At 64.6% G+C, this 112,399-nt stretch carries 110 protein-coding genes and 2 tRNA genes (2 of these 112 only partly in view); 55 read left to right on the forward strand and 57 right to left on the reverse strand.

Translation table 11 applies throughout. The annotated features are described in order from the left end of the window. Nucleotides 1–440, reverse strand: the 5' portion of a protein-coding gene (locus tag XM53_RS01640; protein WP_057789606.1) for a zinc-binding dehydrogenase. It extends 541 nt beyond the left edge of the window; the window shows 440 of its 981 coding nt (coding positions 1–440); its start codon is at nt 438–440; its stop codon lies off the left edge, out of view. Between the two features lie 167 nt (nt 441–607). On the opposite strand from XM53_RS01640, the gene XM53_RS01645 reads away from it, so the two are divergent. From XM53_RS01645 to arsH, 3 genes are read left to right on the forward strand one after another with little or no spacing between them, the layout of a single operon-like run. Next, nucleotides 608–940, forward strand: coding sequence for an ArsR/SmtB family transcription factor (locus tag XM53_RS01645; RefSeq protein ID WP_057789608.1), 333 nt, complete (start codon nt 608–610; stop codon nt 938–940). A gap of 28 nt (nt 941–968) precedes the next feature. Next, the gene (gene arsB, locus XM53_RS01650; RefSeq protein WP_057789610.1) at nt 969–2,042 is read left to right on the forward strand and encodes an ACR3 family arsenite efflux transporter; all 1,074 of its coding nucleotides are present in this window, start codon (nt 969–971) and stop codon (nt 2,040–2,042) included. After that, a complete protein-coding gene (arsH, locus tag XM53_RS01655) occupies nt 2,039–2,767 on the forward strand; it encodes an arsenical resistance protein ArsH (protein WP_082630671.1) in 729 nt (242 codons plus the stop codon). Before arsB ends, arsH begins: the two co-directional genes overlap by 4 nt. Before the next feature lie 113 nt (nt 2,768–2,880). On the opposite strand, the gene aroB is transcribed toward arsH, so the two are convergent. Both aroB and XM53_RS01665 read right to left on the reverse strand, forming a co-directional pair. Beyond that, nucleotides 2,881–3,993 (reverse strand): 3-dehydroquinate synthase, encoded by a 1,113-nt coding sequence (gene aroB, locus XM53_RS01660; RefSeq protein WP_057789612.1) that lies wholly within the window; start codon nt 3,991–3,993, stop codon nt 2,881–2,883. After that, nucleotides 3,990–4,571, reverse strand: coding sequence for a shikimate kinase (locus XM53_RS01665; protein WP_057789614.1), 582 nt, complete (start codon nt 4,569–4,571; stop codon nt 3,990–3,992). The genes aroB and XM53_RS01665 overlap by 4 nt, the downstream gene beginning before the upstream one ends. An 89-nt stretch (nt 4,572–4,660) precedes the next feature. Here XM53_RS01665 and XM53_RS23515 point away from each other — a divergent pair, with 89 nt between their 5' ends. Genes XM53_RS23515 through XM53_RS01675 form a run of 3 tightly spaced genes read left to right on the forward strand, consistent with a single transcriptional unit; the run spans nt 4,661 to nt 7,300 of the window. Next, complete coding sequence (locus XM53_RS23515) at nt 4,661–4,810, forward strand: hypothetical protein (protein ID WP_201455363.1); 150 nt, start codon at nt 4,661–4,663, stop codon at nt 4,808–4,810. Beyond that, complete coding sequence (locus XM53_RS01670; protein ID WP_057789616.1) at nt 4,797–6,335, forward strand: hypothetical protein; 1,539 nt, start codon at nt 4,797–4,799, stop codon at nt 6,333–6,335. The genes XM53_RS23515 and XM53_RS01670 overlap by 14 nt, the downstream gene beginning before the upstream one ends. After that, nucleotides 6,332–7,300: a site-specific tyrosine recombinase XerD gene (locus XM53_RS01675; RefSeq protein ID WP_057789619.1), complete on the forward strand. Its 969-nt coding sequence runs from the start codon at nt 6,332–6,334 to the stop codon at nt 7,298–7,300. The genes XM53_RS01670 and XM53_RS01675 overlap by 4 nt, the downstream gene beginning before the upstream one ends. Here XM53_RS01675 and XM53_RS01680 read toward each other — a convergent pair. Beyond that, a complete protein-coding gene (locus XM53_RS01680) occupies nt 7,249–8,055 on the reverse strand; it encodes a metallophosphoesterase family protein (protein WP_057789621.1) in 807 nt (268 codons plus the stop codon). The two genes, XM53_RS01675 and XM53_RS01680, sit on opposite strands and share 52 nt — an antisense overlap. Before the next feature lie 70 nt (nt 8,056–8,125). On the opposite strand from XM53_RS01680, the gene XM53_RS01685 reads away from it, so the two are divergent. Then, a complete protein-coding gene (locus XM53_RS01685; RefSeq protein ID WP_057789623.1) occupies nt 8,126–9,433 on the forward strand; it encodes an HlyC/CorC family transporter in 1,308 nt (435 codons plus the stop codon). 254 nt (nt 9,434–9,687) lie between these two features. Here the strand turns inward: XM53_RS01685 and XM53_RS01690 are convergent, their stop codons facing one another. Continuing rightward, nucleotides 9,688–10,776, reverse strand: a complete 1,089-nt coding sequence (locus tag XM53_RS01690; RefSeq protein ID WP_057789625.1) for a PA0069 family radical SAM protein — start codon at nt 10,774–10,776, stop codon at nt 9,688–9,690. 205 nt (nt 10,777–10,981) lie between these two features. On the opposite strand from XM53_RS01690, the gene XM53_RS01695 reads away from it, so the two are divergent. From XM53_RS01695 to XM53_RS01705, 3 genes are all read left to right on the forward strand, one after another. Then, nucleotides 10,982–11,686, forward strand: coding sequence for a corrinoid protein (locus XM53_RS01695; protein ID WP_057789627.1), 705 nt, complete (start codon nt 10,982–10,984; stop codon nt 11,684–11,686). A 97-nt stretch (nt 11,687–11,783) separates the two neighbouring features. Further along, nucleotides 11,784–11,969: a hypothetical protein gene (locus XM53_RS01700; RefSeq protein WP_144435417.1), complete on the forward strand. Its 186-nt coding sequence runs from the start codon at nt 11,784–11,786 to the stop codon at nt 11,967–11,969. Nucleotide 11,970: 1 nt separating this feature from the next. Next, complete coding sequence (locus XM53_RS01705; protein WP_057789631.1) at nt 11,971–12,600, forward strand: DUF1638 domain-containing protein; 630 nt, start codon at nt 11,971–11,973, stop codon at nt 12,598–12,600. A 117-nt stretch (nt 12,601–12,717) separates the two neighbouring features. Here the strand turns inward: XM53_RS01705 and XM53_RS01710 are convergent, their stop codons facing one another. Then, nucleotides 12,718–13,128, reverse strand: a complete 411-nt coding sequence (locus tag XM53_RS01710) for a SufE family protein (RefSeq protein WP_057789633.1) — start codon at nt 13,126–13,128, stop codon at nt 12,718–12,720. Nucleotides 13,129–13,258: 130 nt separating this feature from the next. Between XM53_RS01710 and XM53_RS01715 the strand changes: the two genes are divergently transcribed. Continuing rightward, nucleotides 13,259–13,849: a hypothetical protein gene (locus tag XM53_RS01715; protein ID WP_057789635.1), complete on the forward strand. Its 591-nt coding sequence runs from the start codon at nt 13,259–13,261 to the stop codon at nt 13,847–13,849. Between the two features lie 4 nt (nt 13,850–13,853). Here XM53_RS01715 and rnd read toward each other — a convergent pair whose 3' ends face one another. Next, entirely contained in the window at nt 13,854–15,014 is a 1,161-nt protein-coding gene (gene rnd / locus XM53_RS01720; RefSeq protein WP_057789637.1) for a ribonuclease D, read from the reverse strand. A 208-nt stretch (nt 15,015–15,222) separates the two neighbouring features. Here rnd and XM53_RS23370 point away from each other — a divergent pair, with 208 nt between their 5' ends. After that, nucleotides 15,223–15,399: a hypothetical protein gene (locus XM53_RS23370; RefSeq protein WP_160321352.1), complete on the forward strand. Its 177-nt coding sequence runs from the start codon at nt 15,223–15,225 to the stop codon at nt 15,397–15,399. A gap of 26 nt (nt 15,400–15,425) precedes the next feature. Here XM53_RS23370 and purN read toward each other — a convergent pair whose 3' ends face one another. Beyond that, the gene (purN, locus tag XM53_RS01725; protein WP_082630672.1) at nt 15,426–16,019 is read right to left on the reverse strand and encodes a phosphoribosylglycinamide formyltransferase; all 594 of its coding nucleotides are present in this window, start codon (nt 16,017–16,019) and stop codon (nt 15,426–15,428) included. Beyond that, nucleotides 16,016–17,062 carry a phosphoribosylformylglycinamidine cyclo-ligase gene (gene purM / locus XM53_RS01730; RefSeq protein WP_057789639.1) on the reverse strand — a complete coding sequence of 349 codons (1,047 nt, stop codon included), beginning with the start codon at nt 17,060–17,062 and terminating at the stop codon, nt 16,016–16,018. The genes purN and purM overlap by 4 nt, the downstream gene beginning before the upstream one ends. Nucleotides 17,063–17,193: 131 nt before the next feature. Here purM and XM53_RS01735 point away from each other — a divergent pair. From XM53_RS01735 to XM53_RS01750, 4 genes are all read left to right on the forward strand, one after another. Further along, nucleotides 17,194–17,270, forward strand: a tRNA-Ile gene (locus XM53_RS01735). A 23-nt stretch (nt 17,271–17,293) separates the two neighbouring features. Beyond that, complete coding sequence (locus XM53_RS01740) at nt 17,294–17,599, forward strand: SH3 domain-containing protein (RefSeq protein WP_057789641.1); 306 nt, start codon at nt 17,294–17,296, stop codon at nt 17,597–17,599. A 224-nt stretch (nt 17,600–17,823) separates the two neighbouring features. Then, nucleotides 17,824–18,885 (forward strand): efflux RND transporter periplasmic adaptor subunit, encoded by a 1,062-nt coding sequence (locus tag XM53_RS01745; protein ID WP_057789643.1) that lies wholly within the window; start codon nt 17,824–17,826, stop codon nt 18,883–18,885. Nucleotides 18,886–18,889: 4 nt separating this feature from the next. Beyond that, nucleotides 18,890–21,943, forward strand: a complete 3,054-nt coding sequence (locus XM53_RS01750; protein WP_057789645.1) for an efflux RND transporter permease subunit — start codon at nt 18,890–18,892, stop codon at nt 21,941–21,943. A gap of 35 nt (nt 21,944–21,978) precedes the next feature. Here XM53_RS01750 and XM53_RS01755 read toward each other — a convergent pair whose 3' ends face one another. Beyond that, nucleotides 21,979–23,283 (reverse strand): ATP-binding protein, encoded by a 1,305-nt coding sequence (locus XM53_RS01755; protein ID WP_057789647.1) that lies wholly within the window; start codon nt 23,281–23,283, stop codon nt 21,979–21,981. Nucleotides 23,284–23,329: 46 nt separating this feature from the next. On the opposite strand from XM53_RS01755, the gene XM53_RS01760 reads away from it, so the two are divergent. From XM53_RS01760 to XM53_RS01770, 3 genes are all read left to right on the forward strand, one after another. Continuing rightward, nucleotides 23,330–24,232, forward strand: coding sequence for an MBL fold metallo-hydrolase (locus XM53_RS01760; protein ID WP_057789648.1), 903 nt, complete (start codon nt 23,330–23,332; stop codon nt 24,230–24,232). Between the two features lie 70 nt (nt 24,233–24,302). After that, a tRNA-Asn gene (locus XM53_RS01765) sits at nt 24,303–24,377 on the forward strand. A gap of 57 nt (nt 24,378–24,434) precedes the next feature. Continuing rightward, nucleotides 24,435–24,929, forward strand: coding sequence for a hypothetical protein (locus tag XM53_RS01770; protein ID WP_144435418.1), 495 nt, complete (start codon nt 24,435–24,437; stop codon nt 24,927–24,929). Between the two features lie 70 nt (nt 24,930–24,999). On the opposite strand, the gene XM53_RS01775 is transcribed toward XM53_RS01770, so the two are convergent. From XM53_RS01775 to XM53_RS01825, 11 genes are all read right to left on the reverse strand, one after another. Then, nucleotides 25,000–25,848 (reverse strand): ABC transporter permease, encoded by an 849-nt coding sequence (locus XM53_RS01775; protein ID WP_057789652.1) that lies wholly within the window; start codon nt 25,846–25,848, stop codon nt 25,000–25,002. Nucleotides 25,849–25,851: 3 nt separating this feature from the next. After that, entirely contained in the window at nt 25,852–26,709 is an 858-nt protein-coding gene (locus XM53_RS01780; protein WP_057789654.1) for an ABC transporter permease, read from the reverse strand. After that, complete coding sequence (locus tag XM53_RS01785) at nt 26,709–27,800, reverse strand: ABC transporter ATP-binding protein (RefSeq protein ID WP_057789656.1); 1,092 nt, start codon at nt 27,798–27,800, stop codon at nt 26,709–26,711. Before XM53_RS01785 ends, XM53_RS01780 begins: the two co-directional genes overlap by 1 nt. A gap of 58 nt (nt 27,801–27,858) precedes the next feature. Further along, the gene (locus XM53_RS01790) at nt 27,859–28,923 is read right to left on the reverse strand and encodes an extracellular solute-binding protein (protein WP_057789658.1); all 1,065 of its coding nucleotides are present in this window, start codon (nt 28,921–28,923) and stop codon (nt 27,859–27,861) included. Nucleotides 28,924–29,072: 149 nt separating this feature from the next. Next, entirely contained in the window at nt 29,073–30,218 is a 1,146-nt protein-coding gene (locus XM53_RS01795; RefSeq protein WP_057789660.1) for an iron-containing alcohol dehydrogenase, read from the reverse strand. Between the two features lies 1 nt (nt 30,219). Beyond that, on the reverse strand, nt 30,220–31,599 hold the full coding sequence (locus XM53_RS01800) for an aldehyde dehydrogenase family protein (protein WP_057789662.1): 1,380 nt from the start codon (nt 31,597–31,599) through the stop codon (nt 30,220–30,222). A 3-nt stretch (nt 31,600–31,602) separates the two neighbouring features. Beyond that, a complete protein-coding gene (locus XM53_RS01805; RefSeq protein WP_057789664.1) occupies nt 31,603–32,967 on the reverse strand; it encodes a glutamine synthetase family protein in 1,365 nt (454 codons plus the stop codon). A 63-nt stretch (nt 32,968–33,030) separates the two neighbouring features. Next, nucleotides 33,031–34,068: a TRAP transporter substrate-binding protein gene (locus XM53_RS01810; RefSeq protein ID WP_057789666.1), complete on the reverse strand. Its 1,038-nt coding sequence runs from the start codon at nt 34,066–34,068 to the stop codon at nt 33,031–33,033. A gap of 59 nt (nt 34,069–34,127) precedes the next feature. Then, on the reverse strand, nt 34,128–35,453 hold the full coding sequence (locus tag XM53_RS01815; protein ID WP_057789668.1) for a TRAP transporter large permease: 1,326 nt from the start codon (nt 35,451–35,453) through the stop codon (nt 34,128–34,130). Then, nucleotides 35,453–36,031 (reverse strand): TRAP transporter small permease subunit, encoded by a 579-nt coding sequence (locus XM53_RS01820; protein ID WP_057789670.1) that lies wholly within the window; start codon nt 36,029–36,031, stop codon nt 35,453–35,455. Before XM53_RS01820 ends, XM53_RS01815 begins: the two co-directional genes overlap by 1 nt. Further along, a complete protein-coding gene (locus XM53_RS01825; RefSeq protein ID WP_082630676.1) occupies nt 36,028–36,810 on the reverse strand; it encodes an N-formylglutamate amidohydrolase in 783 nt (260 codons plus the stop codon). Before XM53_RS01825 ends, XM53_RS01820 begins: the two co-directional genes overlap by 4 nt. Nucleotides 36,811–36,924: 114 nt before the next feature. Between XM53_RS01825 and XM53_RS01830 the strand changes: the two genes are divergently transcribed. After that, nucleotides 36,925–37,788, forward strand: a complete 864-nt coding sequence (locus XM53_RS01830; RefSeq protein ID WP_057789672.1) for a MurR/RpiR family transcriptional regulator — start codon at nt 36,925–36,927, stop codon at nt 37,786–37,788. Nucleotides 37,789–37,812: 24 nt separating this feature from the next. Here XM53_RS01830 and XM53_RS01835 read toward each other — a convergent pair whose 3' ends face one another. Beyond that, on the reverse strand, nt 37,813–39,273 hold the full coding sequence (locus tag XM53_RS01835; RefSeq protein ID WP_144435419.1) for a UdgX family uracil-DNA binding protein: 1,461 nt from the start codon (nt 39,271–39,273) through the stop codon (nt 37,813–37,815). Beyond that, nucleotides 39,273–40,502 (reverse strand): putative DNA modification/repair radical SAM protein, encoded by a 1,230-nt coding sequence (locus XM53_RS01840; protein WP_057789676.1) that lies wholly within the window; start codon nt 40,500–40,502, stop codon nt 39,273–39,275. The genes XM53_RS01835 and XM53_RS01840 overlap by 1 nt, the downstream gene beginning before the upstream one ends. A 174-nt stretch (nt 40,503–40,676) precedes the next feature. Here XM53_RS01840 and XM53_RS01845 point away from each other — a divergent pair, with 174 nt between their 5' ends. Together XM53_RS01845 and XM53_RS01850 are read left to right on the forward strand one after the other, a co-directional pair. Then, a complete protein-coding gene (locus tag XM53_RS01845) occupies nt 40,677–42,050 on the forward strand; it encodes an NAD-dependent succinate-semialdehyde dehydrogenase (protein ID WP_057789677.1) in 1,374 nt (457 codons plus the stop codon). A gap of 43 nt (nt 42,051–42,093) precedes the next feature. Then, nucleotides 42,094–43,608 (forward strand): catalase, encoded by a 1,515-nt coding sequence (locus tag XM53_RS01850; RefSeq protein WP_057789679.1) that lies wholly within the window; start codon nt 42,094–42,096, stop codon nt 43,606–43,608. Nucleotides 43,609–43,753: 145 nt separating this feature from the next. On the opposite strand, the gene XM53_RS01855 is transcribed toward XM53_RS01850, so the two are convergent. Further along, nucleotides 43,754–44,116: a hypothetical protein gene (locus XM53_RS01855; RefSeq protein ID WP_144435420.1), complete on the reverse strand. Its 363-nt coding sequence runs from the start codon at nt 44,114–44,116 to the stop codon at nt 43,754–43,756. A gap of 117 nt (nt 44,117–44,233) precedes the next feature. After that, entirely contained in the window at nt 44,234–45,868 is a 1,635-nt protein-coding gene (locus tag XM53_RS01860) for an FAD/NAD(P)-binding protein (RefSeq protein ID WP_057789683.1), read from the reverse strand. Nucleotides 45,869–46,035: 167 nt separating this feature from the next. Between XM53_RS01860 and XM53_RS01865 the strand changes: the two genes are divergently transcribed. Together XM53_RS01865 and XM53_RS01870 are read left to right on the forward strand one after the other, a co-directional pair. Continuing rightward, nucleotides 46,036–46,845, forward strand: a complete 810-nt coding sequence (locus XM53_RS01865; protein ID WP_057789685.1) for an HAD-IIB family hydrolase — start codon at nt 46,036–46,038, stop codon at nt 46,843–46,845. Beyond that, nucleotides 46,838–48,058: a glycosyltransferase family protein gene (locus tag XM53_RS01870; RefSeq protein ID WP_057789687.1), complete on the forward strand. Its 1,221-nt coding sequence runs from the start codon at nt 46,838–46,840 to the stop codon at nt 48,056–48,058. Before XM53_RS01865 ends, XM53_RS01870 begins: the two co-directional genes overlap by 8 nt. Here the strand turns inward: XM53_RS01870 and XM53_RS01875 are convergent. The 4 genes from XM53_RS01875 to XM53_RS01890 all read right to left on the reverse strand — a co-directional run bounded on the left by XM53_RS01875 (nt 48,051) and on the right by XM53_RS01890 (nt 51,872). Continuing rightward, on the reverse strand, nt 48,051–49,805 hold the full coding sequence (locus tag XM53_RS01875; protein ID WP_236544396.1) for a sugar phosphorylase: 1,755 nt from the start codon (nt 49,803–49,805) through the stop codon (nt 48,051–48,053). The genes XM53_RS01870 and XM53_RS01875 overlap by 8 nt on opposite strands. Nucleotides 49,806–49,983: 178 nt before the next feature. Next, complete coding sequence (locus XM53_RS01880) at nt 49,984–50,445, reverse strand: hypothetical protein (protein ID WP_057789691.1); 462 nt, start codon at nt 50,443–50,445, stop codon at nt 49,984–49,986. Nucleotides 50,446–50,459: 14 nt separating this feature from the next. After that, nucleotides 50,460–50,996 carry a hypothetical protein gene (locus XM53_RS01885; RefSeq protein WP_057789693.1) on the reverse strand — a complete coding sequence of 179 codons (537 nt, stop codon included), beginning with the start codon at nt 50,994–50,996 and terminating at the stop codon, nt 50,460–50,462. A gap of 210 nt (nt 50,997–51,206) precedes the next feature. Continuing rightward, nucleotides 51,207–51,872 carry a helix-turn-helix transcriptional regulator gene (locus tag XM53_RS01890; protein ID WP_236544397.1) on the reverse strand — a complete coding sequence of 222 codons (666 nt, stop codon included), beginning with the start codon at nt 51,870–51,872 and terminating at the stop codon, nt 51,207–51,209. A 270-nt stretch (nt 51,873–52,142) separates the two neighbouring features. On the opposite strand from XM53_RS01890, the gene XM53_RS01895 reads away from it, so the two are divergent. The 5 genes from XM53_RS01895 to sucD all read left to right on the forward strand — a co-directional run bounded on the left by XM53_RS01895 (nt 52,143) and on the right by sucD (nt 57,054). Further along, nucleotides 52,143–53,357 carry a pyridoxal-phosphate-dependent aminotransferase family protein gene (locus XM53_RS01895; protein WP_057789695.1) on the forward strand — a complete coding sequence of 405 codons (1,215 nt, stop codon included), beginning with the start codon at nt 52,143–52,145 and terminating at the stop codon, nt 53,355–53,357. Nucleotides 53,358–53,436: 79 nt separating this feature from the next. Continuing rightward, entirely contained in the window at nt 53,437–54,414 is a 978-nt protein-coding gene (locus XM53_RS01900) for a 2-hydroxyacid dehydrogenase (RefSeq protein ID WP_057789697.1), read from the forward strand. A 41-nt stretch (nt 54,415–54,455) separates the two neighbouring features. Beyond that, nucleotides 54,456–54,683 carry a hypothetical protein gene (locus tag XM53_RS01905; RefSeq protein ID WP_057789699.1) on the forward strand — a complete coding sequence of 76 codons (228 nt, stop codon included), beginning with the start codon at nt 54,456–54,458 and terminating at the stop codon, nt 54,681–54,683. 299 nt (nt 54,684–54,982) lie between these two features. Further along, entirely contained in the window at nt 54,983–56,173 is a 1,191-nt protein-coding gene (locus tag XM53_RS01910; RefSeq protein WP_057789701.1) for a malate--CoA ligase subunit beta, read from the forward strand. Then, nucleotides 56,173–57,054 (forward strand): succinate--CoA ligase subunit alpha, encoded by an 882-nt coding sequence (gene sucD / locus XM53_RS01915; protein WP_144435421.1) that lies wholly within the window; start codon nt 56,173–56,175, stop codon nt 57,052–57,054. Before XM53_RS01910 ends, sucD begins: the two co-directional genes overlap by 1 nt. Nucleotides 57,055–57,178: 124 nt before the next feature. Here the strand turns inward: sucD and XM53_RS01920 are convergent, their stop codons facing one another. Further along, entirely contained in the window at nt 57,179–57,562 is a 384-nt protein-coding gene (locus XM53_RS01920; RefSeq protein WP_057789702.1) for a cell division protein ZapA, read from the reverse strand. Further along, the gene (locus XM53_RS01925; RefSeq protein ID WP_057790305.1) at nt 57,562–58,062 is read right to left on the reverse strand and encodes a hypothetical protein; all 501 of its coding nucleotides are present in this window, start codon (nt 58,060–58,062) and stop codon (nt 57,562–57,564) included. The genes XM53_RS01920 and XM53_RS01925 overlap by 1 nt, the downstream gene beginning before the upstream one ends. Before the next feature lie 352 nt (nt 58,063–58,414). Between XM53_RS01925 and tkt the strand changes: the two genes are divergently transcribed. Both tkt and XM53_RS01940 read left to right on the forward strand, forming a co-directional pair. Beyond that, the gene (tkt, locus tag XM53_RS01935; RefSeq protein ID WP_057789706.1) at nt 58,415–60,430 is read left to right on the forward strand and encodes a transketolase; all 2,016 of its coding nucleotides are present in this window, start codon (nt 58,415–58,417) and stop codon (nt 60,428–60,430) included. A 79-nt stretch (nt 60,431–60,509) separates the two neighbouring features. After that, nucleotides 60,510–61,712, forward strand: a complete 1,203-nt coding sequence (locus XM53_RS01940) for a PQQ-dependent sugar dehydrogenase (RefSeq protein WP_057789708.1) — start codon at nt 60,510–60,512, stop codon at nt 61,710–61,712. Nucleotides 61,713–61,773: 61 nt separating this feature from the next. Here the strand turns inward: XM53_RS01940 and XM53_RS01945 are convergent, their stop codons facing one another. Further along, complete coding sequence (locus XM53_RS01945) at nt 61,774–62,745, reverse strand: DUF808 domain-containing protein (protein WP_057789710.1); 972 nt, start codon at nt 62,743–62,745, stop codon at nt 61,774–61,776. 169 nt (nt 62,746–62,914) lie between these two features. Here XM53_RS01945 and gap point away from each other — a divergent pair, with 169 nt between their 5' ends. From gap to XM53_RS23520, 5 genes are all read left to right on the forward strand, one after another. Then, complete coding sequence (gene gap, locus XM53_RS01950) at nt 62,915–63,916, forward strand: type I glyceraldehyde-3-phosphate dehydrogenase (protein ID WP_057789712.1); 1,002 nt, start codon at nt 62,915–62,917, stop codon at nt 63,914–63,916. Between the two features lie 208 nt (nt 63,917–64,124). Continuing rightward, entirely contained in the window at nt 64,125–64,376 is a 252-nt protein-coding gene (locus XM53_RS01955; RefSeq protein WP_057789714.1) for a PepSY domain-containing protein, read from the forward strand. Nucleotides 64,377–64,430: 54 nt separating this feature from the next. Then, nucleotides 64,431–64,970: a cytochrome b/b6 domain-containing protein gene (locus tag XM53_RS01960; RefSeq protein ID WP_057789715.1), complete on the forward strand. Its 540-nt coding sequence runs from the start codon at nt 64,431–64,433 to the stop codon at nt 64,968–64,970. After that, nucleotides 64,967–65,491 (forward strand): helix-turn-helix transcriptional regulator, encoded by a 525-nt coding sequence (locus XM53_RS01965; protein WP_057789717.1) that lies wholly within the window; start codon nt 64,967–64,969, stop codon nt 65,489–65,491. The genes XM53_RS01960 and XM53_RS01965 overlap by 4 nt, the downstream gene beginning before the upstream one ends. Before the next feature lie 67 nt (nt 65,492–65,558). After that, nucleotides 65,559–65,702 (forward strand): hypothetical protein, encoded by a 144-nt coding sequence (locus tag XM53_RS23520; protein ID WP_057789719.1) that lies wholly within the window; start codon nt 65,559–65,561, stop codon nt 65,700–65,702. A 9-nt stretch (nt 65,703–65,711) separates the two neighbouring features. On the opposite strand, the gene coaD is transcribed toward XM53_RS23520, so the two are convergent. The 3 genes from coaD to XM53_RS01985 all read right to left on the reverse strand — a co-directional run bounded on the left by coaD (nt 65,712) and on the right by XM53_RS01985 (nt 67,756). Then, complete coding sequence (coaD, locus tag XM53_RS01975; protein ID WP_057789721.1) at nt 65,712–66,206, reverse strand: pantetheine-phosphate adenylyltransferase; 495 nt, start codon at nt 66,204–66,206, stop codon at nt 65,712–65,714. Between the two features lie 155 nt (nt 66,207–66,361). After that, the gene (locus XM53_RS01980; protein ID WP_057789722.1) at nt 66,362–66,799 is read right to left on the reverse strand and encodes a CBS domain-containing protein; all 438 of its coding nucleotides are present in this window, start codon (nt 66,797–66,799) and stop codon (nt 66,362–66,364) included. Between the two features lie 60 nt (nt 66,800–66,859). After that, complete coding sequence (locus tag XM53_RS01985; RefSeq protein ID WP_057789724.1) at nt 66,860–67,756, reverse strand: LysR family transcriptional regulator; 897 nt, start codon at nt 67,754–67,756, stop codon at nt 66,860–66,862. Between the two features lie 119 nt (nt 67,757–67,875). On the opposite strand from XM53_RS01985, the gene XM53_RS01990 reads away from it, so the two are divergent. Then, entirely contained in the window at nt 67,876–69,375 is a 1,500-nt protein-coding gene (locus tag XM53_RS01990; protein WP_057789726.1) for a CoA-acylating methylmalonate-semialdehyde dehydrogenase, read from the forward strand. An 81-nt stretch (nt 69,376–69,456) separates the two neighbouring features. Further along, a complete protein-coding gene (locus XM53_RS01995; RefSeq protein WP_057789731.1) occupies nt 69,457–70,506 on the forward strand; it encodes an NAD(P)H-dependent flavin oxidoreductase in 1,050 nt (349 codons plus the stop codon). Between the two features lie 188 nt (nt 70,507–70,694). Here XM53_RS01995 and XM53_RS02000 read toward each other — a convergent pair whose 3' ends face one another. Further along, a complete protein-coding gene (locus XM53_RS02000) occupies nt 70,695–71,729 on the reverse strand; it encodes a Hint domain-containing protein (protein ID WP_057789733.1) in 1,035 nt (344 codons plus the stop codon). A gap of 429 nt (nt 71,730–72,158) precedes the next feature. Between XM53_RS02000 and XM53_RS02005 the strand changes: the two genes are divergently transcribed. The 7 genes from XM53_RS02005 (at nt 72,159) to XM53_RS02035 (ending at nt 78,200) form a co-directional block, all read left to right on the forward strand. Continuing rightward, nucleotides 72,159–73,292: a carboxylate-amine ligase gene (locus XM53_RS02005; RefSeq protein ID WP_057789735.1), complete on the forward strand. Its 1,134-nt coding sequence runs from the start codon at nt 72,159–72,161 to the stop codon at nt 73,290–73,292. Nucleotides 73,293–73,433: 141 nt separating this feature from the next. Continuing rightward, complete coding sequence (locus XM53_RS02010) at nt 73,434–74,003, forward strand: L,D-transpeptidase (RefSeq protein WP_057789738.1); 570 nt, start codon at nt 73,434–73,436, stop codon at nt 74,001–74,003. Between the two features lie 207 nt (nt 74,004–74,210). Next, entirely contained in the window at nt 74,211–75,353 is a 1,143-nt protein-coding gene (locus tag XM53_RS02015) for an acyl-CoA dehydrogenase family protein (protein WP_057789740.1), read from the forward strand. 15 nt (nt 75,354–75,368) lie between these two features. Further along, entirely contained in the window at nt 75,369–75,749 is a 381-nt protein-coding gene (locus XM53_RS02020; protein WP_057789742.1) for a hypothetical protein, read from the forward strand. After that, nucleotides 75,746–76,777, forward strand: a complete 1,032-nt coding sequence (locus XM53_RS02025; RefSeq protein WP_057789745.1) for an enoyl-CoA hydratase/isomerase family protein — start codon at nt 75,746–75,748, stop codon at nt 76,775–76,777. The genes XM53_RS02020 and XM53_RS02025 overlap by 4 nt, the downstream gene beginning before the upstream one ends. A 14-nt stretch (nt 76,778–76,791) precedes the next feature. Then, entirely contained in the window at nt 76,792–77,667 is an 876-nt protein-coding gene (gene mmsB, locus XM53_RS02030) for a 3-hydroxyisobutyrate dehydrogenase (protein WP_057789747.1), read from the forward strand. Nucleotides 77,668–77,858: 191 nt separating this feature from the next. After that, nucleotides 77,859–78,200, forward strand: coding sequence for a hypothetical protein (locus tag XM53_RS02035; protein ID WP_057789749.1), 342 nt, complete (start codon nt 77,859–77,861; stop codon nt 78,198–78,200). Between the two features lie 33 nt (nt 78,201–78,233). Here the strand turns inward: XM53_RS02035 and XM53_RS02040 are convergent, their stop codons facing one another. From XM53_RS02040 to XM53_RS02080, 9 genes are all read right to left on the reverse strand, one after another. Then, complete coding sequence (locus XM53_RS02040) at nt 78,234–78,602, reverse strand: hypothetical protein (protein ID WP_057789751.1); 369 nt, start codon at nt 78,600–78,602, stop codon at nt 78,234–78,236. Beyond that, the gene (uvrA, locus tag XM53_RS02045; RefSeq protein ID WP_057789753.1) at nt 78,599–81,469 is read right to left on the reverse strand and encodes an excinuclease ABC subunit UvrA; all 2,871 of its coding nucleotides are present in this window, start codon (nt 81,467–81,469) and stop codon (nt 78,599–78,601) included. The genes XM53_RS02040 and uvrA overlap by 4 nt, the downstream gene beginning before the upstream one ends. 122 nt (nt 81,470–81,591) lie before the next feature. Then, entirely contained in the window at nt 81,592–82,149 is a 558-nt protein-coding gene (locus XM53_RS02050; RefSeq protein WP_057789755.1) for a class I SAM-dependent methyltransferase, read from the reverse strand. A gap of 174 nt (nt 82,150–82,323) precedes the next feature. Further along, nucleotides 82,324–83,718, reverse strand: coding sequence for a dihydrolipoyl dehydrogenase (lpdA, locus tag XM53_RS02055; RefSeq protein ID WP_057789757.1), 1,395 nt, complete (start codon nt 83,716–83,718; stop codon nt 82,324–82,326). 148 nt (nt 83,719–83,866) lie between these two features. Continuing rightward, a complete protein-coding gene (locus XM53_RS02060; RefSeq protein WP_057789759.1) occupies nt 83,867–84,454 on the reverse strand; it encodes a DUF924 family protein in 588 nt (195 codons plus the stop codon). 133 nt (nt 84,455–84,587) lie between these two features. Then, nucleotides 84,588–85,847: an MFS transporter gene (locus tag XM53_RS02065; protein WP_057789761.1), complete on the reverse strand. Its 1,260-nt coding sequence runs from the start codon at nt 85,845–85,847 to the stop codon at nt 84,588–84,590. A 186-nt stretch (nt 85,848–86,033) separates the two neighbouring features. Next, nucleotides 86,034–86,324, reverse strand: coding sequence for a hypothetical protein (locus tag XM53_RS02070; protein ID WP_057789762.1), 291 nt, complete (start codon nt 86,322–86,324; stop codon nt 86,034–86,036). Then, the gene (queA, locus tag XM53_RS02075; protein ID WP_057789765.1) at nt 86,321–87,388 is read right to left on the reverse strand and encodes a tRNA preQ1(34) S-adenosylmethionine ribosyltransferase-isomerase QueA; all 1,068 of its coding nucleotides are present in this window, start codon (nt 87,386–87,388) and stop codon (nt 86,321–86,323) included. Before queA ends, XM53_RS02070 begins: the two co-directional genes overlap by 4 nt. After that, nucleotides 87,385–90,792 carry a YhdP family protein gene (locus tag XM53_RS02080; protein ID WP_082630679.1) on the reverse strand — a complete coding sequence of 1,136 codons (3,408 nt, stop codon included), beginning with the start codon at nt 90,790–90,792 and terminating at the stop codon, nt 87,385–87,387. The genes queA and XM53_RS02080 overlap by 4 nt, the downstream gene beginning before the upstream one ends. Nucleotides 90,793–90,898: 106 nt before the next feature. Between XM53_RS02080 and bcp the strand changes: the two genes are divergently transcribed. The 4 genes from bcp (at nt 90,899) to XM53_RS02100 (ending at nt 94,274) form a co-directional block, all read left to right on the forward strand. Then, nucleotides 90,899–91,360, forward strand: coding sequence for a thioredoxin-dependent thiol peroxidase (bcp, locus tag XM53_RS02085; protein ID WP_057789767.1), 462 nt, complete (start codon nt 90,899–90,901; stop codon nt 91,358–91,360). A gap of 20 nt (nt 91,361–91,380) precedes the next feature. Next, on the forward strand, nt 91,381–92,181 hold the full coding sequence (locus XM53_RS02090) for a ferritin-like domain-containing protein (protein ID WP_057789768.1): 801 nt from the start codon (nt 91,381–91,383) through the stop codon (nt 92,179–92,181). 238 nt (nt 92,182–92,419) lie between these two features. Further along, a complete protein-coding gene (locus XM53_RS02095) occupies nt 92,420–93,742 on the forward strand; it encodes a M23 family metallopeptidase (protein WP_201455364.1) in 1,323 nt (440 codons plus the stop codon). Further along, nucleotides 93,732–94,274 (forward strand): bactofilin family protein, encoded by a 543-nt coding sequence (locus XM53_RS02100; RefSeq protein ID WP_057789770.1) that lies wholly within the window; start codon nt 93,732–93,734, stop codon nt 94,272–94,274. Before XM53_RS02095 ends, XM53_RS02100 begins: the two co-directional genes overlap by 11 nt. 105 nt (nt 94,275–94,379) lie before the next feature. Here XM53_RS02100 and XM53_RS02105 read toward each other — a convergent pair whose 3' ends face one another. Beyond that, a complete protein-coding gene (locus tag XM53_RS02105; RefSeq protein WP_057789772.1) occupies nt 94,380–94,649 on the reverse strand; it encodes a hypothetical protein in 270 nt (89 codons plus the stop codon). A gap of 418 nt (nt 94,650–95,067) precedes the next feature. On the opposite strand from XM53_RS02105, the gene XM53_RS02110 reads away from it, so the two are divergent. After that, a complete protein-coding gene (locus XM53_RS02110) occupies nt 95,068–96,360 on the forward strand; it encodes a DEAD/DEAH box helicase (RefSeq protein ID WP_057789775.1) in 1,293 nt (430 codons plus the stop codon). Between the two features lie 63 nt (nt 96,361–96,423). Here the strand turns inward: XM53_RS02110 and XM53_RS02115 are convergent, their stop codons facing one another. The 6 genes from XM53_RS02115 to XM53_RS02140 form a co-directional block, all read right to left on the reverse strand. After that, nucleotides 96,424–97,182, reverse strand: coding sequence for a nitrilase-related carbon-nitrogen hydrolase (locus XM53_RS02115; RefSeq protein ID WP_057789777.1), 759 nt, complete (start codon nt 97,180–97,182; stop codon nt 96,424–96,426). A 74-nt stretch (nt 97,183–97,256) separates the two neighbouring features. Continuing rightward, complete coding sequence (locus XM53_RS02120; protein WP_057789779.1) at nt 97,257–97,841, reverse strand: HNH endonuclease; 585 nt, start codon at nt 97,839–97,841, stop codon at nt 97,257–97,259. A 362-nt stretch (nt 97,842–98,203) separates the two neighbouring features. Then, nucleotides 98,204–98,992 carry an FAD binding domain-containing protein gene (locus XM53_RS02125; protein ID WP_057789781.1) on the reverse strand — a complete coding sequence of 263 codons (789 nt, stop codon included), beginning with the start codon at nt 98,990–98,992 and terminating at the stop codon, nt 98,204–98,206. 11 nt (nt 98,993–99,003) lie between these two features. Beyond that, on the reverse strand, nt 99,004–101,367 hold the full coding sequence (locus XM53_RS02130) for a xanthine dehydrogenase family protein molybdopterin-binding subunit (protein ID WP_057789782.1): 2,364 nt from the start codon (nt 101,365–101,367) through the stop codon (nt 99,004–99,006). Between the two features lie 47 nt (nt 101,368–101,414). Continuing rightward, nucleotides 101,415–101,864 (reverse strand): VOC family protein, encoded by a 450-nt coding sequence (locus XM53_RS02135; protein ID WP_057789784.1) that lies wholly within the window; start codon nt 101,862–101,864, stop codon nt 101,415–101,417. Nucleotides 101,865–101,870: 6 nt separating this feature from the next. Continuing rightward, nucleotides 101,871–102,356, reverse strand: coding sequence for a (2Fe-2S)-binding protein (locus XM53_RS02140; protein WP_057789786.1), 486 nt, complete (start codon nt 102,354–102,356; stop codon nt 101,871–101,873). 223 nt (nt 102,357–102,579) lie between these two features. Between XM53_RS02140 and XM53_RS02145 the strand changes: the two genes are divergently transcribed. Together XM53_RS02145 and XM53_RS02150 are read left to right on the forward strand one after the other, a co-directional pair. Next, entirely contained in the window at nt 102,580–102,921 is a 342-nt protein-coding gene (locus XM53_RS02145) for an ArsR/SmtB family transcription factor (RefSeq protein WP_057789788.1), read from the forward strand. After that, nucleotides 102,918–103,349, forward strand: coding sequence for an SRPBCC family protein (locus tag XM53_RS02150; protein WP_057789790.1), 432 nt, complete (start codon nt 102,918–102,920; stop codon nt 103,347–103,349). Before XM53_RS02145 ends, XM53_RS02150 begins: the two co-directional genes overlap by 4 nt. Nucleotides 103,350–103,382: 33 nt before the next feature. On the opposite strand, the gene XM53_RS02155 is transcribed toward XM53_RS02150, so the two are convergent. The 5 genes from XM53_RS02155 to XM53_RS02175 all read right to left on the reverse strand — a co-directional run bounded on the left by XM53_RS02155 (nt 103,383) and on the right by XM53_RS02175 (nt 109,943). Then, the gene (locus XM53_RS02155; protein WP_057789792.1) at nt 103,383–104,378 is read right to left on the reverse strand and encodes a molybdopterin-binding protein; all 996 of its coding nucleotides are present in this window, start codon (nt 104,376–104,378) and stop codon (nt 103,383–103,385) included. Further along, nucleotides 104,375–105,343 carry an XdhC family protein gene (locus XM53_RS02160; protein ID WP_057790309.1) on the reverse strand — a complete coding sequence of 323 codons (969 nt, stop codon included), beginning with the start codon at nt 105,341–105,343 and terminating at the stop codon, nt 104,375–104,377. Before XM53_RS02160 ends, XM53_RS02155 begins: the two co-directional genes overlap by 4 nt. Before the next feature lie 160 nt (nt 105,344–105,503). Beyond that, nucleotides 105,504–107,564, reverse strand: coding sequence for an OmpA family protein (locus XM53_RS02165; RefSeq protein ID WP_057789794.1), 2,061 nt, complete (start codon nt 107,562–107,564; stop codon nt 105,504–105,506). A gap of 125 nt (nt 107,565–107,689) precedes the next feature. Further along, nucleotides 107,690–108,943 (reverse strand): vWA domain-containing protein, encoded by a 1,254-nt coding sequence (locus tag XM53_RS02170; RefSeq protein WP_057789796.1) that lies wholly within the window; start codon nt 108,941–108,943, stop codon nt 107,690–107,692. 91 nt (nt 108,944–109,034) lie between these two features. Next, nucleotides 109,035–109,943, reverse strand: coding sequence for an AAA family ATPase (locus XM53_RS02175; protein ID WP_057789798.1), 909 nt, complete (start codon nt 109,941–109,943; stop codon nt 109,035–109,037). Nucleotides 109,944–110,130: 187 nt separating this feature from the next. On the opposite strand from XM53_RS02175, the gene XM53_RS02180 reads away from it, so the two are divergent. From XM53_RS02180 to XM53_RS02190, 3 genes are all read left to right on the forward strand, one after another. Continuing rightward, a complete protein-coding gene (locus tag XM53_RS02180) occupies nt 110,131–111,096 on the forward strand; it encodes a hypothetical protein (protein ID WP_057789800.1) in 966 nt (321 codons plus the stop codon). A gap of 54 nt (nt 111,097–111,150) precedes the next feature. Then, nucleotides 111,151–112,188, forward strand: coding sequence for a dihydroorotase (pyrC, locus tag XM53_RS02185; protein WP_057789802.1), 1,038 nt, complete (start codon nt 111,151–111,153; stop codon nt 112,186–112,188). A gap of 64 nt (nt 112,189–112,252) precedes the next feature. Further along, nucleotides 112,253–112,399, forward strand: the beginning of a protein-coding gene (locus tag XM53_RS02190; RefSeq protein WP_057789804.1) for an orotate phosphoribosyltransferase. 528 nt of this gene lie beyond the right edge of the window; only the first 147 of its 675 coding nucleotides appear in the window; its start codon is at nt 112,253–112,255; its stop codon lies off the right edge, out of view.

The following is a 112,399-nucleotide window of genomic DNA, read 5'->3' on the forward strand; positions in this document are numbered from 1 at the left end:
GTCTGGAGGATCCAGTCGCCCTTTTCCGCCTTGAGGCTGTCGAGCAGGGAAATGGCAGAGAACGGCATGGCGATGAGCTGCGCGCCCTGCTCGTCGGAAATCTCGTCGGGCAAGGGCAGGATGCCGTCTGCGGGTGCCAGCACGTGCTCGGCCCAGGCGCCATGAACGCCCGCGACGGCGACGCGCTGGCCATTGAGGCTGTCATCAGTGCCTTCCCCCACGGCGTCGACGATACCTGCCGCCTCGGACCCGCCGATCGCGCCGGGCAGTTCGGGCTTGTAGCCGTAGGTGCCGCGCACGGTCCAGAGATCGTGGTTGTGGATGGGAGACAGCAGGACCTTGATGCGCACCTGCCCCTGGCCCGGTTCGGGCGTGTCGGTGTCGGTGGCATAAAGGACTTTTTCCGGGTCGCCGAACGTGTCGTGGATCGCGGCTTTCATGGTGTTGCCCTTTCGTCTTGAGTGCGTGGCCGGGCTGCGGGCCCGTTGTCGGCGGAACGGGTGGCGATTGGTTTTGTTCCTGTGACGCCGTGCTGCCATAGCGGCAGCAGGCATATTCGCGGAAACGTCGCTTGCGTTTGCGTCCATATATCCATAATTCTCGATATATGGATAAGCCACGCGCCCTTTCCGCCCTTCAGGCGCTGTCGCAGGACACACGGCTGGACGTGTTTCGCCTGTTGATGCGCGCCGGTCCCGAGGGCATGGCGGCGGGTGAGATCGCAAATCGCTGCGCGGTGCGGCAGAACACCATGTCGGCGCATCTTTCGGTGCTGTCGCAAGCTGGGCTGATCCGGGCGGCACGGGAGGGGCGCACGGTGCGGTACCGGGCCGAGATTGCGGGCATAAGGGGGCTGCTGGCCTATCTGATGGAGGATTGTTGCGGCGGAAACCCTGAGCAATGCCAGTCGCTTATCGACGAGATTTCACTCGAATGCTGACAAGGGACGAACCGGAAGAGAGGCAGGAATGACGGACAGAGCCGACACCGCGCAGGACAGCGGCCTGGGCATTTTCGAGCGCTACCTTAGCGTCTGGATCGCGTTGGCCATCGTGCTGGGCATCACGCTGGGCGTGGTGGCACCGGGGCTGGTGGAGGCGGTCGCGGCGGCGGAAGTTGCGCAGATCAACCTGGTGGTGGCGGTGCTGATCTGGGCGATGATCTATCCGATGATGATCGGCGTGGACCTCAGCACCATTCCGGCCGTGGCGAAACAGCCCAGGGGGCTGGTAATCACGCTGGTAATCAACTGGCTGATCAAGCCGTTTACCATGGCGTTGCTGGCGGTGGTGTTCTTCGATTACGTCTTCGCGCCGTGGATCGCGCCGGAGGATGCAGCGCAGTACATTGCCGGGCTGATCCTGTTGGGGGCGGCGCCCTGCACGGCGATGGTGTTCGTGTGGTCGCAGCTGACGCGCGGCGACGAGACCTACACGCTGGTGCAGGTGTCGGTGAACGACCTGATCATGGTTGTGGCCTTTGCGCCCATCGTGGCGTTCCTGCTGGGCGTCACGGACATCACCGTGCCGTGGCAGACGCTGGTGACGGCAACGGTTCTTTACGTGGTGCTGCCGCTGGTGGCGGGGCTGGTGACGCGGCGGATATTGGGCTCGGAAACCGCCATCGAGGCGTTCACGGCTCGGGTGAAGCCGTGGTCGATCATCGGGCTGATCGCGACGGTGGTGATCCTGTTCGGGTTGCAGGGCAGTATCATCCTGGCCAATCCGTTCGTGATCGCGCTGATCGCCGTGCCGATCCTGATCCAGAGCTACGGGATTTTTGCGCTGGCCTATGGCGCGGCCTATGTGATGCGCGTGCCGCACCGGGTGGCGGCGCCTTGTGCGATGATCGGAACCTCGAATTTCTTCGAATTGGCGGTGGCGGTGGCGATCAGCCTGTTCGGTCTTAATTCCGGCGCGGCGCTCGCCACGGTGGTGGGCGTGCTGGTGGAGGTGCCGGTGATGCTGTCGCTGGTGGCGTTTGCGAACAGGACGCGGGCGCGGTTTCCGGGGCGGCCGGACGCGGCGGAGGCGATGCGATGACGGACGAGATGCCGAACCTGAAGGCGGGCGCCCTGCCCCGCATTGACGCTGACAAGCTGTTTCCCAAGGAGCGGGCGGCCCATGCGCCGCGCGTGTTGCTGCTTTATGGCAGCTTGCGGGAGCGGTCGTTCTCGCGCCTCTTGAGCGAGGAAGCGGCGCGGGTGTTGCGCCACCTTGGCGCGGAGACGCGGACGTTCGATCCGCGCGGGCTGCCCCTGCCCGACGATGCGGAGGCGAGCCATCCGAAGGTGGCGGGGCTGCGCGATCTGGTGATGTGGTGCGAGGCCATGGTCTGGGTCAGCCCCGAGCGGCATGGCGCGATGACCGGCGTGATGAAGAGCATGATCGACTGGATCCCGCTGGCGCCCATCGGGGGGATCCGACCCACGCAGGGCAAGGTGCTGGCGGTGGCGCAGGTCAGCGGTGGCAGCCAGAGTTTCAACGCGGTGAACCAGATGCGAATCCTGGGGCGGTGGATGCGGATGCTGACGATCCCGAACCAGTCTTCGGTGCCGAAAGCGTGGGACCAGTTCGACGATGCGGACCGGATGAAGCCGGGGCCGCTGTATGACCGCGTGGTGGACGTGATGGAGGAGTTGGTGAAGTTCACGCTGCTGACGCGGGATCAGGCGGGGTATTTGACGGATCGGTATTCCGAGCGGGTGGAGAGCTTGGAGGAATTGTCGACACGGGTGAACGCGTCAAAGGCGATCGGGACGGAGTGACGGGGTCGCGCGTGGGTTTTCACCCACCCTACGCGGAATGCCGAGCGCGGGTGCGAACGCACGCGTGGCAGATGAGTATTTTTGGAACAGTCAGGATCGGGTCGTGATGGGGCTCAGCGGGCGGCGAGCGCGTCGGTAAGGACCTTGCGGACCACATCCATGTCCACATCCTCGGCCACGAAGGCGTCGCCGATACCGCGCGCGAGGATGAAGCGCAGCTTGCCGTCGACCACCTTCTTGTCTTGGCCCATGAGGTCGATCAGGCCATCGGAATCGGGCAAATCACCTTGGATATCAGACAGATCGACCTTCATCTTCATGTCGCGCAGATGGGCGCGGACGCGGCTGGGATCCTCTTGCGAGCACAGGCCGAGACGGCTGGAGAGCTCGAACGCCAGCGCGCAGCCGATGGCGACGCCTTCGCCATGCAGCAGGCGGTTGCCATAGCCGGTGGCGGCCTCGAGCGCGTGACAGAAGGTGTGGCCGAGGTTCAGAAGCGCGCGGCGGCCGTGTTCCTTTTCGTCCTCGATGACGATCTCGGCCTTCATCTCGACCGAGCGTTTGACGGCCGAAATGCGCGCGGCCATGTCGCCCGCCGCAACGCCGGGGCCGTGGGTTTCCAGCCAGTCGAAAAAGCTGGCGTCTCCGAGCAGGCCGTACTTGACGACTTCGCCGTAACCAGCCAGGAAATCACGGTTTTCCAGCGTGCCAAGCACCTCGGTGTCGGCCAGGACGAGGCTGGGCTGGTGAAAGGCGCCGATGAGGTTCTTGCCTTGGGGCGCGTTGATTCCGGTCTTGCCACCCACCGAACTGTCGACCTGGGCCAAAAGGCTGGTGGGCACCTGCACAAAGCGCACGCCGCGGCGCAGGACGGAGGCGGCAAAGCCCACCAGATCGCCGATGACGCCGCCGCCGAAGGCGATGACCACGTCGCTGCGCTCGACTTTTTCGGACAGGAGCCATTCGACGCAGCGCTCGAAGTGCGGCCAGCTTTTGGTGCCTTCGCCGGGGGGCAGAGCTAGAGCGGTGCTGTCGATGCCCTCGGCGCCGAGGCCTGCCTGAAGCGCGCCGAGGTGCAGCGCGCCCACGGTTTCGTCGGTGACGATGGCGACGCGGGGCCGGCGCAGGAGCGGCGCGATGAGCGCGCCGGAGCGCCCCAGAAGACCGGGGCCGATATGGATGTCGTAGGCCCGCTCGCCCAGAGCCACGTGCACGCGTTCGGTCATGGGGCAGGCTCCAACACGTCGGGGCGGGTGGCCAGCGCCTCGGCCACCTTGGCGGCCATTTCGTCGATCGTGTAGGTCGGGTGCGCGGGCACCGCGATATCGGCCATCTGGTAAAAGGGCAGCCGGGCCTCGTAGAGATCCGACAGCGTCTTGCGAGGATCAGCTGTGCGCAGCAAAGGTCTGGTATCCTTGTGTTTAACCCGGTTCCACAAAAGCTTGAGATCGGCCTTGAGCCAGACCGACACGCCCTTGGCCCCGATCAGCGCGCGGTTGCGCTCGGATAGAAACGCGCCGCCGCCCGCCGAAAGAATGCCGCGCTGGCTGTCGAGCAGGCGGTCGATTACCTGGGTTTCGCGGTCGCGGAAGAATTTCTCGCCGTCGCGGGCGAAAATCTCGGCGATCTTCATGTTGGCGGCAGCCTCGATCTCGACATCCGAATCGAGGAACGGCACATCAAGCATGGCCGCCAAAGCCTTGCCCACAGCGGTTTTTCCGGCGCCCATCATGCCTACGAGCACGACGGTTTTCTTCAATTGCCAACGCCTTGTGCCGGCCACTGTCGGCGCTCCTCTGCCAATCTTTTCTTTTCGTGCACTGAATGACGTGATCTTGATGAAATTGCCAGTTATAAAGTGGTAAAAGACGGCAAGACGCGGGCAGGCAACACATGTTCAGACTGATCAAATGGCTGATCTACCTTGGAATTCTGGCGTTCCTGGCACTGGTCGGCTATGCCTATCTGGGCCCATTCTTTGGGGCGGATTTCTCGCCCGAGCGAGAGGAAATTCGACAGGAAATCATACTTGAAGACTCTTGAAACCGTTTGTTTTTCGATAATTTTCGCCGCGCCGGCACTGGCGCAGGAACCGCTGGCGGCCATCGACTGGCTGAAGGATCCCGCGCCGATCAGCGTGGCGCGTCCCCTTGAGGAAGCGCTGAAACTGCCCGAGGCGGACGATGTCGAAGGCGCCGTGGTGCCGGATGTGGACGTGATGCCGCTGGACGGCGCGCAGCCCGATGCGGCGGGGCTGTTGCCCGGTAGCACCACTGGACTGCCGCCGAACCTGTGGGCGGGCAGCGGCACCGACACGCTGGTGTCGCTATTCTCGCGCCTGCCGCCGGATCCGTTGCCGGCGATCCAGGCGCTCTATTACACGCTTTTGTTGGCCGAGGCGGAGGCGCCTGCCGATGCGGGGCGCGAGGCGCGGTTCCTGCGGGCGCGGCTGGAAGCGCTGCGCAAGATGGGGGCCGTGGATCCGGCGCTGGCGCTGGTACAGCAGGCGGGGCCGTATGATGCGAGCCTGTTCGACCAGTGGTTCGACCTGGCCCTGCTGAGCGGGACCGAGGACGAGGCCTGTGCCGCACTGAGCCAGGACCCGGAGCTGAGCGAGGCCTATGACAAGCGGATCTATTGCGGGGCGCGCGCCGGGGACTGGCAGACCGCTGCGCTGACCTATGAGACGGCGACGGCCCTGGGTGTGCTGGACGCCGCCAGCGCGCGGCTTCTGGCGCAGTTCCTGGACCCCGAGACGATCGACGCCGAGATGTCGCTGGCCCCGTCGGCGGAGATGACGCCGCTGCTCTATCGCCTCTACGAGGCGGCGGGCACTCCCCTGCCCACGCGCAATCTGCCACGGGAATTCGCGGTGGCGGACTTGCGCGGGCTGACCGGGCTGAAGGCCGAGATCGAGGCCGCCGAGAGGTTGACCCGGACCGGCGCCCTGCCCGCCAACCGTCTGCTGGGGCTTTACACCGACCAGAGTCCTGCGGCCTCGGGCGGGGTGTGGGAGCGCGTGGCGGGCGTGCAGGCCCTGGAGCAGGCGATTGTCGACACAGACCCCGACGCCGTGGCGCGGCACCTGCCGGGGCTTTGGCGGGACATGAAACGCGAGGGGCTGGCGGTGGCCTTTGCCACGCTGTTCGCGCAGCCGCTGTCGACGCTGGAGCTTGAAGGCCGGGCAAGGGAAGCGGCGTTCGAGGTTGCGCTCTTGTCGCAGGATTACGAGACGCTGGCGCCGGATCTTGCCGGCAGCGATGCGCGGGCGCGCTTTCTGGTCGGCGTGGCGCAGGGGACGCCGGATGCCGCGCTGGCCAGCGAGACGCCGCAGGTGGCCATCGCCGAGGCTTTTGCCGCCACCGCCGCCCATCCCGACCATGCCGACATGCTGGAGGCCGGGCGGCTGGGCCAGGCAATCCTGACCGCGGCATTGCAGCTGGACACCGCCGGGCCGAACCAGGCCAGCGACATCGTGGCGGGCCTTTCGACCCTGCGCTCGGTGGGGTTGGAGGATACCGCGCGACGGGCGGCCTTGCAGATCCTGCTGCTGAAGGCGGACACGTGAGCGCGCGGCACTGGCTAGCGAGTTTCCTCGACGCGCAGGCGGCCGAGGCCGGGGCGGCGAAGAACACGTTGCAGGCCTATGCGCGGGACCTGACGGATTTCACCGGGTGGCTGGAACGGGGCGGCAAGGATGCCGCCAGCGCGGGCCAGTCGGATATCGAGGCCTACCTGGTGCATTGCGACGCGCAAGGGCTGGCACGCTCGACCCGGGCGCGGCGGCTGTCGGCGATCAAGCAGCTGTATCGGTTCGCCTTCGACGAGGGGCTGCGCGGCGACAATCCGGCGATCCAGATCAAGGGGCCGGGCCGGGACAAGCGCCTGCCCAAGACGCTGGACCTGGCGGAGGTGGACCGTCTGCTGGACGCGGCGCGCACCACGGGCCGGAGCGAGGCGGACCGGCTGCGCAACACCTGCCTGATGGAGCTGCTTTACGCCACGGGGATGCGGGTGACCGAGCTGGTGTCGCTGCCGGTGTCGTCCTGCCGGGGCGATCCGCAGATGCTGTTGGTGCGCGGCAAGGGGGGCAAGGAACGGCTGGTGCCGATGTCGCCCCCTGCCCGGGCGGCGCTGGCGGCGTGGCTGGAGCGCCGCGATGCCGACGAGGAGGTCGCGAAGGTCAGGGGCAAGCCGGTGTCGGCGTTCGCGTTTCCGTCGAGCGGCAAGGCGGGGCACATGACGCGCAACCGGTTCTTCCTGCTGGTCAAGGAGTTCGCGGTGACGGCGGGAATCAGCCCCGAGCGGGTGTCGCCGCACACGTTGCGCCACGCCTTCGCCACGCATCTGCTGGCCGGCGGCGCCGATCTGCGCACCATCCAGACGATGCTGGGTCATGCCGATGTGGGCACGACCGAGATCTATACCCATGTGCTGGAAGACCGCCTGCGCGAACTGGTGTTCGATGCGCACCCGCTGGCTCAGGAGGAGCGGCGCAAGGAGGCGGGCAGCACGTCTTCGGACGGCCAGTAGCCGGTGGCGAGCGCGGCGTCGTAGCCGTGCGTGAGGCCCGCCGCCTGCATGTCGGCACGGGCGGCGGCGTGGTCGTAATCCAGCTTGTGCAGAGTGACCTTGCCGTCCCGCAAAAGCGCGTAGTCGGTGCGCGGCGTACCGTCGTTGGGCGGCATCCCGATCGCCCCGGCATTGACCCAGAGGACCGGACCGATGCGGCGCCGGAAGGCGATGCCGGAATGGCCCGCGAAGACGATATCGACAGGGCCGCCCCGCGCCTCGATCCGGGCGATTTCGTGGGCGAATGCGGCGTCCGGGCTGTTGGACCACAAAAAGCGGCTGATGTCGCTGAGACCGCCGTGGATGACGGCGCAGCGAAGGCCCTGGTGGATGAAGCGGACCATGTCGGGCAGACCGTCCATCCAACCGCGATCATCCGCGCCTATGGCGGCGTCGGCATAGGCGTACCATCCCGCCGACAACAGGTCACAGGTGCTGCCATCCGCGAAGCCGCAGCCGCAGTCCATGCGGTAGGCGGCCAGCTGTTTCTCGCAATTGCCGGCCACCACGGGCAGGCCCGCGGCGCGGATCAGCGCCATGGTCTGTGCAGGCGCGCCGCAATAGGCCACGAGGTCGCCGGTGCAAATGGTGTTGCGCGGCGCAATGCCGAGGGCGTTCGCCTTGGCGAGCAGCGCTTGCGTCGCGTGGAGGTTCGAGTACGGCCCGCCGAAGACCACGAGCGGAGTGTCCCGCGCGCCCAAATCGACAAGTTTCATCGCCTGTTTCCTTGAATGACCGGCGTGCACGCCCCATAACCCCTGCAACGCATAATGTGACTATTGGACAATGGACCCCGCCTTAACAACCTTCGACACTGCCTTCTGGATCTCTGCCGGTGCGATCCTTCTTCTGCTTGTTCTGTCCGCCTGCTTCTCCGGTAGTGAAACCGCGCTGACGGCCGCGTCGCGCGGCAAGCTGCGGGCGCGGGCCGACAAGGGATCGAAAGGCGCCGAACAGGCGCTTCAGATCACCGAGGACAACGAGCGGCTGATCGGCTCGGTCCTTTTGGGCAACAACCTTGTGAACATCCTGGCGACATCGCTGGCCACGGCGCTTTTCACCCGCGCCTTCGGCGAAAGCGGCGTGGCGCTGGCGACGCTGGTGATGACGCTTCTGGTGCTGATCTTCGCCGAGGTGCTGCCCAAGACCTATGCCATCACCAATGCCGAGGCGGCGGCCTCGCACGCGGCGCCGGTGATCCGCTGGGTGATCATCGTTTTTTCGCCGGTGGTGTCGGCGGTGCGCCTCCTGGTGCGCGGGGTGCTGCGGATCTTTGGCGTGAAGACCGACCCCGACAGCCATATCCTGGCCGTGCGCGAGGAAATCGCGGGGGCGCTTTACCTTGGCCATTCCGAAGGCGTGGTGGAAAAGGAAGACCGCGACCGGATCCTGGGCGCGCTCGACCTTGGCGACCGCGCGGTCGAGGAAATCATGCTGCACCGCAGCCAGATCGAGATGATCGACGCCGCGCTGGAACCGGAAGCGATCCTGGACCAGTGCCTGAAATCCAGCCACACGCGCCTGCCGATCTATCGCGACGATCCCGACAACATCATCGGGGTGGTGCACGCCAAGGACCTCTTGCGCGCGATGCACACGCTGGCGTTGCAGGGCGAAGGCGGCCGCGGGGCGCTGGCGACGTTCGATATCTGCGACGTGGCGATGGAACCCTATTTCGTGCCCGAGACGACCACTCTGGACGACCAGATGCGCCAGTTCCTGCGGATGCGCAGCCATTTTGCGTTGGTGGTGGACGAGTATGGCGACTTGCAGGGGCTGATCACGCTGGAGGACATCCTGGAAGAGATCGTGGGCGAGATCACCGACGAGTTCGACCCCGACGGCGACCACCCGGTGGGGCGTAGCGACGACGGGCAGTTCCTGGTCGACGGGGGCACGACGATCCGCGACCTCAACCGCGCGACGGACTGGACCCTGCCGGATGACGAGGCGAACACGGTGGCGGGCCTGGTGATCTACGAGGCGCAGATCATTCCCGAGGTGGGACAGGTGTTCAATTTCCACGGCTTCCGCTTCGAGGTGGTGGAGAAGGAGGACAACCGGTTGACCAAGTTGAAGGTGCGGAAGTTGTAGAAATTGAGGCGGGTGCGCGTGGGTTATCACCCACCCTACGGAGGATGCGACGTCGTGGTGGGTCCGCGTGGGTTTTCACCCACCCCACGGCGGCATAGAGGTCCCGGGTCAAGCCCGGGACGGGGTGCGCAAATCAGGGCGCATTGGTGGGATGAACCCCACCCTACGGCAGCCGGATAGGTCCTGGCGAGGTGTCGCGCAGACCCGTAGGATGGGTGAAAACCCACGCGGACCCGCCGATGTGAGTATCCACCTCAGAAGAGTTCCATCTGGTCCCCGGCCCGGACGGGCGGTTCGAACAGGTCACTCCGCAGCGGCGGCTGTCTGGCGTCCAGGCCAAGCCGCTTTGCCGCGACCCGAAACCGCTGTGCCACCATCTCGGCATAGGGCCCCGAGCCGCGCATCCGGCGGCCCCAGTCCGAGGCGTAATCCTTGCCGCCATGCATGTCGCGCACATGGCCCATGACCCGCGCGGCCCGGTCCGGGCAGGTCTGGGCCAACCATTCGCGGAAGAGCGGCGAGACCTCCAGCGGCAGGCGCAGCATGATCCAGTTGGCGGCGCCGGCCCCTGCCCCGGCGACGGATTTCAGGATCGGCTCGATCTCGTGGCAGGTCAGGCCCGGGATCACCGGCGAGACCATGGCGCGCACCGGAATGCCTGCATCCGCCAGCCGCCCGACCACCTTGAGGCGGCGGGCCGGGGCCGGCGCGCGCGGCTCCATCGCGCGGGATAACGCCGCATCGAGCGTGGTCACGGAAATGCCCACCCGAGCCAACCCGCGCGCGGCCATGTCGGACAGGATGTCGATGTCACGCTCCACCAAGCTGCCCTTGGTGACGATGGCGACCGGATGGTTGAACTCCGACAGCACCTGAAGGCAGGCGCGCATGATGCCATGGGACTTTTCGATGGGCTGGTAGGGATCGGTATTGGTACCGATGGCGATGGGCGCAACGCGGTAGCCGGGCTTGCGCAGCTCGGCGGCCAGAACCCGAGGCGCGTCGGGGCGCGCGACCAGCCGTGTCTCGAAATCGAGCCCCGCCGAAAGCCCGAGCCAGGCGTGGCTGGGCCGGGCGAAGCAATAGATGCAGCCATGCTCGCAGCCCCGGTAGGGGTTGATCGAACGATCAAAGGGCAGATCGGGCGAGCGGTTATAGGTGATGATGCTGCGCGGCCGCTCAGTACTGACGCTCGTGCGCAGCGCCACCTCGTCGGGCGTGGTGTCCCAGCCGTCATCCTCATAACTGCGTGCCTGCCGCTCGTACCGGCCAACGGCGTTGCTGACCGCGCCCCGGCCCGGACGGCGCAAACGCGGATCGACGGTGTCGGAGGCATCGGACATGCGCCGATTATAGGAACATTAAGAGAACATATGCAACAAGCTCACCGTCAGTATGGAAGTTTTTCACTGAAGGCCGCGCGGAATCTGCGGTATCTGTCGGTGCAAGATGCGCGCATGTCGGAATTGGAAAGTCGTGTGCGACAAAATGGACGTAATCGCGGTGGCTAGACACCAGGCCCATGCGCCGCACCAAGGGATAAAGCACATGTCCGACGAAGAAGACGACATCATCCTCAGCGAACTGGACGACGAGGAACTTGTCCAGCAGATGTTCGACGACCTCTATGACGGTCTGAAGGAAGAGATCGAGGAAGGCGTCAACATCCTGCTCGAGCGTGGCTGGGCGCCCTACCGCGTGCTGACCGAGGCGCTGGTGGGTGGCATGACCATCGTCGGCAAGGATTTCCGCGATGGCATCCTGTTCGTGCCCGAGGTTCTGCTGGCGGCCAACGCGATGAAGGGCGGCATGGCCATCCTCAAGCCGCTTCTGGCCGAAACCGGTGCGCCGCGCGTCGGCAAGATGGTGATCGGCACGGTCAAGGGCGACATCCACGACATCGGCAAGAACCTCGTGTCGATGATGATGGAAGGCGCCGGGTTCGAGGTGGTCGATCTGGGAATCAACAACCCGGTCGAGAACTACCTCGAGGCGCTGGAAGCCGAAAAGCCCGACATCCTGGGCATGTCGGCGCTGCTGACCACCACGATGCCCTACATGAAGGTGGTGATCGACACGATGGTCGAACAGGGCCTGCGCGACGATTACATCGTGCTGGTGGGCGGCGCACCGCTGAACGAGGAATTCGGCAAGGCCATCGGCGCCGACGCCTATTGCCGCGACGCCGCCGTGGCGGTGGAGACCGCCAAGGAATTGGTGGGCCGCAAGCATAACCAGGGCGCCACGGGCTGAGCCCCTGACCGTGCTGAACGACAAGGCCCTGCCCGACGCGGCGGGGCTTTTTCTTTTGCGTCCCGTGATTATCTGTGACGGTGAAAGGATCGCATCCATGCCGCTCAACAAGCTGGTTCTGCTGCTGATCGTCGTGATCGCCGCCGCTGGGGCCACGATTTTCCTTCTGACTTCCACCTGGAGGCCGGAGACACTGACGGAGAACTGGGTGGTGGCGGTGCCGCTGGTGCTGGGGGTCTACCTTCTGGTGCGCTTCATCGGCCTGCGCGGCGGCGGGCGCTGAGATGCTGCCGAGCGACGCGACCCTGACCGAGGACGGCTTTGCCGAGCGGGCGAAGGGCAGCATCCTGCTGATCGCCTGCGGCGCGCTGGCGCGCGAGATCCTGGCGCTGAAACGCGCCAATGGCTGGGATCACATGGTCCTGCAATGCCTGCCCGCGAAATACCACCTCTACCCCGACAGGATCGTCACGGCGGTCGAGGCAACCGTGGCCGAAAACCGCGATGCCTATGACGACATCTTCGTGGTCTACGCCGATTGCGGCACTGGCGGGCTCTTGCAGGCGAAATGCCGCGAGTTGGGCGTCGAGATGGTCGAAGGCCCGCATTGCTATTCCTTCTTCGAGGGCAACGAGACCTTCGCCGCCCGCGACGAGATCACCGCCTTCTACCTCACCGATTTCCTGGTCAAGCAGTTCGACGCCTTCGTGTGGAAGCCGATGGGCCTGGACCGGCATCCAGATCTGCGCGATATGCTTTTCGGCAACTACACCACGCTGGTCTACCAGGCCCAGGTCGAGGACCCGGCACTGAAAGCAAAAGCAGAGGACTGCGCCGACCGGCTTGGGCTGGAGTTCGAATACCGCTTCACCGGCTACGGAGACCTTGAAACCGCACTAGCCGCCCGCGCCTGACCTTTCTTCTTCTGGCCAGAAATATTCCGGGGAGGAGGTCGAAACATCGTTTCGACCGGAGGGGCGGCGCCCCTCGAAACCGAAACATATAGAGCGTGGCGCAGCCACTCTACTGGATTAGGCCGCCTCGGACGCCACGGCGCGGATACGTTCGATCATCGCGCGCAGCCCGTTGGAGCGTTGCGCCGACAAATGGTCGTTCAGGCCCAGCCGGGCCAGCTCGCCGGGGGCGTCCACTGCCCCCACCTGCCCCACCGGAACGCCGTTGTATAGCGCGCGCAGAACCGCGATCAGCCCGCGCACGATCATGGCATCCGAATCGCCGTCAAAGCGGAACGTGCCGCCGTCGGTCTGCGGATGCAGCCAGACCTGGCTGGCGCAGCCGTCGACCTTGGTCGCCGGCACCTTCAGCGCGTCGTCCAGCCCGTCCATGGCCTTGCCCCGGTCGATCACGTAGCGGTAGCGGTCTTCCCAGTCCTCCAGGAACTCGAAATCCTCGACGATCTCTTCGAATGCCTGTTGCGCCATGCGCTGCGTCTCCTGTCTGTCCTTTGCCCCACAGTTAGGTGTGCAACACCTTGAGGTCCAGTGCGCCAAGTCCCTTTTCAAGCCCGCCCGGATGGGGTAGTCGAAAAGAAACGAGGAAGGGGCGGTCGAAATGCGGGTTTTGCTTTCGCTGATGGTGATCTCAAGCATGATGCTGACGGCGTGCAGCGGCTGGCGCGACTCGGGCGTCAACCCGCGCAACTGGTTCGGCAACAGCCGGTCCGCCCCGATCGTGAACACCACCAATACCGGCGAGCGCCGTTCGCCCAGCGACCGGCAGACCGGCAACCCGCTGATCGACGATCAGAACGCCGAGTTGATCGTGCGCCGCAATGCCTCTTCGGCGCAGAAGGCGGGCATCTTCCGCCGTCGCGCCAAGGTCGAGATCTACGACGGCAGCCTGGTGGACCAGGTGACCAGCCTGGTGGTCGAGCCGCTGCCCACGGGCGCCATCGTGCGCGTGACCGGCCTGCCCCAGCGCGAAGGCGCGTTCGACGTGCGCCTGCTTCCGATCAGCGAGGACGGACCGGTCAATGGCGTGATGGAATACACGCTGAACGCCTATCAGCCGATCGAGACGCCGGTGGGCACGCAAAGCACCCGTGAAGTGCGGGTGGGCGCGTTCCTGAGCAACAACGACCTGGACGAGATCAACGAGATCCGCGTGCGCGGCGAGCTGAACGCCCTCAGTTCGCGCCGCTGACGCGTCAGAGGTCGATCGCCACAACCGATCCGCGGCGGGCGGCCAGTGCGACCTTGCCGTCGCAGAGCCGCATCGCATCATCCCCGAACACGTCGCGCCGCCAGCCGCCCAGGGCCGGCACGTCGCGTTCGCCCGCCGAGATGGCATCGAGGTCGGCCGCCGAGGCGATGAGCTTGGAGGCAACTGAATACTCCTCGGATTTCGCCTTGAGCAGAACGCGCAGAAGGTCGGCCAGCGCCGGGTTGATCTGAAGCCGTTCGCGGCTGCGGTCGGGCTTGGGCAGGTCGTCGTTCGGGCAGTCGAGCCCCGCCTTGACCGCCGCGATGATGCCGTCGGCGATGTCACCGCGCCGCGCCTCGCGCAGCAAGAGCCGCGAGCGCGAGAGGTCGTTCGCGGACTTGGGCTTGGTCGAGGCCAGTTCGACCAGCGCGTCGTCCTTGAAGACCCGGTTGCGGGGGATGTTGCGGCTTTGGGCATAGTCCTCGCGGAAGCGCGCCAGTTCGCGCACGATGGCCAGGAACCGGCCGGACGAGTTGCGAGTCTTGACCCGTTCCCACGCCTCTTCGGGGCGGGTGACATAGGTTTCGGGGTTGGTCAGAACCTGCATTTCCTCGGCCACCCACTTGTCGCGGCCCGTTTCGGCCAGCTTGGCGGCGAGGAATTCGTAGATATCGCGCAGGTGGGTCACGTCCGCCAGCGCATAGGTTTTCTGCGCGTCCGTCAGCGGACGGCGCGACCAGTCGGTAAAGCGCGAGGTCTTGTCCAGCGACTGCTTGGCGATCTTGCGCACCAGCGTCTCGTACCCCACCTGTTCACCGAAGCCGCAGACCATCGCCGCCACTTGTGTGTCGAAGAGCGGGTCGGGAATGAGCCCGGCGTCGACGTAGAAGATTTCCAGATCCTGCCGCGCGGCGTGAAAGACCTTGACCACCGACGGGTCGCGGAAAAGGTCGTAGAGCGGTTCCAGAGACATGTCCTGCCCCTCAATCGGGTCGACCAGCACGGCGTCGTCCTCGCCCCGCGACGGCAAAGCCAGCTGGATCAGGCAGAGCTTGGAATAGTAGGTGCGCTCGCGCAGGAACTCGGTATCGACGGTGACATACTCGGCCTCGGCCGCGCGGGTGCAAAAGGCGGCGAGGTCTTCGGTGGTGGTGATGGTGTGCATTCCGGCTCCGGCGGATCAAACGTGGTAATCCAACGGCCTATACCGAGGCGCGACGGAAAGCAAAGCGCAAGTGACGCACGGGGGCGGACAAGCGGCATGGCGGCGTCGGATGCATCACGCTTTGTGATGCGTCATGCAACATTCATTCGTTTTAAAAATATCGAACCGGGGACTATCTGGGAGGCAGTTCCAATGATGGAGACATGCCATGACGACCCTCGACCATATCCCTGCCCGCCCTGCCCTGCGGTTCGACCTGCGCGGCGTCGCGATGACGCTGAGTGCGCTTTTGCTGCTGGCGCTTGGCGGTGTCGCCCTGAGCGCCCCGCCTGCCGATGTGTCCACAGACTGGCACGGCAACGTGGCGGCAAGCGCGCCGCGCTGAGGTAAAGTTGCCCGTTCCGCCCCCTGTCAGGACAGGAGCACGGGCGTGCGGTCGCCGGCGGCGAAGCGGCGCAGGACAGCCGGATAAAGCCGGTGCTCCTGTTCCAGCACGCGGGCGGCCAGCGCCTCGGGCGTGTCGTCTGGCATCACGGGCACGCGGGCCTGGCCCAGGATCGGGCCATCGTCCAGTTCAAGCGTGACCTCGTGGACGGTGCAGCCGGCCTCGGCCTCGCCCGCCGCGATGGCGCGGGCGTGGGTGTCGAGGCCGCGGTACTTGGGCAGCAGCGACGGGTGAATGTTGATCATCCGGTCCTGCCAGTGTGAGATGAAGCGGTCGGTGAAGATGCGCATGAACCCGGCGAAACAGATGATGTCGGGGGCGTGGCGTTCGAGCGTTGCGTTCAGCACGGTCTCGAACGCGGTGCGGTCGCCCTTGAAAGGGCGGTGATCGACCACTTCGGTCTCCACGCCCCGCGCCGCCGCCTTTTCAATCCCCGGAGCGTCGGCGTTGTTGCAGACCGCCACGACGGGCCGCGCGGGATGGTCGCCCGTCATGCTGTCGATCAGCGCCACCATGTTGGAACCGCCGCCAGAAAACAGGATCGCGACGCGTTTGGTCACGCGAGCGTGCCGGTGTAGCGCACGCCCGGACCTTCGGTGACGTGACCGAGACGGAAAACGGTCTCGCCGGTGTCTTGCAAGAGCGCGCTCAGCGCATCGGCGCGAGAGGCGTCGACGGCCAGCACCATGCCCACGCCGCAGTTGAAGGTCTTGAGCATCTCGGCCTCGGCCATGCCGCCCTGCCCCATCAGCCAGCGGAAGACGGGTGGCAGATCAAAGCTGCCAAGGTCGATGTCGACGCCAAGGTCGTCGGGCAGGACACGCGGGATATTCTCGGTCAGGCCCCCGCCGGTGATATGGGCGAGCGCGTGAACGCCGCCCGCGCGGACCGCCTCGAGCGCTTGAGTCACGTAAAGGCGCGTGGGCGTCAGCAGGGCCGCGCCGAGGGTGCCATCAGACCACGGGCAGTCGGCGTCCCAGCCGAGACCGGACATCTCGACCAACTTGCGCACGAGGGAATAGCCGTTGGAATGTACGCCGTTGGAGGCAAGGCCCAAGAGAACGTCCCCCTCCGTCACGCCCGCGGGCAGGTCGCTGCCACGCTCCATGGCACCCACGGCAAAACCGGCGAGGTCGAAGTCGCCCTCGGGGTACATGCCGGGCATTTCCGCCGTCTCGCCGCCGATGAGCGCTGTACCGGACTGTACGCAACCTTCGGCGATGCCTTCGATGATGCGGGCGGCGATATCCGTGTCGAGCTTGCCTGTTGCAAAATAATCGAGGAAGAAAAGCGGCTCGGCCCCCTGGCAGACAAGGTCGTTGACGCACATCGCCACGAGGTCGATCCCGACGCCGTCCACATGCCCGGTGTCGATGGCGATGCGCAGCTTGGTGCCGACCCCGTCGGTGGCCGCCACGAGAATGGGGTCGGTATAGCCCGCGCCCTTGAGATCGAAAAGCGCGCCGAAGCCGCCGAGGCCCGCCATGACGCCGGCGCGGCTGGTGCGCTTGGCGGCAGGCTTGATCCGGTCGACAAGGGCGTTGCCCGCGTCGATATCCACGCCGGCATCGGCATAGGTGATCCCGTTCTTGGCGTCGGTCATGTGCGGTCTCCGCTTGGCATGTCGGGGCTTCGGTTAATCCATCGCGGGCGTCCGTGCAATCGCGAATGCCCACGAGGGTCTGCCAGAGCCCTTGACGCCCGCCCTGCCCGCGCCTATCCCGAGCAAAGGTCGGGCCTGTAGCTCAATTGGTTAGAGCAGAGCGCTCATAACGCTTTGGTTGGGGGTTCGAGTCCCTCCGGGCCTACCAGAACGACCCCGAAGAGAGGCACCATGCGCAGACCCTTTTCCATTCTTGCCGCCCTTGGTTTTCTGTCCGCTTGTGCGGAGACGGGGCCGGTCACGGCGTTCACCTCGGATATCTACGAGGTCTACGGCGTGGAAGAGGGCGACATGCTGAAGCTGCGCGGCGGGCCGGGCCTGGGCTTCGAGACGCGCGTGGGGCTGCCCAACGGCACGCTGGTGCGGGTGCGCGACTGCAACCGGGTCGGCGGCACACGCTGGTGCGAGGTGGCGCTGGATCGGGCGCCGGGGCTGACGGGATATGCGTCCGAGACCTATCTGCGGCCCAAGGGCTGAGCGGCGCGCAAGGGGCGGTTCCGGGGGCGTTTTCTGCGCAGAAAACAGGATGGATAATGCGTATTTTCCATTTCGGAAACTTTGAAAAGTTTCCGGGCCGTTTTCTTTTGAAGAAAACGGCTGGCACCGCTGGGCGGAGCGAAGAAATAACTAAACTGTTGGTTTCACTTTTCACCTGTACTATGTGGCGAGGCAGCTGCCCGTTCCTTGTCAGGAGTCCTATCATGCGCCGTTTGCTCCCCGCGTTTCTTGCCTGCGTGCTGTCGCTGTCGTTTGCCACATCGGCCCCGGCACAGGACGAAGGCCAGGCCCCGGATGCCGCGGCACCGCCCAAACCCGTCAAGCTGATGACGCTGTCGAGCGAGCCGGTCACGGTGCAACGTCAGTTCTTCGGTCAGGTGGCGGCGCGGCAGACGGTCGATCTTGCCTTTCAGGTGCCGGGAAAGCTGGAGGTGCTGAACGCCGAGGAAGGCGCGCGCAAGCCCGAGGGCGCGGAGATCGCGCAGCTGGACCTGTCGGGCTACGAACGCGCCGTGGCCGAGGCCGAGGCCAACTTCGACAAGGCGCAGCGCGATGCCGAGCGGCTGGAATCGCTGCGCGGACAGGCGGTGAGCGAGGTGCAGGTGCAGGACGCGCAGACCCAGCTGCGGCTGGCCGAGATCGCGCTGAACAGCGCCCGGGAGGATCTGGATCATGCCACGCTGCGCGCGCCCTTCGACGCGCTGATCGCCAAGCGGCTGGTGGCCAATTTCCAGACGGTTCAGGCGGGCACGCCGGTGGTTCGGCTGCATGACGTGTCGGAGCTGCGCGTGGATATCCAGGTGCCGGAAGTCCTGTTCCGGCAGGCCGGGGCCGACGATCAGATCGCGTTCTACGCCGAGTTTCCCGGTGAGGGACGCCGTTACGACCTTGCGCTGCGCGAATTCGAGACCGAAACCTCGGCCACCGGGCAGACCTATACGATCACGCTGGCCTTTACCGAGAGTCCCGGCGCCTTCGTCTTTCCGGGCGCGTCGGTCACGGTCTATACGGCCGTCACGGGGCCGCAGCAGCAGGGCGTCGTCCTGCCCGAGACCGCGCTGGTCTACGACGCCGAGGGCAATGCCGCCGTCATGGTCTATGAGGACGGCAAGGTGGCGCGACGCGCCGTCGAGATAGAAGTGCACGAGGACAGCCGCATCTACATGACCGAAGGCCCCGAAGACGGCACGCAGATCGTCGAGACCGGCGCGTCGCAGCTGCGCGACGGCCAGAGCGCCCGTCCCTTCACCCGCATCGGGGAGTAAGCCCATGTCCATCGCCCGCGCCTCGATCGACAGGTCGCTAATCACATGGATCCTGATGCTGACCTGCCTTTTGGGCGGGATCTGGGGGTTTGCCACCATCGGCCGCTTGGAAGACCCGGCCTTTACCATCAAGAACGCCATCGTGATCACGCAATATCCCGGCGCGTCGGCAGAACAGGTGGCGCGCGAGGTCAGCGAGCCGATCGAATCGGAAATCCAGAAGATGGGCGAGATCGACTTCATCACCTCGTCCAACAAGCCGGGGGTCAGCCGGATCTCGGTGAATATCGAGAGCACCTATGACGGCTCGGAACTGCCCGCGATCTGGACCAAGCTGCGCAATCGGGTCGAGGACGCGACGCGCAACCTGCCTTCCGAGGCCGGCAGGCCCATCGTGAACGACACGTTCGGCGACGTCTTCGGCGTGTTCTATGCCTTTACCGCGCCGGGCTTTTCCGATGCGGAAGTGCACGAGATTTCCGAGTACCTGAGGCGCGAATTGCTGGCGGTCGAAGGCGTGGCCGATGTAGCGGTGGCGGGCCTGCCGTCCGAGGCGATTTACGTCAACGCGCGGACCTCGATCATCACCAACCTGGGCGTCAGTCCCGACGCCATCGCCGGTGCATTGTCGCAGGCCGACACGCGCACGCCGGCGGGCAGTTTCCGGCAGAATGGGCAGGATATTCGCATCCAGGCGCCAGTGGGGTCGGACACGGTGGACGAGATTGCCAACCTGACCATCGGTGTGGGCGGCGACGTGATCGACCTTTTGGATTTTGCCGAGGTCGAGCGCGCCCGCGTCGAGGAGCCGACCGAGATCATCCGGTTCCAGGGCAAGGAGGCGTTCACGCTGGGGGTTGCCGGCAAGTCCGATCTGAACATCGTGGACGTGGGCAAGCGGGTGGATGCGCGGTTGGGCGAGCTGATGCGCGACGTGCCCGCCGGGGTGGAACTGCACCCGATCTACCAGCAGCATCTGGTAGTGGACGAGGCCTCGAACGACTTTCTGCTGAACCTGGCCATGTCGGTGACGATCGTGGTGCTGGTGCTGGCGGTCTTCATGGGCTGGCGGTCGGCCGTGGTGGTGGGCTCGACGCTGCTTTTGACGGTGGTGGGCACGGTGTTCTTGATGGCGATCTTCGGGATCGAGATGGAGCGGATCTCGCTGGGGGCGCTGATCATCGCGATGGGGATGCTGGTGGACAACGCCATCGTGGTGGCCGAGGGAATGCAGGGCGACATGGCCGCGGGCAAACCGTCGCACGACGCGGCAGAGGACGTGGCCAGCAAGACGCAGATCCCGTTGCTGGGCGCGACGGTGATCGGTATCATGGCCTTTGCGGGCATCGGGCTTAGTCCCGACGCCACGGGCGAGTTCCTGTTCTCGCTGTTCGCGGTGATCGGGATATCGCTGCTGTTGTCCTGGGTGCTGGCTATCACAGCGACGCCGCTTTTGGGGCATTACTTTTTCAAGGTGGGCAGTGGCGAAGGACATGACCCCTATGCCGGGCCGCTCTTTCGCGCTTACCGCGCGGTGCTGTCCGGCGCGCTGCGGGTGCGCTATCTTGTGATCCTGGCGCTGATCGGGGTGACGGTGGTGTGCTACATGGGGTTCGCACAGGTCAAGCAGCAGTTTTTTCCCGACTCCAACACGCCTCTGTTCTATGTGCATTACAAGCTGCCGCAGGGTGCCAGCATCCACCGCGTGTCGGAGGACATGGCCCAGGTCGAGGCGTGGCTGGCCGAGCGCGACGACGTTGTGTCGGTGGCCACCTTCATCGGCGGCGGCGCGACGCGGTTCATGCTGACCTACGCCCCCGAGGAGGCGCTGCCGACCTATGGCCACCTGATCATCCGCACCGAGACGCTGGAGCAGATCCCGCCCCTGCGGGCGGATGTCGAGCAATTCGGCCGCACCGCCCTGCCCGAAGGCGAGTTCCGCACCGAGCGGCTGGCCTTCGGCCCCGGTGGCGGGGCGCCGATCGAGGCGCGGTTCTCGGGGCCGGACGCGGACGTGCTGCGGCAACTGGCGCAAGAGGCGGAAGAGGTCATGCTGGGGGCGTCCGACCGGCTGGTCGATCTGCGCACCAACTGGCGCGAGCGGGAGCTGACGCTGGTGCCGCGTTTCGCCGACGAACGGGCCAAGGCGGCGGGTGTGGCGCGTGACGACCTGGCGCAGGCGCTGCAATTCGGGACCGACGGCGTGCAGGTGGGGGTCTACCGCGAGCAGGACCGGCTGATCCCGATCATCATGCGGGCCGACAGCGCCGGGGGCGACGGCGCAGAGCACTTGTCCGACCTGCCGGTCTATTCCGCCGCCGCGCAGGCCTATATCCCGGTGGCGCAGATCACCGACGGGTTCGGCTGGGAGGCGCAGAACACCTTTCTTGTGCGGCGCGACAGGGTGCCGACGATCTCGGTCCAGGCCGGAGTGCCCGCGGGCGAGAATGCCGCCAGTGTCTTTGGCCAGCTGCGCGGCGCGGTCGAGGCGATGGAGCTGCCCGAGGGCTATGCGCTGGAATGGGGCGGTGAATACGAAAGCTCGACCGAGGCGCAGACGGCCCTGGGCAAGCAGTTGCCGGTGTCATTGTTGATCATGGTGCTGATCTCGGTGCTGCTGTTCGGCAAGATCCGCCAGCCGGTGATCATCTGGCTGCTGGTGCCGATGAGCGTGAACGGCGTGGTGATCGGCCTGTTGGGCACCGGCCTGCCGTTTTCCTTCACGGCGCTTCTGGGGCTTCTGAGCCTGTCGGGGATGCTGATCAAGAACGGCATCGTGCTGGTCGAGGAGATCGACCTTGTGCGGGCCGAGGGCGTGCCGTTCCGGCAGGCAGTGCTGGACGCCTCGACCTCGCGTCTGCGGCCCGTGGTGCTGGCGGCGGCGACGACGATCCTGGGGATGATTCCGCTGTTGTGGGACGCATTCTTTGCCTCGATGGCGGTGACGATCATGGGCGGGCTGGGCTTTGCCTCGGTGCTGACGCTGGTGGCGGCGCCGGTGTTCTATTTCAGCTTCTTCCCCAAGGAGCGCAAGGCCGACGCCGCCGCAAGCGCCTGACGCGTCTCCCCTGCCCTGCCCGGGCATGGGCCGTGTCAGCGACCGATCACCAAGTCGACCTGTAGCCCGCCCAGCCGTTCGCTTTCTCCGAGGCGCAACGTGCCGCCATGGGCGCGGGCGATGTCCATGGCAATGGCAAGGCCCAGCCCTACCCCGGTCCCGAGGTTCTGGTTACGGGCCTCGTCGAGGCGCGCGAAGGGTTTGAGCGCCTGTTCGCGCTGTGCCTGGGGGATGCCCGGCCCGTCATCCTCGATGCGGATGCGCAGGGCACGGTCGGTCATCAGGACCGAAACTTCGGCCCGTGTGCCGTAGCGCACGGCGTTGCCAATCAGGTTCTCGACCGCGCGGCGCACACCGCCTGGGCGCAGCATAACCTCGCCCTGCCCTTCGCAGTGGCCAAGCGCCACAGCTTTGCCGACACGCTGAAACTCTTCGACGATGCGGGCCACCAGCGCCTGCGGATCCGTGGGCTCGGGCGTCGTTTCCTGTGCGCCGCGCGCGAAATCGAGGAACTCGTTGATCAGGCGTTCCATGTCGGCCACGTCCTGTTCCATCGCCTTGGTATCTTCGCCCTCGAGCATCGAAAGCGCCAGCTTGAGCCGGGTGATCGGCGTGCGCAGGTCGTGGCTGACGCCCGACAGCATGAGCGTGCGCTGTTCGATCTGCCGCTCGATTCGGGCGCGCATGGCCATGAAGGCCGCCCCCGCGGCGCGCACTTCGGTCGAGCCCGAGGGCCAGTATTCGACGTGCCGCCCACGCCCGAACGCCTCGGCGGCATAGGCCAGGCGGGTGATCGGGCGCAGCTGGTTGCGCAGGTAGAAATAGGCAATCACGGTCATGAGCGCCGCGAAAAAGAACATGTAGACCAAAAGCTGGTGCGGGTTGGAGGCCGACACCCGGCGGCGGTCGAAGGTCATGCGCAGGCCGGTGTCTTCCATGGCGAAATAGAGATGTACGACCTGGTCGTCGGGCAGGTCCAGCGCCTGCAGCATCGGCAGAAGGCGGTTGAACTCGGAAATGACGTAGTTGCCGGTGAAATCGTACCAGCGGCGGCTGTCGCCCGAGGGCAGCGCGTCGAGCGGCAGTGCCTCGACCGAGATACGCAAGGTACGAGCCAGCCGCGAGTCGCCGATCTCGGACGCGGGAAGGCCGGCATCGAGCACGACCTGCACTTCGCGGCTGGCGGTGCGAGTCATCTGCTTGGTCACGCCTTCGAAATGGCGCTGCACGAAGACGATCGAGACCACCAGCATCAGGGTGATGACCGGCAGCAGCAGGATCGCGATGGCGCGGCCGTAAAGCGACCGGGGCATATAGCGTTTGAGCCAGCGAAAGGACATGCGCTAAACCTATCCGCGACGATCAGGATCGGAAAGAGCGAAGCACATGCAGGACGACCGCCCCACCCCCGGCATCGCGGAGGCGCTGGCCCCGGGCCTGCGCCGCGTTCTGGCCGACAACCCGTCACCGATGACCTATTGGGGGACCAACACCTACCTGTTGGGCACGCGCAACATTGCGGTGATCGACCCCGGACCCGACGATGCGGCCCACCTGGCGGCTATTCTGGGGGCGTTGGAGACCGGCCAACGCGTGAGCCATGTGCTGGTCACGCACAGCCATGTGGATCATTCGCCGCTGGCGCACAAGCTGGCCCGTGAGACCGGGGCGAAGGTGCACGGATTCGGCCCGTCTGGATCGGGGCGCAGTGCGATCATGACCCGGCTGGCGGCCGCCGGGCTGGAAGATGCGGTCGAAGGCGTGGAGGCGGGCTTTGCGCCGGATATCGCGCTGGACGACAGCGCGGTGATCGAGGGCGACGAGTGGACGCTCGAGGCGCTGTGGACACCAGGACATCTGGGCAACCACCTGAGTTTCGCCATGGGCGACACGGTGTTCTGCGGCGACCTGGTGATGGGCTGGGCCAGTTCATTGGTGGCGCCGCCCGACGGGGACCTGACGGATTTCATGGCCTCCTGCCGGCGCCTGCGGGCGCGCGGCGCAAAGGTGTTCCATTCGGGTCACGGTGCCCCCATCGAGGACCCGATGGCACGGCTCGACTGGCTGATCGCACATCGGGAGGGACGCGCGGCGTCGATCCTGGAGGCGCTGCGCGACGGCCCGGCGGATGCGCAGACCCTGGCGCGGCGCATATACACCGACACGCCTGCCGCGCTGTTGGGCGCCGCCGCCCGGAACGTCCTGGCGCATCTTATTGATCTTCATGGCAGAAACAGGGTTGCACCGAAGGGCGCCCTGACCGGCTCGGCGCGGTTCGCATTAATGTGAAAGCAGCGAAATTTTTGTCACAATTCCTCTGGACGCCGCAAGAGGAGGTTGCTATATCCGCCCCCGGTATTCCGGCGTAGCTCAGCGGTAGAGCAGTTGACTGTTAATCAATTGGTCGTAGGTTCGATCCCTACCGCCGGAGCCAAAACCCCCTAAGCTACTGATTTCACTGGAAGTATCCCGACCAGAGTCGGAGCCACGCGTGCACGTGCACATTTTGGTGCACAAACGCGTGAACGCACAGGTGCACGGATCGCGACTCCCGGATGCCCTGAAACCCTTTTCGGAGGCTGCCCGCATGGCCGGAGTCGCACACACCCCCTACCTCGAAAAACGCCCCTCGGGCTTCTTCTTCCGGCGCCGTCTGCCGAAGGCGTGGGGGGAGATATCGAACCCTGGACAAAATTCGGCTCTCTGCGTCTCGCTGCGAACCGACGTCCTCTCCGAAGCGAAGATCCTCGTCGCGCGCTTGACGGCGCTCACCGACATGGCCTTCGCGCTGAGGACGGAGAGACGACAGGTGGACCATCTGAAGCCCGAGCATGTTGCGTTGTTGACCGAGCTGGCGCGCTGCCAGATCGCCGACACGGAAGGTGCGTGTATCCTGTTCGCTTTGGCCCCAGGGATCGTGACGTGGCTGCCTGAGGCGCTGACCGTAAGATCCCAAGTGTCATGGCCCGATTTTGCCGAGCACTGACTGGCTAAAGACGCGTATTCCTTTGCCGCCCGGCACCGTCCGATGCGCAACATGATGACGGACAAGACCACTATCGGCGCTGGAACAGGATCACGACAAGCGCCAGGATCGATGAGCCCAGCATCAGCAACAGGGAAACCGCATTCAGAAGGGGTGTCGAGCCTTCTTTCAGACGGTCGAACATGGCGATGGTCAGGGGCGCGTCGGAGCCGACCAGCATCAGCGTTGTGTTGAAATTCTCAAAGCTCATCAGGAAGGCCACCACCACCGCGCCGATCATCGCGGGCATGAGGAAGGGGATGGTGATCGTGCGCACGGCTGTCAGGCGCGTGGCACCGAGGTTCAGCGCGGCCTCTTCCAGCGTGCGGTCGAATTTCTGCAGGCGGGCGGTGATGACCAGTGTGGCGATCGTGGTGATAAAGGAGAACTGCCCGAGGATCACCAGCAGCAAGCCGGGGCGCAGCGCCTGGATATCCACTTCCGCCGCGTTCCATATGCCGTTCGCGAGGGTCGAGGAAAACACCAGGATCGAGATGCCGAGCACGATGCCGGGAATCACCAGCGGCAAGAGCATGAGCACGTAAAGCGCGCCCTTGCCGCGGAATTCGTAGCGGTTGAAGAGGAAGGCGTTGGTGGTGCCGACACTCACCGACAGCACCGCGACGCAGGCGGCGACGAAGGCCGAGGTGCCCACGGAGCGCAGGATGCCGCGTTCGTGGAAAACGCCGATCTGGGGGCGGTCCTCGCCAAAGAACCAGTTCCAGGTGAAGCCTTCCCAGGGCAGCGACGGAAACTGGCTGTCGTTGAAGGCGAAGACGGCGACCACCGTGAGCGGCAGTGCGAGGTAGAGGAAGAAGAGCAGCACGTAGCCGCCGTAAAGGACGCGAAAGCTGCGGGAACGGGGAATGGTCGGGATCATGGCCTACCCCATCGTTTCCTGAAGGGTGCGCCCCGTCAGGCGCAGCATCCCCCAGACGATCACCGACGACAGCACCAAGAGCATGAAGCCGAAGGCCGCGCCCAGCTCCCAGTTGGAGCGGACGATGAACTGGTTATAGATCATCTCGGTGAACCACAGGCTGTCCTTGCCGCCCAGCATGGTCGGCGTCAGGTAGTTGCCCAGGCTGAGCATGAAGACCACGATGCAGCCCGACACGATCCCTGGCATGGCGTGCGGGATGATGATCTCGCGCAGGACCGACAGGCCATTGCCGCCAAGGTCGTAACCCGCCTCGACCACGCTGTCGTCGAGGCTTTCCAGCGTCGTGACCAGCGGGACGACCATGAAAAGCATCGAGGTATAGACGAGGCCCACCATCATGGCCGCGTCGTTATAAAGCATCTCGACCGGCTGATCGGCCAGCCCCGCCCATTGCAGCAGGTTCGAGATAAGGCCGGTCTCGCGCAAGAGGATCATCCAGCCGAAGGTGCGCACCAGTTCCGAGACGTAGAACGGGATCAGGCACAGCATGAACAGCACCTGCTGCAACCGGCCCCGCGCCATCTTGGCGATGTAATAGGACACCGGGAAGGCGATCAGCAGGGTGATAGCGGTGGCCAGCACCGACATCACCGCCGTGCGCCAGAAGGTGCGCAGGTAGAGCGGCTCGGTCAGGGCCTTTTCATATTGCGTCAGGCTGGGTTCGTAGACGCCGAAACTGATGCGTTCGCGCAGCGAGATGATCAGCATGTCGATATGCGGTATGACGATCAGCAGGCCCAGCCACAGAAGAAGCGGCGTGAGCAGCAGGATGAACCCGATCCGGGCCTCGGCGCGCATCAAGCGGCCCCGGCAAAGCACATCGCCTGTGCCGCGCCCCAGCCGATATGCACCTTGTCGCCGCGTTTCAGGCTGGCGAATTCCCCGGTCTGGGGAAGCGTGACCTCGAGCGTTTCGCCGGCGTCGTCCTCTACCAGAACGCGCGAGGCCGCGCCGTTGAACAGCAGGCTTGTCACCCTGCCCTGCATCCGGTTCTCGAACTGCGCCAGCGCCTCGGCATTGGCGGCGATGTGGACGGATTCGGGGCGTACGAAAATTTCGGCAGTGTCGCCCTTGGACAGCGCATGGGCGGCGGTCGCGCGCATGGCAAGGCCGGTGTCGGTGCGCATCTCCAGCGATGAGCCTTCGACGCGGTCGATGCGCCCGGTCCAGCGGTTCGCTTCGCCGATGAACCCGGCGACAAAGGGTGTGGCGGGCCGGTAATAGAGGTCCTGGCCCGTGCCGACCTGCTCAAACCGGCCGGCATTCATCACGGCGATCTGGTCGGACATCACCAGCGCCTCGGACTGGTCGTGGGTGATGTAGACGAAGGTCGTGTCGAAGGCGGCTTGAAGCGCCTTCAGCTCGATCTTCATGTGCTCGCGCAGCTTGAGATCGAGTGCGCCCAGAGGTTCGTCCAAGAGCAGCACATCTGGTTCCAGAACCATGCAGCGGGCGATGGCCACGCGTTGCTTCTGCCCGCCTGACAGCTCATCGACCTTGCGCGCGCCGATGCCCGGCAGGCCGATGCGGTCCAGCGCCTCGTCCACCTTGCGGGCGATCTGGGCCTTGGCCATGCCCTGACGGCGCAACCCGTAGCCGATATTGTCGGCGATAGTCATCATCGGGAACAGCGCGAGGTGCTGGAACACCATGTTGACCGGGCGCTTGTTGGGGGGCGTGTCCAGAACCGTGCCGCCCTTAATGCGAATGTCGCCCGACGTGGGATCGAGAAAGCCCGCGATCATGCGCATGATCGTCGTCTTGCCACAGCCCGACGGGCCGAGGATGGAAAAGAAACTGCCCGGCGGCACGGAAAATGACACGTCATCAACGGCGGTCGTGTCGCCGAAACGCTTTACAAGGTCGACGCATTCAAGATCAGGGGTCATGCAGGGGGCCGTTTGTTGGGCGGCACCCCGCAACAGGGTGCCGCATTTTCATGGAAGATCAGTTGGCGGCCTGGACGCGGTCCAGAACTTCGCCTTCGATGGCTTCAAGACCGGCGGGAACCGGTGGGTACCACTTGATATTGTCGACCGCTTCCGGCGGGAAGCTGGCCTGGTACTTGGCCTTGAGCGCGTCCTCGGCATATTCGTCTGCGCCCGCAGACGCGGTGAAGTTGCCCGCCGCAGCCGTGATCATCGCCGACACCTCGGGCTGCATCACGAAGTTGATCCACTCGTAGGCCACGTCGTCGGCCTGTCCCTTGGCGGGCAGCACGAAGGTGTCGATCCAGCCGAGCGCGCCCGAGGCAGGCGCGACGAAGGTTATGTCGGCATTGTCCTCGTTCAGCTTCCAGCCACCGGTGTCCCAGGCCATCGATGCCGTGACCTCGCCCGAGCGCAGGAGGTTCATCAACTCGTCGCCGCCGCTCCAATAGGCTTTGACGTTGGACTTGCACTCGGTCAGCTTGGTTTCGACCTTTTCCATGATCTCGGTGTACTTGGCCTCGTCGTCATAGGCCGCGAACGGGTCTTCGCCCATGGCAAAGGCAAAGCCGATCAGCGTGGGGCGTTTCAGGCGATAAGACACCTTGCCTTCCAGCGAAGGGTCGCACAGGTCGGTGTAGTCCTTGACCACGTCGCCCGCCTCGGCGGTGTTCAGCACAAGGCCGGAGGTGCCCCAGACATGCGGCACGCCGTAGACCTCTCCGTTCACGGTGGTGTTGCCCTTGGTGGCTTCCAGCATGGAGGGGATGAAGAGCGACTCGTCGATCTTGGACATATCCATGGGTTTGTAGATGCCGAATTCCATCTGCGGGCCCATGATACGGTCCTGCGAGGGCTGGGCGAGGTCGAAACCGCCGCCGCCCGTCGCGCGCAGCTTGGCGATCATTTCCTCGTTGTTGGACATGGTCACCTCGACGGTGTGGCCGGTCTGTTCCTCGAACATCTCGACGACCTCGTCGGGGGCGTAGCCGCCCCAGGTCAGCAGGCGCAGCGTGTCGGCGGTGGCGGCCTGCGACAGGCCGAACACGGCCAGGCAGGTTGTGGTAAGCAAAGTCTTTTTCATGGGTGTCCCCCTCTTGTGGATAATTGTTTGCGTGCAGGATGGTCAGCATTGACCATTTGGTCAAACTCTTTGACGAGTCGGTGCCTTATCCTCGAGTTTCTTGACAGTTTCTTGTCAGGCCCCCTGCCCGATCGCTTTTTCCTTTTGCGTCAAAGACAAGCCTCGAAAAGTTTACGCGTATTCTCCGCCGTCATCTCGATCGGGTTGCCCCCCGTCGACGGATCGCGCAGGGCCGCCTCGACCAGCGTGTCGAGGTCGGGATCGGTGACGCCCAAGTCTGTCAGCGTCTTGGGGATGCCAAGGCTGTCGTTCAACTGGTCCACGAAGGCGCAGAAGCCGTCAAAGCCGCCCTCGATGCCCAGATAGGCCGCCGCCGGTCCGAACCGCTCGCGGATCGCGGGGGCGTTGAATTGCAGGACGGCAGGCATACAGACGGCGTTGGTGGTGCCGTGATGGGTGTGGTGATGCGCGCCGATGGGGTGGCTGAGCGCATGGATGGCGCCTAGCCCCTTTTGAAAGGCCGTGGCGCCCATCGCGGCGGCGCTCATCATGTTGGCGCGCGACTCGATATCGGTGCCATCGTCATAGGCACGCGGCAGGTAATCCTTGACCAGCCGCATCCCTTCCAGCGCGATGCCCTGGCTCATCGGGTGGTAATGCGGGCTGGAATAGGCCTCGACACAATGGGCGAAGGCGTCAAGGCCGGTGCCCGCGGTGATGTGCTTGGGCATGCCCACGGTCAGTTCGGGGTCGCAGATGACGACGGCAGGCAGCATCTTGGGGTGGAAGATGATCTTTTTCTCGTGCGTGGCGGAATTGGTGATGACCGACGCGCGCCCCACTTCCGAGCCTGTGCCGGCGGTGGTGGGCACGGCGACGATGGGGTGGATGCCATCGGGGTCGGCGCGGGTCCACCAGTCGCCGATATCCTCGAAATCCCAGACCGGGCGCGTCTGCCCGGCCATGAACGCGAGCGTCTTGGCCAAGTCGAGGCCAGAGCCGCCGCCGAAGGCGATGACGCCGTCGAAGCCCCCATCGCGATAGAATTTCAGACCTTCCTCGACATTTGCGTCCGAAGGGTTGGGATCGACCTCGGCAAAGATCGCGCGGCCCAGCCCGGCGGCCTCGATCAGGTCGAGCGTGCGGGTCGTGATGTCCATGGATTTCAGCCCCCGGTCGGTGACCAGAAGCGGTTTCGCGATGCCCGCGGCGCGGCAGGCCTCGCCGATCTCGGCGATGCGCCCGGCGCCGAAGCGCATGGTGGTGGGATAGGACCAGTTTCCGGTAAGTGCCATGTCAGATCTTTCTCAGGTGATAGGATTTGGGCCGCGTCAGGGCGTGATAGGCGAGTTTCGACAGCCCCGCGCCGTGGCCGGTATCCTTGCATCCGGTCCAGCACAAGGCAGGGTCGAGGTAGTCGCAGCGGTTCATGAAGACGGTGCCGGTCCCGATCCGGTCGCCGATGCGCTCGGCGGCGGCGGCGTCGCGTGTCCAGACCGAAGCCGTCAGGCCAAAGCGGCTGTCGTTCATCAGGCGGATCGCGGTGTCGTCGTCGGGCACGGACATGATGCCGACCACGGGGCCGAAGGTTTCGTCCCGCATCACGCGCATGTCGTGGGTGACATTGGTCAGCACCTGCGGCGTGACATAGGTGTTGTCGCCGTCATCGGCCCCCATCCGGTCGATATGGGCCGTGGCCCCGTCCTCCAGCGCCTCGGCAATCTGTGCGCGGACTTCGCGGGCAAAGCGGATATTGGCCATGGGGCCGAGGGTGGTTTCGGCGTCAAGCGGATTGCCCAGCTTCTGCGCCTTGACCCAGGCGACGGCCTTTTCGACAAAGGCATCGAACAGGGGTTCGGCCACGTAAATGCGCTCGATCCCGCAACAGCATTGGCCCGCGTTGAAGATGGCACCGTCCATCAAGCCGTCGACAGCGGCCTCGAGGTCGGCGTCGGCCCGCACATAGCCGGGGTCCTTGCCGCCCAGTTCGGTGGCGACGGGCGTGAAGGTGCCCGCAGCGGCGCGTTCCATCGCCTTCCCGCCGCCGACGGATCCGGTGAAGTTCACGAAATCCACGTGGCGGCCCGATATCAGCGCGTCGGTCGTGTCGTGGTCGATGACCACGTTCTGAAACACGTCCCTCGGCACGCCCGCCGCGTGCAGCGCCTCGGTTAGATGCTCGCCCACCTGCAAGGTCTGGCTGGCATGTTTGAGGATCACGCTGTTGCCCGCGATCAGCGCGGGCGCGACCGTGTTGATCGCCGTCATGTAGGGATAGTTCCACGGCGCGACGACCAGGACGACACCCCAGGGCACGCGCTTGATCACGCGGCGGGCGGTGTCGCTGTCTTCAATGATGTCCTCGGCCAGCCCCTCGGCGGCCACGTCGGCCATGTAGGACAGCCGCTCGCTGAACCCTCCATATTCGCCGCCATAACGGACCGGGCGGCCCATCTGGTGCGCCAGTTCCCGTGCCATGCGGTCGGTGTCGGCCCCGATGATCTCGTTTGCTTTGCGCAGGGCGGCGACACGTTCGGCCAACGGTTTTGCGGCCCAGTCCGCCTGCGCCGCCCTGGCCTTGTCGCTGGCAGCCACCGCCGCATCCTGCGACAGCACATCGCGCGTGATGTAAACCGATCCGTCGATCGGCGAGATCAGGTCAACCGTCTTGCTCATTCCTCAGGCCCTTTCAAATCCGCGCGCGACTTCCCAGTCGGTCACCGCGGCATCGAATGTTTCCTGCTCGACCTCGGCGGTGCGGGTGTAATGATCGATCACATCGTCACCCATCACCCGGCGCAGCATGGCCGAGGCGCGCAACAGGTCGGTCGCCGCGCGTAGCGTGTGGGGCAGCATCGGCACGTCCTCCATCTTGTAGACATCGCCAGTGACCGGGGGCGACAGTTCCAGCCCTTCCTCGATCCCGCAAAGCCCGGCGGCAAGCTGGGCGGCGCAAGCAAGGTACGGGTTGATGTCCGAGCCCGGCGTCCGGCATTCGATGCGCACGCCCTTGGTGCCATCGCCCACCAGCCGGTAACAGGCGGTGCGGTTGTCGATGCTCCATGCGATCTTGGTGGGGGCGAAGGTGCCCGGCATCAGGCGCTTGTAACTGTTGATGTAGGGCGCCAGGAAATAGGTCATGTCGGGCGAGTATTTCAGGAGGCCCGCGACATAGCTTTTCAGCGTGCCCGACATGGTCAGGTCGGCGTCCGCATCATAAAACGCGGGCGTGTCGCCCTTGAACAGCGACTGGTGGATATGCGCGGCGGAGCCGACCTTGTCGGCGTGCCACTTGGGAAGGAAGCTGGCAGCGTGGCCGTGCTGGTTCGCGATCTCCTTCACGGCCTGCTTGGCGATCGTGTGGTGATCGGCACACAGCATCGCGTCGGCATAGCGGATGTTCAGCTCCTCCTGCCCGGTCTCGGCCTCGCCCTTGGTGTTCTCGACCGGCACGCCCGCCGCATAGAGCAGGTTGCGGATCGGGCGCATCACGTGCTCTTCCTTGGTGGTCTGAAGGATGTTGTAATCCTCGTTGTAGCCGCTGAAGGGCGTCAGGCTGCGAAAGCCCTCCTTGCGTATCTCGTCGAAGGATTTCTCGAACAGGAAGAACTCCAGCTCCGTCGCCATCATCGGGGTAAAGCCCATCGCCTCGGCCCGTTCGATCTGGGCTTTCAGGATCTGGCGCGGGCTGTGCGGCACAGGCTTGTGCGTGTGGTGGTCAAGGATGTCGCAGAGCACCATCGCCGTGCCTTCGAGCCACGGCACACGGCGTAGCGTCCCAAGGTCCGGCTTCATCACGTAATCGCCATAGCCCTTTTCCCACGAGGTCGCCTTGTACCCATCGGGCGTGGCCATCTCCAAATCCGTGGCCAGCAGGTAGTTGCAGCAATGGGTTTCCTCATGGGCGCTTTCGAGAAAGTTCGAAACATGGAACCGCTTGCCCGCAAGCCGGCCCTGCATGTCCACAAGGCAGACAAGCACCGTGTCGATCTCGCCCTTGGAGGCAAGTTTCTTAAGGTCGGTGAAGGTGAGGTTGGCGGTCATGGTCTGTCTCCGTGAAATGAACGGAGCGCCTTGGCAAAAGGCGCTCCGCGTCGTCTTGTCGGCTTATTCGAAGTTGTAGGGTACGCCGGCCTGGTTGATGACCGAGTTGTACTCGCGGAAGATGCCGACGATCTTTTCGTGCACTTCGCCTTCCTGCGCGACCTCGTCCCAGAACTCCTTGGCGGCGTTTTCCACTTCGGCCCATTCGGACGCGGGCACCGAGCGCAGTTCCAGCTTGTCGCCGTTGGCGCGCAGAGCGGCCTCGCCGCCCCAGTACCACTGGTTGCGATAGGTGTGTCCGGCCTCGATCCCGGCCATGACGACCGATTTCAGGTGATCGGGCAGTTCCGCCCAGCGTTCCTGGTTGGCGAACCACGAGCCGATCCATGCGCCCGAGATGTTGTTGGTCAGGAAATAGTCGGTCACGTCGGCCCAGCCCACGGTGTAGTCCTCGGTGATGCCCGACCAGGCCATACCGTCAAGCTCGCCCGTCTGTACCGCCACCTCGGCATCCTCGTAGGGAATGTTCACCGGCACGACGCCGAACTTGGCAAGGAACCGGCCCGCCGTGGGGAAAGTGTAGAGCTTCAGCCCGTCGAGGTCGGCGACGGATGTGATTTCCTTCTTGGTGTTGAAGTTGCAGGGGTCCTGCCCCGCCGCCGACAGCCATTGCACACCTACCTTGCCGTATTCCTCGCGCCAGATATCGGCGAGGCCGTACTGGTTGAAGAGCACCGGCACGTCGAGAATGTGCTTGGTCGCGAACGGGAAGTACCCGCCGAACATGCGTAGCGGCGTGGGCGAGGCCATCGAGTCATCGTCCGAATGCACGCCGTCGATCGTGCCGCGCTGAAGCGCCTGGAACAGCTCGCCGGTGGGCACGATCTGGTCGGCGTAGAAAAGCTCGATCTGCAGCTCGCCATTGGCATTGGCGTTGATGTAGTCGATGGCCGGTTTGGTCACCTGCTCGCCAAGCGCGCTGCCGGCATAGGTCTGGAAGCGCCACGTGATCGCGGATTGCGCCTTGACAATCGCCGGGGTGGCGAGCGTCGCGGGAACAGCCGCACCGGCGGCTTTCAGGAAATTGCGTCTTGTCGTCATCTTAATACCCTCTCTGTTAGGTTCGGTTGCTCGGACGCCTTGTGACCAAGGTCTTGTGTTTAATTTCCATAGACATACCCCGGCAGCCACAGCGCGATTTCCGGGAAGATCATGATCGTCGCCAGCGCCACCACCATGACCAGCACGAAGGGCAGGATCGAGGTGTAGATGTCCTTCAGCGTGATCTCGGGCGGCGCCATGGCGCGCATCAGAAAGAGGTTATAGCCGAAGGGCGGCGTCATGTAGGCGATTTGCGTGGTGATGGTGTAAAGAACACCGTACCAGATGAGGTCGAAACCGAGCGCGCCCACCAGCGGCACGTAGAGCGGTGCGACGATCACCAGCATGGCAGTGTCGTCGAGGAACGTGCCCATCACGATGAATGAAAGCTGCATCAGGATCAGGATCATCCAGGGGCTGAGGCCAAGCTGTTCGGTGAACAGGCTCTCGATCGCCTTGACCGCGCCCAGCCCGTCGAAGACCGCGCCGAAGGCCAGCGCGGCCAGGATGATCCACATGAACATACAGGATATGCCCAGCGTCTTGCGCACCGAGGTCTCGAACACCTGCCGCGTCATGCGGCCCTTGACCACGGCGGCCAGGAAGGCGGCGATGGCGCCGATGGCCGAGGATTCCACGAGGGATGTCCAGCCGTTCACGAAGGGCACCATCATGGTGAAGAAGATGAAAAGCGGCAGCAAACCTGCGCCGAGGAGGCGGATCTTTTCCCCCATGGGGATGTCACGCTCTTCTTTCGGCAGGATCGGACCAAGCGTCGGGTTCAGGCGGCAGCGGATCACGATGTAAAGCACGAACATCCCCGCCATCATCAGCCCCGGCAGCACGCCTGCCAGCCACAACTGCCCCACCGGCTGACGGGCGATCATGGCGTAAAGCACCAGTACCACCGACGGTGGTACAAGGATGCCCAGCGATGAGCCCGCCTGTATCACCCCGGTGACCATCCGCTTGTCGTACCCCCGCTTCAAGAGTTCCGGCAAAGCGATTGTCGCCCCGATGGCCATGCCCGCGACCGAAAGCCCATTCATGGCCGAGATCAGGACCATCAGGCCGATCGTCCCCACGGCCAACCCGCCCGACAGCCCGCCCATCCAGACGTGGAACATGCGGTAAAGATCATCCGCGATACGGCTTTCCGACAGCACATAGCCCATGAATATGAACATCGGCAGCGTCAGCAGCGGATACCATTTCATCAGCTTGATCGCGGCGGCAAAGCCGAGGTCATAGCCGCCCCGGTCGCCCCAAAGAAAGAACGCCGCCACGACGGCCACGAACCCGATAGCGCCAAAGACCCGTTGGCCGGTCAGCAGCATCAGCATCATGGAGGCGAACATCAGCGCGGCGATGGCTTCATAAGGCATCAGGTGCGGGTCCCCTCGGGCCGGGCATCAGAGCTGTCTTCGTCCTTGGGGCCCATGTCGTGCCCTTTCAGCCGGAGGATATCCTTGAAGAATTCGCTGACGGCCTGAAGCAGCATCAGGCCGATGCCCACGACCATGATCAGCTTGATCGGCCAGAGATAGGGCCGCCAGACGCTGTTGCTGCGCTCGCCGCCGTACTGGAAGGAATACATCAGGCTGTCCCAACCACCCCACAGCAGGAAGATCAGGTAGACGATCAGGAAGAGGATGGTGAAGGCATCGACCTGCGCCTTGCGCCGGTAGCTCCATTCGCCATAGAGCAGGTCCATCCGCACGTTCGAACCCATCTGGATCGAGTACGGTCCGCCGAGGATGTAATAGGCGACCATCGCGAACTGCGCCATTTCCAGCGTCCAGAGCGACGGGTTGATATCGAGCCCGATATCGCTGCCCAGCTTGGTGAAGGACGACCACAGCAGGATCGCCATCATCACGAAAATCCCGTACATGACGATCCGCCCGATCCAGCGGTTCATGCGGTCGACGACCGCCACATATGTCAGCATTGCCCCGGTCATGCGGTCGCGGCCTTCGGGGCCAGTGCTGTGTTCAACAGGGTCGCCAGATGGCCGGCAACACGGTCCACGTCCGAAGCCTCGCCCAGCAGGTCATTGCGGACCTCGATCATGACGTTCGTCAACCCGCGCGCGGTGGCATGGCGGGCCAGCGTGTGGGTGACCCCGTCGCGGGCCGAATAAGGCTCGTTCAGGCGGGTGACCAGCGTGTCGTCGGCCGCATTCAGCATCGCCTCGGCAAGCGACGCATCGGCATCGTGCAAAAGGCCCAGTTGCGTGCGGCGCGGCGTGCCGTGCCAGACCGGCGCGAAACTGTGGATCGTGACCAGCACCGGGGGCGTCTCGAAGCCGTCGAGCACGTCCGATAGCGTGGCATGAAAAGGCTCGTAGACCTCTGTGGTGCGGGCGGTTTTCTTGGCATCGCTCAGATTGCGGTTGCCCGGCACGGGGATCTCCCCGCTCTGGCACGGCATCGCGTCCGGCGCCTCGGGCGGACGGTTCAGATCATAGACCAGCCGCGAGACCGTCGCGAGGACCAGCGGTGCATCCAGCCGCGACGACAGGTCACGCGCAAGTGCCTCGGCCCCGATGTCCCAGACCGCGTGAGAATGACGGTGCTCGGGGGCCAGCCCCAGTGTGTCAAGCACGGGCGGAATAGCAGAACTCGCATGTTCGCACACCAGGCACAAAGGCGCCTCTCCGTCCGGGTTGATCACCTGGGCTACAGGCCCGTGGTCAGGGCTCAGAATCTCGTATGTTGTCGATCCGCTCACACCGGCCATTAGGGGCAGCGGCCCGAGAGCTGTCAAGAAATTTTCGTAGACGAAACTACGACTATGGGGTAGCTTGTAGCGATTGCTTCAAACATTTGGCAGCTGCGTTGAAAGAGGGCACGGGTGGCACGGACCGTCATCGTCAAGGACACGCTCAAGGACATGGCCGGCGCGCTGACCCCGGCGGAGCGGCTGTTGTCCGACACGCTGTTGCGCGACTATCCGATGGCCGGGCTGCAATCGATCACCAAGCTAGCCGAGGCCGCGGGCGTGTCGACGCCGACAGTCATTCGGCTGGCGCGAAAACTGGGGTTCGACGGCTTTCCCGAAATGCAGGCCGCGCTGCGCGAAGAAGCCTCGGCCCAGATCAAGAAACCGATCCTCAAGCGCGAGGGCTGGCCGCAGGGGCGCAAGGATTCGCCCGCCTTCCGGAATTTCGCCGAAGCGGTGTTCGACAACCTAAACCAGACGATCGAGCGGCTGGACCCCGCGACCTTCGACGCGCTGGCCAAGGTGCTGGCGGACACCCGGCGCAGCATCTTCCTGCTGGGCGGGCGCATCACGCGCTCGAACGCGGATTACTTCTTTAACCACCTTCAGATCGTGCGGCCCGGCGTGACGCTGTTGTCGCAATCCCCCAACGTCTGGCCGCAATACCTGATCGACATGGGACCGCGATCCGTGCTGGTGATCTTCGACATCCGCCGCTACGAGGCCGATCTCGCGCGGCTCGCCAGCCTTGCCAAGGAACGCGGCGTGGTCATCGTGCTTTTCACCGACCAGTGGGGCTCTCCGATTTCGCAATCGGCCGATCATGTCATCAACGCGCTGGTCGAGGTGCCGTCAAGCTGGGACTCGACCCTTGGCATCAACCTGATCGTCGAGGCCCTGATCGCCGCGATCCAGACGCGACGCCAGGAAAAGGCCCGCGACCGGATCGAAGAGCTGGAAGACATGTTCCGCTCCACGCGGATCTTCAGAAAATAGCGTTCCGAACGTTGTCGCCTTGGCTCAGGCGCCAAGCGCCGCCGTGACCGGATGCGAAGAACCCTGATCGGAGCGGATGACCTCTGCGGCGGCGGCCAGGTCGTCGAGCAGCTCCGCCCGCGCGGTCGCGGCGGCGGAGCCATCAAGCCGCAAGATGTAGCTGGGGTGCCAGGTTACCAGGACCGCGCCGTCGTCATGGGCGGTCTCGATCTGACCGCGGCGGGCCTTCAATGGCGCATCGTTGCCCGTCAGCGCGTAGGCGGCCGAGCCGCCAAGGGCGACAGTCAGCGTCGGCTGCACGAACCGGCGTTCGAGGTCGAGCCACCAGCGGCAATGGTCGATCTCGTGCCGGTCCGGGTTCTGGTGCATCCGGCGCTTGCCTGTGGGGCGGAATTTGAAATGCTTGACCGCATTGGTCATCCAGCTGTCGCCGACCTTGGCCTCGTCCATCAGTTCGGTCAGCAGCTTGCCGGCTGGACCCACGAAAGGTTTGCCTGCCAGATCCTCGCCATCGCCGGGCTGTTCGCCGACGATCATCAGGTCGGCCTGGGCGTACCCCCTGCCCCAGACGGTCTGCGTGGCGGCCTCGCACAGCCCGCAACGCTTGCAGTGCATTGCGGCGGTGCGCGCGTCTTCCATGCATTGCGGAAGATCGGCGACCTTGGGCTGCGGCAGGCGGCTTAGGATGCGCTCCGCGTGGGCCGGAACTTCGGTCGGCATGGCGGCGCGCATCTTTTCCACCCGCGCCTCTGCGTCTGCGAGCATCCCGGGGATGAGGTCGGTCTCGGGCAGGTTCTTCCAGTATTTCAGCGGCATTTCCGAGCGCATGGCCTGAAGATGCAGGCGCGCGGGGTTGAAGATATTGGCAAAATAGGTGCCCCAAAGCGCCTCGGACGCGTCTTCGGGCAAGTCGGGGCGCGCCGCAGGCGGATGGAACGTATGGGTGCCATCCTCGAACCGGGCGACGCCCTGCGGCGTGGCGATCATCCAGTCCATGTCGGCAAAACGCTTGGCAAAGAATGGCGTGCCGGTTTCCAGGATGTGGTGATCGGGTTCGAACCATGCGCCGAAGCTGCGGCGATTGCCCTCGGTGGGCAACTCGCGGAAGCGGACGAAAGCGTGCATCTTGTGGATGTCGCGGCGCACGGACTTTTGCAGGACCGAGAGTTTGCGGGCGATCGGATCGGCGGGGTTGGAGAGCGCGCGACGGTTGGTCTGGTGACGGTGCAGCGCCTGGTAAAGCAGCGTCGGCGCCTCGGTGCCGGTGTGGCAGAGCGCGGTCCTGGCCAGAGACAGGAATTCCTTGGTGGTCGTCACGGCGTGGGGTCCATCCGCATCGGGCAGCGGGTCGGCGGGAAAAAGGCTGGCGTCCTCGCCCCTGCCCCACTCCACCTGGTCCGGCGGCACTGCGTGGGTCAGAAGGCGTCGGGCCGCGTCGCGCCACGCCTCGAAAAAGCCGAGCGCCGGGAGCGTGACACGGTACATCAGAACAGGCTCAACTGTTCCGGCGCTGGCGCGAAGCGGGCGCGAAGGTTTGCGCTGTCCGTGAGGCCGCCGGGAGACCAGTCCGGCGTGGTGACGAAGGATTTGGCCATGCCCATCCGCGCGCCGATCCGCAGAAGGTCGGCATAGCGCAATGCGCCGGAGCGGCGGGCGGTGAGGATGCGATTGACGGTCTTGGTGCCGAATCCCGGCACGCGCAAAAGTACGTTACGCCCCGCGCCATTCACGTCGACGGGAAACTGCCCGCGATGCGCCAGCGCCCAGGCCAGTTTCGGGTCGATGTCGAGATCGAGATTTCCCGAAGGGGCCACATCGGTGATCTCGTCCACGTCGAAGCCGTAGAAACGCAACAGCCAGTCGGCCTGGTAGAGCCGGTGTTCGCGCACCAGGGGCGGCTTGATCAAAGGCAGCATCGCGGAACTGTCGGGGATGGGCGAGAAGGCCGAGTAATAGACGCGGCGCAGCTTGTAGCCCGTGTAGAGCCGCGAGGACGTCGTCAGGATGGCCTTGTCGTTCGAGCCGTCCGCGCCGACGATCATCTGCGTGGACTGGCCCGCCGGTGCGAATTTGGGCGCGCGTTTTCCGGTGTGCGACCGTTCCTTGCTGGCTTGCTGCTTCAGGCGGACAGAGGCCATCGCGGCGCGGATCGTCTCGGGGCGTTTCTGGGGTGCGAGCGTCCGGGTGCTGTCGTCCTTGGGCAGCTCGATATTGACCGACAGGCGGTCGGCATAGCGCCCGGCCTCGTCGATCAGCTCCTGGCTGGCTTCGGGGATGGTCTTGAGGTGGATATATCCCTTGAAGCCATGATCCTCTCGCAGCATCCGGGCGATGCGGGTGATGTCGGCCATGGTGTCGTCCGGGCTCTTGATGATGCCGGAGCTGAGGAACAGACCCTCGATGTAATTGCGGCGGTAGAATTCCAGCGTCAGCGTCACGACCTCTTCTGGCGTGAAGCGCGCGCGTTCCACACCGCTGCTGACGCGGTTGATGCAGTAGGCACAGTCGTAGATGCAGAAATTCGTCATCAGGATCTTGAGCAGGCTGATGCAGCGCCCATCGGGCGTGTAAGCGTGACAGATACCGCTGCCCCCCGCGCTGCCGATGCCGCCATTTCGGCTGTCGCGGCGGGTGGTGCCCGACGACGCGCAGGAGGCGTCGTACTTGGCGGCGTCGGCGAGAATGGCGAGTTTGTCGGACAGGGTTTTGCGCATGTGAACGAAAGTAGAACATTCCGGCCGAATTGCAAGATTGGTTAACGCACCCCGGTGCGGACATTTCGGCGCAGAGCAGCCACCGCCGCGGCATCCGCGCACAGGTGTTGGAACATGTAGCGATCAGTTCGGGTTGGCCCGTCAAGTTCATCAGACATTGAGAGAGAGGCCAGCATGTCCAAGATCGAAACCGTTAACCCTGCCACGGCAGAGAAGATTGCCGACTATCAGACCATGAGCGACGCCGAGGCCATCGAGGCCGTAGAGGCGTGTCATGCCGCATTCCTCGACTGGCGGGAAAAGAGCCATTCCGACCGTGGTGAAGTGCTGAAGGCGATTGCCAAGGAACTGCGCGCGCGCACCGACGAGTTGTCGGAGCTGATGACGCGCGAGATGGGCAAGCTGCTGTCGAACGGCAAGGACGAGATCGAGCTTTGCGCGCAGATTTTCGAGTACACGGCAGAGCATGGTCCCGGTCAGCTGAAGGACGAAACGCGCGATCTGGGTGATGGCAACAAGGGTCTGGTCACCTATCAGCCGATCGGCGTGGTCTACTCGATCCAGCCGTGGAACTTCCCGATCTACCAGCCCGTGCGCGTGCTGGCGGCCGCCTTGATGGCGGGCAACGGCTGCGTCCTGAAACACGCCGAGATCTGCACCGGCAGCGCCTTGCGGCTCCGCGAACTCTGCATCGACGCGGGTCTGCCCAAGGATATCTTCCGCGTGCTGATCATCGATCATGACACGTCGGACAAGGTGATCGAGCATCACAAGGTCCGCGGCGTCACGATGACCGGCTCGGACGCCGCAGGCAGCCATATCGGTGCGACCGCCAGCAAGGCGCTGAAGAAAACCGTATTGGAGCTTGGCTCGAACGACGCGTTCCTGGTGCTGGAAGACGCGGATGTGGAACTGGCCGTGAAGCTGTCGGTCCAAGGGCGGCTTTACAACAATGGCCAGACCTGCGTGAACGCCAAGCGGTTCATCGTCACGGACAATGTCTATGAACAGTTCGTAGATGCCTACGTCGCCGCGATGTCCAAGATCAAGGTGGGTGCGCCCGACGACGACGACACCGAGCTTGGCCCGCTGAGCAGCCAGGACCAGCTGGAGACGGTGATGGAGCAGGTCGAGGAAAGCGTCAAGAAAGGCGCCAAGATCCTCTGCGGCGGCAAGAAGCTGGACCGCGACGGTGCGTATTATCCCGCGACCGTGCTGGGCGACGTGACGCCCGGAATGCCGGCCTATGACGACGAGATCTTCGGCCCCGTCGCCTCGGTCATCCGTGCCAAGGACGACGAGGATGCGATGCGCATCGCCAACGACAGCCGTTATGGACTGGGTGGCGGCATCTTCTCGAAGAACACCGAACGCGCGACCGAGATGGCGAAGAAGTACTTCGACACCGGCATGGTGCGGATCAACAGCTTTGGTGCAGCACACCCGAACATGCCGTTCGGCGGCGTGAAGGACTCGGGCTATGGCCGCGAGCATGGAGGCTTCGGCGTGCGCGAGTTCGTCAACATCAAGGGTATCTGGCTGGATTGATCCGGCCTGCCACCCCACCGAAACGGAACATGTGAGAGTAACGATGACCAAACGCAAGACACTGACCACCACCTCGGGCAGCCCCTACACCACCAACGAGACCTCGCGCACCGCCGGTGCGCGGGGTCCCGTGATGCTTGAAGATCACCAGCTGATCGAGAAGCTTGCCCACCAGAACCGCGAACGCATCCCGGAACGGGTGGTGCACGCCAAGGGCTGGGGCCTGCAAGGCACGTTCACCGTGACTAAGGATATCTCTCAGTACACCTGCGCCAAGCTGTTCTCCGAGGTCGGCAAAGAGACCGAGGTGCTGTCGCGCTGGTCCACCGTCGCCGGCGAAAGCGGTGCTGCGGATGCCGAGCGGGACGTGCGGGGCTTTTCGCTGAAGTTCTACACCGAGGATGGCAACTGGGACATGGTGGGCAACAACACCCCCATCTTCTTTATCCGTGACGGGTACAAGTTTCCCGATTTCATCCGCACGCAGAAACGCCACCCCAAGACCAACCTGCGCTCGCCCGAGGCGATGTTCGACTTCTGGTCGGCGCAGCCCGAAAGCGTGCACCAGGTCACGATCCTGATGTCGGATCGCGGCATCCCGCGCAGCCCGGCGCATATGAACGGCTATGGCAGCCACACGTTCTCGATGTGGAACGACAAGGGCGAGCGGCATTGGGTCAAGTTCCACTTCCGCACCCACCAGGGCCACGAAACCCTGTCGGATGCCAAGGCCGCCGAGATTATCGGGCACACGCGCGAAAGCTATCAGGAAGAGCTGTGGCATATGATCGAGGACGGCAACCATCCCAAATGGACGCTGTTCATTCAGGTCATGACCGAAGAGCAGGCGCTGGAGACGGAGTTCAACCCGTTCGACCTGACCAAGGTCTGGCCGCATGACGACTTTCCGTTGATCGAAGTCGGAGAGCTGGAAATGCACACCTTCCCCGAGAACTATTTCCAGCTGGTCGAGAATGCCGCGTACAGCCCCAACAACGTCGTGCCCGGCATCGGATTTTCACCGGACAAGATGCTTCAGGCGCGGCTCTTTGCCTATGCCGACGCGCATCGCTATCGTCTGGGCACGCATTACGAGGCGCTGCCCGCCAACGCGCCAAAGAATTCCGAGGTGCGGCATTACCACAAGGACGGCGCGATGCGGTTCTTCACCAACGATTTCGGCAATCCCAACGCCTATTACGAGCCAAACCAGTATGACGGCCCTGTCGCCGACGAAAGCGCCGAAGAACCGCCGCTGCGGATCGACCCCGAGGCCGTGGTGGGCCGGTTCAAGCAGGAGGAAAGCGACGTCGATTACGTGCAGCCCCGCAAGCTTTATGCCGAGGTGCTGGACGATGCGGAGCGCGACCGACTGCACAAGAACATGGCGGGCGGCATGGCGCCGGTGTCCGAGGACGTCAAGGAACGCTGGCTGGCCGTTCTGAAGAAGGTGCATCCCGACTACGAGGCAGGCGTGCGCAGGGCGCTGGAGACCGGCAATCACGGTGAGCCGTCGTTGCCGGTGACGGACGACACGCCGGTGGAAGCGGCTGAGTAACGCGAAAATAGTGGCAGGCGGGAGACGCGCCTGTCACTGCGTCGCCACGCATCAAGTCAAAATTGGCTGCGACTTCACAAGTACCAACGAAAAAGGCCGGCACCTCGGATAGAGGTGCCGGCCTTTTTGCATTGATTTCTTCGCGTTACTGCGAGGTCGTCGTGCTGCTGGAGCCGTCAAGGGCGATGATCAGCAGTGCACCTGCGCCCGCCGCTGCGGCCGCCGCGGCAGCCGGGCTTGCACCCATGCCCATGCCGGCACTTGCACAGCGCGCCTGCACAAGACTACCGCCTTGCGCAAAGGTCGCGCCCAAAAGTTGCGCGCCGCCACATGCGTTCACGCGTGTTGCGTATTCAGTGGCGGTTTCGCCCGCGGCAAGAGGCGGGCCATTTTGAACCGGAGCGACTTGGGCCGTTGCCTGAATCGGCACAAACGCGCCGAAGGCGACCGCGCAGGTCGTTGCTAGGAATTTCTTCATTTCATTCGCCTCGTTACTGTTCAGTTTCAATGCGCTCGCGCAGTGCTGGCGCACCGCTACAGTGTCAGGTTAGACCGGTTGACACGATGATCAACCCATTTTCCCGAAATGCGCGCCGATCCGCCAGAAAAAGTGCTGTGGCTGCCTCTATTCCGGGCGCGGTGGGTTTCGCGCGATCACACCCCTCGCCCAGCGCACCGAGGCCTGTCCGAAACAATCGTGCAGCGAATCCGCCGCGATCACACTGCCCAAGGCCAGCCTGCCCAGAAATCCCAGCCCTGGCACGCGCTTACCGGTGCTATCCACCAATTGACCATCGGCGGCCACCTGCGCGCCCAACCCGTCGGCAATGGCGCAAAGCCACCCCTGTTCGATCAGCCCGGTGACCAGCGGCGCGGAAATCCGCGACAGGTCAGGCGACGGCAGCACCCCGTCCACCATCACCGAGGTCTCGGCCCGGCGGCCCTGGGCGGCGAGTGTCCAGCCCGTGCGGCTGAGCGAGATTTCAGGATCCGCGGTGAAGTCGAGCGTCACCACGCCGGCCTCGACCAACGCCATGAGTTCGCGGCAGGCCGAGACAGGCGGGCCGTAGGAATACCGCTTCAGTCCCTCGTCGAATGCCGTCAGAAGGTGGGCCGTCTCGGGCGGTGTGGTCGCGGGATTATAGCCGCGCCGCAATGTATCCTGCCATTTGCGCCAGACCTGTCCGAAGACGAAACCGGTCGACGGCGCGAGGCTGTCGTCAGCCATGGCGATCCCCGCGGCGAGGGCGGCGCTGGCGGGGCCGGTTTCCTGCGACCTGGGGTCATCCCACTCAGCGGCAAGCCACGCGGCGGCTTCCCCGGACTTGCCGCCGACCTGATCCAGCACCCGGCGGACAGCGGGCAATATCGCATCGAAAACCAGCGCCCGCGCGGCGTCGGGCGCGGCCTTGGACGCGGCCGCGATGGCGCGAGCAAAGGTCTCGGTTTCGGCTTGGGTCGGGTCGAACCGCGCGTCGAGCGCCGCCGTCTCGGGCTTGGGATATGGCGGCAGACCGTCCAGAGAGAACGGCACCAGAAGACCCGGCTCTCGGCCGGAGGCGATGTAGCGCCCGGTCTCGAACCGCCCGCCCTGCCCCAGTGTCAGCACCCGGATCACATCGAAGGCGGACAGGGCAAGTCCCCGGATCGCCACCGTCTGCCCGGCCCAGCGGGCGGCGTCGCGTTGTAATTCCCGCGCAGGATAGGCCTGGCGCAGCACCGCGCCCGTGTCGGCGGCATGGGCCTGCCAGTCCGCCAATTGCTCGTCCGGTTCCACCGCGGGCTGGCCCAGGGTCAGGAGAACCTCGTCATATGGGCCAAAGCTCTGCGGCCCACCGCTTAGCACCCAACCCCGATCGGTGCGCTTTACCCCGTCGATCGCGGCGGTATCGTGGCGCAGCCTGAGCCCGCTTCCGCGGTTCAGATCGTCGAAGCGCGCCGCGAGGTAGCGCCCCAGGTCGCAGCGGCGGGGAAAGCCGTCAGGCCCCGGCGCGTCGTCCAGCCAACTGGCGAAAGCGCCACAACGCGATCCGTGCGGGGGACGGATGTCGATATCGCGCATCGGGATGTTCAACTGGCAGACCGGGCTTTCGCCGGGGTCGAAATTGGGACCGGCGCCGGGGGTGAAGGACGGCTCGAACAGATCGACATGCAGCGCGTTCGCGGCAGGGCCGGCCTGCTCGGCCAAAGCCTCGAGCGCGCCGAGGCCGCGCGGGCCGAAACCGACGACGGCGATTTTCACACTGTTTCCGCCCGCCATGGTCGCACCTTTTTCCCGCGTCTTTCCCGCTTGTTGTAGGTCAATCCCTACCGGTTCAAGAGAAACGCCATATCACGGCGCCCGCAAATGCGGCGGCGCACGATTTTGCGCCCCGCGCCGTGCGTTCCACAGTCGCCTTGCCGCAACTTGTGCTCTAGTGTCGGTGCATGACCCTTGGCCCCCGCCTGCTTGTATTTTCCGATCTCGACGGAACGTTGCTGGACCACCGCACCTATGCGTGGCAGCCTGCCGCCGCGGCGCTGGAACGGCTGCGGCTGGCGGGCTGCGGCGTGATCCTGGCCAGCAGCAAGACCGCCGCCGAGATCGCGCCCCTGCGCGACGCGATTGGGCTGGCCGACTGGCCGGCCATAGTGGAAAACGGCGGCGGCCTGCTGGCGCCGGGCGCGGACGGCACGGAAATCGCGCAGACCTACGCGGAACTTCGCGCCGCTATTGCGCGTTTGCCGCAAGGTTTTACCGGATTTGGTGACATGACACCCCAGGAGATTACGGACCACACCGGGCTGCCGTCCGATGGCGCCGTGCGCGCGCAGGCACGGCAGTTCAGCGAACCCGGTCTGTGGATCGGCACCGACGCGGACCGCGATGCTTTCGTCGCCGCGGCGCAGGACGCCGGGCTGACCGTTCAGCGGGGCGGACGGTTCCTGACCCTTTCCTTCGGCGGCACCAAGGCGGATCGGATGGACGAGGTGATAGACCGCTACCGCCCCGAGCATACGCTGGCGTTGGGCGACGCCCCGAACGATGCGGCGATGCTGGAACGGGCCGAGATCGCGGTGGTGGTGGCCAACCCCGCCTCGCCCGGCATCCCGCCGCTTGAGCGTGAGGACAGTCCCGGCGCCACACGCGGTCGTATCATCCGCACCAAAGCAGAAGGCCCCGCCGGATGGGCCGAGGCGGTGAACGCGATCCTAGACGATTTAGCAACGACGAAAGACCCCAATCCACATGGCTGATTTTCACCAGAACGGAAACATCACGACCCTGCACAACCTGCGGACCCGCAGCCTGGACGATCTGACCTACGAGCTGACGGCCTTTGCCGAGACCCGCAAGATATCGCTGGTGTTGCCAAGTCTTTATTCCGAGCTGGAAGGTCCCGCGCTGGAGCATATCGTCGACGAGTTGACCCAGGTGCCCTACCTGCACCGGGTCATCATCGGTCTGGACCAGGCGGACGAGGCGCAATATCGGCACGCCATCGAATTTTTCAGCCGCCTGCCGCAGCAGCACATGGTCCTGTGGAACGACAGCCCGCGCATGAAAGCCCTTGGCGCGCGGCTGGAGGAGAAAGGCATCGCGCCCGAGGAGCCGGGCAAGGGCAAGAATGTCTGGACCTGCATGGGGTATCTCATCGCCTGTGCCGACACGTCCGTCATGGCGCTGCATGATTGCGATATTCTGACCTATGACCGCGAATTGCTGGCGCGGCTGGTCTACCCGGCGGCGCATCCCGGGTTCCGCTATCAGATGGTCAAGGGGTATTATCCGCGCGTCGACGGCACCAAGCTGAACGGACGGGTGACGCGCCTGCTGGTCAGTCCCCTGTTGATCGCGCTGAAAAAGGTGATCGGGGATCGCGACTACCTCGATTACCTGCGAAGCTTTCGCTATCCGCTGTCGGGCGAGTTCGCCATGCGCACGCCGATGCTGCCCGACCTGCGCGTGCCCTCGGATTGGGGGCTGGAGATCGGCGTGCTGTCCGAGGCGTGGCGCAACCTGGCGCCGCAATCGGTCTGCCAGGTCGAGATCTCCGACGCCTACGACCACAAGCACCAGGACCTGTCGCCCGAGGACGCCAGCCAAGGCCTGAGCCGGATGTCCACGGATATCTGCAAGGCGATCTTCCGCAAGCTGGCATCGGACGGCACGGTGTTCACGCCCAACATGTTCCGCTCGCTGAAGGCCACCTATTACCGGATCGCGCTGGACCTGCTGGAAAGCTATTACGCGGATGCCAAGATGAACGGGCTGAGCGTGGACCGCCACAAGGAGGAAAAGTCGGTCGAGCTTTTCGCCGAGAACATCATCCGGGCCGGTACGGTGTTCCTGGAAAATCCGCAGGCGACGCCCTTCATCCCCACATGGAGCCGTGTTCACGCCGCCGATCCCGAGTTCCTGTCGGACCTGAAAGCGGCGGCGCTGCAGGACGCCGAGGAATTCAGCTAGCCCGGTCCGCAGGCGCCGGGCCGTCGCGGTTGGTGATCCAGCGGCACTGGTAGGGCGCAAAGATGATCGTGTCGGCGGATGCGTCAATCTCCTCGCCCGACAGAAGGTCGCGCCAGTTGTCGTCCTCGATCATGTTCAGCTCGTGCGGAGACACGGTGACAGTCTCGTCGCTGACGTTGTGGATGGCGAAGATCGACTGATAGCGGTCGAGGCTTTGCCTCCAGACGCCGAAAAGACGCGGATCGAGCCGCAGGGTGAATTGCGTCGCATTGGGATGAAAGCCCGGCTGACGCGCGCGGATGCGCAGGCGGCCCGACAGGGCCTTCATCACCCGCGCCTGGTCCGATCCTTCGTCCTCCATACGCTCCAGCAGGTCCGGGTAATGCCAGCGGTGCCGGTTGATGGCGCGGTTCATGCCACGCCGTTCCACCGCCTCGTTATCGCTGGGCGTGGCAAGGAAGGAATGGACGTAGAAGGCCGGGATGCCTTCCAGCGACATGGGGATGGTTTGCGAACATATGAAACGGTCGAAATGATGATCGTCCTCGCCCTTGAAGGTGGTGCGCATCGCGTCGAAGAGCGAGCAGTTGAGCTCGTAGGCCGCTTCGGTGCCGTCGGGCATCGTGCGCATCGACACCAGTGCGCCAGCCTGTTGGGCCGTCTCGATCATGCGGTTCTTTTCGTCCGAAGGCAGCACGCCCTCGGCCGGGCGCATCCCGATGCCATCATGGCTGGCGGTGAAGTTCAGGTAGGCACAGCCCAGCTGCGCGGGCGGCATGGTGGCCTGCCAGCGGTTGAGATATTCCGCCGAACCCGACTGCATCGCGTGCAAAATGAGCGGCGGCAAAGGGAAGTTGTAGACAGCGTGCGCCTCGTTGCGGTTGCCGAAATAGCTGAGGTTCTCGCTGCGCGGGACGTTGGTTTCGGTCAGCAGCACGACGGTTTCGAACGTGTAATCGACCAGCAGGCGAATGAGCTGCACGATGGCGTGGGTCTGCGGCAGGTGGATGCAGGAGGTGCCGGGCTCTTTCCAGATGAAGGCCACGGCGTCCAGCCGCAATGTGCGCACGCCCTTCTCGATATGCATCCGGATGATGCGCAGCATCTCCAGCAGCACCTCTGGATTGGAAAAGTCGAGGTCGATCTGATCGTGGCTGAAGGTGCACCAGACGTGGCGGTCGCCACCCCGCGTCTCGATCTTCTGCAAGAGCGGCGTGGTGCGCGGGCGCACAACCGCGCTGAGGTCCTGGTCGGGGTCCGCCTCGTAGAAGAATTTGTCATAGGGCGCCTTGCCCTGCCGGTACTGGTTGAACCAGTTGCCCTGGCTGGAGACGTGGTTGAGCACGAGGTCCGACACAAGATGAAAATTCGAGGCGATCCGGCTGATATCGCTCCATTCGCCCAGTTGCGGGTTCACGGCGCGATAATCCGTCACCGCGAACCCGTCATCCGAACTGAACGGGAAAAACGGCAGGATATGCACGCCGTCGACCACGCCGCCCATGTAGCGTGACAGGAAATCTTCCAGCAGGTCGAGCGGCTTGTGCGCGCCATCGATGATGGTGTCGCCGTAAGTGATCAGAAAAGCGTCCTTTTCCGACCAGAGCCGGTTGCTGGGCGTGCGGGCGCGTTTGCGGGGCACGGTGCCTTCGGGCCAGAACGCGGCGATGATGGCGCGCGCCAGGTCCGGTGCGGATTCGTTGGGATAGATCCGGGACAGCAGTTCGCGCAGCCGCGCGTTCAGCAATTTGTGTTCCTGGTGCACGACCGGATGTTCCCCTGACCTTGTCCCGCGGGCCCGGCGGTATCGGACCGGGTCCGCCCCGCTTTGACCATATCGGTGGATGCGATGAAAGCGGCAGCGCGCAGTTTGTTCAAGCGCGAAGCCCTGTTAGCCCGGATTTTGGGCAGTTTGGACGCGGGGGTCAGGATCTTTGGGTTCGCGTCAGACGCGGTCGAAGCCAGAGCGGAGGGCCCTCTGCGAAGAAGGCGTCGCGCGGCAGCTGCCGCAGGAAAATCTCGTCGGGGATCGCGGTGCTGCCGGTGCGGATGGCCATATTCGGATTGTCGGAAAAATACGCGGCTTCGGCCCGCAATTCCTCGATGCAGAGGGTCAGTGCTGAAAGAGATCGTGCGAATATCTCACCGGACTTCACGCCCAGGTTGCGCAGGCAAGCGATGTCGGCTTCGAGCCCCTCGACATCTTCCAGACCGACATAACCACGGTAGAGCTGGTGCTGGAGGACGGGAAATTCGCCTGCCGTCGATTTCACGGTATTGAAGAACCCTATCAGATCGGCGCGGAGGCCGATCATGTGGTTGCCGAACGGGCTGAGAAACCCGAAGCTGCCTTGGCTGTCCGTGATCAGGGTCGATGCTTTCGCCATATCTGGATTGCCGCCTACCGCACCGTCGCGTCCAGCGCGGCGCGGGCAGACTCGCCCAAGGTCCGGTCGTCCGCATCAAGATCCAGCAGAAATTCCCGGTAGTCCGGCTTGGTATCGGGAACAGGCGAAAACCCGTCGCTCCAGTTGAACGCCTTGCGCGTGTTGACGAACAGGAAAAAGTGCCGGGTGCGCACGCAGCTGCAGGCCTGCGTGACCTTGTGCAATTCGGTCATCCGGGACTTGCCCGTCGCCTTCATCGCCCGGTTGTGCCATGCCGTCAGCTTTCTGCCGTATCCGTGGCCCTTCTTGCCGTAGGGGTCGTCCTCGAATGCCATGACGCGTGTGCGATCCAGTCCTTGTCGGATCAGCGTCCCGAATTCGGCGTCACTGGCCGCGCCGTCGAGAAATGCGTCAAAGCCTTCCGGTTCCAGATCCAGCGACTCGAGCACGGCCACGATTTTCGACGTGACCCGCAGATGGGTCTGGTAGGAATGAATGACGACAGAGCCGGTCATGTCGCGCAGCAACATCTTGGTTCCGATACCCGTCAATATGGGGAACTCCTGTTGTAGTCGCGCCTGATGCGACGTGTCGCTTGCGTTGGGGAAAGCTTCCTCTGGCGTGCCCCGAGGATCGGGCCGCCGACTCGCCGGAAGACACAGGTTCCGGCCACGGCGAAGAAGCATTTGCACGCGATGCGCAGTCCGTCAATCGACCTTGCAAAGCGCGGGTAAATTCACGGGACCCGATGCGCGGACGCCTCAGTAATGGCCCGCCACGTACTTGGCGATGGCCGCCCCGCGCGAATTGACGTCCAGTTTCTGGTAGATCGCCTTGAGGTAATATTTGACCGTGTTCTCGCTCAGCCCCAGCCGGGCGGAAATCTGGAAATTGGTCAACCCGTCGCCAAGAAGCGCCAGGATCTCGTGCTCGCGCCGCGACAACGCGTCTGCATTCTCGGACGTGAGGCGCCGCAAAACCTCGGTCGGCACGATCGAATGTCCTTCGATCAGCTTCCCCAGAATGCGCGGCAGGCTGGTCAGGATCTGGCCCATCATGCAGACCGAATTTGCCCCGGCCTTGATCGCCGTGCGGATAAAGGCGAACTCGGTCTCCTCGGCCACAACGACGACCATCACGTCGGGATAGTCCTTGCGCACGAAGGACAGCACCTGCGTCAAATCGCCATCGGCCAGCCGTACCCCCAGGATCAGGATGGTTTTGCCCGTGGCATGGGCCAGATGCTTGCGCAGGCTGGCCTTGTCGGTGGCGTAATGGCCCAGCTCGACCTCGGGAATCTGGGTCACGAGCGAGCCGATTCCCTGGCAGACGATCAGTTGACGATCGGCGACGATGACCTGCGGCAAGGCCGTGGCAGCACTGGGTTTTTCAGCAGATGTCATGAGCGTACCGGTGGCAGCTTTCATGCGCCGGCTCCTTGTTCCTCCTCTCCGTCAGCTCCCCAACAGACGGACCTCGTTCAGACATAACACCAGTAGAAATGTCTGAAATCAAAGGAAATTTCTGTATGCCGGTGTATGCCGAGGCGCCATACAGCCCGATATGTCACCCGGGCGGGTAGGAATTACCCACCCATCGGGCGGTTTCCCCCCTGTTTTGCCGCGAACGGGTCTTCACAGACCGCAATTGCGTGCTACGACCCAACGTCAAGTCATGTGACAGGGAGCGAGAGCATCATGAACGGTTACCAGCATCTTTACATCCCCGGCCCCACCAATGTGCCGGAACCCGTGCGTCAGGCCATGAACGTGCCCATGGAGGACATGCGCGCCCCGGATTTCCCGGAACTCGTGACCGGCCTGCTGACCGACATGAAAAAGGCCTACCGGCTGGAAAACGGCCGGGTCTTCATCTTCCCGTCCTCGGGCACCGGGGCGTGGGAAAGCGCCATCCAGAACACGCTGCAACCCGGCGACAAGGTTCTGATGTCGCGCTTTGGTCAGTTCTCGCTGCTGTGGGTGGACATGGCCGAACGCCTGGGCCTCGACGTAGTGCTGTGCGAGGTGGAATGGGGCAAGGGCGTGCCGCTGGAGGACTACGCCAAGCACCTGGAGGCCGACAAGGACCACCAGATCAAGGCGGTTTTCGCCACCCAGAACGAGACGGCGACCGGCGTGACCTCGGACATCGCGGGCGTGCGCAAGGTGCTGGACGCGGCGGGCCACCCGGCGATGCTCTTCGTCGATGGCGTCAGTTCCATCGCCTCGATCGAGTTCGAGATGGAGAAATGGGGTGTGGACCTGGCCGTGTCGGGCTCGCAGAAGGGTTTCATGCTGCCCGCCGGCCTTGGCTTTCTGGGCGTCAGCGACAAGGCGCTGGAGGCCAACAAGCGGCTGGCCAATTCCGGCATGTCGCGCTGCTATTTCAGCTTCGAGGACATGATCAAGCTGAACGACACCGGCTATTTCCCCTATACCCCCGCCACCCAGCTTCTGCGCGGGCTGCGCTGTTCGCTGGACATGATCCTGGACGCCGGGATGGAAAGCATCTGGGCGCGGCACAAGCGGCTGGCCCAGGGCGTGCGCGCCGCGGTCGAGGCGTGGGACGGCTGCGAACTGGTGGCGCGGGGTCCGGAATGGGAATCCGACACCGTCTCGGCCATCTACGCGCCCGAAGGCGTGGACGCGCGTGACGTGATCTCGACGGCCTACAACAAGTACCAGACCTCGCTGGGCACCGGCCTGAACAAGCTGGCGGGCAAGGCGTTCCGCATCGGGCACCTCGGCTCGCTGAACCCGGTGATGCTGTGCGGTGCGATCTCGGCGGCGGAAATGGCGCTGGTCGATGCCGGTGCCAAGATCGAGCCCGGCTCGGGCGTGGCCGCCGCGCAGGCGCATTACCGCGAGACGACGCCCGACAACGCCAAGGGCAGCCCCGCCAAGGCCGCGTGATCCCAAAGGGTCGATTGCAACTGCCCTGCCCTTGGCGCATTCTGCGCCGAGGGCGGATCACGACAAGGGAAGAGACATCATGAAAATTCTGGTAACGCGCGCCTGGCCGAAGGCGACCGAGGACCGTTTGACCAATGCCGGGCTGGGCGACGTGACGCTGCGCCACCCCGACACGCCGATGAGCCATGACGAATGGATGGACGCGGCCAAGACCTATGACGTGATCATGCCCACCGTGTCCGACAAGATCCCGGCCGAGTTCTATCCGGCGGCCAAGGGCAAGGTGAAGATATTCGCCAACTACGGCGTCGGCTTCAACCACATTGACATCGACGCGGCGGCGGCCAACGACATCACCGTCACCAACACGCCGGACGTTCTGACCGACTGTACCGCCGACCTGGCGATGGGCCTTCTGCTGGCGGCCGCGCGCCGCATCGGCGAAGGCGAGCGTGAAACCCGCGCGGGCAAGTGGGAAGGCTGGCGGCCCACCCACATGATCGGCAAGAAAGTCACCGGCGCCACGCTGGGCATCATCGGCTTTGGCCGCATCGGCCAGGCGATGGCGCGCCGGGCGCATAACGGGTTCGGAATGCGGGTCGTATTCCAGGATGCGTGGGAGGTGCCCGAGGACATCAAGGCCGCCAACGGCAACGCCGAACAGCTGCCCAGCATGGTCGAAGTCGCGGCGGAGGCCGATTTCCTGTCGCTGCATTGCCCCGGTGGCGCAGACACCTACAAGATGATCAACGCCATCATCTTCAACGCCATGAAGCCCGGCGCGATCCTGGTGAACTCGGCCCGAGGCGACGTGGTGGACGAAGACGCGCTTTTCGATGCGCTCGATTCCGGCAAACTGGCGGCAGCGGGGCTTGATGTGTATCACAACGAACCGGCGCTCGATCCGCGTTTCCTGAAATACGACAACATCGTGCTGGCCCCGCACCTGGGCAGCGCCACGGACGGCACGCGCGAGGCCATGGGCTTTCGCGCGATCGACAACCTCGAAGCGTTTCTCAGGGGCGACACGCCCGGCGACCTGGTGACGCCGAAGTGACCTTTACCGCGCCTTAAACACGACTGAGTGAAGATCGGGCCATGAGACACAATGGCCCGATTTCCGCCGAACAATGGTTCGACAGCCTGTTTTCTGCAAAAGCGGCGCGCGACGGTCGGATCGTTCGGCGGCAATTGAGCGACGTCGACCGATATGTCGGCCGAGACCGCCTTGCGCATGAGCTGTCGCGGCGTGGCTACCACGCGGTCGAGAACGCCGGGCAAATCGTGATCTTCTGCAATCAAGAGCCGGTCCGCAGAATACTCTAAGCCAATTTCTGCGCAGAAATTGGCCCGGAAAATACGCATTTTCCGGGATAGAATTTGTGCAAATTCTATCTGCCCGTCATCTCCCGGTTTCCATTCGTAAACATCTGTTTCGCATCGGCTTTTCCGCGCTGCGGCGAGCGCATCCCAAGGTATCCCGTCATGGGCGTTCCGGGTAGCCCGCCCTACCCGTTCCGGCCCGTCCCCCAACCCGGGGTGCACATTGCTACCCGGGCGAAAGTATCGCACGCCCCTCTTTCCCGGCACAGTCGGCAGCAACACGATGCGAGGAGGGCATGTGCATGGACATCCATGAATTCCAGGCCAAGGAGTTGCTGAGCGGCTTCGGCGTCAACATTCCGCGCGGCGGAATCGCCTACAGCCCCGAACAGGCGGTCTATCGCTGCTCGGAGCTCTCGGGCAAAAGCTGGGTGGTGAAGGCGCAGATCCACTCCGGCGCCCGCGGCAAGGCCGGCGGCGTGCGCATCTGCAAATCCGAGGAGGAGGTCTGGGACGCCGCCTCGTGGATGCTGGGCCGCAAGCTGGTGACGCACCAGACTGGCCCGCAAGGCAAGCTGGTCGGGCGGCTTTACATCGAGGAAGCCACGGATATCGCACAGGAAATCTATCTGGGCTTCGTGATGGACCGCAAATTGGAGCGTGTCGTCGTCGTCGCTTCGGCGCAGGGCGGGATGGAGATCGAGGAGATCTCGGAAAGCGAGCCGGACTCGATTATTCGCTCGGTTGTGGATCCGGCCGTGGGAATGCAGAACTTCCAGGCGCGCGAGATCGCGTTCTCGCTCGGGCTTGACCCGGCGCTGATCAACCAGGCGGCCAAAACGATCATGGGCTGTTACCGCATGATGTGGGAAACCGATGCCAACATGGTCGAGATCAACCCGCTGGTGGTGACCGCGTCGAACGAGATCGTGGCGCTGGATGCCAAGGTCAGCTTCGACGAGAACGCGCTCTTCCGGCACCCGCATATTTCCGAGCTGCGCGACAAGAGCCAGGAAGACCCGCGCGAGACCTATGCGGGCGACCGCGGGCTGAACTATATCGGCCTCGACGGCAAGATCGGCTGCATCGTCAACGGTGCGGGCCTCGCCATGGCAACGCTGGACATGATCAAGATGGCCGGTGGCGAGCCTGCCAATTTTCTCGACGTGGGCGGCGGGGCCAGCCCCGAGCGGGTGCTGCAATCCTTCAAGTCGGTGCTGAACGACCCCAATGTCGAGGCGATCCTTGTCAACATCTTTGCCGGCATCAACCGCTGCGACTGGATCGCCGAGGGCGTGATCCTGGCGGTCAAGGAACTGGACCTGAAGTTGCCGCTGGTGGTGCGCCTGTCGGGCACCAACGTCGACGAAGGCATGAAACTTCTGGCCGACAGCGGATTGGACATCGAGACGGCCTCTTCCCTGGCGGAAGCGGCGGACAAGGTCGTGGCCGCCTGGCGCGCCACCGACAGCGCATATGCGGAGGCAAGCTGATGGCGATCATCATCGACAAGGATACCCGCGTTCTGGTGACCGGGATCACCGGACGGATCGGCAGTTTTCACGCCCAGGACATGATCAACCACGGCACCAACGTGGTGGGCGGCGTCACCCCCGGCAAGGGCGGCACCAAGCATCTGGGCCTGCCGGTGTTCAACACGGTCAAGGGCGCTGTGGCAGAGACCGGTGCCGAGCTGGTGGTCAGCTTCGTCCCCCCGCCCTTTGCCGCGGATTCGATCATGGAAGCGGCGGATGCGGGCATCAAGACCTGCGTCTGCATCGCCGACGGCATTCCGGCGCAGGACATGATCGACGTGAAACGCTACATGCGGCGCTACAAGGCCGAGAAGCGGATGCGCCTGATCGGCCCCAACTGTGCCGGCATCATCACGCCCGGACAGGCCTTTGCCGGGCTGATGCCGCCCTCGATCTACAAGCCGGGGCGCGTTGGCATCGTCGGGCGTTCGGGCACGCTGGGGTATGAAGCGGCCAGCCAGATGAGCGCGCATGGCATCGGCGTGAGTTCTTCCATCGGGATCGGCGGCGACCCAATCAACGGGTCCAGCTTCAAGGACATTCTGGAACTGTTCGAGGCTGACCCCGATACCGACGCGGTGGTTCTGGTGGGCGAGATCGGCGGCCCGCAAGAGGCCGAGGCGGCGGAATATATCCGCGACCACATGACCAAGCCGGTGGCGGCCTATATCGCGGGCCTGTCGGCCCCGAAGGGGCGGCGCATGGGCCACGCAGGCGCCATCGTGTCGGCCTTCGGCGAGTCGGCGCAGGAAAAGGTCGACATTCTGAAGCAGGCGGGCGTGACCATCGTGCCGACGCCGTCGTCCTTCGGGGAAGTGGTCGAGAAAATGGTGGCCTGACCCACGTCAGGGCGGCGCGCACTCTCCCAAGCGTTGCGCCGAACCTGGGCCATCACGAAGCCCCGGCATGTCAAGTGCCGGGGCTTAGTCTTTTCAACGGCTTGCAAGGCAAAGCTCGTCAGCGTCAGCGTTCGATCTGGTCCGCGAGGCTTTCGGCGCGGGCCGCGATTTCGGCCAGAGATTCCGTCACCTGTTCCGGGATCACTGCCACCTCCACCCGTTCCGGCTCGGGCTGAGGCGCGTTGCGCAGCTGGTCCAGCTCGGCCTCCTTCTCGGCCATCTTGTCCTCGGCCTCGCGCAGCTTGTCCTGCACGCCCGCGGTCTTGTCGGCCAGCATCAAGCCCGCCATCAACAGCATCCGCGGCTCGGGGATGCGTCCGATCTGGGCCGACAGCACGCTGGCCTCTTCGTCCAGCATCTTTGCGGCGGCGTGCAGGTAGTGTTCCTCGCCGTCCTGGCAGGCGACCTCGAAAGTGCGGCCACCGATCTCGATCTCGACTTCGGGCATCAGGCGTCCTCCGATTTGGGGGTATCAGGCGTCTCGGCGGCTTCCAGCACGGCGGTCAGTTCCGACAGGATCGCGCTGGTCTCGGCCCGGTCGGCGGCGCGGTTCGCGCGCAGGCTTTCCAGTTCGGCCATCATCGACTTGTTGATCAGGTGCGCCTCGCCCACGCCGGCGGCATTGGCCTCGCGCAGGGCGACGTTGTTGTCGCGCAGCTGCTGATTGGCGCGGCGCAGGGATTGCAATTCACCGTCGAGCCGCGACAGCGCCTGCGCATTCTGCTCGCGCAGTGCCTCCAGCTCCTCTTCCAGCGCATTGCGCTTGTCGCGCAGGGTCTTGACGCGTTCTTCAAGCTGTTCGTTGGCCAGCTTCTCATCCGCAAGGGCCTGCTTGACCTCGGCCAGTTCGGCGGGGTCCGCCGCCGCGCCCGCCCCGGCCTCCAGCCCGCGCCCGATGCGGTCCAGCGCGGCGTTGATGCGCCGCTGCAATTCCTCTATTTCGCTCATCTCCTCGGTCCCCGTCTGTCTTTGCCCGTCTTGGAAGGTCAGCGCCTTGCGTCGCATGTCGGTCGGATACCGCGCGAATCGCCCGCCTTAAACATGTGCTGCAACTCTAACCAATGGTTACAGAAATTGCGCCCCTTAACGTAATACTGCAACCTGAAGCGTTTCGCGATGACCCTGATGTGCAGCTTACCTGCGAAACGCAACACGACAGCCAATCGTTGTACGCGTTTCGACTTTGGCAGATGCCTGCGGATAAAGCCGAAACGCTTTGGCGCGGCGCGGGGGCGCTTGATCTTTGCTTCGGGGCTGGTATGCACGGCCCCGAACGCCATTTCCAAAAGGACGCTGCCCCGTGGATATCGCTGCCCTGCGCTCTGCTCATCCCGATCACTGGAACAAGGCCGCCGCCATCCGCGCGCTGACGCTTGATGCGGTCCACGCGGCCAATTCGGGCCATTCCGGTATGCCCATGGGCATGGCCGACGTGGCCACCGTGCTCTATGAAAAGCACCTGAAATTCGACGCGAGCGCCCCCAACTGGCCCGACCGGGACCGGTTCATCCTGTCCGCGGGCCACGGCTCGATGCTGCTATATTCGCTGCTCTACCTCACCGGCTACGAGGGCATGACGCTCGACCAGATCAAGAACTTCCGCCAGTGGGGCGCGATTACGGCGGGCCACCCGGAAAACTTCCTGCATGACGGGATCGAGACCACGACCGGGCCGCTGGGTCAGGGCATCTCGAACGCCGTGGGTTTCGCCATCGCCGAAGAGGCGCTGCGCGCGCGGTTCGGCAAGAAGGCGGTGGATCACCACACCTACGTCATCGCCGGCGACGGCTGCCTGATGGAGGGTGTCAGCCACGAGGCCATCGGCTTGGCCGGGCGGCTGGGCCTGGGCAAGCTGATCGTGCTGTGGGACAACAACAACATCACCATCGACGGCAAGGTTGATCTGGCCAGCCGCACCGACCAGGTGAAACGCTTCCGCGCCGAGGGCTGGCAGGTGATCGAGATCGACGGGCACGACCCCGAGGAGATCGACGCGGCGCTGACCAAGGCCAAGACCGGCCGGCGCCCGACGATGATCGCCTGCAAGACGCATATCGCTTTGGGCCACGCGGCGCAGGACACCTCGAAAGGGCATGGCGCGCTGACGGATGCCGACCAGATGGCGGCGGCGAAAGAGGCCTATGGCTGGACGACCGGTCCGTTCGAGGTGCCCGCCGACATCAAGAAAGCCTGGGAAGCCATCGGCAAGCGCGGCGCCGAGGCGCACGCCGAGTGGAAAACCCGCATGGGCGAGCTGAGCGAGCGCCGGCAGGCCGAGTTCACCCGCGTCATGGACGGCGAGGTGCCGAAATCTCTGGCCTCGCGCATCCGGGCATTGAAAAAGCAGATTTCCGAGGAATGCCCCAAGGTCGCCACGCGCAAGTCAAGCGAGATGGTGCTGGAGGTCGTGAACCCGGTCATGCAGGAAACCATCGGCGGCTCGGCCGACCTTTCCGGCTCGAACAACACCAAGTCGGGCGACATGACCGTCTTTGACGAGGGCAACCGCAAGGGCCGCTACATCCATTACGGCATCCGCGAGCATGGCATGGCGGCGGCGATGAACGGCATGGCCCTGCATGGCGGCATCCGGCCCTATGGCGGCACGTTCATGTGCTTTACCGACTATGCCCGCCCGGCGATGCGGCTGGCCGCGCTGATGAAGGTGCCCAGCGTCTTCGTGATGACACATGACAGCATCGGCCTGGGCGAGGATGGCCCCACCCACCAGCCGATCGAGCATCTGGCGATCAGCCGCGCCACCCCCAACACCAACGTCTTCCGCCCTTGCGACACGGTGGAAACCGCCGAGGCGTGGGAACTGGCGCTGACCTCGAAATCGACGCCGTCGGTCCTGTCGCTCACCCGCCAGGGCGTGCCGACCCTGCGCACCGAGCACAAGCAGAAGAACCTGACCGCACAGGGCGCCTATGTGCTGGCCGATGCCGAAGGCAAGCGCCAGGCGCTTTTGATGGCCACGGGCTCGGAAGTGGCGATTGCCATGGCCGCGCGGGACCTCTTGCAAGCCGAAGGCATCGGCACGCGCGTCGTCTCGATGCCCTGCTGGGAACTGTTCGAGGAGCAGGACGAGGCCTATCGCCGCAAGGTTCTGCCCGCGGGCCCAGTGCGCGTCGCGGTCGAGGCCGCGATCCGCTTCGGCTGGGACCGCTGGCTTTACGGCGAGCGCGGCAAGCGCGAGAAATCGGGCTTTGTCGGAATGCACGGCTTCGGAGCATCAGCCCCGGCAGAGGTCCTTTACGAGCAGTTCGGGATCACCGCCGAGGCCGTGGCCGAGAAAGCCAAGTCGCTGCTCTGACGCATCTGTGATCGCGCGCGCGGGAACTGCGTGCGCGACACGGGGTTTCTGCTTCGATGCATCAGAGGAGAAACCCCAAATGACATTTCGCCCGATCCTGACCGGAACCGCCCTGCTCGTCGCCCTGCCCGCCTTCGGGCAAGAGTTCGAGCGTGCGCCGCGCAATACCGATCTCGAGCCAGCCTTCGAGGGCCAGTTTCGCGCCCCGCTGGAGTCCAGCGACGTCACACTTCAGGTCACCGATATCGCGGCTGGGCTGGAACATCCCTGGGGGATCGCGATTCTGCCCGAGGAGGACGGATATCTCGTGACCGAACGCCCGGGCCGCCTGCGCCACGTGGCCGAGGACGGAACGCTGTCCGACCCTATTGCCGGGATGCCGGAGGTGGCGGCGCAGGGCCAGGGCGGCTTGCTCGACGTGGTGCTGTCTCCCGACTTTGCCGAAAGCCGCCGGATCTATATCAGCTATGCCAAGCCGGTGGGTGACGGCCTGATGGCCACTGCCGCCGCTTATGGCACGCTGAATGAGGACATGACCGAGGTCACCGACCTGACGGACATCTTCGTGCAGGAGCCCGGCGCGACAGTGCCCAAGCACTTCGGCTCCAGGATCGTCTTCGACGACGCGGGGCATGTGTTCATCACGACCGGCGAACACTCGTCGATGAAATACCGCGAGTACGCGCAGGATACGTCCAACACCTACGGCGTTATCGTCCGCCTGACGCTCGACGGCGAAGTGCCGGAGGACAATCCCTTCGTTGGCGACGAAAACGCCATCGACAGCATCTGGTCCTATGGCCACCGCAACATCCAGGGCGCCACCATGCGCGACGGTGTGCTTTGGGAGGTCGAACACGGCCCCAAGGGCGGGGACGAGCTGAACCGCCCGGAGCCGGGCAAGAACTACGGCTGGCCGGTCATTTCCTATGGCGAGACCTATGGCGGATCGCCCATCGGCTCGGGCGAGGCGCAGCGCGAGGGCATGGAACAGCCCGTCTATTTCTGGGATCCGGTGATCGCGCCGGGCGACATGACCGCCTACGACGGCGGCATGTTCAGCGATTGGGACGGCGATTTCCTGATCGGCTCGCTCAAGCCCGGCGGTATCGTCCGCCTTGAGATGGACGCCGATGGCAAGGTCGCCGCCGAAGAGCGCATGGCGATGAGCCTTGGCCGCGTGCGTGACGTGGATGTCGACAGCGACGGGTCCATCGTGGCGATCACCGATTACGCCGACGGACGCCTGGTGCGGATCGCCACGGACGGCAACGACAGCTGAGGCTCGGCGGTCGCGTCCCGGACCTGATCCGGGACCTCTTGCCAACGTTATCAGGCGCGGCTCAGTGGGCCGCGCCTTTTCCAAACACCGATGCCCAGACCGGGGCGACGACCTTGGTGCCGATGGGGATAAGCAACGTCCCCAGCACCAGCCCGAATACCCCGTCCGCCGCTGCCTGCACCGCCCAGGCGACGAACCCCTGGAACCGGTCGACCGCATGGGCGGCATCCTCGGCCCAGTGATGGATCGTGTCATAGGGCATGGACCAGCCCATCTCGGCCATGCTGTGCAGGATGATCTGGCCGCCGACCCACAGCATCGCCGCCGTGCCGACGATCATCAGAAGTTTGAGGAAATAGGGCATTCCCTTCACGATCACGCGCCCCAGGCCGCGCGTGACGCCAAGGTTACCGTTCTGCGCCATGAAAAGCCCCGCATCGTCGGCCTTCACGATCAGCGCCACCGCGCCATAGACGGCCACGGTGATGCCGACCGCAACCATCGCCAACGTCGCGGCTTCCATCCAGAAATTGCTGGGCGGAATGTTGGACAGCGCGATGGTCATGATCTCGGCCGACAGGATGAAATCGGTCTTAATCGCCCCCTGCACGCGCTGCTCTTCAAGATGGGTGGGATCCTTGGTCTGGTGGCTGCCGTCCGGCCCGCCGTGGTGCTTGCCGACGCCAAGCGCATGGGCCACCTTCTCGGCCCCCTCGAAACATAAGTACGCGCCGCCCAGCATCAGCAAGGGCGGGATCAGCCATGGCGCGAAATTCGACAGGGCCAGCCCCGCCGGCAGCAGAAACACCAGCTTGTTGAAGAGCGAGCCCCGCGCAATCTTCCATACGATCGGCAACTCGCGGGCGGGCGCAAAGCCGCGCAGGTATTTCGGTGTGACCGCCGCGTCGTCGATCGCCGCGCCCGCTGCCTTGGCCCCCGCCTTGGCCGCCTGCCCCGCCACGTCGTCGACCGAGGCCGCCGCCACCTTGACCAGGCTGGTCACATCGTCCAGCAATGCCAGAAGTCCGCTCATACTCTTGCCTCTCGTTACGCTTGGGTCGAATTGGTTAGCGCAATCATGCCCCGCGACAGCTGGTTTGCGCAAACGGTTAACGCTAACACGCCAAACCCTTGCGTTTTAAGGGTTTCAGCGCGGCACCCTTGCGTCTATATCGCCCTCAACACCGGGATAGGAGAACAAAATGACCGTCACCGTCGGCATCAACGGATTCGGCCGGATCGGCCGCTGCACCCTGGCGCATATCGCGGCCAGCACGCGCAACGACATCAAGGTCGCCAAGGTCAACGCCACCGGCCCGCTGGAAACTGCGGCGCACCTGATGAAATACGACAGCGTGCATGGCCGGTTCCCGGGCGACATCACGCTGGGCGACGGCACGATGGATCTGGGCCGTGGACCGATGGAAATGTTCTCGACCTACGACATGGACGAGCTGGACTGGTCCGGCGTCGACGTGGTGCTGGAATGCACCGGCCAATTCAATGATGGTGAGAAAGCCAAGAAGCACCTGGAGCGCGGCGCGGGCAAAGTGCTGTTGTCGGCCCCTGGCAAGAACGTGGATCGCACGGTGGTCTTCGGTGTCAACGACAAGGACCTGCAAGCCGGCGAGCGGATGATCTCGAACGGCTCGTGCACCACCAACTGCCTTGCCCCGGTCGCCAAGGTCCTGCACGAGGCCATCGGCATCGAGTCGGGCATCATGACCACGATCCACGCCTATACCGGCGACCAGCCGACGCTCGACCGCCGCCACAAGGATCTTTACCGCGCCCGCGCCGCGGCGATGTCGATGATCCCCACCTCCACCGGCGCCGCCAAGGCGTTGGGCGAGGTGCTGCCCGACCTCAAGGGCAAGCTGGACGGTTCGGCCATCCGCGTGCCCACGCCCAACGTGTCGGCGGTGGACCTGACATTCCTGGCCAAAAAGGACGTGACCGCGGACGACGTGAACGCCATCATGGCCGAAGCGGCGGCAGGCCCGATGAAGGGCGTTCTGGGCTACGACCCCGAACCCAAGGTGTCGATCGACTTCAACCACACCGAGGAAAGCTCGATCTTCGCGCCCGAGCAGACCCGCGTGACCGGCGGACGGCTCGTGCGCGTGCTGGCCTGGTACGACAACGAATGGGGCTTTTCGTGTCGCATGGCCGACGTGGCCGTGGCGATGGCGCGTCTGAGCTGAACCGACACCACATCGTTTTTAGGGCCCCCGTCGCAGATCGCGGCGGGGGCTTTCGCGTTTCATGGCGGCTTTCCGCCGTAAACATTGGTTATAGGCCGGCGTGACTGCCCCTTTCGGTCGATGGCGCCGGGCCGCCGCGATGTGCATCTCATGGTCGGCAGGCGGCATTACGCCCCTGCCCTGAGCCAACGAACAAGGAGCTCTAGACATGACACGCATCATCGCACTCGCCCTCGCCATCTTTGCCGGCGGCATCGCCTCTGCCTCGGACGACGACGGCAAGCTTGACATGGCCAAGGCCGAACAGATCAAGACCCAGTTGACAGCGCAGGGCTACGAGGTTCGCAAGGTCGAGATGGAAGACGGCCTATACGAGGCCTATGCCATGAAGGACGGCGAGCGCTACGAGATCTACCTCGATTCCGACCTCAACATCGTCAAGTCCAAGCGCGACGACTGACAGGCGAAAGGGCCGGCCCTCGCGCCGGCCCCCATCCCAGACGGGAGAGACAGCATGACACGATACAAGGTCTGGGATCCGGCCATCCGGATCTTTCACTGGACGCTGGCCGCCGCGTTCATCGCCAACGCCTTTCTGATCGACGAGGACGCAAAGCTGCACGAGTGGGTCGGCTATGGCGTCATGGCGCTGGTCGGGCTGCGCATTCTGTGGGGCCTCGTCGGCCCGGGCCATGCCCGGTTCTCCAGCTTCATTCCCGATCCCGGCGCAGTGACGCGACAAGTCGCCGACATGGCCCTGCGCCGCCGCCGCACCCATTTGGGGCATTCACCGCTGGGTGCGTTGATGATCGGCAACCTGCTGCTGTCGATGCTGGCCATCTGCGTCACCGGCTACCTGATGACCACCAACACCTTCTGGGGCGTCGAATGGGTTGAAGAGGCGCACGAGGCGTTCGTTCTCTGGGCCGAGCTTTCGGTGCTGGCCCATGTCGCGGCCGTCGTTCTGGAAAGCCTGCGCACCGGCGTCAACCTGCCCCGCGCGATGATAACCGGGTGCAAGACCGTGCCCGATGACGTTAAACTGGAGCCATGACACCGCGCAGACAGGACAAACCCGGCGCGCTCATCGCGCTGATCGCGGTGCAGAGCCTCTGCGCCGCGTTCTTCCTGTGGGACGTGGTGATGGACCTTGCGCCGTGGGACCTGCGCGCGCTGACCAACCTGCATATCGTGATCGAGGCACTGGCCGCACTGGCGCTGGTGTCGGCCATCGTGTTCGAGACACGCTATCTGATGCGACTGTTGCGGCGTAAGGCCCATCTTGAATCCCAAGTCTCGATCGCGGCGGGCGCCATGGCGGAAATCATCGAGACGCATTTCGACGAATGGGCCCTCACACCGGCGGAACGGGACGTGGCGATGTTCGCGATCAAGGGCTTCTCGGTGGCGGAAACCGCCAAGTTTCGCGGCTCTGCCGAAGGCACCGTCAAATCACAGTTGAACGCGGTCTACCGCAAAGCCGATGTTCCCGGGCGCGGCGCATTACTGGGTCTCTTGGTAGGCGACCTTCTGGACATGCCACTGGTGCCTTCCGAGACGCGTGCCGCGTCTTGAGGCCCTTGCGCCGCACAGCGAAGTTACGGCATACGCAACCCACAGACGGCAGAGCGGTGACGGGCACATGACGAACAAGATCGCGCTTTTTCTGGCCCTGCTGATCATCGCGGGGCTTGGCTGGGACTACTATTACAACGACATGGCCGCGTCGTTCTTCCTTGCGCGCAAGACGGTCGACCTGATCGAGTGGCTGGCCTTCTGGCGCTAGGGTGCCGCGTCAGTCCCTGAATCGCTCTTCCAGTGCGTCCTTGACGGCAGGCGTGACGAAGCGGGTCACGTCACCATGCAGTCGGGCGATTTCCTTCACCAGTTTGCTGGCGATGGCCTGCCGGCGGGCATCGGCCATAAGAAAGACCGTCTCGATCCGGTCGTCCATGGCACGGTTCATACCGACCATCTGGAACTCGTACTCGAAATCCGCCACGGCGCGCAGGCCGCGGATGATCACGCTGGCACCCACGTCGCGGGCGCAGTCGATCAGCAGGTTCTCGAACGGATGCGCCACGATCTCGGTGCCGGTGGCGGCGCTGATGCCGATGCATTCCGCCTCGACCATGGCCACGCGCTCCTCGAGCGTGAACAGCGGGCCTTTATCTCGGTTGATCGCCACGCCTATGACCAGCCGGTCCACCAGCGTGGCCGCGCGGGCGATGATGTCGGTATGGCCCAGTGTGATCGGATCGAACGTGCCGGGATAGAGACCGATGCGCATGGGCTTTTCCTTCGTGTCGTGACGCCCTGCAAGCAACTACAAGCGTTGGAGAATTGCAAGCAAGAGCGCCACTTTCAGTGTTCTTGGACCCATGCCCCAAGAGCGGCCGCCCTGAACTCACAGCGTGTGAAGCCCCCGGTAGGCGCCGGTCGGGATCAGTGTCCCATCACCATGCTTTCAAGCGCGGCCTTCTCCATCGACAGCTCCTGCAGCCGGGCCTTCACCACGTCGCCGATCGTAACCATGCCGACAAGCTTGCCCTCGTCATCGACCACGGGCATGTGGCGGAAGCGGCCATCGGTCATGCGCACCAGGACGGTGTCAGCACTGTCCTGCCGGGTGCAGCAGACAGGTTTCGGGGTCATCAGGTCCGCCACCTTGTCATTGAGGCAGCTCGGGCCCGACGTGGCCAGGCCGCGCACGATGTCGCGTTCCGACAGGATGCCGTCTGCGGTGGCGCCATCCACAGACACGACCAGGCCGCCGATCCGGTGCTTGGCCAGAATTTGCGCAGCCTCGGACACCTCGGTCTCGGGCGTGACGGTGATCACCTTGTCGCTTTGCTTAGACTTTAGTATCTGTTGAACGATCATCCGGACCCTCAATTCTTCAATGATTTCAGGTGACCAGCGTTCCCCAGAACCTGAGTCCTGTCAAGCTTCGGCTTCCAGCCGCGCCACCTCCGCGCGGATCCCCTCGCACAGGGCGGCAGCAAAGCGGTTCATCCGGTCGAGCCTGCGGTCGTCCTGATGCCGCACGAGATAGAAACTCCTGGTCAGGCTGAACGTGTCCGGCAACAGCTTTTGCAGCCGCCGGAAGAATGGCATTGCGAAATCGTGCATGATGCCCACACCGCCCCCCTGCTGGATGCAATGGGCCTGCACCGAAACAGAGTTCGACGCAAGCGCCACCCGGTCCGCACCGGTTTCGCCCAGGTAATCCAGTTCCTTGTCGAAGATCATGTCGGGGATGTAGCCCACCATGCGATGCGCCGCGAGATCGTCCAGCGTCTCGATCGGCGGCGCCTGCCGCAGGTACCAGCGAACGGCCGCGAGATGCAGCTTGTAATCGGTGATCTTCTGAACGCTCAGACGCCCCGCGGAGGGCGGGCTGACCGCGATGACCATGTCCGCTTCGCGCCGACTGAGGTTGAAGACCCGCGGCAGCGCCACGATCTGAAGATCCAGGTCGGGGTTGTCCTTGGCCATCTGCGCGCAGACCTTCGGCAGGATGAAATTGGCGCACCCGTCCGGCGCGCCGATGCGGATCTGACCCGAGAGGCCCCCCGCCTGCCCCGCCATTTCCTCGTCGGCATCGCGCATCGCCGTCTCGGCGCGGCCCACGTGCCCCATCAGCCGCTGGCCCGCATCGGTCAGCGCATAGCCGGTGGGCGACTTGGCGAAAAGCGGCGCGCCGGTATCGGCCTCCAGCCGCGCGATACGGCGGCCCACGGTGGCTGGGTCCAGCTTTAGCGCCCGGCCCGCCGCCGACAGGCTTTCGGTACGCGCCACCGCCAGAAACACCCGCAAATCGTCCCAGTTCGATACCATGCCCCTGCCCTTTGATCCTCTGCTTGGCTTTGCATTCCTGCAAAGCCTTTTTGGAACATTGCCTCTTTTCCCACCAAAAACGCAACGCTAACCTGCGCGCAAACCCAAGGAGGACCGTTATGAAAGACCTGACGCATTATATCGACGGCGCGCGCGTGCCCGGCCAGTCGGGCCGTTTTTCCGACGTCTACAACCCGGCGACCGGCGAAGTGCAAGCGCGCTGCCCGCTGGCCAGCAAGGAAGAATTCGACGACGCGGTCCAGATCGCCGCCAAGGCGCAGCCCGCTTGGTGCGCCACAAACCCGCAAAAACGCGCGCGGGTGATGATGGAGTTCGTGCGCCTTTTGAACCGCGACATGGACAAGCTGGCCGAGACGCTGTCCTCGGAGCACGGCAAGACCTTCCCCGACGCCAAGGGCGACGTGCAGCGGGGCCTCGAAGTGGTGGAATACTGCATCGGCGCGCCGCAGCTTCTGAAGGGCGAATTCACCGACAGCGCCGGTCCCGGCATCGACATGTATTCGATGCGCCAGCCGCTGGGCGTCACGGGTGGCATCACGCCGTTCAACTTCCCCGCCATGATCCCGATGTGGATGTTCGCGCCCGCACTGGCCTGCGGCAACGCCTTTATCCTGAAACCGTCCGAGCGCGACCCGTCCGTGCCGATCATGCTGGCCGAACTCCTGGAAGAGGCCGGCCTTCCCAAGGGCCTTTTGCAAGTGGTCAACGGCGACAAGGAAGCCGTGGACGCGATGATCGACAACGACACCGTGCAATCCATCGGTTTCGTCGGCTCGACCCCGATCGCCGAATACATCTATGGCCGGGGCTGCAGCAACGGCAAGCGCGTGCAGTGCTTCGGCGGGGCCAAGAACCACATGATCGTCATGCCCGACGCAGACATGGACCAGGCCGCCGACGCGCTGATCGGCGCGGGCTACGGTGCGGCCGGCGAACGCTGCATGGCGATTTCCGTGGCCGTACCGGTGGGTGATGAGACAGCGGACAAGCTGATCGAAAAGCTGGTGCCGCGCATCGAGAAACTGAAGGTCGGCCCCTACACCGCCGGCGACGACGTGGATTACGGCCCCGTCGTCACCGCAGCCGCCAAGGAAAAGATCCTGGGCCTGATCGAATCCGGCGTGGAGCAAGGCGCGGAACTGGTCGTCGATGGCCGTGACTTCAAGCTGCAAGGCTACGAAGACGGCTTCTTTGTCGGCCCGCACCTGTTCGACAAGGTGACGCCCGACATGGACATCTACCGCCAGGAAATCTTCGGCCCGGTCCTGTCGACCGTGCGCGCGAAATCCTATGAAGAGGCGCTTGGCCTTGCCATGGACCACGAGATGGGCAACGGCACGGCGATCTTCACCCGTGACGGGGATGCCGCGCGCGACTTCGCCAACCGGATCAACATCGGCATGGTGGGTGTGAACGTCCCGATCCCGGTGCCGCTCGCCTATCACACCTTTGGCGGCTGGAAGAAATCGGCCTTTGGCGACCTGAACCAGCACGGCCCCGACGCCTTCAAGTTCTATACCCGCACCAAGACCGTCACGGCCCGCTGGCCCAGCGGCATCAAGGAAGGCGGCGAGTTCAACTTCAAGGCGATGGATTGAACGCCGTGTCATAAGGATAATGACCGGGCCGCGCGGGAAAACCGCCGCGGCCCGGTTTCGTTTTGGAAGGAGGATCAGGACATGTGGCCCGACACACGGCTTTGCGAGCTTCTGGGGATCGAGCATCCCATCATCCAGGCGCCTATGGCGGGCACCACGACCCCGGCGATGGTGGCGGCGGTGTCGAACGCGGGCGGGCTGGGCTCGCATGGCTGTGCCACGCTGTCGCCGGATAAGCTGGCCGAGGATATCGAGGCGCTGGCGGGGGCCACGAACCGGTCCGTGAACCTGAATTTCTTCTGCCACGCGCCGCAGGACATCTCCGAAGATCATCACGCCGCACTGCTCGACGCGATGCGCCCGCATTACGACGCGGCGGGCGCGACCCTGCCCGAAGGGATGCCGACCCCCACTTTCCTGCCCTTCGGCGCGGCGCAGCTGGATTGCCTTCTGGAACGGCCCCCGGCGGTTGTCAGCTTTCACTTCGGCCTGCCCGAGGACGCCGCCATCGCGGCGCTCAAGGACAAAGGCTGCAAGATCCTGTGTTCCGCCACCACCGTGGCCGAGGCCCGTTGGCTGGTGGCGCGGGGCGTGGATGCGGTGATCGCCCAAGGCTGGGAATCCGGCGGGCACCGGGGGCTGTTCCTGGAGCTGGAAAACGACGCGCAGGTGGGCCTTTTCTCGCTCCTGCCACAGGTGGTGGACGCGGTCGATGTGCCGGTGGTCGCCGCGGGCGGCATCGCCGACGGGCGCGGCATCGCTGCCGCCTTCGCACTTGGCGCGGCGGGCGTGCAGATCGGCACCGCCTTCATCACCGCGGAGGAGACCACCCGCAAACCCTATCATCCCGAGGCGGTCGAGGCCGGCACCGACGAAAGCACCCGGGTGACCCGTGCCGGCTCGGGCCGCCCCGCGCGGGCGCACCGCACCCCGTGGATCGACGCGATGGCCGAGGTGGACGCGGCCCCCTTCCCGCTGATGTACCACTACAGCCGCCCCCTGCTCGAGGCCGATGGCCCCGCACACCAGTTCTCGCTTTACGGCCAAAGCGCGGCGCTGGCCCCCGGCGGCTCGGCCGCGGCCCGGCTGGAAAGCCTGATCGCCAAGGCCAAGGCGGCGTTCAACGGTTAAAGCGTTTCGCCTTTTGCCTGACCGATCAGCGGAACGGGAAACGCGTGCAACGATTGGCTGGTGTACCGCGTTTCGCGAAAAGCTGTGACTCAAGTTTATCGCGAAACGCTTTCGTCACGTCCTCACCGGCACGCGAAACGCCCAACCGTCACTTCGCACCGAAATCCTGTGGCCTTATCGGTACACGGTCAGCCCGGCGGCTGCGCAGACGCGGTTTCGCTAAGGGCGGACCGGTGTCGCGCCAGGCTGGACTGCCTCGCCAGCATCTGCGCCTCTTTCCGCTTGAGCGCGGGATGTGCCAACTGATATCCGGCGGGTGTCACCCCCGCGGCAAGTTCCGGGAAGATCTCCAGCATTTCCGACCGGGCCGAGCGCTCCAGCCCCTCCAGCGCGACAGAGCCGGGAAACAGGCTTTCCGCCGGCATCCCGTTGGCCACCAGAACCACGTGCTCGGCGCACATGACGTGGCAGTATTCCACCTCATCCAATGCGGTATTCAAACGGATGTCCTCGCCGTTCACCAGATGCACGGCCGGCGCAAAGACGGCGTCCGCGCCAGAATACAGCCGCGCGCGCCAGTCATCCAATACGATCCTGTGCTGCTGTGAGACGCGCGTGATCCTGTAGGGCCGGCCTTCGCCGAACGCGTCGCGCTCGATATCCACGGGACGCCACTTGTGAAAGGCCGACGCACGGGGCAGCGACAGCTTGCGCGACCCGGTCCAGATGATCTCATGCCGTTTGCCATAGTAATCGACCACCTCGTCGCCCACGTCCAGCTCCTGAATGGTGCGTTCGCCCCACGGGGTCAGGATCAGCGTGTCGGCGGCAAAGCAGACCGGGGTGAACACCTGATATGGGTCTGCCGTGATGTCGACGTTCAGAAGCAGCTGCCCAAGGGCCGGTTCTCCGTTCGGATAGTGAAAATAGATCTGGCCACCGGCCTCGAACACGACCACGTCGACAGTCGGGCCGACGCCGACGAATATCCCGAGGACTTCGGCCCCACCCGTAGCGCTGCCGCTGCCGATATAATTGATCGGCGCGCCGTTGAAGGTTGAGACGCCATCGTCCGCATCCTCCAACAGCCCGTCATTGTCTTCAAGCGTCCCGGTCTGCGCGCCTCCGAAGTTGCTGAGCAGAAGTGTCGTCGATCCCGCAAGCAAGTCTGCGGCGAGCAGAGACCCCGAATAAGGAGTGACTTCGATGTCTGAAGTGGCCATAAAAATGCCTCCTGCGTTAAACACCCACCCTCTCAGGCTGCCAAATCAGGACACATTTACAACTTAAACGGTATTTTCCTTACCGTTGGGAAGGCCGGAAGCGCTTTTATTTTCAATGAAAAAAATACGTTACGTGCAGTTCACAGAGTGGAAACAGATTGTTTCAAGCGCACGTTTAAGGTGTGTTTATTAACCTATGTTAATTAAATTTTAATTGTAGGAATAAATTCTCCGAATCGAAGTAGGGTGTATCGAAGCTTCCGCCTCTTCCGCGACATGTTTCCGCCCCATTTCGGATGATGGCTCTTGGAAGTTTGTCTCGTTGTCAGCACCGCGACCGGGCCTGTCCCAAGGTTGCTGCCCGTCGCTCATACGCCTCTTGCCAAACGTCATGCTTTGTTGCTGGTATCAAACCAAAGGGAGGCAGCCATGACAGCAGACGGCCCCGATTTCACCATCGGTATCGAGGAAGAATACCTGTTGGTGGACCGCGACAGCCTTGACTTGGCCGAGGCGCCGTCCGAACTGATGGAGGCCTGCGCCGAGGAGTTGCAGGATCAGGTGGCGCCCGAATTCCTGAAATGCCAGATCGAGATCGGAACCAAGGTCTGCAAGGACGTCTCCGAGGCGCGCGAGGACCTCAAGCGCCTGCGTGCCTGCGTTTCCAAACACGCTGCCGCCCATAACCTTGTGCCAATCGCCGCGTCCTGCCACCCGTTTTCCGACTGGCGCGACCAGCCGCACACCGACAAGGACCGCTACAATACGCTGAGCGATGACCTCGCAGGCGTGGTGCAACGAATGCTGATCTGCGGGATGCATGTCCATGTGGGAATCGAGGATCCGGACCGCCGCGTCGACCTGATGAACCAGCTGAGCTACTTCCTGCCGCATCTGCTGGCGCTCAGCACCTCCTCTCCCTTCTGGCAAGGGCACGACACGGGGCTGGACAGTTACCGCCTGACCGTGTTCGACAACCTGCCCCGCACCGGCCTGCCCCCGCGCATGGAAAGCTTTGCGGAGTTCGAACGCTCGGTGGGATCGCTCACCGACCTGGGCGTGATCGAGGACGCCAGCAAGATCTGGTGGGATCTGCGCCCGTCCTCGAAGTTTCCCACCATCGAGTCGCGGATCTGCGACGTGCAGCCCCGTATGGAACACACGCTGATGCTGGCGGCGCTAACACAGTGCATCACCCGGATGCTGTGGCGGCTGGCGACGAAGAACCAGCGCTGGCGCATCTACGACCGCTTCCTGGTGGACGAGAACCGCTGGCGCGCGCAACGCTACGGCACCCGCGAGGGCCTGATCGACTTTGGCCGTGGCGCGATCGTGCCCATGGCGGAATTGGCCGAGGAACTGCTGGAGCTGATCGAGGAAGACGCCCGTTATTTCGCCTGCATCTCCGAGGTCGAGATCGTGCGAGAGGTGATGCGCACCGGCACGTCATCGACCCGACAGCGCCGGGCGTTCGACGCGGCAAAGGACGACGGCGCCGGACAAGACGCCGCCCTGCGCGCCGTGGTCAGCCATCTGGTCGAAGAGTTTCACGCCGACCTGTGACCCGGATGCAAGGATCGGCGTCATATCGCCGCTGCTGGCCTTCAAACCTGCGTGAGGCGGCAAAATCGCGCGGGTTTTCCCCTTAACCTTTCTATCGATCCGGTTAAGTAGAGCAAAAATACACGCAAACGGAGCATCCCCATGTCCAAGACCCGCTTCACGCGCCGCGCCACGCTTCTGGGCGCCGCCGCCACGCTGGCCACCCCGTCCCTGTTGCTGGCACAGGACAATTCGCCACTGTCTTCGTCGGTCAAGCGAAATGCGTCCTCATTCACCACGCGCGACTGGAACGACTATTTCGACAGCCTGGGCTCCGGCCGCATCGTCTGCGACATCAACAGCCGCGCGGTGCATCACTGGAATTCAAGCGGGGTCTATTCGCTCTACCCCTCGTCCGTGCCGATGACCGATGAATTGACCCGCCGCGGCTATACCGAGATCGTGCGCAAGAAGGTCGGCCCGACCTGGACCCCGACCGAGTCGATGAAACAACGCGACCCCAGCCTGCCCGATTTCATGGATGCCGGTCCCGGCAACCCCTTGGGCACCCACGCGATGTATCTCAGCTGGCCCGCCTACCTGATCCACGGCACCCACGACACGCGCAAGATCGGGCGGCGGTCGTCCTCGGGCTGCATCGGCCTTTATAACGAGCATATCGCAGAGCTGTTCGCAAAGACCGAGGTCGGCACCAAGGTGCTGGTGCTCTGACCTTACGGCACAATCGGACATTGGGAAACGGGCGCGGCACGTACGGTGCGGCGCCCGTTTTCATTGACGCGGGCATAAGTCCGACAGCCCTTGATTCCTCGCAAGGTTCTGCGCGACCCTCTGATCACAGCTTGCGACGCCGCTGCGAACAGGTTAATTAAACACACGTTCAATTACTCATCCGGGTAAGACGAGGAGGACCAAGCGATGGATTTCGCGCTCAGCGAGGAACAGACCGCCATTTTCGACATGGCACATGCCTTCGGCCAGGACGCCATCGCGCCCCACGCCCGCGCCTGGGAAGCGCAGGGCACCATCCCCAAAGAGCTGTGGCCACAGGTCGGCGAATTGGGCTTCGGCGGTCTTTACGTCAGCGAAGAGTCCGGCGGCGCGGGCCTTTCCCGGCTTGACGCAACGCTGGTGTTCGAGGCGCTCTCCATGGCCTGCCCCTCGGTCGCGGCGTTTCTCTCGATCCACAATATGTGCGCCCGGATGATCGACAATTTCGCCAGCGACGACTTCAAGGCCCGCGTCCTGCCCGACGTGATCCCGATGAAGACGGTGCTGTCCTACTGCCTGACCGAACCGGGGTCCGGCTCCGACGCCGCAGCTCTCAAAACCCGCGCCGCGCGCACCAACGACGGCTATACGCTCAACGGCACCAAGGCGTTCATCTCGGGCGGCGGCTATTCGGACGCCTATGTCTGCATGGTCCGCACCGGCGAGGACGGCCCCAAGGGCATCTCGACCGTCTATGTCGAGGACGGCACGCCCGGGCTCAGCTTCGGCGGGCTGGAAGACAAGATGGGATGGCGCAGCCAACCCACGGCGCAAGTGCAGTTCGACGATTGCGCCATTCCCGCCGAGAACCTCGTGGGCGAAGAAGGCAAAGGGTTCAGCTATGCCATGGCCGGGCTGGATGGCGGGCGCCTCAACATCTCCGCCTGCTCGCTGGGGGCTGCGCAACAGGCGCTCGACATGACCAAGGCCTATATGCGCGAGCGCAAGGCCTTCGGGCAAAGCATCGACCAGTTCCAGGCCCTGCAATTCCGCCTGGCGGACCTCGAGATCGAGCTGCAGGCCGCCCGCGTCTTTCTGCGCCAGGCCGCGTGGAAGCTGGACACCAAGGCGCCGGATGCCACGAAATACTGCGCCATGGCCAAGAAATTCGTCACCGAGGCAGGCAGCCGGATCGTCAACCAGTGCCTGCAACTGCATGGTGGCTACGGCTACCTCGCGGACTATGGTATCGAAAAGCTGGTCCGCGACCTGCGCGTGCACGAGATCCTCGAAGGCACCAACGAAATCATGCGCCTGATCGTGGCGCGGCATATGCTGGCGGAAGGGTGACAAGGAGTGAGTCGCTTGCTCCATATCCAATACGCCGTCCTTTCCGTGCAGATGATGCTGTTCAGGATAACCGGAAAGGTGCCGCTTCTCGGCCCTGTCCTGTTCTTGATACTCTCCGCAGTGAGCGCGTGTTTGTTGGGTGGAACGCTAGGATTGCTGGTCACGGCTGTTCCGCAACTCGATCCGGGACACATGCCACACGCCTTTGGCATTCTGCTATCGATACTGCTTTTGTGTGTATTCGCATTGCTTGCTTGGAAAGCTTTCGAAACAGGCCTGTTTCTAATGCTTTCATTCCTCAATGTTGTTTTTGGAAGGCGGGATGCTCCGGCTAGGCTAGAGCAAGCTTACGCAGCGAAGCGCACTAAGGTTCTGCAAAAGTTGGAGACTGCATGACCGACATCTCGATCCGCAAAACCGGTCGCGCGGGCCGCATCACCCTCACCCGCCCCAAGGCGCTCAACGCCGTGTCCTACGACATGTGCCTTGCCATCGAAAAAGCGTTGGACGATTGGGCCACCGACGACGACGTCGCGCTGGTCATCATCGACGCCGAGGGCGACAAGGCGTTCTGTGCGGGCGGCGACATCCAGCAGCTTTACGACACCGGCCGCGCAGGCGACTTCGCCTATGGCCAGACGTTCTGGCGCGACGAATACCGCCTGAACGCCAAGATCGCCGAGTACCCCAAACCCTACATCGCCTTCATGCAGGGCTTCACCATGGGCGGCGGCGTGGGCATTTCCTGCCACGGGTCGCACCGGATCGTCTGCGACAGCAGCCAGATCGCCATGCCCGAATGCGGCATCGGGCTGGTGCCCGACGTGGGCGGTTCGCTGATCCTCGCCAACGCGCCGGGCCGGCTGGGCGAATACCTGGGCCTGACCACCTCCCGCATGGGCCCGGCCGACGCGATCTATGCCGGTTTTGCCGACAGCTACATCCCGCAGGACCACTGGACCGATCTCATCGCGAAACTCGAAGAGACCGGCGATGTGAGCCACATCAAAGGCGAGACGCCCCCGCAAGGGACTCTGAGCGACCAGCAGCCCGAGATCGACGCGCTCTTCGACGGTGCCGACCTTGGCGCGTTCATGACTGCGTTGGAGGCGTCCGATAGCGACCTCGCCGCCTCCGCGCTGAAATCCATGCGCCGCAACTCGCCCCTGTCGATGGCCTCGACGGTGGAAATCCTGCACCGCCTGCGCGGCGCGGGGGGCGATATCCGCCACGCGCTGGAACTGGAATACCGCTTCACCTTCCGCGCGATGGAGCATGGCGATTTCCTCGAAGGCATCCGCGCCGCCGTGATCGACAAGGACCGCAGCCCGAACTGGCAGCACGACCTCGCCACGCCGCCCACCGCGGCCGCCGAACAGATGCTTTTGCCGCTGGGGCCGGACGCAATGACATTCAAGACCTGAGGGAGGGACCTGACATGAAGATCGGATTCATCGGACTGGGCAACATGGGCGCGCCCATGGCCGCCAACCTGGCCGCCGCCGGACACGAGGTGACCGGCTTCGACACCGCCGGCACCACCGCCGAGGGCGTGGCCAATGCCGACACCGCCGAGGCCGCCGTGCAAGCGGCGGACGTCGTCATCACCATGCTGCCCAACGGCCAGATCCTGCGCAAGGTGGCCGACACCGTGATCCCGGCGATGAAACAGGGCGCGGTGCTGCTAGATTGCTCCACCGTCGACGTGGACAGCGCCCGCGCCGTGGCCGAGCAGGCCAACGCGGCAGGCCTCGGCGCGCTTGACGCGCCGGTCTCGGGCGGCATCGGCGGCGCGCAGGGCGGCACGCTCACCTTCATGGTGGGCGGCGACGACGGCGCGTTCGAGACGGCCAAGCCGCTTTTCGACATCATGGGCCAGAAGGCCGTGCATTGCGGCCCCTCGGGCAACGGCCAGGCCGCCAAGATCTGCAACAACATGATCCTTGGCGCCACCATGATCGTCACCTGCGAAGCCTTCGCGCTGGCCGACAAGCTGGGCCTCGACCGCCAGGCGATGTTCGACGTGGTGTCGACCTCGTCGGGCTACAGCTGGTCGATGAACGCCTATTGCCCCGCTCCGGGAATCGGCCCGAAATCGCCGTCCGACAACGAGTACAAGCCCGGCTTCGCCGCCGAACTGATGCTGAAGGATCTGACCCTGGCCATGCAGGCCGCCGAGTCCGCCGACGCCGACACGCCCATCGGCCAGGCCGCCCGCGAGCTCTACCGCCGCTTCGTCGAGGACGAAGACGGCAATGGCCGCGATTTTTCCGCCATGCTGCCCCGGTTCGAAAACCGCGGACACCAGGGCTGACCCGCCTCTTCCTCGGGCCAAAAATATCCCGGGGGAGCGTCGAAACCCTGTTTCGGCGCGGGGGCAGCGCCCCCTTTCCCGGTCCGGCATCCACGCACCGGCGCAACCGGCATGAAGCCGCCGGCGCACCTGACCCTGAGGAACGCTCCTTCTGCCCAGGTGTTATCCGCCAAAGCAGAAGGAGAAACCACATGTGGAAACCCGTCCTGACCGTATCCATCGTCGCCATGTCCCTGGCCGGGCCCGTGGCGGCCAAGTCGAACGGCTGCCCTCCAGGTCTGGCCAAGAAAGCCGTGCCGTGCGTCCCGCCGGGACAGGCCAAGAAGCATTCGGGCTATGACAGGGACCACTATGACGGCTATCGCCGGGGGGACGTGATCCGTGGCGACTACGTGATCATCCGCGATCCGGGCCGCTATGGTCTTGACCCTTACGGCACCTATTACCGGGTCGGAGACCAGGTTCTGCGCGTCGATCGCGATACCCGCGAAGTGCTCGATCTGATCGGGGCAGCCGCGCGCATCCTGAATTAAGTTCAGCGCGCAAACTTCTGAAAAACAATACCTTTAAGGGCTGACCGATACGCTCGGTCGCCCCGCCACGCCGGTGACGTAGCCTTCGCACCGCGCAAGGCCTTTTGCCAGCATCACCTGCCCGTCCGTGCCTTTCGGCAGGCCGCGCCATGCCGCAACCCAGCCATCGAATAGCTGATTACCTGCCGTTTCCCCATGAAATGCCTGCACACGTGCCCGCATCTCCGCGGCCCGTTGGCGCAGCCCGGCCTCGAACGCAGCATCGCCGTCTCCGACTTCAAGAACAAAGAACAGCCCGCCGCAGAAACAGGGCTCTTCCGCGAAACCGCAGTCCGGCCCGGCCTGCGCCACTGCCCCACAGGGCAGCATCAGCCCCAGCAGGACAAAGGCAAGCCGCGTCATTCCGCGGCGACCTTCCGCGCCGCCAGCATGTCCTTGAGATAGCGCCCGGTGTGGCTGCGCTCGACCTCGGCCACATCCTCGGGCGTGCCCACGGCCACGATCTCGCCGCCGCCATCGCCGCCCTCGGGGCCGATATCCACGATCCAGTCGGCGGTCTTCACCACGTCCAGATTGTGCTCGATCACCACGACCGTATTGCCACTTTCCACAAGTTCATGAAGCACTTCCAAGAGTTTCTTCACGTCCTCGAAATGCAATCCCGTGGTCGGCTCGTCCAAGATATAGAGCGTCCGGCCCGTTGACCGCTTCGCCAGTTCCTTCGACAGTTTCACACGCTGCGCCTCGCCGCCCGACAAGGTCGTGGCCTGCTGGCCCACCTTGATATAGCCCAGCCCCACGCGCATCAGCGCATCCATCTTCTCGCGGATCGACGGCACGGCCTTGAAGAACTCCTGCGCGTCCTCGACAGTCATATCAAGAACGTCCGCTATGCTCTTGCCTTTCCACTGTATTTCCAGCGTCTCGCGATTATAGCGCGCGCCGTTGCAGGTCTCGCAGGTCACGTAGACGTCCGGCAGGAAATGCATCTCGATCTTGATCACGCCGTCGCCCTGGCACGCCTCGCACCGCCCGCCCTTGACGTTGAAGGAAAACCGCCCCGGCTTGTATCCGCGCGCCTTGGCCTCGGGCAGCCCGGCAAACCAGTCGCGAATCGGCGTGAACGCCCCGGTATAGGTGGCGGGGTTCGAGCGCGGCGTGCGCCCGATGGGCCGCTGGTCGATGTCGATCACCTTGTCCAGATGCTCCAGCCCCTTGATCGTCTCGCAGGGCGCGGGCGTCTGGCGCGCGCCATTGAGGCGCATCGAGGCCGTCTTGAACAGCGTCTCGATGGTCAGCGTAGACTTGCCCCCGCCCGACACGCCGGTCACGCAGACGAACTTGCCCAGCGGAAACTCGGCATCCACGTTTTTCAGGTTGTTCCCCGTGGCCTTGACGATCTTGACCTGCTTGCCATTGCCCGTCCGACGCTCGGCCGGGACGGCAATCTCGCGCACACCCGACAGGTATTGCCCGGTGATCGAGTTCTTGTCCGCCGCCACCGCCTCGGGCTTGCCGTGGCTGACCACATCGCCGCCATGCACACCCGCACCGGGGCCGATATCGAACACGTAATCGGCGGTTCGGATGGCCTCTTCGTCGTGTTCCACCACGATCACGGTGTTGCCTTGATCGCGCAGGTTCTGAAGCGTCTGCAACAGCCGCCCGTTGTCGCGCTGGTGCAGCCCGATCGACGGCTCGTCCAGAACATAGAGCACCCCGGTCAGGCCAGACCCGATCTGGCTGGCCAACCGGATGCGCTGGCTTTCCCCGCCCGACAGCGTGCCCGCGTTCCGGCTCAGCGTCAGGTATTCCAGGCCGACATTGTTCAGGAACCCCAGCCGCTCGCGGATCTCCTTCAGGATCGCCCGCGCGATCTCGTTCTTCTGCACCGTCAGCGCCTCCGGCACCGTCTCGCACCAGTCGAACGCTTCGCGGATCGACATCTGCACCACCTGCCCGATATGGCGCAGGTCATCCGGCTTGCCGATCTTCACCGCCAGCGCTTCTTCCCGCAGACGATAACCGCCGCAGGTGCCACAGGGACGATTGTTCTGGTAGCGTTCGAACTCTTCCCGGATCCAGCTCGAGTCCGTCTCGCGATAGCGCCGCTCCATGTTCGGGATCACGCCCTCGAACACGCGGGACACCTGATACACCCGCCCACCCTCGTCATAGCGGAACTGGATTTCCTCGTCGCCCGAGCCGTGCAGAAACACCTGCTTCACATGCGCGGGCAGGTCGCGCCACGGCGTGTTCGCGTCGAACTCGTAATGCCGCGCGATGGCCTCGATGGTCTGAAGGAAATAGGGCGACTTACCCTTCCGCCATGGCGCCAGCGCCCCGTCATACAGCTTCAAGGCGGCGTCGGGCACCACGAGTTGTTCGTCAAAGAACAGCTCCATGCCCAGCCCGTCACAGTCCGGACAGGCCCCGAAGGGCGCGTTGAACGAAAACAGGCGCGGCTCGATCTCGGGGATGGTGAAGCCGCTGACCGGACAGGCGAAATTCTCGCTGAAAGTGGTGCGCTCCGGCTCGCCCTCTTTCGGCGCGGTCTCGAAGATGGCGATCCCGTCGGCGAGGTCCAGCGCGGTGCGGAAACTGTCGGCCAGCCGCGTGCCGATGCCGTCCTTCACCACGATGCGGTCGACCACCACGTCGATGTCATGGCGGAATTTCTTGTCCAGCGTCGGCGGCTCGTCAAGCTCGTAGAACGTGCCGTCCACCTTCACCCGCTGAAAGCCCTGCTTGCGCAGTTCCAGGAATTCCTTGCGATACTCGCCCTTGCGGTCCCGTACGATGGGCGCCAGCAGGAAGGCCCGCGTACCCTCCTCCATCGCCAGCACCCGGTCGACCATGTCCTGCACCTGCTGCGCCTCGATGGGCTTGCCGGTGGCGGGAGAATAGGGCGTGCCGACCCGCGCAAAGAGCAGCCGCAGGTAGTCGTAGATCTCGGTCACCGTGCCGACGGTCGAGCGGGGGTTCTTGCTGGTCGTCTTCTGTTCAATCGAAATCGCCGGGGACAGACCGCTGATATGGTCCACGTCCGGCTTTTCCATCATGTCCAGAAATTGCCGCGCATAAGCGCTCAGGCTCTCGACATAGCGCCGCTGCCCTTCGGCATAGATCGTGTCGAACGCCAGGCTCGACTTGCCCGAGCCCGACAGGCCGGTGATCACCACAAGCTCGTTGCGCGGAATGTCCACGTCGATGTTCTTGAGGTTATGCTCGCGCGCGCCCCGTACTTCGATGTTCTTCAGCTCGGCCATGCTGCCCCCGGTCTCTCACCCGTTGACAGATAGTTTACGGCGCCGGTTCTTCCAAGAGGAAAAACGGAACATAGCGCGAACATGCGTCAGGCCTTGTCAGCAGTGCCCGCTTTATCCACAGTTTATTTTTGCGCCAGCGCCCAGGAACAGATCGGAAAGGCCGGATCATTGTCCAGATTGTCGCGCTCCGGGTCGTATTCCGGCGGCCAATCCTCACCCAGGTTCCGCAGCCCCGCCAGCCGGTTGCCCCATTGCTCGGCCCTGATCTTGTCTTCCTCGAACCCGGCTTCGATCAACAGGTTCTTCAGCCCCCGCGCCGTCCAGCGCGAACAATCCACCGGATCGCCGTGATAGGGGATGAAGAACGGCACCGCGACCCAGAAATACCCGCCCGGCCGCAGCATCTCCAGCACGTTGCGCGTCGCCGCGTAGGGCCGGTCCAGATGCTCCCACACCTGGTTGGCCAGCACGATGTCGAACTGCCGCACGGTCCCGTCCTCGTCGGTATAAGGCCCCGCGCAGATGTCATGGGCCGGGTAGCGGAAGCGTTCGTAGCTCTTGAACTCATAGCGACGGCCATGCTTGCCCGACACCTCGGCGGCCTCCATCGACGCCAGGTCCAGTTCCTCGAACCAGGCGCGGGAACTCTTGTACATCACGATGCGGTTGAGGCTCGCCATTCCGCTACACTTCCAAGGTCATCGACACGCGCACCATCTCAGATGCGGCCCAATGCGAAAAGCCCCGCACCGCTTCCTCTGGCCGAAAATATCCCGGGGGGTGTGGGGGACGGGTCCCCCACTGGCCTGCGTGGCCCGAACGCAATCCGAACCTGCGCGCCGCAGGCGCTCATTTCAGTAGTGCACCGCCCGACCATACGCGTCCAGAACGCTCTCGTGCATCATCTCGCTCAACGTCGGATGCGGGAAGACCGTGTGCATCAGGTCCTCTTCCGTCGTCTCCAGCTGCCGACCCACCACGTAGCCTTGGATCAGCTCGGTCACTTCGGCGCCCACCATATGCGCACCCAGCAATTCGCCGGTCTTGGAGTCGAACACCGTCTTGATCATGCCTTCGGCTTCGCCAAGGGCGATGGCCTTGCCGTTGCCGATAAAGGGGAAGTTGCCGATCTTGACGTCGTAGCCCGCCTCCTTGGCCTTGGCCTCGGTCAGGCCGACGCTGGCCACCTGCGGGTGACAATAGGTGCAGCCGGCAATGCTGTCGGGGCGCACCGGATGCGGGTGTCCGCCGGCGGCCATCTCGGCCACCATCACGCCCTCGTGGCTGGCCTTGTGCGCCAGCCAGGGCGCACCGGCCAGGTCGCCGATGGCATAGATGCCCTCGACGCCGGTGCGGCAATATTCGTCCACCACCACATGGGTCCGATCCACCTTGATGCCCAGATCGTCCAGCCCCAGGTTCTCGGTATTGCCGACGATCCCCACGGCGGAAATCACCGTGTCGAACTCCAGCTTCTCGGTCTTGCCGCCGCTCTCGATATGGGCGGTGACCTTGCCCTTGGCGCGGTCCAGCTGCTTGACCGTGGATTTCTCCATGATCTTCATGCCCTGTTTTTCGAACGCCTTCTTCGCGAACTTCGCGATTTCGGCATCCTCGACCGGAAGGATGCGGTCCATCACCTCGACCACGGTCGTCTCGGCGCCCAGGGTATTGTAGAAACTGGCGAACTCGATCCCGATCGCGCCCGAGCCGATGACCAGCAGCTTCTTGGGCATCCGGGGCGGCTTCAGCGCGTGCTTGTAGGTCCACACCAGGTCGCCATCGGCCTCCAGCCCCGGCAGCTCGCGCGCCCGAGCGCCCGTGGCCAGAACGATGGTCTTGGCGGTCAGCTCCTCGCTGCCCTTCTCGGTCTTGACCGACACCTTGTCCTTGCCCGTCAGCTTGGCCTCGCCCATGATCGTGGTGATCTTGTTCTTCTTCATCAGGTGGCCCACGCCCGAGGTCAGCTGCTTGGCCACGTCGCGCGACCGCTTGACCACTGCGTCGAGGTCATAGTCGATCTTCTCGGCCTTCAGCCCGAATTCCTTGGCGCGGTGCATCAGGTGAAACACCTCGGACGACCGCAGCATCGCCTTCGTGGGAATGCAGCCCCAGTTCAGACAGATCCCGCCCAGATGCTCGCGTTCGACCACGGCCACCTTCAGGCCCAGCTGCGCGGCCCGGATAGCGGCGACATAGCCGCCCGGCCCTGCCCCGATTACGATCATGTCATAGGATTGCGCGGCCATGCGATGCTCCGTTCTGCGGTCCGTTTCAGGATATAGTTTGATATTAAACTATCTCGAAGCCCGCCACAACGCGGCAAAGCCTCCCCGCATCAAGATGACACGGGCCGGCCCGGTTTGTCCATATTTTCAATAGGTCGCACGCCTCGCGTCAGGCGGCGGCATCCGCATTCTGAAGCTCGCGCACCACGCCGCCGTAACCGCCGTTCTTCAAAAAGGTCTTCTCGGCATCCGAGCTTGCCCGGTCCAGCGTCTTATTGCGGTGTGGGAACCGGCCAAACCTGCGGATGACTTCGCGATGCGCGCGGGCGTGCAGCAGATTGTCCTCGCCGCCCTCGGGCATCCGCTCGCAAATCAGCCGCACACAGCGGTCCTGGTCGCAAAGGTTTTCCGAATGCATCAGCGGCAGATAGAAGAACTGCCGCGCCGGTTCGTCGATGCGCGTATCCCAGCCCTTGTTGATCGCCGCCTTGGCCGCGGCCAGGCCGAACTTGTCGGTGGCGAAGGCCTGCGCTTCGTCCCGGAACATGTTGCGCGGAAACTGGTCCAGCAGGATGATATAGGCCAGCGTCCCGTTGGGATAGGTCAGCCAAAGACCAAAAGTGCCGTCGCAGGCGCTGTGGTAGGCGTCAAGAAACTTGTCGCGCACCGTCTCGTCCAGAGTGTCGGACGCCTCGTACCAGCCTTTTGGTCCGACCTCGTCGAGCCAGAAACTCAATATATCCTCGGGCGCTGTCATCCTATCCTCCCGTAGTGGGCAGCACGCATATGTAACAGGTTAACGACATCCCCTGCCCTGTGGACAGTAAAGAATTGCAACATTGGCAATCTTTCGTGACATTTACCTGTCTGTGGCGCGCATATGCGCAGTCTCATGCCGCCTGTCCATCCTCTTCCGAGTCCTCGGCCGCTTCGATGGCGACTTCCTGCGCATAGGCCACCGCCATGGGTGACACGCCCGGCACGACAGCGGTGTAACGGTCGGTGTCGTCGGGCGCCGCGCGCTGCGTCATGCGGTAGGCGGCATAGGCGGCCATCATCGTGCACAGCGTCGCGATATGCAGGAAATAGCCGCTCGGTCCCACCACGCCCATGATCCAGCCGGTGATGATCGGGCCAAAGACCGCGCCCAGCCCGTTGATGAACACCATGCCCCCGGCAGCGGCTGCCATATCGTCAGACCCCAGAAAGTCGTTGGTGTAGGCAATCAGCAGCGAATAAAGCGGGTTCGACATGCCCCCCACCAGGAACGCGGCCACCAGCAACAGCCAGAACACGCCGCCCAGGGCCATGCCGATCACCGCGCCAAGCGCCGCAATGGCCGAGGCGATCAGGATCAGCAACCGCCGGTCCATCCGGTCCGACAGCCAGCCCAGCGGATACTGCACCAGCATCGCCCCGACATAAAACGTCGCCACGAAGGTCGAGATCTGCCCAACGGTCAGCCCCGCCTCGGCGCCATAAACCGCCGCCATGCCGAACTGCGCCGCAAAGACTCCGCCCAGCAGGAACATCCCCACGCACCCCAGCGGCGAGATCTTCATGATCTCGCGCAGGGTCATCGGCTTGGTCGTGTCAAAGGCCGGTGTCGGGCTGATCGACAGCAGAATGGGCGCGAAGGACAAGGAAATCAGAACCGACGGGATGATGAACAGCACGAAACCGCCCGGATCGGCCGTCAGCATCAGCGCCTGCGCGCTGACGATGCCGACCATCTGCACGATCATGTAAAGCGACAGCGCCTTGCCGCGGTTGTCGTTCGTGGCGGCGTTGTTCAGCCAGCTTTCGGCAGTCACATACACGCCGGAAAAACAGAACCCGATCAGCACGCGCCCCACACCCCAGGCCCAGGGGTTGGCGAAGGCGGGGTACAGGATCATCACGGCCGAGATCATCGAGGCCAGCGCGGCGAACACCCGCACGTGGCCCACCCGCCGGATCATCTCGGGTGCCATGCGCGAGCCGAACAAAAAGCCCAGGAAATAGCCCGACATCACCAGCGACATCTCCAGCGTGGAAAAGCCTTCCAACTGGCCGCGCACACCCAAGAGCGTGCCCTGCATCCCGTTGCCGACCTGCAAGAGCATCATGCCCAGCAATAGGGCCCAGGCGCTGGAAAGGACGGAAAACATGCGGATACTCCAATGACTTTCAGCCCGTCTAGACGGGCGTCGCACAACAGGTCTGGCTCAATCGCGACTCGATCCGTCGCTGGTGCAGGCCTTGCCAGTGTTTCCTGCCGGTTTCAACAGCGTCCGGCACGGCGAACGTGGCCCATAGGCGGAACCGTGCGCGGCAGTCCGCTCCGGGCCGGGGTGTCAGCTGGCCGGAGGGTCTTGGGGATCTGACTTGCCCCGGTCCGACGGCGTTCGGCCCGCCTCGAGATCGGCCAGTGTCGCGCGCTCCAGCTCCTCTCTGGACATCCCAGTCAGCACGCGAAAAACCCACAGCTTGACCGGCTCGCGCTTGAGCGCAAGGTTGGCGGCAAAGACGATGAACGCACAGACAAGCCCCGCGATCACGTAGTTCAGGATCAACAGCGCCGCGCTGGTGATCAGCCCCACCCACATGATGCGGCTGACGAATCCGGGCACCTTGTTGAGTTTCATTTTGTCCTCCCTCCCCCGTCCGGCACCAGCAGAGACGAATCCCCGTAGGAGAAGAATCGATACTCATTCTGGATCGCGTGGGTGTAGATATCCTTAATCCGGTTCGGCCCCATCAGGGCGCTGACCAGCATCATCAGCGTGCTTTTCGGCAAGTGGAAATTCGTCATCAGCGCATCGGTGACCTGAAACCGGAACCCCGGATAGATGAAGATGTCCGTTTCGCCCCGCCACGGGCCAATCGTGCCATCGCGCGCGGCACTTTCGATCAGGCGCAACGCGGTGGTGCCCACCGGAATGATCCGCCCGCCCGCCGCCTTGGTGGCGGCGATCTCGGCGGCGGCGGCCTTGCTGACCTCGCCCCATTCGGCGTGCATCCGGTGGCTGGTCACATCCTCGACCTTCACGGGCAAAAACGTCCCCGCGCCCACATGCAGCGTGACCTCGGTAAAGGCGATACCCTGCGCCGCCAGCTCCGCCAGCAGCGCGTCGTCGAAATGCAGGCTGGCCGTGGGGGCGGCCACCGCGCCCGTCTGCTTGGCAAAGACGGTCTGATAGTCGTCGCGGTCCTGGTCGTCGGCGGCGCGCTTGCTGGCGATATAGGGCGGCAGGGGCATCGCGCCCGCCGCGTTCAGCGCCGCGTCGAAATCATCGCCCGACAGGTTGAAACGCAGCACGCCCTGCCCGTCCTCCTTGGCCAAGAGCTTCGCCTCCAACCCGGCCTCGAACCGCACGGTCTCGCCAATCCGCAGCTTCTTTAGCGGCTTGATCATTGCCCGCCAGTCGCCCTCAGGCGTGGCATCCAGCAGCGTCACCTCGATCCGCGCCTCAGTCTCGCCTTGGGCGCCGTCGCGCCGCCGCAAACCCGACAGGCGCGCCGGGATGACCTTGGTGTTGTTGAGGATCAGCCGGTCGCCGGGCCGAAGGTACTGTCCAAGATCATAGACCCGCGAGTCGGTGATCCTGTCGCCTTGCGCCACCAGCAGCCGCGCCGACGGCCTTGGCTTTGCGGGCCGGGTCGCGATCAACGCCTCGGGCAGGTCGAAATCGAAATCCGAAAGCTTCATCTGCCGGCTTCACGGTTGTTGAAATCGCGCACGCGCGGATTGCTTTGTGGTGGCTGTGACTGCGGCCCGTCCGTTCCCTGCTGCGTGCCCTGTTGGCCGGTCTGCGCAGGCCGCGTCGACTGCGGCAATTCCGGCGCGGGACGGCGAAAAAGCTCGCGGAACATCCCCGGCGTGAAGGCCGACAGCGGGTTCACACTGACCCGCGGACTGCGCGCCGGACCCTTGAGCGTATAGTTGAACCCGAACAACCCCTCGCCCCGCCGGGTAAAGAGCCCGCCCACGGCGTTCACCACGTAGACCGGCGAAATCACCCCCTGCATGTCCATCTGCCCGCTTTCAAGAAAGTAATACCCGTCCATCGTGATACCCATCGCGGCGCCCACCGCGCTGCTGGAATAAAGCGTGACGCGGTCAGGCGAAAGCTGGAACCGCGCCTCGAGGGACTCGAAATGAATGCCCTCGCCGCCCAATTGCTCCAGCAGACCGACGACCGTCAGCGCGTTCAGCAGGGCCGCCATCGACGGCGCGTCCTTCAGGCGCATCGCACCCTTGGCGGTCAGCTTGCCCTCGTAGATGCCCGGCCCCTTGCCCGGCACCAGCGTGACGTCCAGCTTGCCGTTGCGCGCCCCCTTGATCAGGCCCGCCGACACCAGCACGCCGGCAGCGTCCTCGGACTGGATGCGAAAGGCGCTTCGCCCGCCCTGAGGGACCACACGACCCGTGATCGGGGTCTGGCCGTTGACCCGGCCCGTGAAACTGCCATCCGCCCCGCGCGACATGTCCAGCTCGGCGCGGAAATCCGTGAGCGCGATCCCGTCCGATATCTGCAACCGGTCCAGCGCAAGCGACACCGGCCCGCCCTGCCGGGACTGCCGCTGCGCCCCGCCACCACCATCGCCACCCAGCGACGTCTGGCGCAGATCCACCGATCCGCCCTGCACGCGCACAGCCGGCGTCACGCCCGCCCCGCGCCCGACCAATTCCACCGGCGCGCTCAGCCAGTCGCCGACCCGCACCTGCGAGAAAGTAGCACGGTCAAGCTGCCCATCGTCGCGCAAGGTGACGGCGCCGCGCGCGTTCAACCCGGCGGCCGAAATCTCCAGCCGGTCGATCGACGGCGGTTCTCCCAGGCGCCCCGATGCCTCCAGCCGTCCGGTCCCGCCCTGCGACACCGCCCAGTCCAGCTGCGGCACGCGCAATCCAACCCCGGCCAAAGTCGAGCTAAGCCGGAACACCCCCGGCGCGCCTTTTTCGAAGTCGATTTCCATGTCGGCCCGGCCCGCGCCCGTGACGCTGCCCGGCGGCAGGCCGATGCCGAACTCGTCGGCAAACCGCTCGGACAGCTCGATCCAGCCGCGTACCGTGCTGGTGGTGCTGTCCGGGCCGATCCCGGTCTCGAACCGTCCGTCGAACGGCACCTGCCCGATCCGTCCCGCGCCCGCCACGCTCAGCACCTCGTCGGCAATCGCCACGTCCAGTGCCGCCGCCGACAGAACCTTGCCCGGCACCAGGACCTCGCTGCGCACGTCGCGCAGGGTTCCGGCCACGTCAAAGGCCACATCCTGCACGGTCAGCTTGTCCAGAAGGCGCAGGTCCAGCACGCCACCCAGTTCCGCAATCCCGTCGGCCAAGGTCACCTCGCGGCCCGCCTTGGTCAGAAACTCCAGCGGCGGCTCGTCCAACAGCGACAGCGCCGCGGTGATCGTGCTGCGCGTGCGCAACCGCACCTGCGCGGGCGTGCGTTTGACGGTCACGTCGGGGATGTCGAAACTGGTGCCGGTGATGTCCACACGCCCGCCCTGCGGCGCCGTCACGTACCCGCCCAGTGCCGACACGACAAAGCGGTTGTCCATCAAGGAAGCGTGCCCGTGCGCCTCCTCGATCACCGGGAAATCGCGGATGAACTGCGTGCTGAACTTCTCGAAATCGAACCCTAGAAAGAAATCCGGGCGGCTTTTCGGCAGGCTGCGTAGCGCCAGCTGGATGTTTTGCAAATCCGCGCTGCGGATGTTCTTGGTGATCCAGTCGCGGGTCTTGACTTCCAGCCGTTCCGGCCAAAGCTGCATCAGCCGGTCTGGCGCGATCTGCGCCATGTGCCCGTCCAGCGTCACGTCCCAGCCTTCGGGTTCGGCCCGCGCCTCGCCGGTCAGCCGCAGCACCTCGTCCTGATCCGACAGGCTGAGCTCGCCCAGGCTCAGCACGAACGGGTTCAGTTGCAGGCGCATGTCCATGCGCGCGCCCTGAAGCGTGATCGCCTCGGCGTAAAGGTCCATCGGGTTGGCCACCACCTCGGACAGTCCCACCTGCAACAGGATCTCGCTGGGCCAACCGTTTTCCACGCCGACAAGATAGGCATGGCCTGTGACACTGGTCTTGACCCACTTGCTGTCGATCGACAGCTCGTTAAAGCTGATGCGGTGTTCCGTTGGATCATAGGTGAAATAGCTGCGCACCGAGTTGAAGGCGATTGGCTCGGTCGCGTCGTTGGGCCGGACCGCGCCCTTGCCGATCTGAAGTGTCGCGTTCAGCGGGCCAAGCTGGCCCTGCTCGTCCACCGAAGCGCGCAACGCCCCCGAAATCGGCGCGTCGATCGCATCGAGCCAGGCCAAAGCGGGCGATTGCCCCGCCACGTCGCGGGCCGGCATGTCCTCGAAACTCAGGCCGACCTCGGACGCCGCCGTGCCCAGCCTCCCGGTATAGTTCAGCGCCAGCGTGGTGGCGTAATCGCGGGCGCCGATCAGGGCGAAATCCCCGCGCAGACGGATGTCGTCGCCCTCTCGCGATATCTCCAGCCGCCCGCCATCGGCGGTCCAGGCCCGCTCGGTCCGCTCGTCTTCATAGCGCAGCGAGACGTTCGTGGCCTCGATTTGCGACAGGTTGCGAAAGGCCGGGCGGTTCAGGATGCCGTCCAGCCGTTCGGCCAGCGCGGCCACGGTCACCGGCTCGCGGGCGTTGGCCCCGGCATCGCCCAGCGTCACGCCGACCTCGCCCGTATCCGTGCGCCGGAAACTCAGCTGCGCCCCCGACAGGCGGATCGCGCTGGGTTGAAGCGCGCCCTGCAACAGCGCCGCCATGTCCACCGTGCCTTGTATGTCCGACAGGCTGGCGATGGGCAGCCCGGTCTCGTCCCGGATCATCACGTCGCGCAGCGACAGCCGCGGCACCCAGCCTTTCTCGACCACCACCGCCATATCGCCGAAATGCAGCGAGACACCGTCGACCGCCGCATTGACCTCGCGCGTCACACGCTCGCGCACCCATTCGGGGGCCGACACCCGTGTGCCGACCAGCGCCATCACCGCCACGCTTAGACCCACGCACAGCGCAAGGATCAGCGCGGCACTCCATATGCCGAACCGTTTCAGGCGTTTGCCACGCGGTGTTTTCTGCGCCGTATCGTTCATTTTCCCGTTGCCGCGCGTTGACCGCGCTTTTGCCTGCTCTCACGTCTTTATTCTTGCCGCTCGCGCGTTAATTTGAAACTCACTTTTTTCGCATTGGAGATTCTACATGCTCGAAACCGGTCAACCGGCCCCCGATTTCGCCCTGCCGCGCGATGGCGGCGACCTTGTCACCCTGTCCGACCAGCGCCCCGCGCCGGTGGTCCTGTATTTCTATCCCAAGGACGACACGCCCGGCTGCACCAAGGAGGCCATTGCCTTTACCGGCCTGGTCAAGGAGTTCGACGCGGTGGGCGCCAAGATCTTCGGCATCTCCAAGGATACGGTGGCCAAGCACGACAAGTTCCGCGACAAGCATGAGCTGGGCATTCCCCTTCTGTCCGACGCTGATACGCATGTGTGCGAGGAATACGGCGTCTGGAAAGAGAAAAAGATGTACGGCAAGACCTTCATGGGAATAGAGCGCACCACCGTTCTGATCGATCAGGACGGCATGATCGCGCGGATCTGGCCCAAGGTGAAGGTCGACGGCCACGCCGAGGAGGTTCTCGAAGCGGTCCGCGCGCTTTGACCTCACAAAGCCTTGCCGAAATGGCCGTCGAGGTGCTGACCACCGCCGACGGCCGCGCCAAGACGGCGCTGTCGCGGCGGCACGCCGAGACCTGGTTCGCCGCCCGCGCCGCCGGGCGCGACCTGCCGGTGGGTCATGCGGCCCCGCCGCCGCGCCCTGCGCGCCCCGACTTGCCCCGTCTTCTGGACCCGCGCGACGTGCCGCGCCGCCGCCCCGGCACCGCGCCCGGGCGGCTGGCCATCCTGCACGCCGTGGCGCATATCGAACTCAATGCCGTCGACCTGCACTGGGACATCATCGCGCGCTTCACCGACGTGAAGATGCCAATCGGGTTCTACGACGACTGGGTGAAATCGGCGGACGAGGAATCCAAGCATTTCAACCTGGTATGTGACTGCCTCGAGGAAAAGGGCAGCCATTACGGCGCGCTCGACGCCCACGCCGGCATGTGGCGCGCCGCCGAGGACACCGCAGAGGATTTCATGGGCCGCCTCGCAGTCGTGCCCATGGTGCTCGAGGCGCGCGGCCTCGACGTGACACCCGGCATGATCGACCTCTTCCAGAACGCCGGCGAGGACCGCACCGTCGACGCGCTCAAGGTGATTTACGCCGAGGAAGTGGGCCACGTCGCCTATGGCTCGAAGTGGTTTCATTTCCTGTGCGGTCGGCACGAGATGGACCCCAAGGATGCCTTTCACGACCTTGTCCGCCGCTATTTCCATGGCGGCCTGAAACCGCCCTTCAACGAGGAAAAACGCGCCGAGGCGGGCCTGCCGCCCGATTTCTACTGGCCTCTGGCAGACCGCAAGACCGGGAGCTAAAAGCGCATTCGCGCCATCAAGCCCTTAATAATCGGCAATTTTCTGCCAATTCCGGGGCAAATAGGCGCCCTTCCCGCGATAGATGGTCAAAATCCTTGCCCAATAGGGACGGCCTGTGTACCCAACCCCGGACGATGCCACCGGACCATCCGGCACAGAATGGACGACGCCGCGACCGTGATCGCGGCAAAGGTTTGAGCATCGACATTGGGAGAGGTTGAAAGGGACGGACTCAATCTTGCGCAGACGATTTTTGATCAAGCTGAACCACATCCTGGAAAAGCATTTTCCGGAACGCCGCGTTTTCCTGCGGTCCGACACAGACACCCGCTTCATCCGGCTTCGGCCCGCGACGCAGCTTATCGCCTTCACCGGCGCGTCGGCCATCGTGGCCTGGGCGATCATCGCCACAGCCGTTCTGGTGATGGACTCGATCGGCTCCGGTAACTTCCGCGAACAGGCCAAGCGCGATCAGCGCACCTACGAGGCCCGGCTCAACGCGCTGGAAGACGAACGCGACAAGCGCGCCGAAGAGGCGCTGGCCGCCCAGAACCGCTTCAACTCCGCGCTGGAACAGATTTCGGTCATGCAGACCGAGCTTCTGTCTTCCGAGACCCGCCGGCGCGAGCTTGAGACCGGGATCGAAGTGATCCAGTCGACCCTGCGCCGCACCATGAAAGACCGCGACAGCGCCCGCAACGAGGCCGAGCAACTGGCCCAGGCGATCGAAAATTCCGGCGACACGCCCCTGCCCGGCCAGTCGGGCAACACCGGCGAAGACCCGATGGTCGAGTTTCTGTCGTCCCAGCTGGCTGCCACCGCACAGGAACGTGATCAGGTTACCGCCGACGCCCAGGATGCGCTGTTGCGCGCCGACGAAATGGCCACCCAGATCCGGCTGATGCAGGATCAGAACGACCAGATCTTCCGCCAGCTGGAAGAGGCGATGGCGATCTCGGTCGAGCCGCTGGACAAGATGTTCAGTGCCGCGGGCATGAACCCCGACAACCTCATCGCCACCGTGCGCTCGGGCTATTCCGGCCAGGGCGGCCCCATGATGCCACTCAGCTTCTCCACGCGGGGCGAAGAGCCTTCGGCGGACGCCCGCCGCGCCAACGGCATCCTTCGGGGCATGGACAAGCTGAACCTCTACCGCATCGCGGCGCAAAAGGCGCCCTTCGCCATGCCGTTGAAGTCGTCCTTCCGCTATACCTCGGGCTTCGGCATGCGCTGGGGCCGGATGCATTCCGGCACCGATTTCGCTGCCCCGCATGGCACTCCCATCTATTCCACCGCCGATGGCGTTGTCGTGCACGCCGGCTGGCAGTCCGGCTATGGCCGCCTTGTGAAGATCCAGCACGAGTTCGGCATCGAGACGCGCTATGCGCATAACTCGAAACTGTTCGTGAAGAAGGGCCAAAGAGTCTCGCGCGGTCAAAAGATTTCTGCTATGGGGAGCACTGGACGTTCAACCGGCACCCATCTACACTACGAGGTCCGTGTCGGCGGCAAGGCCGTCAACCCCATGATCTACATCAAGGCTGCAAGAGATGTTTTCTAAAAGCAAAATCAACGACCCCGCGCCGAAGCAGGATTCTGCGGCCAAACCCGCCGCGCCGGCCGAGCCGCGCAAGGACACCGCCGAGAAACCCGGCGGTGGTGAATTCAAGGCCGCGGCCCCCAAGGCCAAGCCCCCTGCATCGGTCCTGTCGACCGATCTGCACGTTACCGGAAACCTCAAGACCACCGGCGACGTCCAGGTCGAAGGCACCGTCGAGGGCGACATCCGCGCCCACCTGCTGACCATCGGCGAAAGTGCCACGATCAAGGGCGAGGTCATCGCCGACGACGTGGTCATCAACGGCCGCATCGTGGGCCGCGTGCGTGGCCTCAAGGTGCGCCTGACCTCGACCGCCCGCGTCGAAGGCGACATCATCCACAAGACCATCGCCATCGAATCCGGTGCCCATTTCGAGGGCTCGGTGCAACGCCAGGACGACCCGCTCAACGCCGGCGGCAAGAAACCCGCCGCTCCGGCGCAACAAGGCGCGGCGCCCGCGCCCGCCCCGGCGAACGAGCCGGCCAAGAGCTGATCGCGATGCATATCCAACAGGAAGGCGCCCGGGCAACCGCGGCGCCTTTTTCAATGCACACATCAACCCCAAGGCCGAAATTTCTGGCGCTGATCCGCATTACTTTCAAACGTCGTCCGAAATCGGATTCTGCCCCTCCTTGTCCTGTTCCTGGGACAGTATGTTGCGAACCTCCTGCATCAGAGCCAAGTGAGACTCGCGGTCGTTCGACGTCCTGCATTCGGCTTTCGACAGCCGCGTCAGCAAGGTTTTCAGATACTGTTCACGATTGCCGACGGAATAACCATCTTCCGCAAGGACTTGGTGAAGCTCCTCCGGACCGACCCAACCGCCGTCGGGGGTGCGGAGTTTTTCAAAATCAGAGAAGTCTGTCATGGATGTCTCCCTTCTGACAACGTTTCCTGACACTACCGCGTTCCATCTTCCGCCATGGTTCCAGCCTTCCATCCGGCAAACGCGGCCCTCCGAACGCTTTTTCTGTCGCGCGGCTCTTGTGCATCAACTCCCGCCAGCCCGCCTAAATACTGCTGTCCCCCTTGACACTTACCCCGCCACACGCCATGTCACGCCCATCGCTGCGATTGCGCGTGAGCCGGGCCACCCGCCCGAACCAGCAACCAGCCCGATTTTTCCAGTTCCCCCATCACGCAGGGTTTCTGATGCGGCGCCAGGGGCGCGGGATACGCCCGCGACGTCTTAAGGCCGCCGCCCAACCCTCCAGGTTCGCGCATCCCGTGCGGGCCTTCCCCATTCGTCACCGGCAGTCCGCCGCGTGGCCCGCAAAGGATACGACTTGTACGATTTCGACATGCTGGGCCTCGCGCCCGAACTCAACACCGCCCTCAAGACCGCCGGCCTGACAGAGCCGACGCCCATACAAAACAAGGCGATTCCCCTGGCCCTCGAAGGTCACGACGTCATGGGCCTCGCCCAGACCGGTACCGGCAAGACGCTGGCCTTTGGCCTGCCGCTGATCCAGCACCTGCTGGACATGCCCGGAAAACCCGCCGAAAAGACAGTAAAGGCCCTCATCCTCGCGCCCACGCGCGAGCTGGTGAACCAGATCGCCGAGTCGTTGCGGGGCCTGACCAAGGGCACCAAGCTGCGCGTCGTCACCGTCGTCGGCGGGCAGTCCATCGGCAAGCAGATCAGCCTGCTGTCGCGCGGCACCGACATTCTCGTCGCCACGCCGGGCCGCCTGATCGACCTAATGGAGCGCCGCGCTCTCGACCTTTCGACTGCGCGTCACCTGGTGCTGGACGAGGCCGACCAGATGCTCGACATGGGCTTCATCCACGCGCTGCGCAAGATCGCGCCGCATCTGGGCACGCCGCGCCAGACCATGCTGTTTTCCGCCACCATGCCCAAACAGATGGAAGAGATTTCCGCCGCCTACCTGACCAACCCCCGCCGGGTTCAGGTCGCCCCTCCGGGCAAGGCCGCCGACAAGGTGACGCAATCGGTGCACCATGTCGCCAAGAACGACAAATCCGCGAAACTGCGCGAGATCCTGGCCGACGACCCGCACGCCCTCACCCTGGTCTTTTCCCGCACCAAGCATGGGGCGGAGCGGCTGATGAAAGGGCTGGTGTCCGACGGCTTCAACGCCGCCTCGATCCACGGCAACAAAAGCCAGGGCCAGCGTGACCGCGCATTGAAGGCCTTCCGCGACGGCGAGACCAACATCCTCGTCGCCACGGATGTGGCCGCACGCGGCATCGACATTCCGGGCGTGGCTTACGTGGTCAACTACGACCTGCCCGAAGTGGCCGACAACTACGTCCACCGCATCGGCCGCACCGCCCGCGCCGGCCGCGAGGGCGAGGCGATCTCGCTCTGCGCCCCCGAGGAAGCGAGCCTGTTGCGCGACATCGAGAAGGTGATGAAGATCACCGTTCCCGTCGCCAGCGGCACCGCGCCTGCGCACGAGCAGGCTCAAGCCCCGAAAAAGCGCAATGGCGGCCCGAACCGCCGCCGCCGCAAACCGTCGAACGGGGGGAACGGACAGGCCAACGCAAACGCGGGTGGCCAGAACCAGGGCGCGGGCAAACCCCGCCGCCAGCGCCGCCGTAACCGCGCCGCGTAAGATCTTGTAGACCGGGGTTCACCCCGGCCTGAGCCGCCACCTCGCGCGGTCAAATCGGCACGCTCACAATTTGACCGCGTCGCGCAGATAAGGCAGCCGATTCCGCGCCGTCACCACCCGGTCGGCATTGACCTGCGCGACAATCACCGTTTCCGCGTCGCCCGCCACGGCCTCTTCCACGCCGTCCGGCGCCACAATCCTGCTGCCGCCCAGGTAACGCACGCCACCCTCTTCGCCCGCGTGGTTGGCATAAGCCAGCCACAACCCGTTCTCGAAGGCCCGCGTCGGCACCAGCTTTTCGGCCACCACGCCCCACTGATCGACCAGCGCCGTGGGCACCAGCGCCAGCTCGGCCCCGTGCAGCGCCGCCTGCCGCAGGCTTTCGGGCAGCTCGACCTCGTAGCAGATGATGATCGCGATCCGCATCCCGCCGTGATCGACCAGCGTGGGGCTGTCCCCGTTGGCAAAGGTGTCTTCCTCGAAACTGCCCGGCGACGGCAACCGCTTGCGGTGATTGGCCAGCGCCGCGCCATCCGCGCCCACCAGCCGCGCGGCATTGTAAATGACACCGTCTGCCGCCTCGGGGTAGCCATAGCAGACGGCAGTCTCGTGCCGCTTGGCCATCTCGGCCACGTCCTGGAAAAACGGCCCCGTCGCCGGTTCGGCCAGCGCCGCGTGATCGGCCCCCATGTAGCCCGACAGGAACAGCTCGGGACAAACCATCAGGTCGACCTCGCGCTCCGCCAGTCGCAACTCCAGGGCGCGCAGCCGCGCGCTTGTCGACAGACCGCCCGCCTCGCATTGAAAAATCCCAAGACGCATCCCACCCTCCCGCGTGTTCGCCAGGCAAAGCCAACACGCAGTCGCCCGTCAGGTCAACGTTTTAAAAACGTGCCTTACGCTTCCAGCTCGGCGTCCCAGTACAGGAAATCGATCCAGCTTTCGTGCAGGTGATTGGGCGGAAACTTGCGCCCGAGGTTGCGCAGCTGCTCCGCCGCCGGCGCGCGCGGCGGCTTGCGCAGGCTCAGCCCCGACCGCCGCAGGCTCTTGGACCCCTTGCGCAGGTTGCAGGGGCTACAGGCCGCCACCACGTTTTCCCAAGACGTGATCCCGCCCTTGGCGCGTGGCACCACGTGGTCGAAGGTCAGTTCGCCCTTCGATCCGCAATACTGGCAACAGAATTCGTCCCTCAGAAACAAATTAAAGCGCGTGAAGGCCACGCGCTTTTGGGGTTTGACATAATCCTTCAGCACGATGACCGAGGGTATCCTGATCTCGGTCGAGGGACTTCGCACCGTGTCCTCGTACTCGGCGACGATATCCACCCGGTCCAGGAACACCGCCTTTACCGCATCCTGCCAGGGCCACAGCGACAACGGGTAATAGGACAGCGGGCGATAGTCGGCGTTCAGAACCAGCGCCGGATGATGTTTCAGCGCCGAAGGCGACCTTACGAATTCCGTTCTGAAATCTGCATCCATGACCTTACTTACCCCCGCTCCGTATCGCCTCATGCTCTGGTTCGGGGCGTGACAGCCGCCCCTTGATTGCGTTCACTATATATCGTGTTTCGCCTCTGGCAAGTGCCGGATATGGCGGAACATCTTGCGGTTTGGGTAGCGCGATTCCGTGACGGGGATGTGACACTTATCCACAAGGCGCGGCGCCCAGCGCTGCAAGCCTCCCAATCGCCGCGTCATGATCAACGCCCCGACCGATTTCTTGCAAGAAATCGGATCGGAAAATTGCAATTTTCCGGCCCATTTTTTGCGCAAAAAATGGGCCGCTCAAGGCGAAACCCGGCCTCGGAGGGCCGGGTTTGCAGGTTCTTGGCGCTCTGGGCTCAGGCCGCCTCGACGGCCCGCTTGGTCAGCACAGACACCAGATGCGCGCGGTACGCACCCGACCCGTGCAGATCGGAAATCATCCCGTCCGCCGGCACCGACAGACCGTCCAGCGCCGAGGCCGAGAAATTGCCGCCCAGCGCCTCTTCGGCTTCCGTCCAGCGGAACACGCCCTCTTCCGACGCGCCGGTGACGGCCACGCGCACACCGTCTGCGAACTTCGCCACGAAGACGCCGACCAGCGCAAAGCGCGACGCGGGTTGCTCGAATTTCTGGTAATTGGCCTTTTCCGGCACCGGGAACTTCACCTCGGTGATGATCTCGCCCTCGTTCAGCGCGGTGGCGAACATGCCCTCGAAAAACTCATCCGCCGCGATCTCGCGCTCGCTGGTCACCACCGTGGCACCCGAGGCCAGCACCGCCGCCGGATAGCACGCCGACGGGTCGTTGTTGGCGAGGCTTCCGCCGATGGTGCCCCGGTTGCGCACCGCCGGGTCGCCGATGTTCTGCGCCATCCAGACCAGCGCCGGATAGGCCCCCGATCCCGCCGCCACATCGCCGTGGGTCGTGCCCCCGCCGATGCAGATGCGGCCATCGTCATCGGTGCAGACGCCCTTGATCTCGTCGATCCCGCTCAGGCAGACCAGCACCTCGGGCGCTGCCAGCCGTTGCTTCAGCGTGGGGATCAGGGTCTGCCCGCCCCCCAGCGCCTGGTTCTCGTCACTCTGCTTCAAGAGCTTCACCGCGTCGGCCACGGTGCTCGGGCGTTCGATTTCGAATGCGTACATTGTCTTTCTCCTTACCCTTGCATCGCGGCCCAGACGCGCGACGGCGTCAGCGGCATGTCGATATGCGTCACGTCATGGCCCGCGCGTTGCAGCGCATCCACGACGGCATTGACCACCGAAGGCGGCGAGCCGATCGCCCCCGCCTCGCCACAGCCTTTCACCCCCAGCGGGTTGTGCGTGCAGGGCGTCTGGCAGGAATGATCGACCTGGTAGAACGGAACGTCATCGGCCCGCGGCATGGCGTAATCCATGTAGGATGCACTCAGAAGCTGGCCGTCGGCATCATAGGATGTTTGCTCCAACAGCGCCTGCCCGATCCCCTGCGCCAGCCCGCCATGCACCTGCCCCGACACGATCATCGGGTTGATCACATTGCCGAAATCGTCGGCGGCGGCAAAGCGTTCGATGGTGACCTTGCCGGTCTCTGGATCAACCTCGACCTCGCAGGCATAAGCGCCCGACGGGTAGGTAAAGTTCGCCGGGTCATAGAACGCGGTTTCCTCCAGGCCCGGCTCGATCTCTTCCAGCGGGTAGTTGTGCGGCACGTAAGCCGCCAACGTCACGTCGCCCCAGGCCACCGACTTGTCCGTGCCCGCGACGCTGAACTGGCCGTCCTTCAGCTCGATATCGGCCTCCGACGCTTCCATCAGGTGCGCCGCGATCTTGCGGGCCTTGGCGATGATCTTTTCCGTGGCCTTGACCATGGCACTGCCGCCCACGGCGATGGAGCGCGAGCCATAGGTGCCCATGCCCATCGGCGTGTTGGCCGTGTCGCCATGCTCGATCTCGATCATGCTCTCGTCGATCCCGATCATGTCGGCCACCACCTGCGCGAACGAGGTCTCGTGCCCCTGCCCGTGGCTGTGGCTGCCGGTCATCACCGTGATCCCGCCGGTGGCGTTCACCCGCACGGTCGCGGATTCATAAAGGCCCGCACGTGCGCCCAGCTGCCCCACCAGGTTCGACGGCGCGATCCCGCAGGCCTCGATGTAGCAGTTGATGCCAAGCCCGCGCAGCTTGCCCCTGGCCTTGCTGTCTTCCAGCCGTTTTTGGAAACCGTCCTTGTCGATGATCTCCAGCAGCTTGTCCATCGTGGCGTTGTAATCGCCCGTGTCGTATTCCACCGCCACCGGCGTGGCATAGGGGAACTCGGTGATGAAGTTCTGCCGCCGCAGCTCGATCGGGTCCACGCCCAGTTCGCGCGCCGCCTTGTCGATGACGCGCTCCAGCTGGTACGTCGCCTCGGGCCGCCCGGCCCCGCGATAGGCGTCGACCGGCACGGTGTTGGTAAACACCGCCTTCACGTTCACATAGATATTGGGCGTCTTGTAATTGCCCGCCATCAGCGTGCCATGCAGCCACGTGGGGATGCTGGGCGCGAAGGTCGACAGATAGGCGCCCATGTTGGCATAGGTCTCTGTGCGAACGGCGGTAAAGTTGTTGTCCGCGTCCAGCGCCAGTTCGATCTTGGTCACGTGATCGCGGCCATGAGCGTCACTGATGAACGCCTCCGACCGCGAGCAGGTCCACTTCACCGGCCGGTTCAGCTTTTTCGCGGCAAATGTGCAGAACGCTTCCTCGGCATAGTGATAGATCTTCGACCCAAAACCGCCGCCCACGTCGGGCGCCACGACCCGCAGCTTGTGCTCGGGGATGCCCAGCACGAAGGCGCCCATCAACAGGCGAATGACATGCGGGTTCTGCGATGTGGTGTAAAGCGTGCTGTCATCGGTGCCACGGCTGTAATCGCCCACGGCCACGCGCGGCTCCATCGCGTTCGGGACCAATCGGTTGTTCACCAGCTCCAGCGTGGTGACATGCGCGGCGTTCTTGATCGCCTCGTCCACCGCGCCCTTGTTCTCCTCGACGAACCCCCAGTCGTAGCAGAGGTTGCTCGTCAGGTCGTCATGCACCTTGGTGGCGCCCTCTTTCAACGCCTCCTTCATGTCCATGACAGCGGGCAGATCGCTGATATCCACCTCGATCGCCTCGGCGGCGTCCCGCGCCTGTTCGCGGCTCTCGGCCACCACGGCGGCGATGGGGTCGCCCACATGCCGTACCTTGCCCTGTGCCAGCACCGGGTGCGGCGGCTCCTGCATGGGCTCGCCATGCCGGTCCGTCACCTGCCAGCCGCAGGGAATGCCCCCCACCTCGGCGAAATCCGCGCCGGTAAAGACCTTGAGCACGCCGGGCATCCCTTCGGCGGCGCTGGTGTCCACGCTGTTCAGCGTACCGTGTGCGACGTCCGAGCGCAGGAAATGCACATAGGCCTGTCCGCGCAGGTTGATGTCGTCGGTATAATTGCCGGCCCCCGTCAGGAACCGTACGTCCTCGCGCCGCTTGGAACTGGCGCCGATGCCACCATCTTTGGGCATGTGTTAATCCTCCCATATTGGCGGGCGCAATGGCCCGATCCTGTTGTCTAGGCCGCGGCCGCTTCCAGGGCCGCAATCTCGATTTTCTTCATCTTGAACATGGCCGCCCGCACCGCTTCGGCATCGGGGCCGCCCTGCAATTCCAGCAACCGGCGCGGCACGATCTGCCAACTGACGCCGTACCGGTCCGTCAGCCAGCCGCACATCCCTTCCTCGCCCCCGTCGCTCAGCTTGTCCCACAGATGGTCGGTTTCCGCCTGATCTTCGGCCAGAACACTGATCGACGCCGCGGGCGTCAGGGTGAAATGCGGTCCCGCCTGCAAGAACTGATACGGCACGCTCGCCAGCGTCAGTTCAACCACCACGACGCCACCATCGACCTCGCTGGCCTCATCGATCCGGCTGTCGGGCAACAGAGTCACGTAGAACTCCGCCGCCTCCCTGGCGCGGTCATGAAACCAAAGGCATGTGCGCAGCTTGGGCGGGCTGGTCAGCATCCGGGTCTACTCCGCCGCGATCCCTGTCACGTCCTGTCCCGACGCCGCCAGGATCGCCTTGACGATGTTGTGATACCCGGTGCAGCGGCAAATGTTGCCCTTCAGGTACTCGCGCACCTCCGCCTCGGTCGGGCTCGGGTTGTCCTTCAGCAGGGCCTCCGCCGACATCACCATGCCCGGCGTGCAGAACCCGCATTGCAGCCCGTGAAAGTCCTGGAACGCCTTCTGGACCGGGGTCATGGTACCGTCCTCCGCGGCCATCCCCTCGATCGTCGTCACCTCCGTGCCCTCGGCCTCGGCCGCGAACATCGAGCACGCCTTGACGGCCTTGCCGTCCACATGCACCACGCAGGCGCCGCACTGGCTGGTGTCACAGCCCACATGCGTGCCGGTCAGGCCCAGCGTATCACGGATAAAATCGACAAGTAGCGTACGTCCTTCCACCTCGCCGGACGCAGGCTTGCCGTTCACGGTCATCTTGACCTGTGCCATCGGCTCCTCCCATTGGCTTTTCTAATTGGCTGACTGGAGTTAAACACGCCGCCCCCCACTTGAGAAGGCACTTTCTGTCGCGCCACCCCCCTGCCTTCGTCGTACTTGCCCACGTCCTGCAGGCGCGCGGTTTCCGCGTGCGGATCGCCCCGGCCCGTAGCAGACTCGCTCCATCATTCACCTAACTGGTTGATTGATTGCCCCCACCGTGTTATTCACCCTTATGGTTGAACAAGAATCACAGCACCGACTGACCGATATTTTCAAGGCCGCAGGCGACCCCACCCGCCGGTCTATCCTGACGCTTCTGGCGCAGCATGGCCCGCTCCGGGTGACCGACATCGCCGCGCATTTCGACATGAGCCTCAATTCCGTCTCCAAGCACATCAAGGTGCTCGAAGGCGCGGGGCTGGTCACGCGCCGCACCGAATGGCGCGAGCACATGATCGAATTGCGGGTCGAGGAACTGGCCCATGTCGACCGCTGGTTCCGCGACTTGCGTTCGATCTGGGCCCTCCGACTGGAGGCGCTCGACCATCTGCTCACACAGGAGACCGACCCATGACTGCCACCGAAAAAGACCTCACGCTCACCGTCGAACGCGTGATCGACGCCACGCCCGAACGCCTGTTCGACGCCTGGCTCGACCCCGACACCATGAAACGCTTCATCTGCCCTGGCGAAACCGTCGTCCCCCGCGCGTCCTCGGACGCGGTCGAAGGCGGGCGGTTCGAGATCATCATGCGCAACGGCGACAAGGATCTGCCGCACACCGGAACCTACAGGGAAATCGACCGTCCCAACCGGCTGGTCTTCACGTGGGAAAGCCACGCGTCACGCGATGACAGCGAGGTGACGATCACCTTCACCCCCGCTCCGGGCGGCACCCGCGTGCAGCTGACGCAAGTCCGCTTCGTCAGCGAAGAACAGCGCGAAGGCCATCGCTGGGGGTGGACCAGCATTCTCGAAAAGCTGTCGCAACTGGACGGCTGACATCAGGCGCCGGGCGGCCCCTGCCCGGCGTCCCTATCCGGCGGGTCTTCGCTGGCGCGGCTGCGGGCGCGTCGGGATTTCCTTCAACAGGCCGCCCACGCCCATTGCCGCGAAATCCGCGTCCCCGATCGGCGCGCCGCAGGCGATCCGCGCCAGCACCCAGTCCACCCCGTGCAACACCGGCGACCGGGCGCTGTTGGGCAAACCGATCACGGGCCGCTCTCCCAACCGGCCCGTGAACAACAGGTTCCCCGGATCGACCGGGATCCCGAACCGCTCCACCGCGCCGCCCGCCCGGCGCAGCGCCTCGGGGCCGGTGTCGCGCAGGTCGGACGTGGCCGATCCCGTCAGGACCAGAACCAGCTCGCCGCTTGCCGACGCCATGGCGCGGGCCAGCGCGGGTATTTCATGCGGACAACTCAGCGTCTGTTTCAGGCGCATCCCCAGGCCCGCCAGCCGCGTGCGGATCGCCTCTACCCCGCGCAGTCCGGGACCTTCGGCTGTGTCGCTCACGATCAGGCTCGCGGTCTCGAATCGCGGCCGGTGCAGCCGGATCGCGCCGCGCGCCGCCTCCGCCGCGCGGTCCAGCGCTTCGGACGCCACCCCGTAAGAGATGATCTTGACCGTCGCAACCATCCCGCCGGGATGGGTCTGGAACCACGGCGCGACGGTGGCCAGCGTGATCATCGGATCCAGCATGTTGGCCGCCGTGACCTTGGCCGCGTCCACCGCCACCACGCCGGGCGCCTCGGCCACCAGATTGACCCGCCCCGTGAACGCCCGGCTCAGCGACAGGCCCGGCGCACCGTCCAGCACCGTCTCGGCCAGCCGCGCGGCGGCGGCATCCTCGTGCAGATCCTCCGGCTCCAGCACGGCGACGACAACCTCGGCAAACCCCGCCGCCCGCAGCCGCGCGATATCCGCCTCCGCCAGAACCTGCCCCTTGCGCAGCCGGCCATCCGGCAGATGCTCGCTATGCGCCAGGATCGCGCCCGCCGCCTCCGCCAACGCAACAGGTCCGAACTTCATCCGCCTTTCCTGAGCACGCGGGTCACTTCCGCCAGGATCGCCACCGCAATCTCGGAGGGCCCCGCCGCGCCGATATCCAGCCCCACCGGCCCGTGAATGCGCGCAATCTGATCGGCGCCGAACCCCTTTTCCTCCAGCCGCGCCACCCTCTTGGCATGGGTCCGGGTCGAGCCCAGCGCCCCTATGTAAAAGACATCCGATGCCAGCGCCGCCTCCAGCGCCGGATCGTCCAGCTTGGGATCATGGGTCAGCAGCACCAATGCCGTGCGTGCATCGAGGCCATAGGCCGCCACGGCCTCGTCCGGCCAGTCGTGCAGTATCGTCTCTCCGGGAAAGCGCGTGTCACTGCCAAAGCTCTCGCGCGGATCGATCAGCAACGGATCGTACCCCGCAACACGAGCCATCGGCACCAGCGCCTGAGCGATATGCACCGCGCCCACGATGATCATCCGCAAGGGCGGGTTGTGGATCGCCACGAAGGTGGTCCCATCCTCCTCGAATCCCGAGCGGTCCATCCGAAACCTGTCTTCATAACCCTCGCGCACCAGCCTGCGCTCGGCCTCCATGCCGGTCACGTAGGCCACAGGCACCCGCGCCTCGCGCGCCAGCACCAGGTCCTTCAAGATCTCCACCGGCATCACTGTACCCACCGGCTCCACCAGGACCCGGATCGTTCCGCCGCAGGCCAGCCCCACGGCAAAGGCGTCGCCGTCGCTGACGCCGTATTCCAGCATCACGGGCGTGCCGTCCTCGATGGCGTCCAATGCTTCGGCCACGACGGCACCTTCGACGCAGCCCCCCGAAACCGAACCCTCGATCTCCCCCGCGCCGGAAATCGCCAACTGACTGCCCACGCGGCGCGGCGCGCTTCCCCAGGTGTCCACCACGGTGGCCAGCGCCGCGCCCTTGCCGGCCTCAAACCAGGCCAATGCGGTTTCGGGAATGGTGTCAAACCGGTCTGTCATGGCGCCAATATGGGCCGGGCGCCCCGCTTTCACAAACGCAATTTCGGCGGCGGTCGACTCCCAAGATTCTTCGTACGAAGAATCTTGGGCCTGCATTACCCGGAACGAAAAAGCCCCCCGCCAATCGGCGAGGGGCCAATCCGTTCGGTCGGTGCAGGCGTCAGCTTTCGTTCAGCAGCCCGGTGATGTTGCGGACCGCAGCACGGCGGTTCTCGCGGATGTCGCCGGCCTGGCGGATTTTCAGGTCCGCCTCGCCATAGCCCTGCACGATCATGTTTGCCGGCGGCACGTCGAAATACTCGGTCAGGGCCAGGGCCACCGATTCCGCACGGCGGTCCGACAGGGCCAGGTTCATGCTGGCCGGGCCGACCGTGTCGGTGTGACCTTCGATCAGGAACACCTGCCGCGGGTCTTCCGCGATTGCGTCACGCATCGCATTGCCCAGCACCGAAAGCGCCTTGGCTTCCTCGGGGCGGATCACCGCGCTGCCGGTCTCGAAGTTCACGGTGTCCAGCGCGATCACCGGCACCTGGTGGCGCACAGCGTCCACGAACCGCACCTGGTTCAGCGAATAGCGGCGGGTGGCCGGCGCGTCGCGCGTGGCCAGGATCGCCGTGCGCAGCTCGTCTTCCGACGCGTTGGTGTACTCGTATTCCTGCGCCCGGCTGTTTGCCAGCTGCTGAACGTTCACCGCCTCGACCTGGCGGGTGTCGTCGAACAGCACAACCTGGTCCCCGTTCGGGTACACTTGAGTGCGGCGCAGCACGCGGCCATCGGCGGCGCGGATCGTGATGGTCTGCGATCCGTCCTGCGCCGTCACCGTGCTGCGAGTCGAGCCGTCGTCGAAGGTCTGCACACGCACGTCGCTGCCCGGACGGCGCAGCAGGGCGTCGTCATCCTTGATGATGCGATACCGGCCGTCGTTTTCCACCACGACGCGGTCGCCGGTGTTCGACACAACGGTGCCGCCGTCGTCGGTCACTTGGCCAATCGCATACGCGCCAAGACCGATGGCCGCAGCGGCGGTCAGGATGTCGCGCAGGTTCTCGTCTCGGTCGTCGCTGGTGCGCGGGGTTCCGGCCGCCGGAGCCGTCTCGGTGTTGGTGGCGTTCTGCGCGTTGCCGCCGACCGCGGTCTCGAACTCTTCGTCCGACGAACGCGTGTTCTCTTCGGTCAGGGTCACCTCTTCGGTTTCGACCGCTTCGGCGTCCTCATTGGCGGCAGCGGCCGCTGCGGCCTGCTCTTCGACCTGCGCGGCTGCTTCGGCCTGCGCCTGAGCCTGGGCCTGAGGATCTTCGTCGATCTCAGGTTCAGGCAACTCGGTCGTTGCCTGTTCCGTTGCCTGCTGCTCGGCGGCGGGGTCCGTGGCCTCATTGGTCTGCTGAGCGCTCGTTTCCGCCTCGGTCTCGGCCTGTTCGGCCTCGAGCGCCTGTTGCAGCTGCTCTTCCTCGGTCTGGGCCGTATCGGACGGCGCAGCAGTCTCGGCCTGGTCGGTTTCGGCGGCGGCGGGCGCATCCTGCGTCTCGGCGTCGGCCTGCGCATTCGCGTTGGCCTCCGGTTGTTCGGCCTGTTCGGCCTCGAGCGCTTGTTGCAGTTCCTCTTCCGCGGTCTGAGCCGTATCGGCGGGCGCCGTTGTCTCGGCCTCGCTCTCGGCGGCCTCGGACTGGGCCTCGGCTGCGGCAGCGTCAGCTTCCGCCTGCGCAGCCTCTTCCTCGGCGGCCTGCGCAGCTTGCGCTTCAGCTTCTGCTTGGGCTGCTTGCTCCTCGGCAGCCTGCGCGGCTTGCGCTTCTGCTTCCGCTTGGGCCGCTTGCTCCTCGGCGGCCTGCGCGGCTTGCGCTTCTGCTTCCGCTTGGGCCGCTTGTTCCTCGGCAGCCTGCGCCTCGGCCTGCGCGGCCTGCTCCTCGGCCGCCTGCGCCTCGGCCTCTGACGCCTGAGCCGCGGCCTCTGCCGCTTCGGCTTCGGCCTGAGCCTGCGCTTCGGCTTCGGTCGCCTGCTGTTCGGCGGCCTGTGCTTCGGCTTCTGCCTGGGCCCGGGCCTCGGCAGCCTCCTGCTCTGCCGCTTGCGCCTCGGCCTCGGCCTGCGCCTGGGCGTTCTCAGCACCAGCCGCGGCTTCGGCGTTCGGCTGGATCTCTTCGGTCTGTGCCGCAAGCGGCAGCGGGGCCGTCTGGCCGATCGCAAGCGCGATGGCCGCGGTGGTGGATGTCAGCGTCAGTCGGCGCATATCTCTTCTCTCCCTAGATACGGATACCGCGAAATCATGCGGTGTCGCATGTTAACGCCTGACATCTAGGAGCGTTCCGCGCGTCACGATTCGGCATCGGCGAAACTCTGCCGGTCGCATGGCGGTCACAGCAGCGCCATCAGCCGCGCTTTCTCGCCGGTGTCCTCCGGCGCACTGATCGCCGCGGCCAGGTCTTCCAGCGTGGCGATCGAGTGGCCTGCGCGAAACGCATCCACATGGGGCAGCATGGCCCGGATCCCGGTGGCGCGCGGGGCAAATCCGTCCCAGCGCAACAGCGGGTTCAGCCAGATCAGGCGCCGCGACGACAGGTGCAGCCGCTGCATCTCGCGGGCCAGGTCATGGCTGTCGTCCCGGTCCAGCCCATCGGTGATCAGCAGAACGACGGCCCCCTGCCCGGTCACCCGCCGCGACCAGTCGCGGTTGAACGCGTGCAGGCAGGCCGCGATCCGCGTGCCACCTTCCCAGTCCTGCGCCTCGGCCCCGGCGGCAGCCAACGCCGCATCGACGTCGCGGGCGGCCATGTGGCGCGTGATGTTGGTCAGCCGCGTCCCGAAGGTAAAGGCGTGCACGGCGGCCCAGCCCGCACCTTTCTCGTTCGCCACGGCATGGAGAAAATGCAAAACCATCCGGCTGTACTGGCTCATCGAGCCAGAAATATCGCAAAGCACCACCAGGTTGGGCCAGCGCGGACGCGGCTTTTGCAGGTGGATGCGCCGCATCTCACCCCCTTGCCGCATGGCCGCGCGCAAGGTCTTTCGCGCGTCGATCCGCGTGCCGGTCGTGGCAGCCATGCCCCGGCGCGAGGCGAAGGGTTTCACCGGCAGGCGCAGCCTGGCCAGCATCCGCTTGGCCTGGGCAATCTCGGCGGTGCTCATCTGCTCGAAATCCAGGGTCCGCAGCCGTTCGTCACGGCTCATGGTCAGGGACGCGTCGATATCGATCCGCGTCTCCTCGTCGGCCTCCTGACTTTCCGCCTCGGGCACCTCCGGCTCGATCCCGTCCAAGAGCGCCTCGGCCGCGCGTTTCTCGGCCGCCTGCGCGCTGCGGTCCTCCTGCACGCCACGGATGGCGGGCAGCATCATCGCCATCATGTGCTCCATGTAGCGCGGATCGCGCCAGTAAAGGCGGAACACCTGGGCAAAGACCGCGCGATGCTCAGGCCGCGACACGAAACAGGCGCGCAGCGTGTAGAAGAAATCCGACCGCGAGGTGAACCCCACCGCCTCGACCGCGCGAATGGCGTCGATCACCCGCCCCGGCCCCACCGGCACCCCGGCCTTGCGCAGGGCGCGGGCGAAATGGGTGATGTTGTGGCCAAGTTTTGGTTGCTCGGGCAGGTCGAGGTCGGGGTATTCCATTAGCTCTTGGCATTGGGGGCCAGCCCCCAAACACAGCTCCAATTGGGGGCCAGCCCCCAAACCCCCGGGATATTTCCGGCCAGAGGAAGGATCATGCCGGCTCCAGCCCCGCCTTGGCCTCGTCGAGGAGGCGCTTGGCCTCGGACCCCTGCAATTTCTGGATGTCGTCCTGGTATTTCAGAATCGCGCCCAGCGTGTCGGCGATCACCTCGGGGCTCAGGCTGATCACGTCCAGCGCCAACAGGCACTTGGCCCAGTCGATGGTCTCGGCCACGCCCGGTTTCTTGAACAGGTCTTCGGTGCGCAGCTTCTGGACGAACGCCACCACTTCGCGGCTGAGCGCCTCGGCCGCCTCGGGCGCGCGGGCCTGCAGGATCTCGATCTCGCGGTCAAAGCCGGGGTAATCGACCCAGTGATAAAGGCACCGGCGCTTGAGCGCGTCATGCACCTCGCGCGTGCGGTTCGAGGTCAGCACCACGATGGGCGGCTCGGGCGCCTTGATCGTCCCCAGTTCCGGGATCGTCACCTGGAAATCGCTCAGCGCCTCCAGCAGAAACGCCTCGAACGGCGCGTCGGTGCGGTCCAGCTCGTCGATCAATAGCACCGGCGCGCCCCCTTCCTGCGGGCGCATCGCCTGCAAGAGCGGGCGCTCGATCAGGAAATCCTCGGTGAAGAGCTCGTCTGTCAGCCGCGCGCGGTCCACGCCGCCACTGGCCTCGGCGGCGCGGATGGCGATCATCTGTTCGGCAAAGTTCCACTCGTAGACGGCGCTCGACGCGTCCAGCCCCTCGTAGCACTGCAACCGGATCAGCCTACGCCCCAGCCCTGCCGCCAGCGCCTTGGCGATCTCGGTCTTGCCGACGCCCGCCTCGCCTTCCAGAAACAGCGGCCGGCCCAGTTTCAGCCCCAGGAACACAACCGTCGCAAGGCTGCGCCCACAGACGTACTCCTGCCCGGCCAGCATTGCCTCGACGTCGTCGATGGATGTCAGATTGCTCATGCGCCCTCCCTTACCCCGGCAGAACTGCACGGCTTCACGCTCCCGTCAAGGCGCGGCCCGCCTGCGCGGCATCCCGCCGCCCCCCAGAAACCCCTTCAATTTTCCAAATTTCTGCCCTTTTTGCGGCCTAGCTTTCACGTCAATCACCCGTGCCAAGCGGGGCAAACCCGAGCTTCGAGGTCCGAGCATGAGCGCAGATTATCCCAGGGCGCTGGATACATCCCTGTCCGGGCTGGACTGGGAAGACTGGCTGGACAGGCTGGACGACGCCGCCGATGCCGACGGCTATGTCGAGCGCCTGGGAGACGACCATGCCGCCATCTTCCTCGAACACAAGTCGATCCTTCTTGTCACCTTCGAGGCCTTTCCGTCCCTGCGCGTGATGTCGCCCGAGGCCCAACCGCTGGGCTGGCAACTGGGCCGCGCCCTGGGCTGGTCGCATCTCTGCCTGGCCAGCCGGACCGACAGCTGGTTCCGCGAGGGCCGTGTCTTCGGCTATTTCGACCGGCTGATCGATGACGGCTTCTTCGAGGAGTTCGAGCAGGTGGTGTTCTATGGCGCCGGCCCCGCGGGCTATGCCGCCGCCGCCTTTTCCGTGGCTGCGCCCGGCGCACGGGTTCTGGCGGTTCAACCCCAGGCCACGCTCGACCCGCGCATGGCCGAGTGGGACGACCGGTTCCGCCGCCACCGCCGGCTCGATTTCATCTCTCGCTACGGCTACGCGCCCGACATGCTGGATGCCGCCGATCGTGCCATCATCCTCTACGATCCCGAGATTGAGGAAGACGCGATGCACGCCGCGCTCTTCGCCCGCGCCAACGTGATACGCTACCGGATGCGCTTTATGGGGCCGCGAATGGACCGTGGCCTGATGCGCATGAACATCCTCTTGCGGATCATCGCCCAGCTCAGCGCCGGCAAGCTCGACACCGAAAACCTCGCCCGGCTCTATCGCGCGCGGCGCAGCGACGTGCCGTATCTCAGGGCGCTTGTCACCAGGCTCGAAGACGACGGCCGGCTTTACCTGACCGCCCGCCTTGCGCACCGCGTGCTGCGCGACACGCCCGGTCCGCGCTTTCGCCGCGCCCTTCGCGCCGCCTATGACAAGGCCGAGGAACTGGGCGTGCCGATGCCGCCGCGCGAAAACGACTGATCCGACGACCGATCCACTGGCGCAGGCGCGCGCGCTGATGTAAGCCCTCTGGCCATGAGCCGGACCCTGACCATCCCCCGCCCCGACGACTGGCACCTTCACCTGCGCGACGGCGCGGTGCTGCGCGCGGTCCTGCCCGAAACCGCCCGCCATTTCGGCCGCGCCATCGTCATGCCCAACCTCGTGCCGCCCGTGGTCACCGGGGCCGACGCCGCCGCCTATCGCGACCGGATCATGACCGTGCTGCCCGACGGCATGGATTTCACCCCGCTGATGACCCTCTACCTCACCGAGGAGACCGACCCCGCGGATGTGGCCGCCGCCCACGCATCGGGCCTTGTCACGGCGGTCAAGCTCTATCCGGCGGGGGCCACCACAAACTCCGCCTCCGGCGTGCGCGATTTCGACCGTGTCCGCCCGGTCCTTGAAAAGATGGCCGAAATCGGGATGCCGCTTTGCGTGCACGGCGAGGTGACCGACACAGAGATCGACATCTTCGACCGCGAGGCGGTGTTCATCGACCGCGTGCTCGACCCGCTCCGCCGCGCCACGCCGGGCCTGCGTGTCGTGATGGAACACATCACCACGCAGCAAGGCGTCGACTACGTCACATCGAACCCCGAAAATCTTGGCGCCACCATCACAACGCATCATCTGGTCATCAACCGCAACCACATCCTCGTCGGCGGCATCAAACCGCATTACTACTGCCTGCCCGTCGCCAAACGCGAGGAACACCGCCTCGCCCTCCGTCATGCGGCCACCTCGGGCGACGCCCGCTTCTTCCTCGGCACCGACAGCGCGCCCCACACCGACCCGAACAAGGAATCGGCCTGCGGCTGCGCGGGCTGCTTCACCGCCACCAACACGCTGTCGATCCTGGCCGAGGTGTTTGAACAGGAAAACGCCCTCGACCGCCTCGCCGGCTTCGCCTCCGAAAACGGTCCCGCGTTCTACGGCCTGCCCGTCAGCACCGACACGATCACGCTGACCAAGGGCGACCCCGTCGCCTACCCGCCGAAAATCGACACCGGCGACGGCCCCGTTACCCTGTTCGATCCCCAAATGCCGCTGCACTGGCACGTAACCTGAGTCTTCCTCTGGCCAAAAATATCCCCGCCGGAGGCTCCGGCGCCTACCATCAAGGACCAACCACATGATCCCTTCGACCTACCCCAGCCAAGATGAAATCGCCCGCCTCACCGCCCGGATGCTGCTGGAAATCGAGGCCGTGCATTTCAACGCGGACAAGCCCTTCACGCTGGCCTCGGGCCTGCCAAGCCCCACTTATATCGACTGCCGC

It is taken from the genome of Roseovarius atlanticus, from assembly GCF_001441615.1.
Taxonomy (GTDB): Bacteria; Pseudomonadota; Alphaproteobacteria; order Rhodobacterales; family Rhodobacteraceae; genus Roseovarius; species Roseovarius atlanticus.

Excerpts from the sequence above, each read along its gene's own strand:
- XM53_RS01710 (WP_057789633.1), bottom strand. The coding sequence starts at position 13,128 with ATGGCGCAACAGGCATTCGAAGAGATCGTCGAGGATTTCGAGTTCCTG.
- XM53_RS01860 (WP_057789683.1), bottom strand. The coding sequence starts at position 45,868 with ATGGCGGGCGGAAACAGTGTGAAAATCGCCGTCGTCGGTTTCGGCCCG.
- XM53_RS02090 (WP_057789768.1), top strand. The coding sequence starts at position 91,381 with ATGGCCGTCGAGGTGCTGACCACCGCCGACGGCCGCGCCAAGACGGCG.
- XM53_RS01760 (WP_057789648.1), top strand. The coding sequence starts at position 23,330 with ATGCAGGACGACCGCCCCACCCCCGGCATCGCGGAGGCGCTGGCCCCG.
- arsB (WP_057789610.1), top strand. The coding sequence starts at position 969 with ATGACGGACAGAGCCGACACCGCGCAGGACAGCGGCCTGGGCATTTTC.
- XM53_RS01895 (WP_057789695.1), top strand. The coding sequence starts at position 52,143 with ATGAACGGTTACCAGCATCTTTACATCCCCGGCCCCACCAATGTGCCG.
- XM53_RS02120 (WP_057789779.1), bottom strand. The coding sequence starts at position 97,841 with ATGGATGCAGATTTCAGAACGGAATTCGTAAGGTCGCCTTCGGCGCTG.
- bcp (WP_057789767.1), top strand. The coding sequence starts at position 90,899 with ATGCTCGAAACCGGTCAACCGGCCCCCGATTTCGCCCTGCCGCGCGAT.
- queA (WP_057789765.1), bottom strand. The coding sequence starts at position 87,388 with ATGAAGCTTTCGGATTTCGATTTCGACCTGCCCGAGGCGTTGATCGCG.
- XM53_RS01940 (WP_057789708.1), top strand. The coding sequence starts at position 60,510 with ATGACATTTCGCCCGATCCTGACCGGAACCGCCCTGCTCGTCGCCCTG.
- XM53_RS01745 (WP_057789643.1), top strand. The coding sequence starts at position 17,824 with ATGCGCCGTTTGCTCCCCGCGTTTCTTGCCTGCGTGCTGTCGCTGTCG.
- coaD (WP_057789721.1), bottom strand. The coding sequence starts at position 66,206 with ATGCGCATCGGTCTCTATCCCGGCACGTTCGATCCGATCACACTGGGC.
- XM53_RS02035 (WP_057789749.1), top strand. The coding sequence starts at position 77,859 with ATGTGGAAACCCGTCCTGACCGTATCCATCGTCGCCATGTCCCTGGCC.
- XM53_RS02080 (WP_082630679.1), bottom strand. The coding sequence starts at position 90,792 with ATGAACGATACGGCGCAGAAAACACCGCGTGGCAAACGCCTGAAACGG.
- XM53_RS01780 (WP_057789654.1), bottom strand. The coding sequence starts at position 26,709 with ATGCGCGCCGAGGCCCGGATCGGGTTCATCCTGCTGCTCACGCCGCTT.
- XM53_RS01910 (WP_057789701.1), top strand. The coding sequence starts at position 54,983 with ATGGACATCCATGAATTCCAGGCCAAGGAGTTGCTGAGCGGCTTCGGC.
- XM53_RS01905 (WP_057789699.1), top strand. The coding sequence starts at position 54,456 with ATGAGACACAATGGCCCGATTTCCGCCGAACAATGGTTCGACAGCCTG.
- XM53_RS01695 (WP_057789627.1), top strand. The coding sequence starts at position 10,982 with ATGTCCGACGAAGAAGACGACATCATCCTCAGCGAACTGGACGACGAG.
- XM53_RS01800 (WP_057789662.1), bottom strand. The coding sequence starts at position 31,599 with ATGAGCAAGACGGTTGACCTGATCTCGCCGATCGACGGATCGGTTTAC.
- XM53_RS02115 (WP_057789777.1), bottom strand. The coding sequence starts at position 97,182 with ATGCGTCTTGGGATTTTTCAATGCGAGGCGGGCGGTCTGTCGACAAGC.
- XM53_RS01980 (WP_057789722.1), bottom strand. The coding sequence starts at position 66,799 with ATGATCGTTCAACAGATACTAAAGTCTAAGCAAAGCGACAAGGTGATC.
- XM53_RS01750 (WP_057789645.1), top strand. The coding sequence starts at position 18,890 with ATGTCCATCGCCCGCGCCTCGATCGACAGGTCGCTAATCACATGGATC.
- XM53_RS02165 (WP_057789794.1), bottom strand. The coding sequence starts at position 107,564 with ATGCGCCGACTGACGCTGACATCCACCACCGCGGCCATCGCGCTTGCG.
- XM53_RS01820 (WP_057789670.1), bottom strand. The coding sequence starts at position 36,031 with ATGACCGGGGCAATGCTGACATATGTGGCGGTCGTCGACCGCATGAAC.
- XM53_RS01840 (WP_057789676.1), bottom strand. The coding sequence starts at position 40,502 with ATGCGCAAAACCCTGTCCGACAAACTCGCCATTCTCGCCGACGCCGCC.
- XM53_RS01850 (WP_057789679.1), top strand. The coding sequence starts at position 42,094 with ATGACCAAACGCAAGACACTGACCACCACCTCGGGCAGCCCCTACACC.
- lpdA (WP_057789757.1), bottom strand. The coding sequence starts at position 83,718 with ATGGCCGCGCAATCCTATGACATGATCGTAATCGGGGCAGGGCCGGGC.
- XM53_RS01815 (WP_057789668.1), bottom strand. The coding sequence starts at position 35,453 with ATGCCTTATGAAGCCATCGCCGCGCTGATGTTCGCCTCCATGATGCTG.
- rnd (WP_057789637.1), bottom strand. The coding sequence starts at position 15,014 with ATGCACACCATCACCACCACCGAAGACCTCGCCGCCTTTTGCACCCGC.
- XM53_RS01785 (WP_057789656.1), bottom strand. The coding sequence starts at position 27,800 with ATGACCCCTGATCTTGAATGCGTCGACCTTGTAAAGCGTTTCGGCGAC.
- XM53_RS01995 (WP_057789731.1), top strand. The coding sequence starts at position 69,457 with ATGTGGCCCGACACACGGCTTTGCGAGCTTCTGGGGATCGAGCATCCC.
- mmsB (WP_057789747.1), top strand. The coding sequence starts at position 76,792 with ATGAAGATCGGATTCATCGGACTGGGCAACATGGGCGCGCCCATGGCC.
- XM53_RS02140 (WP_057789786.1), bottom strand. The coding sequence starts at position 102,356 with ATGGCACAGGTCAAGATGACCGTGAACGGCAAGCCTGCGTCCGGCGAG.
- XM53_RS01835 (WP_144435419.1), bottom strand. The coding sequence starts at position 39,273 with ATGTACCGTGTCACGCTCCCGGCGCTCGGCTTTTTCGAGGCGTGGCGC.
- sucD (WP_144435421.1), top strand. The coding sequence starts at position 56,173 with ATGGCGATCATCATCGACAAGGATACCCGCGTTCTGGTGACCGGGATC.
- XM53_RS01755 (WP_057789647.1), bottom strand. The coding sequence starts at position 23,283 with ATGTCCTTTCGCTGGCTCAAACGCTATATGCCCCGGTCGCTTTACGGC.
- XM53_RS01920 (WP_057789702.1), bottom strand. The coding sequence starts at position 57,562 with ATGCCCGAAGTCGAGATCGAGATCGGTGGCCGCACTTTCGAGGTCGCC.
- XM53_RS02100 (WP_057789770.1), top strand. The coding sequence starts at position 93,732 with ATGTTTTCTAAAAGCAAAATCAACGACCCCGCGCCGAAGCAGGATTCT.
- XM53_RS02135 (WP_057789784.1), bottom strand. The coding sequence starts at position 101,864 with ATGCTGACCAGCCCGCCCAAGCTGCGCACATGCCTTTGGTTTCATGAC.
- XM53_RS01990 (WP_057789726.1), top strand. The coding sequence starts at position 67,876 with ATGAAAGACCTGACGCATTATATCGACGGCGCGCGCGTGCCCGGCCAG.
- XM53_RS01775 (WP_057789652.1), bottom strand. The coding sequence starts at position 25,848 with ATGATCCCGACCATTCCCCGTTCCCGCAGCTTTCGCGTCCTTTACGGC.
- XM53_RS01680 (WP_057789621.1), bottom strand. The coding sequence starts at position 8,055 with ATGAAACTTGTCGATTTGGGCGCGCGGGACACTCCGCTCGTGGTCTTC.
- XM53_RS02010 (WP_057789738.1), top strand. The coding sequence starts at position 73,434 with ATGTCCAAGACCCGCTTCACGCGCCGCGCCACGCTTCTGGGCGCCGCC.
- XM53_RS02025 (WP_057789745.1), top strand. The coding sequence starts at position 75,746 with ATGACCGACATCTCGATCCGCAAAACCGGTCGCGCGGGCCGCATCACC.
- XM53_RS01900 (WP_057789697.1), top strand. The coding sequence starts at position 53,437 with ATGAAAATTCTGGTAACGCGCGCCTGGCCGAAGGCGACCGAGGACCGT.
- XM53_RS02040 (WP_057789751.1), bottom strand. The coding sequence starts at position 78,602 with ATGACGCGGCTTGCCTTTGTCCTGCTGGGGCTGATGCTGCCCTGTGGG.
- XM53_RS23520 (WP_057789719.1), top strand. The coding sequence starts at position 65,559 with ATGACGAACAAGATCGCGCTTTTTCTGGCCCTGCTGATCATCGCGGGG.
- XM53_RS23370 (WP_160321352.1), top strand. The coding sequence starts at position 15,223 with ATGACGACCCTCGACCATATCCCTGCCCGCCCTGCCCTGCGGTTCGAC.
- XM53_RS01825 (WP_082630676.1), bottom strand. The coding sequence starts at position 36,810 with ATGGCCGGTGTGAGCGGATCGACAACATACGAGATTCTGAGCCCTGAC.
- XM53_RS02070 (WP_057789762.1), bottom strand. The coding sequence starts at position 86,324 with ATGAAACTCAACAAGGTGCCCGGATTCGTCAGCCGCATCATGTGGGTG.
- XM53_RS01845 (WP_057789677.1), top strand. The coding sequence starts at position 40,677 with ATGTCCAAGATCGAAACCGTTAACCCTGCCACGGCAGAGAAGATTGCC.
- XM53_RS02105 (WP_057789772.1), bottom strand. The coding sequence starts at position 94,649 with ATGACAGACTTCTCTGATTTTGAAAAACTCCGCACCCCCGACGGCGGT.
- XM53_RS02150 (WP_057789790.1), top strand. The coding sequence starts at position 102,918 with ATGACTGCCACCGAAAAAGACCTCACGCTCACCGTCGAACGCGTGATC.
- XM53_RS01880 (WP_057789691.1), bottom strand. The coding sequence starts at position 50,445 with ATGGCGAAAGCATCGACCCTGATCACGGACAGCCAAGGCAGCTTCGGG.
- XM53_RS01790 (WP_057789658.1), bottom strand. The coding sequence starts at position 28,923 with ATGAAAAAGACTTTGCTTACCACAACCTGCCTGGCCGTGTTCGGCCTG.
- XM53_RS02050 (WP_057789755.1), bottom strand. The coding sequence starts at position 82,149 with ATGGCGAGCCTCAACCGCATCGTGATGTACAAGAGTTCCCGCGCCTGG.
- XM53_RS01795 (WP_057789660.1), bottom strand. The coding sequence starts at position 30,218 with ATGGCACTTACCGGAAACTGGTCCTATCCCACCACCATGCGCTTCGGC.
- XM53_RS02060 (WP_057789759.1), bottom strand. The coding sequence starts at position 84,454 with ATGACAGCGCCCGAGGATATATTGAGTTTCTGGCTCGACGAGGTCGGA.
- XM53_RS23515 (WP_201455363.1), top strand. The coding sequence starts at position 4,661 with ATGTTCAGACTGATCAAATGGCTGATCTACCTTGGAATTCTGGCGTTC.
- XM53_RS01645 (WP_057789608.1), top strand. The coding sequence starts at position 608 with ATGGATAAGCCACGCGCCCTTTCCGCCCTTCAGGCGCTGTCGCAGGAC.
- XM53_RS02005 (WP_057789735.1), top strand. The coding sequence starts at position 72,159 with ATGACAGCAGACGGCCCCGATTTCACCATCGGTATCGAGGAAGAATAC.
- XM53_RS01870 (WP_057789687.1), top strand. The coding sequence starts at position 46,838 with ATGGCTGATTTTCACCAGAACGGAAACATCACGACCCTGCACAACCTG.
- XM53_RS01985 (WP_057789724.1), bottom strand. The coding sequence starts at position 67,756 with ATGGTATCGAACTGGGACGATTTGCGGGTGTTTCTGGCGGTGGCGCGT.
- XM53_RS01685 (WP_057789623.1), top strand. The coding sequence starts at position 8,126 with ATGGACCCCGCCTTAACAACCTTCGACACTGCCTTCTGGATCTCTGCC.
- XM53_RS02155 (WP_057789792.1), bottom strand. The coding sequence starts at position 104,378 with ATGAAGTTCGGACCTGTTGCGTTGGCGGAGGCGGCGGGCGCGATCCTG.
- XM53_RS02175 (WP_057789798.1), bottom strand. The coding sequence starts at position 109,943 with ATGAGCAATCTGACATCCATCGACGACGTCGAGGCAATGCTGGCCGGG.
- XM53_RS01715 (WP_057789635.1), top strand. The coding sequence starts at position 13,259 with ATGCGGGTTTTGCTTTCGCTGATGGTGATCTCAAGCATGATGCTGACG.
- XM53_RS01810 (WP_057789666.1), bottom strand. The coding sequence starts at position 34,068 with ATGACGACAAGACGCAATTTCCTGAAAGCCGCCGGTGCGGCTGTTCCC.
- XM53_RS01890 (WP_236544397.1), bottom strand. The coding sequence starts at position 51,872 with ATGAAAGCTGCCACCGGTACGCTCATGACATCTGCTGAAAAACCCAGT.
- XM53_RS01805 (WP_057789664.1), bottom strand. The coding sequence starts at position 32,967 with ATGACCGCCAACCTCACCTTCACCGACCTTAAGAAACTTGCCTCCAAG.
- XM53_RS01960 (WP_057789715.1), top strand. The coding sequence starts at position 64,431 with ATGACACGATACAAGGTCTGGGATCCGGCCATCCGGATCTTTCACTGG.
- aroB (WP_057789612.1), bottom strand. The coding sequence starts at position 3,993 with ATGACCGAACGCGTGCACGTGGCTCTGGGCGAGCGGGCCTACGACATC.
- XM53_RS01740 (WP_057789641.1), top strand. The coding sequence starts at position 17,294 with ATGCGCAGACCCTTTTCCATTCTTGCCGCCCTTGGTTTTCTGTCCGCT.
- XM53_RS02180 (WP_057789800.1), top strand. The coding sequence starts at position 110,131 with ATGAGCGCAGATTATCCCAGGGCGCTGGATACATCCCTGTCCGGGCTG.
- XM53_RS02065 (WP_057789761.1), bottom strand. The coding sequence starts at position 85,847 with ATGTTTTCCGTCCTTTCCAGCGCCTGGGCCCTATTGCTGGGCATGATG.
- arsH (WP_082630671.1), top strand. The coding sequence starts at position 2,039 with ATGACGGACGAGATGCCGAACCTGAAGGCGGGCGCCCTGCCCCGCATT.
- XM53_RS01955 (WP_057789714.1), top strand. The coding sequence starts at position 64,125 with ATGACACGCATCATCGCACTCGCCCTCGCCATCTTTGCCGGCGGCATC.
- XM53_RS02015 (WP_057789740.1), top strand. The coding sequence starts at position 74,211 with ATGGATTTCGCGCTCAGCGAGGAACAGACCGCCATTTTCGACATGGCA.
- uvrA (WP_057789753.1), bottom strand. The coding sequence starts at position 81,469 with ATGGCCGAGCTGAAGAACATCGAAGTACGGGGCGCGCGCGAGCATAAC.
- XM53_RS02145 (WP_057789788.1), top strand. The coding sequence starts at position 102,580 with ATGGTTGAACAAGAATCACAGCACCGACTGACCGATATTTTCAAGGCC.
- XM53_RS02000 (WP_057789733.1), bottom strand. The coding sequence starts at position 71,729 with ATGGCCACTTCAGACATCGAAGTCACTCCTTATTCGGGGTCTCTGCTC.
- purM (WP_057789639.1), bottom strand. The coding sequence starts at position 17,062 with ATGACCGACGCCAAGAACGGGATCACCTATGCCGATGCCGGCGTGGAT.
- XM53_RS02160 (WP_057790309.1), bottom strand. The coding sequence starts at position 105,343 with ATGACAGACCGGTTTGACACCATTCCCGAAACCGCATTGGCCTGGTTT.
- XM53_RS01700 (WP_144435417.1), top strand. The coding sequence starts at position 11,784 with ATGCCGCTCAACAAGCTGGTTCTGCTGCTGATCGTCGTGATCGCCGCC.
- XM53_RS02170 (WP_057789796.1), bottom strand. The coding sequence starts at position 108,943 with ATGGAATACCCCGACCTCGACCTGCCCGAGCAACCAAAACTTGGCCAC.
- XM53_RS01925 (WP_057790305.1), bottom strand. The coding sequence starts at position 58,062 with ATGAGCGAAATAGAGGAATTGCAGCGGCGCATCAACGCCGCGCTGGAC.
- XM53_RS01865 (WP_057789685.1), top strand. The coding sequence starts at position 46,036 with ATGACCCTTGGCCCCCGCCTGCTTGTATTTTCCGATCTCGACGGAACG.
- XM53_RS01690 (WP_057789625.1), bottom strand. The coding sequence starts at position 10,776 with ATGTCCGATGCCTCCGACACCGTCGATCCGCGTTTGCGCCGTCCGGGC.
- XM53_RS02130 (WP_057789782.1), bottom strand. The coding sequence starts at position 101,367 with ATGCCCAAAGATGGTGGCATCGGCGCCAGTTCCAAGCGGCGCGAGGAC.
- pyrC (WP_057789802.1), top strand. The coding sequence starts at position 111,151 with ATGAGCCGGACCCTGACCATCCCCCGCCCCGACGACTGGCACCTTCAC.
- XM53_RS01705 (WP_057789631.1), top strand. The coding sequence starts at position 11,971 with ATGCTGCCGAGCGACGCGACCCTGACCGAGGACGGCTTTGCCGAGCGG.
- gap (WP_057789712.1), top strand. The coding sequence starts at position 62,915 with ATGACCGTCACCGTCGGCATCAACGGATTCGGCCGGATCGGCCGCTGC.
- XM53_RS02125 (WP_057789781.1), bottom strand. The coding sequence starts at position 98,992 with ATGTACGCATTCGAAATCGAACGCCCGAGCACCGTGGCCGACGCGGTG.
- XM53_RS01965 (WP_057789717.1), top strand. The coding sequence starts at position 64,967 with ATGACACCGCGCAGACAGGACAAACCCGGCGCGCTCATCGCGCTGATC.
- XM53_RS01945 (WP_057789710.1), bottom strand. The coding sequence starts at position 62,745 with ATGAGCGGACTTCTGGCATTGCTGGACGATGTGACCAGCCTGGTCAAG.